Annotated in this window: 105 protein-coding genes and 1 tRNA gene (2 of these 106 cut by a window edge); 56 read left to right on the plus strand and 50 right to left on the minus strand. The window is 55.8% G+C overall.

All coding sequences use genetic code 11. The features are described from left to right. From lptG to mpl, 6 genes are all read right to left on the minus strand, one after another. A protein-coding gene (lptG, locus tag W822_RS40060) for an LPS export ABC transporter permease LptG (RefSeq protein ID WP_024006373.1) crosses the window boundary here: on the minus strand, positions 1-395 show its 5' end (the start). It extends 784 nt beyond the left edge of the window; only the first 395 of its 1,179 coding nucleotides appear in the window; the start codon lies at positions 393-395; the stop codon falls past the left edge of the window. 171 nt (positions 396-566) lie between these two features. Then, complete coding sequence (gene mtgA / locus W822_RS40065) at positions 567-1,340, minus strand: monofunctional biosynthetic peptidoglycan transglycosylase (protein WP_081724430.1); 774 nt, start codon at positions 1,338-1,340, stop codon at positions 567-569. Further along, complete coding sequence (aroE, locus tag W822_RS40070) at positions 1,340-2,188, minus strand: shikimate dehydrogenase (RefSeq protein ID WP_024006375.1); 849 nt, start codon at positions 2,186-2,188, stop codon at positions 1,340-1,342. The genes mtgA and aroE overlap by 1 nt, the downstream gene beginning before the upstream one ends. Then, complete coding sequence (locus W822_RS40075) at positions 2,185-4,086, minus strand: ribonuclease catalytic domain-containing protein (RefSeq protein ID WP_024006376.1); 1,902 nt, start codon at positions 4,084-4,086, stop codon at positions 2,185-2,187. Before W822_RS40075 ends, aroE begins: the two co-directional genes overlap by 4 nt. A gap of 16 nt (positions 4,087-4,102) precedes the next feature. Beyond that, entirely contained in the window at positions 4,103-4,681 is a 579-nt protein-coding gene (locus W822_RS0123900) for a YqiA/YcfP family alpha/beta fold hydrolase (protein ID WP_031243224.1), read from the minus strand. Continuing rightward, on the minus strand, positions 4,678-6,066 hold the full coding sequence (mpl, locus tag W822_RS40080; RefSeq protein WP_024006377.1) for a UDP-N-acetylmuramate:L-alanyl-gamma-D-glutamyl-meso-diaminopimelate ligase: 1,389 nt from the start codon (positions 6,064-6,066) through the stop codon (positions 4,678-4,680). The genes W822_RS0123900 and mpl overlap by 4 nt, the downstream gene beginning before the upstream one ends. A gap of 237 nt (positions 6,067-6,303) precedes the next feature. On the opposite strand from mpl, the gene W822_RS40085 reads away from it, so the two are divergent. The 7 genes from W822_RS40085 (at position 6,304) to W822_RS40115 (ending at position 12,179) form a co-directional block, all read left to right on the plus strand. Then, complete coding sequence (locus W822_RS40085) at positions 6,304-6,837, plus strand: TlpA family protein disulfide reductase (protein WP_024006378.1); 534 nt, start codon at positions 6,304-6,306, stop codon at positions 6,835-6,837. Between the two features lie 94 nt (positions 6,838-6,931). Continuing rightward, complete coding sequence (gene aroQ / locus W822_RS40090; protein ID WP_024006379.1) at positions 6,932-7,396, plus strand: type II 3-dehydroquinate dehydratase; 465 nt, start codon at positions 6,932-6,934, stop codon at positions 7,394-7,396. A 26-nt stretch (positions 7,397-7,422) separates the two neighbouring features. Further along, on the plus strand, positions 7,423-7,884 hold the full coding sequence (accB, locus tag W822_RS40095; protein WP_024006380.1) for an acetyl-CoA carboxylase biotin carboxyl carrier protein: 462 nt from the start codon (positions 7,423-7,425) through the stop codon (positions 7,882-7,884). A gap of 2 nt (positions 7,885-7,886) precedes the next feature. Then, on the plus strand, positions 7,887-9,236 hold the full coding sequence (accC, locus tag W822_RS40100) for an acetyl-CoA carboxylase biotin carboxylase subunit (protein WP_024006381.1): 1,350 nt from the start codon (positions 7,887-7,889) through the stop codon (positions 9,234-9,236). Positions 9,237-9,292: 56 nt separating this feature from the next. Then, entirely contained in the window at positions 9,293-10,210 is a 918-nt protein-coding gene (prmA, locus tag W822_RS40105) for a 50S ribosomal protein L11 methyltransferase (protein ID WP_024006382.1), read from the plus strand. A gap of 9 nt (positions 10,211-10,219) precedes the next feature. Continuing rightward, positions 10,220-11,218, plus strand: a complete 999-nt coding sequence (locus W822_RS40110; RefSeq protein WP_024006383.1) for a zinc-ribbon and DUF3426 domain-containing protein — start codon at positions 10,220-10,222, stop codon at positions 11,216-11,218. Between the two features lie 10 nt (positions 11,219-11,228). Continuing rightward, entirely contained in the window at positions 11,229-12,179 is a 951-nt protein-coding gene (locus tag W822_RS40115) for a carbohydrate kinase family protein (protein ID WP_024006384.1), read from the plus strand. Between the two features lie 65 nt (positions 12,180-12,244). On the opposite strand, the gene W822_RS40120 is transcribed toward W822_RS40115, so the two are convergent. The 3 genes from W822_RS40120 to gltX all read right to left on the minus strand — a co-directional run bounded on the left by W822_RS40120 (position 12,245) and on the right by gltX (position 16,117). Then, a complete protein-coding gene (locus W822_RS40120) occupies positions 12,245-12,793 on the minus strand; it encodes a YggT family protein (RefSeq protein ID WP_024006385.1) in 549 nt (182 codons plus the stop codon). A 203-nt stretch (positions 12,794-12,996) separates the two neighbouring features. Then, entirely contained in the window at positions 12,997-13,938 is a 942-nt protein-coding gene (locus tag W822_RS45955; protein ID WP_024006386.1) for a histone H1-like DNA-binding protein, read from the minus strand. 763 nt (positions 13,939-14,701) lie between these two features. Then, positions 14,702-16,117 carry a glutamate--tRNA ligase gene (gene gltX / locus W822_RS40130; RefSeq protein ID WP_031243227.1) on the minus strand — a complete coding sequence of 472 codons (1,416 nt, stop codon included), beginning with the start codon at positions 16,115-16,117 and terminating at the stop codon, positions 14,702-14,704. Between the two features lie 131 nt (positions 16,118-16,248). Here gltX and W822_RS40135 point away from each other — a divergent pair, with 131 nt between their 5' ends. Next, positions 16,249-18,720 (plus strand): bifunctional acetate--CoA ligase family protein/GNAT family N-acetyltransferase, encoded by a 2,472-nt coding sequence (locus tag W822_RS40135; protein ID WP_024006389.1) that lies wholly within the window; start codon positions 16,249-16,251, stop codon positions 18,718-18,720. Between the two features lie 92 nt (positions 18,721-18,812). After that, a complete protein-coding gene (locus W822_RS46805; RefSeq protein WP_253272323.1) occupies positions 18,813-19,019 on the plus strand; it encodes a pentapeptide repeat-containing protein in 207 nt (68 codons plus the stop codon). Here the strand turns inward: W822_RS46805 and W822_RS40140 are convergent. Beyond that, positions 18,938-19,630 carry an alpha/beta hydrolase gene (locus tag W822_RS40140; protein ID WP_031243229.1) on the minus strand — a complete coding sequence of 231 codons (693 nt, stop codon included), beginning with the start codon at positions 19,628-19,630 and terminating at the stop codon, positions 18,938-18,940. The genes W822_RS46805 and W822_RS40140 overlap by 82 nt on opposite strands. Before the next feature lie 5 nt (positions 19,631-19,635). Further along, positions 19,636-20,175, minus strand: coding sequence for a ribosome biogenesis factor YjgA (gene yjgA / locus W822_RS40145; protein ID WP_024006391.1), 540 nt, complete (start codon positions 20,173-20,175; stop codon positions 19,636-19,638). Positions 20,176-20,269: 94 nt separating this feature from the next. Here yjgA and pmbA point away from each other — a divergent pair, with 94 nt between their 5' ends. The 7 genes from pmbA to erpA all read left to right on the plus strand — a co-directional run bounded on the left by pmbA (position 20,270) and on the right by erpA (position 26,383). Continuing rightward, positions 20,270-21,607 carry a metalloprotease PmbA gene (gene pmbA, locus W822_RS40150; protein ID WP_031243231.1) on the plus strand — a complete coding sequence of 446 codons (1,338 nt, stop codon included), beginning with the start codon at positions 20,270-20,272 and terminating at the stop codon, positions 21,605-21,607. Between the two features lie 174 nt (positions 21,608-21,781). Next, positions 21,782-22,882, plus strand: a complete 1,101-nt coding sequence (locus W822_RS40155) for a TRAP transporter substrate-binding protein (protein ID WP_024006393.1) — start codon at positions 21,782-21,784, stop codon at positions 22,880-22,882. A gap of 357 nt (positions 22,883-23,239) precedes the next feature. Further along, entirely contained in the window at positions 23,240-23,668 is a 429-nt protein-coding gene (gene rplM / locus W822_RS40160; protein ID WP_024006394.1) for a 50S ribosomal protein L13, read from the plus strand. Positions 23,669-23,677: 9 nt separating this feature from the next. Beyond that, entirely contained in the window at positions 23,678-24,070 is a 393-nt protein-coding gene (rpsI, locus tag W822_RS40165) for a 30S ribosomal protein S9 (protein ID WP_024006395.1), read from the plus strand. A 99-nt stretch (positions 24,071-24,169) separates the two neighbouring features. Further along, a complete protein-coding gene (argC, locus tag W822_RS40170) occupies positions 24,170-25,225 on the plus strand; it encodes an N-acetyl-gamma-glutamyl-phosphate reductase (RefSeq protein WP_024006396.1) in 1,056 nt (351 codons plus the stop codon). 16 nt (positions 25,226-25,241) lie between these two features. Next, positions 25,242-25,952 carry a DUF6776 family protein gene (locus W822_RS40175; protein WP_024006397.1) on the plus strand — a complete coding sequence of 237 codons (711 nt, stop codon included), beginning with the start codon at positions 25,242-25,244 and terminating at the stop codon, positions 25,950-25,952. Positions 25,953-26,014: 62 nt separating this feature from the next. Beyond that, a complete protein-coding gene (erpA, locus tag W822_RS40180; protein ID WP_024006398.1) occupies positions 26,015-26,383 on the plus strand; it encodes an iron-sulfur cluster insertion protein ErpA in 369 nt (122 codons plus the stop codon). Between the two features lie 233 nt (positions 26,384-26,616). Here the strand turns inward: erpA and W822_RS40185 are convergent, their stop codons facing one another. After that, a complete protein-coding gene (locus W822_RS40185) occupies positions 26,617-27,732 on the minus strand; it encodes an anhydro-N-acetylmuramic acid kinase (RefSeq protein ID WP_155848189.1) in 1,116 nt (371 codons plus the stop codon). A 139-nt stretch (positions 27,733-27,871) separates the two neighbouring features. Here W822_RS40185 and tyrS point away from each other — a divergent pair, with 139 nt between their 5' ends. The 7 genes from tyrS to W822_RS40220 all read left to right on the plus strand — a co-directional run bounded on the left by tyrS (position 27,872) and on the right by W822_RS40220 (position 33,719). Continuing rightward, a complete protein-coding gene (gene tyrS, locus W822_RS40190; RefSeq protein ID WP_024006400.1) occupies positions 27,872-29,101 on the plus strand; it encodes a tyrosine--tRNA ligase in 1,230 nt (409 codons plus the stop codon). A 151-nt stretch (positions 29,102-29,252) separates the two neighbouring features. Next, entirely contained in the window at positions 29,253-29,882 is a 630-nt protein-coding gene (locus W822_RS40195; RefSeq protein ID WP_024006402.1) for a YbhB/YbcL family Raf kinase inhibitor-like protein, read from the plus strand. 37 nt (positions 29,883-29,919) lie between these two features. Then, positions 29,920-31,164: a serine hydroxymethyltransferase gene (gene glyA, locus W822_RS40200; protein ID WP_024006403.1), complete on the plus strand. Its 1,245-nt coding sequence runs from the start codon at positions 29,920-29,922 to the stop codon at positions 31,162-31,164. Positions 31,165-31,220: 56 nt separating this feature from the next. Next, a complete protein-coding gene (gene nrdR / locus W822_RS40205; RefSeq protein ID WP_024006404.1) occupies positions 31,221-31,718 on the plus strand; it encodes a transcriptional regulator NrdR in 498 nt (165 codons plus the stop codon). Positions 31,719-31,810: 92 nt separating this feature from the next. Beyond that, entirely contained in the window at positions 31,811-32,950 is a 1,140-nt protein-coding gene (ribD, locus tag W822_RS40210; protein WP_024006405.1) for a bifunctional diaminohydroxyphosphoribosylaminopyrimidine deaminase/5-amino-6-(5-phosphoribosylamino)uracil reductase RibD, read from the plus strand. Positions 32,951-32,952: 2 nt separating this feature from the next. Beyond that, positions 32,953-33,558, plus strand: coding sequence for a riboflavin synthase (locus W822_RS40215; protein WP_024006406.1), 606 nt, complete (start codon positions 32,953-32,955; stop codon positions 33,556-33,558). A 73-nt stretch (positions 33,559-33,631) separates the two neighbouring features. Further along, positions 33,632-33,719, plus strand: a tRNA-Ser gene (locus tag W822_RS40220). 375 nt (positions 33,720-34,094) lie between these two features. Here W822_RS40220 and W822_RS45960 read toward each other — a convergent pair. From W822_RS45960 to W822_RS0123905, 4 genes are all read right to left on the minus strand, one after another. Next, complete coding sequence (locus W822_RS45960) at positions 34,095-34,616, minus strand: hypothetical protein (RefSeq protein WP_024006408.1); 522 nt, start codon at positions 34,614-34,616, stop codon at positions 34,095-34,097. A gap of 133 nt (positions 34,617-34,749) precedes the next feature. Beyond that, the gene (locus W822_RS40235; RefSeq protein ID WP_024006409.1) at positions 34,750-35,262 is read right to left on the minus strand and encodes a hypothetical protein; all 513 of its coding nucleotides are present in this window, start codon (positions 35,260-35,262) and stop codon (positions 34,750-34,752) included. Between the two features lie 281 nt (positions 35,263-35,543). Continuing rightward, positions 35,544-36,509 carry a DUF2806 domain-containing protein gene (locus W822_RS40240; RefSeq protein ID WP_024006410.1) on the minus strand — a complete coding sequence of 322 codons (966 nt, stop codon included), beginning with the start codon at positions 36,507-36,509 and terminating at the stop codon, positions 35,544-35,546. Between the two features lie 61 nt (positions 36,510-36,570). Beyond that, positions 36,571-36,918 (minus strand): hypothetical protein, encoded by a 348-nt coding sequence (locus W822_RS0123905; RefSeq protein ID WP_155848190.1) that lies wholly within the window; start codon positions 36,916-36,918, stop codon positions 36,571-36,573. Between the two features lie 262 nt (positions 36,919-37,180). On the opposite strand from W822_RS0123905, the gene W822_RS40245 reads away from it, so the two are divergent. Then, positions 37,181-38,359, plus strand: coding sequence for an MFS transporter (locus W822_RS40245; protein ID WP_024006412.1), 1,179 nt, complete (start codon positions 37,181-37,183; stop codon positions 38,357-38,359). A 306-nt stretch (positions 38,360-38,665) separates the two neighbouring features. On the opposite strand, the gene W822_RS40250 is transcribed toward W822_RS40245, so the two are convergent. The 3 genes from W822_RS40250 to W822_RS40260 all read right to left on the minus strand — a co-directional run bounded on the left by W822_RS40250 (position 38,666) and on the right by W822_RS40260 (position 40,436). Continuing rightward, complete coding sequence (locus W822_RS40250; RefSeq protein ID WP_024006413.1) at positions 38,666-38,953, minus strand: BrnA antitoxin family protein; 288 nt, start codon at positions 38,951-38,953, stop codon at positions 38,666-38,668. Beyond that, on the minus strand, positions 38,925-39,206 hold the full coding sequence (locus tag W822_RS40255; RefSeq protein ID WP_024006414.1) for a BrnT family toxin: 282 nt from the start codon (positions 39,204-39,206) through the stop codon (positions 38,925-38,927). The genes W822_RS40250 and W822_RS40255 overlap by 29 nt, the downstream gene beginning before the upstream one ends. 330 nt (positions 39,207-39,536) lie before the next feature. Next, positions 39,537-40,436 (minus strand): LysR family transcriptional regulator, encoded by a 900-nt coding sequence (locus W822_RS40260; RefSeq protein WP_024006415.1) that lies wholly within the window; start codon positions 40,434-40,436, stop codon positions 39,537-39,539. A gap of 252 nt (positions 40,437-40,688) precedes the next feature. On the opposite strand from W822_RS40260, the gene W822_RS40265 reads away from it, so the two are divergent. The 4 genes from W822_RS40265 (at position 40,689) to W822_RS40280 (ending at position 44,770) form a co-directional block, all read left to right on the plus strand. Then, positions 40,689-41,042 carry a cyclophilin-like fold protein gene (locus W822_RS40265; RefSeq protein ID WP_024006416.1) on the plus strand — a complete coding sequence of 118 codons (354 nt, stop codon included), beginning with the start codon at positions 40,689-40,691 and terminating at the stop codon, positions 41,040-41,042. Between the two features lie 112 nt (positions 41,043-41,154). Continuing rightward, positions 41,155-42,369 (plus strand): MFS transporter, encoded by a 1,215-nt coding sequence (locus W822_RS40270; RefSeq protein ID WP_024006417.1) that lies wholly within the window; start codon positions 41,155-41,157, stop codon positions 42,367-42,369. Between the two features lie 193 nt (positions 42,370-42,562). Beyond that, the gene (locus W822_RS40275) at positions 42,563-43,162 is read left to right on the plus strand and encodes a TetR/AcrR family transcriptional regulator (RefSeq protein WP_031243242.1); all 600 of its coding nucleotides are present in this window, start codon (positions 42,563-42,565) and stop codon (positions 43,160-43,162) included. 93 nt (positions 43,163-43,255) lie between these two features. Then, complete coding sequence (locus tag W822_RS40280) at positions 43,256-44,770, plus strand: MFS transporter (protein WP_024006420.1); 1,515 nt, start codon at positions 43,256-43,258, stop codon at positions 44,768-44,770. Between the two features lie 62 nt (positions 44,771-44,832). Here W822_RS40280 and W822_RS0123910 read toward each other — a convergent pair whose 3' ends face one another. Continuing rightward, a complete protein-coding gene (locus W822_RS0123910; protein WP_031243248.1) occupies positions 44,833-46,212 on the minus strand; it encodes an MFS transporter in 1,380 nt (459 codons plus the stop codon). A 163-nt stretch (positions 46,213-46,375) separates the two neighbouring features. Continuing rightward, entirely contained in the window at positions 46,376-47,281 is a 906-nt protein-coding gene (locus tag W822_RS40285; RefSeq protein ID WP_024006421.1) for a LysR family transcriptional regulator, read from the minus strand. A 120-nt stretch (positions 47,282-47,401) separates the two neighbouring features. Between W822_RS40285 and W822_RS40290 the strand changes: the two genes are divergently transcribed. The 5 genes from W822_RS40290 (at position 47,402) to W822_RS40310 (ending at position 55,252) form a co-directional block, all read left to right on the plus strand. Continuing rightward, complete coding sequence (locus tag W822_RS40290) at positions 47,402-48,142, plus strand: SDR family oxidoreductase (protein WP_024006422.1); 741 nt, start codon at positions 47,402-47,404, stop codon at positions 48,140-48,142. A 185-nt stretch (positions 48,143-48,327) separates the two neighbouring features. After that, on the plus strand, positions 48,328-50,322 hold the full coding sequence (locus W822_RS40295) for a TonB-dependent receptor domain-containing protein (protein WP_031243252.1): 1,995 nt from the start codon (positions 48,328-48,330) through the stop codon (positions 50,320-50,322). A 74-nt stretch (positions 50,323-50,396) separates the two neighbouring features. Further along, positions 50,397-54,341, plus strand: a complete 3,945-nt coding sequence (cobN, locus tag W822_RS40300; protein WP_253272324.1) for a cobaltochelatase subunit CobN — start codon at positions 50,397-50,399, stop codon at positions 54,339-54,341. A 93-nt stretch (positions 54,342-54,434) separates the two neighbouring features. Continuing rightward, positions 54,435-54,944 (plus strand): MotA/TolQ/ExbB proton channel family protein, encoded by a 510-nt coding sequence (locus W822_RS40305; RefSeq protein WP_024006425.1) that lies wholly within the window; start codon positions 54,435-54,437, stop codon positions 54,942-54,944. Further along, positions 54,941-55,252 (plus strand): DUF2149 domain-containing protein, encoded by a 312-nt coding sequence (locus W822_RS40310; RefSeq protein ID WP_024006426.1) that lies wholly within the window; start codon positions 54,941-54,943, stop codon positions 55,250-55,252. The genes W822_RS40305 and W822_RS40310 overlap by 4 nt, the downstream gene beginning before the upstream one ends. A 1-nt stretch (position 55,253) precedes the next feature. Here W822_RS40310 and W822_RS40315 read toward each other — a convergent pair whose 3' ends face one another. The 10 genes from W822_RS40315 to W822_RS40360 form a co-directional block, all read right to left on the minus strand. Next, entirely contained in the window at positions 55,254-56,840 is a 1,587-nt protein-coding gene (locus W822_RS40315; protein ID WP_024006427.1) for an ABC transporter substrate-binding protein, read from the minus strand. A gap of 190 nt (positions 56,841-57,030) precedes the next feature. Then, positions 57,031-58,227 (minus strand): acyl-CoA dehydrogenase family protein, encoded by a 1,197-nt coding sequence (locus tag W822_RS40320; protein ID WP_024006428.1) that lies wholly within the window; start codon positions 58,225-58,227, stop codon positions 57,031-57,033. Between the two features lie 125 nt (positions 58,228-58,352). Beyond that, positions 58,353-59,975, minus strand: a complete 1,623-nt coding sequence (locus W822_RS40325; protein ID WP_024006430.1) for a rhodanese-like domain-containing protein — start codon at positions 59,973-59,975, stop codon at positions 58,353-58,355. A gap of 29 nt (positions 59,976-60,004) precedes the next feature. Further along, on the minus strand, positions 60,005-61,186 hold the full coding sequence (locus W822_RS40330) for an LLM class flavin-dependent oxidoreductase (protein WP_031243257.1): 1,182 nt from the start codon (positions 61,184-61,186) through the stop codon (positions 60,005-60,007). Between the two features lie 11 nt (positions 61,187-61,197). Next, a complete protein-coding gene (locus W822_RS40335; RefSeq protein WP_024006432.1) occupies positions 61,198-62,433 on the minus strand; it encodes an acyl-CoA dehydrogenase family protein in 1,236 nt (411 codons plus the stop codon). Further along, entirely contained in the window at positions 62,430-63,221 is a 792-nt protein-coding gene (locus tag W822_RS40340; RefSeq protein WP_024006433.1) for a class II aldolase/adducin family protein, read from the minus strand. Before W822_RS40340 ends, W822_RS40335 begins: the two co-directional genes overlap by 4 nt. 51 nt (positions 63,222-63,272) lie before the next feature. Further along, positions 63,273-64,112, minus strand: coding sequence for an ABC transporter permease (locus tag W822_RS40345; RefSeq protein WP_024006434.1), 840 nt, complete (start codon positions 64,110-64,112; stop codon positions 63,273-63,275). After that, positions 64,109-65,098: an ABC transporter permease gene (locus W822_RS40350; RefSeq protein ID WP_024006435.1), complete on the minus strand. Its 990-nt coding sequence runs from the start codon at positions 65,096-65,098 to the stop codon at positions 64,109-64,111. The genes W822_RS40345 and W822_RS40350 overlap by 4 nt, the downstream gene beginning before the upstream one ends. Positions 65,099-65,123: 25 nt before the next feature. Then, positions 65,124-65,936: an SDR family NAD(P)-dependent oxidoreductase gene (locus W822_RS40355; protein WP_024006436.1), complete on the minus strand. Its 813-nt coding sequence runs from the start codon at positions 65,934-65,936 to the stop codon at positions 65,124-65,126. A gap of 54 nt (positions 65,937-65,990) precedes the next feature. Continuing rightward, on the minus strand, positions 65,991-67,604 hold the full coding sequence (locus tag W822_RS40360) for an ABC transporter substrate-binding protein (RefSeq protein ID WP_031243259.1): 1,614 nt from the start codon (positions 67,602-67,604) through the stop codon (positions 65,991-65,993). Positions 67,605-67,884: 280 nt separating this feature from the next. Here W822_RS40360 and W822_RS40365 point away from each other — a divergent pair, with 280 nt between their 5' ends. Further along, positions 67,885-68,958: a LacI family DNA-binding transcriptional regulator gene (locus W822_RS40365; RefSeq protein ID WP_024006438.1), complete on the plus strand. Its 1,074-nt coding sequence runs from the start codon at positions 67,885-67,887 to the stop codon at positions 68,956-68,958. 21 nt (positions 68,959-68,979) lie between these two features. Further along, positions 68,980-70,674 carry an ABC transporter ATP-binding protein gene (locus W822_RS0123915; RefSeq protein WP_081724432.1) on the plus strand — a complete coding sequence of 565 codons (1,695 nt, stop codon included), beginning with the start codon at positions 68,980-68,982 and terminating at the stop codon, positions 70,672-70,674. A gap of 49 nt (positions 70,675-70,723) precedes the next feature. Here W822_RS0123915 and W822_RS40370 read toward each other — a convergent pair whose 3' ends face one another. Next, the gene (locus W822_RS40370; protein ID WP_024006440.1) at positions 70,724-71,683 is read right to left on the minus strand and encodes a LysR family transcriptional regulator; all 960 of its coding nucleotides are present in this window, start codon (positions 71,681-71,683) and stop codon (positions 70,724-70,726) included. Between the two features lie 358 nt (positions 71,684-72,041). Between W822_RS40370 and W822_RS40375 the strand changes: the two genes are divergently transcribed. The 9 genes from W822_RS40375 to W822_RS40410 all read left to right on the plus strand — a co-directional run bounded on the left by W822_RS40375 (position 72,042) and on the right by W822_RS40410 (position 82,092). Then, positions 72,042-73,085, plus strand: a complete 1,044-nt coding sequence (locus tag W822_RS40375; RefSeq protein ID WP_081724433.1) for a Bug family tripartite tricarboxylate transporter substrate binding protein — start codon at positions 72,042-72,044, stop codon at positions 73,083-73,085. A gap of 18 nt (positions 73,086-73,103) precedes the next feature. Beyond that, the gene (locus tag W822_RS40380; protein ID WP_024006443.1) at positions 73,104-73,892 is read left to right on the plus strand and encodes an enoyl-CoA hydratase/isomerase family protein; all 789 of its coding nucleotides are present in this window, start codon (positions 73,104-73,106) and stop codon (positions 73,890-73,892) included. A gap of 66 nt (positions 73,893-73,958) precedes the next feature. Further along, positions 73,959-75,785 (plus strand): CoA-binding protein, encoded by a 1,827-nt coding sequence (locus W822_RS40385; protein WP_024006444.1) that lies wholly within the window; start codon positions 73,959-73,961, stop codon positions 75,783-75,785. Beyond that, the gene (locus W822_RS40390) at positions 75,782-76,930 is read left to right on the plus strand and encodes a thiolase family protein (protein WP_024006445.1); all 1,149 of its coding nucleotides are present in this window, start codon (positions 75,782-75,784) and stop codon (positions 76,928-76,930) included. Before W822_RS40385 ends, W822_RS40390 begins: the two co-directional genes overlap by 4 nt. Then, the gene (locus tag W822_RS0123920; RefSeq protein ID WP_024006446.1) at positions 76,927-77,334 is read left to right on the plus strand and encodes a Zn-ribbon domain-containing OB-fold protein; all 408 of its coding nucleotides are present in this window, start codon (positions 76,927-76,929) and stop codon (positions 77,332-77,334) included. The genes W822_RS40390 and W822_RS0123920 overlap by 4 nt, the downstream gene beginning before the upstream one ends. A gap of 1 nt (position 77,335) precedes the next feature. Further along, on the plus strand, positions 77,336-78,490 hold the full coding sequence (locus W822_RS40395; RefSeq protein ID WP_024006447.1) for an acyl-CoA dehydrogenase family protein: 1,155 nt from the start codon (positions 77,336-77,338) through the stop codon (positions 78,488-78,490). Beyond that, entirely contained in the window at positions 78,481-80,169 is a 1,689-nt protein-coding gene (locus W822_RS40400; RefSeq protein WP_024006448.1) for a class I adenylate-forming enzyme family protein, read from the plus strand. The genes W822_RS40395 and W822_RS40400 overlap by 10 nt, the downstream gene beginning before the upstream one ends. A gap of 2 nt (positions 80,170-80,171) precedes the next feature. Then, on the plus strand, positions 80,172-81,002 hold the full coding sequence (locus W822_RS40405) for an aspartate/glutamate racemase family protein (protein WP_051401808.1): 831 nt from the start codon (positions 80,172-80,174) through the stop codon (positions 81,000-81,002). An 85-nt stretch (positions 81,003-81,087) separates the two neighbouring features. Next, positions 81,088-82,092, plus strand: coding sequence for a Bug family tripartite tricarboxylate transporter substrate binding protein (locus tag W822_RS40410; RefSeq protein ID WP_051401809.1), 1,005 nt, complete (start codon positions 81,088-81,090; stop codon positions 82,090-82,092). Here W822_RS40410 and W822_RS40415 read toward each other — a convergent pair. From W822_RS40415 to W822_RS40440, 6 genes are all read right to left on the minus strand, one after another. Further along, positions 82,086-82,871 (minus strand): HpcH/HpaI aldolase family protein, encoded by a 786-nt coding sequence (locus tag W822_RS40415; RefSeq protein ID WP_024006451.1) that lies wholly within the window; start codon positions 82,869-82,871, stop codon positions 82,086-82,088. The two genes, W822_RS40410 and W822_RS40415, sit on opposite strands and share 7 nt — an antisense overlap. 23 nt (positions 82,872-82,894) lie before the next feature. Beyond that, on the minus strand, positions 82,895-83,881 hold the full coding sequence (locus W822_RS40420) for a Bug family tripartite tricarboxylate transporter substrate binding protein (protein ID WP_024006452.1): 987 nt from the start codon (positions 83,879-83,881) through the stop codon (positions 82,895-82,897). 69 nt (positions 83,882-83,950) lie between these two features. Then, the gene (locus W822_RS40425) at positions 83,951-84,967 is read right to left on the minus strand and encodes a LacI family DNA-binding transcriptional regulator (protein WP_024006453.1); all 1,017 of its coding nucleotides are present in this window, start codon (positions 84,965-84,967) and stop codon (positions 83,951-83,953) included. After that, complete coding sequence (locus W822_RS40430) at positions 84,964-85,731, minus strand: SDR family NAD(P)-dependent oxidoreductase (protein WP_024006454.1); 768 nt, start codon at positions 85,729-85,731, stop codon at positions 84,964-84,966. Before W822_RS40430 ends, W822_RS40425 begins: the two co-directional genes overlap by 4 nt. Next, positions 85,728-87,047 (minus strand): histidinol dehydrogenase, encoded by a 1,320-nt coding sequence (hisD, locus tag W822_RS40435; RefSeq protein ID WP_024006455.1) that lies wholly within the window; start codon positions 87,045-87,047, stop codon positions 85,728-85,730. Before hisD ends, W822_RS40430 begins: the two co-directional genes overlap by 4 nt. 231 nt (positions 87,048-87,278) lie before the next feature. After that, the gene (locus W822_RS40440; RefSeq protein ID WP_051401810.1) at positions 87,279-87,998 is read right to left on the minus strand and encodes a GntR family transcriptional regulator; all 720 of its coding nucleotides are present in this window, start codon (positions 87,996-87,998) and stop codon (positions 87,279-87,281) included. A gap of 119 nt (positions 87,999-88,117) precedes the next feature. Between W822_RS40440 and W822_RS40445 the strand changes: the two genes are divergently transcribed. Genes W822_RS40445 through W822_RS40465 form a run of 5 tightly spaced genes read left to right on the plus strand, consistent with a single transcriptional unit; the run spans position 88,118 to position 93,260 of the window. Next, positions 88,118-89,098 (plus strand): Bug family tripartite tricarboxylate transporter substrate binding protein, encoded by a 981-nt coding sequence (locus W822_RS40445; protein WP_024006457.1) that lies wholly within the window; start codon positions 88,118-88,120, stop codon positions 89,096-89,098. Continuing rightward, entirely contained in the window at positions 89,095-90,234 is a 1,140-nt protein-coding gene (locus W822_RS40450) for a mandelate racemase/muconate lactonizing enzyme family protein (protein ID WP_024006458.1), read from the plus strand. Before W822_RS40445 ends, W822_RS40450 begins: the two co-directional genes overlap by 4 nt. A 7-nt stretch (positions 90,235-90,241) precedes the next feature. Further along, a complete protein-coding gene (locus W822_RS40455) occupies positions 90,242-91,147 on the plus strand; it encodes a fumarylacetoacetate hydrolase family protein (RefSeq protein ID WP_024006459.1) in 906 nt (301 codons plus the stop codon). Beyond that, entirely contained in the window at positions 91,137-92,096 is a 960-nt protein-coding gene (locus W822_RS40460) for an NAD(P)-dependent oxidoreductase (RefSeq protein ID WP_024006460.1), read from the plus strand. Before W822_RS40455 ends, W822_RS40460 begins: the two co-directional genes overlap by 11 nt. Positions 92,097-92,117: 21 nt before the next feature. After that, the gene (locus tag W822_RS40465) at positions 92,118-93,260 is read left to right on the plus strand and encodes a mandelate racemase/muconate lactonizing enzyme family protein (protein WP_024006461.1); all 1,143 of its coding nucleotides are present in this window, start codon (positions 92,118-92,120) and stop codon (positions 93,258-93,260) included. Between the two features lie 45 nt (positions 93,261-93,305). Here W822_RS40465 and W822_RS40470 read toward each other — a convergent pair whose 3' ends face one another. Beyond that, the gene (locus W822_RS40470; RefSeq protein ID WP_024006462.1) at positions 93,306-94,811 is read right to left on the minus strand and encodes a DASS family sodium-coupled anion symporter; all 1,506 of its coding nucleotides are present in this window, start codon (positions 94,809-94,811) and stop codon (positions 93,306-93,308) included. 383 nt (positions 94,812-95,194) lie between these two features. Here W822_RS40470 and W822_RS40475 point away from each other — a divergent pair, with 383 nt between their 5' ends. Then, on the plus strand, positions 95,195-97,030 hold the full coding sequence (locus tag W822_RS40475) for a monovalent cation:proton antiporter-2 (CPA2) family protein (RefSeq protein ID WP_024006463.1): 1,836 nt from the start codon (positions 95,195-95,197) through the stop codon (positions 97,028-97,030). 45 nt (positions 97,031-97,075) lie between these two features. Here the strand turns inward: W822_RS40475 and W822_RS40480 are convergent, their stop codons facing one another. Further along, positions 97,076-97,390: a DMT family transporter gene (locus W822_RS40480; RefSeq protein WP_024006464.1), complete on the minus strand. Its 315-nt coding sequence runs from the start codon at positions 97,388-97,390 to the stop codon at positions 97,076-97,078. 279 nt (positions 97,391-97,669) lie between these two features. Here W822_RS40480 and W822_RS40485 point away from each other — a divergent pair, with 279 nt between their 5' ends. Together W822_RS40485 and W822_RS0123930 are read left to right on the plus strand one after the other, a co-directional pair. Beyond that, positions 97,670-98,551 carry an alpha/beta fold hydrolase gene (locus W822_RS40485; RefSeq protein ID WP_051401811.1) on the plus strand — a complete coding sequence of 294 codons (882 nt, stop codon included), beginning with the start codon at positions 97,670-97,672 and terminating at the stop codon, positions 98,549-98,551. A 190-nt stretch (positions 98,552-98,741) separates the two neighbouring features. Beyond that, positions 98,742-99,035 carry a hypothetical protein gene (locus W822_RS0123930; RefSeq protein ID WP_024006466.1) on the plus strand — a complete coding sequence of 98 codons (294 nt, stop codon included), beginning with the start codon at positions 98,742-98,744 and terminating at the stop codon, positions 99,033-99,035. 54 nt (positions 99,036-99,089) lie between these two features. Here the strand turns inward: W822_RS0123930 and W822_RS46550 are convergent, their stop codons facing one another. From W822_RS46550 to W822_RS40505, 5 genes are all read right to left on the minus strand, one after another. After that, a complete protein-coding gene (locus tag W822_RS46550; RefSeq protein ID WP_024006467.1) occupies positions 99,090-99,257 on the minus strand; it encodes a hypothetical protein in 168 nt (55 codons plus the stop codon). Positions 99,258-99,422: 165 nt separating this feature from the next. Continuing rightward, a complete protein-coding gene (locus W822_RS40490; RefSeq protein WP_024006468.1) occupies positions 99,423-100,304 on the minus strand; it encodes a hypothetical protein in 882 nt (293 codons plus the stop codon). Positions 100,305-100,347: 43 nt separating this feature from the next. Then, a complete protein-coding gene (locus tag W822_RS40495) occupies positions 100,348-100,872 on the minus strand; it encodes a hypothetical protein (RefSeq protein WP_024006469.1) in 525 nt (174 codons plus the stop codon). A gap of 692 nt (positions 100,873-101,564) precedes the next feature. Then, positions 101,565-102,206 (minus strand): homoserine/threonine efflux transporter, encoded by a 642-nt coding sequence (locus W822_RS40500; RefSeq protein WP_024006470.1) that lies wholly within the window; start codon positions 102,204-102,206, stop codon positions 101,565-101,567. Between the two features lie 90 nt (positions 102,207-102,296). Further along, positions 102,297-103,130: an alpha/beta fold hydrolase gene (locus W822_RS40505; protein WP_031243275.1), complete on the minus strand. Its 834-nt coding sequence runs from the start codon at positions 103,128-103,130 to the stop codon at positions 102,297-102,299. A gap of 297 nt (positions 103,131-103,427) precedes the next feature. On the opposite strand from W822_RS40505, the gene W822_RS40510 reads away from it, so the two are divergent. Together W822_RS40510 and W822_RS40515 are read left to right on the plus strand one after the other, a co-directional pair. Then, complete coding sequence (locus W822_RS40510) at positions 103,428-104,432, plus strand: Bug family tripartite tricarboxylate transporter substrate binding protein (RefSeq protein WP_024006472.1); 1,005 nt, start codon at positions 103,428-103,430, stop codon at positions 104,430-104,432. A 21-nt stretch (positions 104,433-104,453) separates the two neighbouring features. After that, on the plus strand, positions 104,454-106,199 hold the full coding sequence (locus W822_RS40515) for an IlvD/Edd family dehydratase (protein WP_024006473.1): 1,746 nt from the start codon (positions 104,454-104,456) through the stop codon (positions 106,197-106,199). Between the two features lie 101 nt (positions 106,200-106,300). Here W822_RS40515 and W822_RS40520 read toward each other — a convergent pair whose 3' ends face one another. From W822_RS40520 to W822_RS40530, 3 genes are all read right to left on the minus strand, one after another. Further along, entirely contained in the window at positions 106,301-107,176 is an 876-nt protein-coding gene (locus tag W822_RS40520) for a LysR family transcriptional regulator (protein ID WP_024006474.1), read from the minus strand. Continuing rightward, positions 107,176-108,324, minus strand: coding sequence for a DJ-1/PfpI family protein (locus W822_RS40525; protein WP_024006475.1), 1,149 nt, complete (start codon positions 108,322-108,324; stop codon positions 107,176-107,178). Before W822_RS40525 ends, W822_RS40520 begins: the two co-directional genes overlap by 1 nt. Positions 108,325-108,576: 252 nt before the next feature. Continuing rightward, positions 108,577-109,050: a hypothetical protein gene (locus W822_RS40530; RefSeq protein WP_024006476.1), complete on the minus strand. Its 474-nt coding sequence runs from the start codon at positions 109,048-109,050 to the stop codon at positions 108,577-108,579. A 448-nt stretch (positions 109,051-109,498) separates the two neighbouring features. Here W822_RS40530 and W822_RS40535 point away from each other — a divergent pair, with 448 nt between their 5' ends. Both W822_RS40535 and W822_RS40540 read left to right on the plus strand, forming a co-directional pair. After that, a complete protein-coding gene (locus W822_RS40535; protein WP_024006477.1) occupies positions 109,499-111,919 on the plus strand; it encodes a type VI secretion system Vgr family protein in 2,421 nt (806 codons plus the stop codon). A 14-nt stretch (positions 111,920-111,933) separates the two neighbouring features. Continuing rightward, positions 111,934-112,308 (plus strand): hypothetical protein, encoded by a 375-nt coding sequence (locus tag W822_RS40540; RefSeq protein WP_024006478.1) that lies wholly within the window; start codon positions 111,934-111,936, stop codon positions 112,306-112,308. Between the two features lie 81 nt (positions 112,309-112,389). Here W822_RS40540 and W822_RS40545 read toward each other — a convergent pair whose 3' ends face one another. Both W822_RS40545 and W822_RS40550 read right to left on the minus strand, forming a co-directional pair. Further along, positions 112,390-113,460 (minus strand): pentapeptide repeat-containing protein, encoded by a 1,071-nt coding sequence (locus W822_RS40545; RefSeq protein WP_024006479.1) that lies wholly within the window; start codon positions 113,458-113,460, stop codon positions 112,390-112,392. After that, positions 113,457-115,343, minus strand: partial view of a DUF2169 family type VI secretion system accessory protein gene (locus tag W822_RS40550; RefSeq protein WP_024006480.1) — the 3' portion only. 873 nt of this gene lie beyond the right edge of the window; only the last 1,887 of its 2,760 coding nucleotides appear in the window; its start codon lies beyond the right edge, outside the window; the stop codon is at positions 113,457-113,459. Before W822_RS40550 ends, W822_RS40545 begins: the two co-directional genes overlap by 4 nt.

Raw genomic sequence — 115,343 nt, forward strand, 5'->3', positions numbered from 1 at the left:
CTGGCTTCGCTGGTCATGAGTTCGGCACGCGGAGTTACAAACTCTGACAGAACAAATGCGCCCAGCATGAGCGGAATGGTAATTGTCCAGAGAAGGATCAGCATGGAAATGCCGCTGACCCCGGACACCCGCAGGATGACCAGCTCGTTGCGCTGCGCCAGGCTGGCCAGTGCCAGCACCGAGCCGATCAGTAAACCCACCGGCAGCAGATCGTACAGGCGCGTTGGCAACTGTAATACTTGCAGATAAAGCAAAGACAAAAGCGGGAACTGGTCGCTGATGCTGTCGAGTTCATCGATGAGTGCAAAAAAAGTGAACAAACCCACGAGCGCAATCAGAACGCCTGCGGTCGCCCGATAGATTTCTGTCCCGAGATATTTTCTTGCTGTTTGCATAGGTTTTTTGGGGAAGTCGGTCACGCGCCATGTTTACGCGTATCAAGCCCGAACCGACGATTTTACTGTTGTTTGAGAGCTGATGCCAGAATAACAGGTAATGAATAGTAAATTGGCTTTGCTTTCCCGGGCGGGCGAATATCCGTCTTTATCCTCATGCGAGGGGTCGGCCTAGTCGGGCAACTGGGCGCTGCGCATGCGCGCGGCAATGGTGCGGCCGCGCGACTGCACGAAGCGCGATTGCATGTTTTTTCCATAGACACGGGGATTGGGCAAAATAGCGGCCAGACGCGCCGCCTGGGTGACCGATAGTTGTCCGGCCGGCACGCGATAATAATGTCGGGCCGCCGCCTGTGCGCCAAAGATGCCGGTGCCGTATTCAACGACATTCAGATAGAGTTCCAGGATTCGTCGCTTGGACATCACCGCTTCTATCATATATGTAATAACCAGTTCCTGGCCCTTGCGAATATAGTTTCGGTCGGCCGACAGAAACAGGTTTTTGGCCAGTTGCTGAGTCAGCGTAGAACCGCCCCGGCGCCGGTTTCGTCCGGCTTCTTCCTGTCGTTCGTTGTATCGCCAGGCGCGCCGGATAGCTTCCCACTCGACACCGTCATGTTCGGTGAACCGAGCATCTTCGGCAGCAATAACGGCTTTTTTCAGATTGGTACTGATGGCGTCGTATGGTACCCATTCATAACGGATACTCACGGGTGGATCCAGGGCGGAAAGACGACGGGCTTCGGCACGCATATAGGCGCTGCCGCCAGGGTTGAACGCACTGTACCAGAGCACCCAGGCAAACAGATAGGCCTGATACAGCGCAATAACGGCGATCAGCAGTACAAGCAGATCAACAACCGAGCGCAGCAGCGACTGGGATTTGACCCGGTCGGCGATACGGATGACGAACTCGCTGAAGACGCGTCCGACGGTTTCAAGCATTAGGCGGACTCCGCCAGTTCCGCCCGCAAGGCGGCCAGAACAGGAGCCGGCTCCGGTTGAATCTGATTCCAGATGCGGAAACTCTCGGCGCCCTGATAAACCAGCATTCCGAGGCCGTCTGATGTTTGCCCGACACCGGCACGGCGTGCCTGCTGCAGAAATGGGGTGTCTGCATCGCGGGTATATAGCATGTCATAGGCAATATTATCGGGATTGAACAGGGCATCAGGCAGGGGGAGTGCCTCGCCGGCCAGACTGCTGGCGCTGGCATTGACAATAATGTCCCAGGCGCCCTCAAGAGAGGCGAAACCTGAAGCCGAGACATGTATGCCGGGGTTGGCCAGGGGTCTTGTCAGTTCCGCGAGGGCGTGGGCTTTGGCTTCGGTGCGATTCACAATATGCAGATGCGCACAGCCGGCCTGCAACAGCGGCAGGATGACCCCTCGCGTTGCTCCGCCGGCGCCGATCAGTAAAATCCGGCTGCCGTGCAACGCGAGCTGTAGCCGCAGCAGATCATTGACCAGCCCGATCCCGTCGGTATTGCATGCATGTACCTGTCCGTCTTCGAACCACAGGGTATTGGCCGATCCGGCAGCTCGCGCACGTTCAGAGATACGAGGTCCGGCCAGGGCGAAAGCGTCGGCCTTGAAGGGCAGCGTGATATTGAGGCCCACTCCGCCATCTTCAAAAAATTGTGCGACAGTGCGACTGAACGCATCCGGTTCGACGCAGTGTTTTTCGTATTGAATGTTCAGGCCGGTTTGCTGCCCAAACAGGGCATGCAGGCGGGGCGACAGGCTGTGTTTGACCGGATTGCCCAGGACAGCGAATTTGCGAGGTGAACTCATGCCGTTGCCTCTGTTTCGCTCTGGGCCACGCCGGCATATTCGGCATCGATCTGCAGCGACAGTTCGTCGGTGCCGCGCACATTGACCACGATACGGGTATGGCGTTCGAGCTCCGGCACCCCATTCACTTCGATCACAAGTGGAATTTCTTCAAGGCGTACAAGGTTGTCGCGAATAAATGCGCCATGCAGGGTGGTGCGTGCCTGCTGGGTCAGCCAGCGCAGGCACCAGTAACGCTCCAGTCGGCTCTGGAATTCATGCCAGAGCGTGTACTGTGAGTCGAACGCGCCAATAATGGCGTACAGATCGGCGTCCTTGGGCTTGAAGGGCGCAACGAGGCGCGCCGAGACGCCGTGTTCTGCCGCAGCGAGAATCTGCCGCTGGTTGACCAGGTCGACATAACGGCGCAAGGGTGAAGTGGTCCAGGCATATTGCGGTACGCCAATGGCTTCATGCGGTAAGGGATGGGTGGACATACGTGCACGTCCCATTTGCTGCGAACGGTACACACCTGGCAGGCCATGTTCGTTCAGATAGCCCCCCCAGCGGCTGTTGGCAAGAATCATATATTCGGACACGATTAAATCCAGTGGCGCATTGCGCTGGCGCGGAATGAGCTGGATAATTGAATCGGGATCGTTGGCCGGCCCATGCAGGCGGAACGTATATTCGATGCGGTTATTGTTTTCCGGCTTGCCTCGCACCTGTTCACGCGCGGCTTTCAGGTGTCCGGCCAGTTTCCACAGCGGCCGGAAGAGGTCTGCATGTGGCAGCGGTGCCGTTTCATCATCCAGGGCTTGCACAGTCACCTGTTCGACCAGATCGTCAATGCGCAGATTTTCGCGGACCGTGATGGTTTCGGCCCGCGTCTCGGTGTTTTTTATTTCACCCGTGAAGATGTCGGCAGTGACATAGAGCGACAGGGCAGGCACCGGCTTGCCGGCATCCAGCGAAAACATATTGATCAGCGCGTCGCTTTGCATCGGAACTTTGTCGCCGGGCATATAAAGAGTGGACATGCGGCTGCGGGCCAGCGCGTCCAGTTCCGAATCGCGGGTCACAACCAGGCCCGGTGCGGCGATATGCACGCCGAACCGGTAAAGGTTGCCTTCGATCAGCGTGACGGATAGTGCATCGTCAATTTCGGTGGTGCTGATGTCATCAATCGAATAGGCTGCGACATCGCTGTGCGGCAGCTCGGGCAGGGGCGGCAGCGCAATCTCGGGAATGGCGGTGCCTTTGGGAAAATGCTGCTTGAAAAACCGCTCCAAATGCAGTGCCAGCGCATGTGGATATACGCCCAGCTCCAGCAGCAGGGCCTCGGCCGTTTTGCCGCTTTCAGCCAGCGCTTTCTCAAATGCTTTCCATTGCAGGGTATTTTTATCGGGGCGGACCAGGAATGTGCGTGCGGCTTCGCGCAGTTCATCTGGCAATACACCGGCCAGCATGGCATCGACCCAGGCCTGTTGTTGTTCAGCCTGCCGCTGTTTTTTCTCCAGTGCCGCCAGGGCGGCCTGCAAAATGTCGGCGGGCGCGGCCTTGTAATGACCCTTGCCCTTGCGATGAAAATAGGCAGGCGCACCGTGCAGTCGCAACAGAATGGCCATTTTTTCGCTGATGGACGGCTCGTGTCCGACGTATTCGCGGGCCAGGTCTTCGGCGGAAAATTCGTCCTGTGGCGCGCATTCCCACAGAAACTGCAGATCAAGCTCGTCGCTCAGGGTCCGTGCCTGCTCCAGCATGGCTTGGGGTTCGATACCGTCAAAAGTAAAGATGACCGCATTGCGCTTGATCTTGCTGCGTTTGCCGCTGGCCGATTCCACCTGGAGGGTCGAATCGGCGTCGGAATGAATTTTCTCAGCCTTGAAGCTGCCGTCGTCTTCAAAAACCACGTACATGAATATGAGTTCCTACTTAGAGGCGGGTGAAATCGAGAATGGAAGGCAGGTGGGTCTCGAACATCGAAAATGCATGATCCCCTCCCTGTACCAATGTGAGGTGGGCGCCGTCGTAGCGCTGCGTCATTTCCTGCCAGTCCAGCACTTCGTCTGCGGTGCACGCCAGCAGGTAATAACGCTGCATCCGTGTCAGAACGGGGCGGTACAATGTCGCGAGCGCGCGCACTGAGCGGGCAGTAAACGAAAAGGGGGCGTCGTTGTGAAACTTCTGCGTGTGCCCCAGCTGTGTTGACAGATCACGCACGGCATATACCGCCGGGTTGATCAGGATCGCCTTGCAGTCCAGTTCTTCTTTGAGCCAGGTTGCGTAGTAGCCGCCAAGCGATGAACCGATGACTGTCAGATCCTGCATATTTCCGGAAGGACAAAGCTGTCTGGCACAAGCCAGGGCCAGTTCGATCGCCGCGCGGGGATCATCGGGCAAATCCGGCGCTGCCAGTTCGCCGGCGCGCCCCGCCGCAGCCATGACTCGCTGCAGCTGCTGCGATTTGGCAGAGAGGGAAGACGAGCGAAATCCGTGCAGATAGAGAATCATGAGACCGCTTGCGCTGCGATCTGCTCCAGTGCCTGCAGCAGTTTTTCATGGATGCCGCCGAAACCGCCGTTGCTCATGACCAGAATGACATCATCGGGCTGCGCCTGTCTGCTGACATCCTGAACCAGGGTATCCAGATCGGCATAGCCCCGGGCCGGCACGGTACTGTCCCGGAACACCTGCTCCGGGTCCCAGCCCAGCGCATGTTTTCCGGTTTTTTCTCCGAAACAATAGATATAGTCAGCCTGGGCCAGTGCCTGGGGCAGCCTGGCGGCCATGGTGCCCAGCTTCATGGTATTGGAGCGCGGCTCGAGTACGGCCAGAATGCGGCGCGTGCCGATTTGCTTGCGCAGGCCGTCCAGCGTGGTCTGGATGGCGGTGGGGTGATGTGCGAAATCGTCGTACACCTGAATGCCATTGACCGTGCCGCGCAGTTCCATGCGGCGCCGGATACCTGAAAAACGCGACAGCGCGGCGATGGCGCGGGAGGCGGGCACATTGACGTGACCAGCTGCGGCAATTGCGGCCAGGGCGTTGCTGGCGTTGTGTGCGCCGGTGAGCGACCAGGCCACTTCGCCTTGGGCGATGCCGTCGCACATGATGGTAAAGCGGCTCATGTCGGCTTCGCCGGCTACAACGGTCCAGCGTCCGCCCGGGCCGAAGTGATCTTGCTGCGACCAGCAGCCTTTCTGGATAACCCGGTTCAGCGCTTCGTCCTGTTTAGGGTAGAGAATGCAGCCGCTTTGCGCCACCGTCCGGACCAGGTGATGAAATTGTGTCTCAATGGCTGCCAGATCGGGGAAGATGTCGGCATGATCGAATTCCAGGTTGTTCAGAATCGCCGTGCGGGCATGATAGTGGACAAATTTGGAGCGCTTGTCGAAGAACGCCGTGTCGTATTCATCGGCTTCAATGACAAAGTAACGCTGCGACGGATCATAGCGGGCAGAAATACCCAGATTCGTGGCAATGCCGCCGATCAGGAAATTGGGTGCCAGGCCGGCATCCTGCAGGATCCAGGCCAGCATGGAACTGGTTGTCGTTTTACCGTGCGTGCCGGCAACCGCCAGCACGTGCTGGTTTTGCAGTACATGGTCGCCCAGCCACTGCGGCCCGGAAACATAGGGCAGGCCCTGGTCAAGAATGGCTTCCATAAGCGGATTGCCGCGCGTGACCACATTGCCGATCACGAACAGATCGGGTGACAGGCTGGTCTGGGCAGCGTCGAACCCTTCGATCAGCTCGATGCCCTGTTCCTGCAGCTGTGTGCTCATGGGGGGGTAGACGCCGGTATCGCAGCCGGTGACCTTGTGTCCGGCCGACCGGGCAATCAGAGCCAGACCGCCCATGAACGTGCCGCAAATGCCCAAGATATGTAAATGCATAAATTTCTCCTGACCGGTATTTTAAGCGGAATCGGTCACATCGCGGCAAATGCATCGTGCAGTAGGTAGAATTAACAGGAGGTATGTCATGAGCGCCTGTCGCAAGGGGCGTTCACGCAGTCCTGACGTCAGCGCGGTCACCTGCGTAGCGATCCGCTACGAAAGAGGCATAGCGCCTGTCTGTCGGGGGGCCTGTTATTTTCATACCACGTTTAAAACAAACCGAGTAAACCTAGGATGAACCGTAGACAGTTTGTCGGCGCAGGAATGCTGTTGCCCTTTACCTTCCTGATGCCTGAAATCGCCCGCGCCGGGGCGAAGCTGAATGAAGACACCTCTGCTGTCCAGGCAGAAGCATTGAATACATTGCTGGATCTCTCACTGCCCGATCTGCATGGTCAGTCGGTCACGTTGCGGCAATTGGGCGCAGATCACCTGACCGTTGTCAACTTCTGGGCCTCCTGGTGTGCGCCCTGTGTCCGGGAAATGCCGGCACTGGACGCCCTGCACAAGGAAAACCAGAAGGTGAACGTGGTGGGCATCAGCCTGGATACGGTTGCCAATATTGAAGCCTTTGCGCGCAAAACCCCCGTGTCGTATCCCTTGCTGACTGCGGGAGCCGGGAAAATCAGCCTGATGCGCCAATTGGGCAATCCGAAGGGGGGGCTGCCCTATACGCTGGTGCTGGATAAGGACGCCCGACCCGTGGCAACGGTTCTGGGCGAAATCGACATGGATAGTCTGACGGCTTTTGTCAAAAGGGCGGCCTGATGCCGTCGCTCACTTGCGGAATGCGAGATTTTAATAGACAAAAGCGGGAAATTGCCGTTAAATACGAGTTTATTTGCTAATATACTGGCGCTCAATGACGCAAAAGGTACTGGTCCTCAATGGCCCCAATCTGAATCTGCTGGGTACGCGTGAACCGGAAGTGTACGGAAAACAAACGCTGCAGGACATTCATGATGCACTCGTGAAGACTGCCAATGAGGCTGGCGTCGCTTGCGAATGCTTCCAGAGCAATCACGAAGGCGAACTGGTTGAAAAAATCCAGGCAGCCCGCACCGACACCGCTTTCATTGTCATCAACGCCGCGGCGTATACCCACACCAGTGTGGCGTTGCGCGATGCACTTGGTGCTGTCGCCATACCGTTCATTGAGGTGCATATTTCCAATGTGCACCAGCGCGAACCATTCCGTCACCACTCCTATCTGGCCGACAAGGCGGTCGGTGTGATCTGCGGTCTGGGCATCGATGGCTACCTGGCGGCCCTGCAATACGCAATAAAACATCATTTGAAACAGAGCCCTCAGACGGTCTCTGTTTGACACTTAACTCCAAGCATGGAATCAATATGGATCTCAGAAAACTGAAAACGCTTATAGATCTGGTTGCCGAATCGGGCATTGCAGAACTGGAAATCACCGAAGGTGAAGGCAAGGTCCGCATCGTCAAGTTCTCCCAGACAGTGCAACCGGTCGCCGCAGTGCAGCCTGTCGCCGTTCAGACTGCCGCTGCCGCTGCCGCGCCGGCCGCCGCTGCTGCCGCGCCCGCTGCACCAGCTGAACCGGCAGCTCCTGCAGGTCACGTCGTCAAGTCTCCCATGGTCGGTACGTTCTACCGCGCGCCCAATCCAAGCTCTCCTCCTTTTGTTGAAGTGGGCGCCACGGTTGCCGAAGGCGATGCGCTTTGCATTATTGAAGCCATGAAACTGCTCAATGAAATCGAAGCCGATAAATCAGGCGTGATCCGGGAAATTCTGGTCGAGAATGGTGAGCCCGTGGAATTTGGTCAACCACTTTTCGTGATTGCGTAAGTATGTTTGAAAAAATCCTGATCGCAAACCGGGGCGAAATCGCCCTGCGCATCCAGCGCGCGTGTCGCGAACTGGGTATCAAAACCGTTGTCGTGCATTCCGAAGCCGACCGCGATGCCAAATATGTACGCCTGGCAGACGAATCAGTCTGCATCGGGCCTGCCCCGGCCCAGCAGAGTTATTTGCATATGCCGGCCATTATTTCTGCTGCAGAAGTCACCGACGCCGAGGCGATTCACCCGGGCTACGGTTTCCTGGCAGAAAACGCCGATTTCGCCGAACGTGTCGAGCGCTCCGGTTTCGTGTTCATCGGACCGCGTCCGGAATCGATCCGCATCATGGGCGACAAGGTTAGCGCCAAACAGGCCATGATTGCGGCCGGCGTGCCTGTCGTGCCCGGTTCGGAAGGCGCCTTGCCTGACGATCCCGCCTATTTGATCGAAACGGCGCGCAAGGTCGGTTATCCCGTGATTATCAAAGCCGCCGGTGGTGGCGGCGGACGCGGCATGCGTGTGGTTCACACCGAAGCGGCGCTGGTGAATGCGGTCAATCTGACCAAGGCGGAAGCGCAGGCGGCATTCAACAATCCCGAAGTGTACATGGAGAAGTTCCTGGAAAATCCGCGTCACATCGAGATTCAGGTACTGGCCGATGGAAAAAAGGACGCCATCTGGCTTGGCGAGCGCGATTGCTCCATGCAGCGCCGCCATCAGAAAGTCATTGAGGAGGCACCGGCTCCCGGGATCAATCGCAAGCTTATTGAGCGCATTGGTGAACGATGTGCCGACGCCTGCCGCAAAATGGGTTACCGTGGCGCGGGCACATTTGAGTTTCTGTACGAAAACGACGAATTCTATTTCATCGAAATGAACACCCGCATCCAGGTCGAACACACCGTGACCGAATGCATTACCGGTATTGATCTGGTACAGCAGCAGATTTTCATTGCGGCCGGCGAAGAGTTCAAACTGCGTCAGCGTGACGTCGTTATCAAGGGTCACGCCATCGAGTGCCGGATCAATGCGGAAGATCCGTACAGCTTCATGCCTTCACCTGGCCTGATCACTAACTGGCACGTACCCGGCGGTCCGGGTGTCCGGATCGATTCCCATGTGTTCAATGGCTACCGTGTGCCCCCCAACTACGATTCCATGATCGCCAAACTGATCACGTTCGGCGACACGCGTGCGCAAGCCATTGCCCGCATGAATCTGGCTTTGTCCGAAATGGTCGTGGAAGGCATCCAGACCAATATCGCGCTGCATCGTGAGCTCATGGCCGATGCCCGCTTTGTCGAGGGCGGCACCAGCATTCATTATCTCGAACACAAACTGGAACAACGGGCCAAATAATCGTCTTAGCAAAAAGGTCTTCGGACCTTTTTTGCAATGAGGCAAGAGGATACGTCATGCGGGAATTGGTTTTATCATGCTCGGAAGAGCGCGCGGAAGCGCTGTCCGACATCTTGCTTGAGCTCGGTGTGCTGTCCGTGTCCGTTGAAGACGCAGACTCAGGTACCGAGCGCGAGACCCCGCTCTTTGGAGAGCCGGGTGGCGAGCCTGATGTCCAGGCCTGGCATCGCAACCGTGTTGTCGCGTTGCTGCCTGACGATCTCGCGCTGGACGAATTGCTGGATGCGCTGCTGCAACAGACTGGCGAAGATTACTCAGACCTGGCTGCAGTGCGCGAAGTGGTCGACACCGATTGGGTCAGACTGACGCAGTCGCAATTTGATCCGATTTCCATTACCGACCGGATCTGGATTGTGCCCAGCTGGCACCGGGAAAATCCCGAGGTGCCCAGTGCAGAAACAGACCAGAACCTGATTCTGATCGAGTTGGATCCCGGTCTGGCCTTCGGTACGGGCAGCCATCCGACCACACACCTGTGCGCACAATGGCTGGCCGAACACCTTCAGCAGGGCCAAACCGTGCTCGATTATGGTTGCGGTTCGGGCATTCTGGCCATCATCGCCGCCAAGCTGGGTGCGCGTGGTGTAGTCGGGGTCGATATCGATGATCAGGCTGTTCAGTCTACCGACTATAACGCGCAGAATAACGGGGTCGAGCTCACCGCCAGCCTGCCTGATGGTTTGCAGCCGGGTACGTTTGATGTGGTGGTCGCCAATATTCTGTCCAATCCGTTGAAGGTGCTGGCGCCCATGTTGTGCGGCCGGGTTGCACCAGGCGGCCGGTTGATTCTGTCGGGTGTACTGGAGCGCCAGGCGCAGGAAGTAGCGGCCGCTTACGCCCCCTGGATCGATATGTCGGTATGGCGTAGTCACGAAGGCTGGGTTTGTCTGGCCGGTACCCGCAAGCAGGCCTGAGGGATCAATATGAAGACGTGTTGCCCCGGTTGCAGTACCCGTTTCGATGTGACGTCTGCACAGTTGAACGCGCGACAGGGCAAAGTGCGTTGCGGTGTCTGCGGTTCTGTGTTCAACGCATTTGATCATGCACAGGATGTTGAGGCGGATCTGCCGGTTTTGCAGAGTGCGCAGGCACAGCCCGATCACAGCCGGCATCGCCCTGAACCCGATGCTGTCTATTACGAACCCAGGGTGCGCGACGACGCCACCATACGAGATCGCAAGCGGCACGAATCTGAGAGCGGGGCGCTGCGTGAGCCGGCTTCGGGCCGGTATCGCGATCCGGCTGCCGACACACCGGCTTCAGGCAGTGAACGAGGGGCGAGCGAGCGTTTTATCGTGGATGCGCCCAGCCTGTCCGGCAGTGGCGCCTATTACCAGGATCATCGGCTCGACGGGACCCAGATGCACGTTGAAGGGCAGTACCGTCGTCGCGTGCAGCGTGACACTGAATATGATGATCCCGAGCACAGCAATGGCAGTGGCCTGATCTGGTTTCTGGCCGTATTGTTTGCGCTTATCGTTCTGTTCGCTCAGGGGGCCGTCGTATTTCGCAATCAGATCGCCAATGTGGCGCCGACCTTGCGCCCGCAATTGGTACAGCTGTGCAGTTTCGTCGGCTGCCAGGTGGGTTATACGCGCTCCGTGCGCAATCTGGCCATCGTCAAGCCTGCATTGCGTGAGGTTGCCAATCCGGCGGCCGCAGCCGAGACACGCGGATTCACGCTGCATGCCATCATTAAAAATAACGATACCATCGCCCAGCCCTGGCCATCGCTCGTGCTCAGTCTGAAAAATGCGTCGGAATCTGTCTCGGCGCGACGTATCATCAAACCCGAAGAGTACCTGCTGCCAGACGCGCTCAAGCGCACATTCGAGCCCAAAGACGAGATTGCCATTGATTTGCCGGTGACCGTAAGTCGTACCGACGTGGCTGGTTTTGAGTTGAGTTTGTTTTACCCATGAAGGTTTTTCAATGAATAATGCAGTTTTAATTTGCGGCTCGGTCGCTTTCGACACGATCACCACCTTTGAAGGCTATTTCAAAGATCATATTTTGCCGGACAATGTCAAATCCCTGAGCGTGTCCTTCTTTGTGCCGACCATGCGCAAAGAGTTCGGAGGGTGTGCGGGCAATATCGCCTACAACCTGCGATTGCTGGGAGGCCATCCTGTGCCCGTGGCAACCATCGGACCCGATGCCAGCGATTACCTGGCGCGCATGCAAAGCCTGGGCATCGAAACACGCCTGGTGCGCGTGCTTGATGATATGTTCACGCCGCAGTGCCATATCACAACTGATCTGGACGGAAACCAGATTGCTGCGTTTCACCCGGGCGCCATGACGCGTTCCACAGAGAATGACATCGCGGGTGAAGCGGCTGTATGGGGTATTGTCGCGCCGGACGCCAAGGCGGGGATGTTCAAGCACGCCCGGGCCATGCATGCGGACAAAATTCCATTTATTTTCGATTTGGGCCAGGCCATGCCGCTCTTTGAGCGCCAGGACCTGGAAGATATGCATGCGCTGGCGACAGTCTGGACATTTAACGACTACGAGGCCTCGGTGGTCGAGCAACGCATGGGCAAGTCTGTCCAGGAACTGGCAGCCGGCTTGCGGGCAATCGTCGTCACACGAGGTGCTGACGGGGCCACATTGTACGAAAACGGGAAGACGACCACGATCGCGCCGTGCAAGGCTGCCAGTGTCACCGATCCTACTGGTTGCGGAGATGCCCACCGGGGCGGATTGCTGTACGGTCTGACGCAGGGCTGGTCATTCGAGGATGCCTGCAAACTGGGCAGCATCATGGGCGCGATCAAAATCGCATCTCAGGGGCCACAGAACCACCAGCCTTCACGGGCGGACATTTCCGCACAATTGCAAATGGCATATGGCCTGCAATTGCCAGCGACGGCGGCATAACAATAAAAAAGCCAGTCCTGAACAAGCAGGACTGGCGATCAGCGCCGGCCGGGCCGCCCAATCTCCTAAAAGGGCATCACGCTGCTCACCGCAATCTGCAGGACCTGCAGAATCAGAATCAGCACCAAAGGCGAAAAATCGATCATACCGGTACGCGGCATATGGCGGCGGATGGGATCGAGCAGGGGAGCTAGCAGCGTATTGAGTACGGGCATAATGGGCTGCATGGGGTTGAGCCAGGACAGGATCGCCTGGAATATGCAGACCCAGGTTGCCAGGCTCAGGGCCCATTTGACGGCCATCAGCAAAGCGACAACCGGCAGGCGCAACAGAATACCCTCGGCAAAGCCATAGCCGCTGATGGACATCATCAACAGCAGTTCCACCACCGCACATAGAAAGGCCATCAGTAACGAGGCCGTATCGACTTTGTTGCCGGTCGGCAAGATTGCCCGCAGGGGTGTGACCGCCCAGTCGGTAATGTTATTGATCAGTCGCGCATAGGGTGTGAAGGGGTGGATACGCACCCAGTACATCCAGGCCCTGAGCAGGAATACGGAAATGAGCAGGGAAAAGACTGTCGAGATCAGAAAGGTGAGGATCGAAGGAATCATAATTCAGAAGCCCGGCAAAATAAAAAAACCGCCCAACCAAAGGTCGGACGGCTGGCTGTGGCGCAGTTCTGGTCTGGGCCGGTCTTGTGCAACTGAACCGGTCACACCAGAAAAACAGGGTGCGGCTGGCGCACCCTGTATCCCGGAAATCAACGCGCTGTCCGAAAGGGCAGCTTCATTATAACCGGACTTCTGCTGTGTCCTTATGGACGACCACCCGTTGGGAATGGCCATGCAGCAGATGTATTGCTCGTTGTTTTCGCATCATCGGTTGACACAGTTTCTGCTACGGGTGCAGCCGGTGCTTTTTTCACGACTGGTTTTTTAGCTGCAGGTGCCTTCCTAGCGACGGGCTTTTTTGCCGGTGCCTTTTTCGCTACCGTTGTAGCAGGTGCCTTGGGGGCAGCGGCTTTTTTAGCGACCGCTTTTTTGGCTACTGCTTTCTTGGCAACAGCTTTTTTAGCAACGGCTTTCTTGGCTGGTGCTTTTTTAGCGACCGCCTTTTTAGCGGGTGCTTTTTTAGCAACGGCCTTCTTGGCGGCTGCTTTTTTGGCAGCGGCTTTTTTAGCGACCGCTTTTTTGGCTACTGCTTTCTTGGCAACAGCTTTTTTAGCAACGGCTTTCTTGGCTGGTGCTTTTTTAGCGACCGCCTTTTTAGCGGGTGCTTTTTTAGCAACGGCCTTCTTGGCGGCTGCTTTTTTGGCAGGGGCTTTTTTAGCGACCGCTTTTTTGGCTACTGCTTTCTTGGCAACAGCTTTTTTAGCAACGGCTTTCTTGGCTGGTGCTTTTTTAGCGACTGCCTTTTTGGCGACAGCTTTCTTGGCTGGCGCTTTTTTGGCTACTGCTTTCTTGGCAACAACCTTTTTAGCTACCGCTTTTTTGGCAGGCGCTTTTTTAGCGACGGTCTTTTTGGCGGGTGCTTTTTTGGCTACGGTCTTTTTCGCGACGGCCTTTTTGGCTGGTGCTTTCTTAGCTACTGTTTTTTTAGCGACGGCTTTTTTGGCCGGTGCTTTTTTCGCTACAACTTTCTTAGCAGGTGTTTTCTTCACAACTGCTTTTTTGGCAGGGGCCTTTTTGGCAACTGCTTTCTTGGCTGCGGGTTTGCTCGCAGCTTTCTTTACAGCTTTCTTGGCGGTAGTAGCCATGATATTGCTCCTTAGAAAGGGTCCTAATCACAAATTTGAAAATACATCTACGTAGATATAATTCAAGACAAGCAACGAAAGAGCTTGGCTTCACTACCATTTGATATGTTCCCCACTCTTTGTGCGAAACATCTCAAATGGATCTGGTGAATTGAATTCAATTTTCACCATAAGCGTAAGGGTAACGCATAACGTCGTATAACGAAAGAATTTCTTATTGATATTATTGGCTTAACTCAATTTAACGCGTCCGTTAACGAGTCAATCAGCGTGTTTGTATTCACTTGAAATTCTTATCAGAGCACTTGGCGATCTGCTTTCAGGCTGCTGCGACCCATTTCAATCGCGTCATTCCCGAATCATTTCTACTGTGTCTTTTCATCGCGACTGGCGTACGGATCTTTGCGTTTTATCTGGCTTTCAAAGAGGGCGAGAATTGCGCAAAGCTCGTGTTTATAAGGCTTTCAGAGCAACGGCGCATAAAGGCGCAAGGACTGTTTTGTCAGCAGCCACGAGATCATGCTGCGTTTTTCAAGAGCAGATCCGGTTCAGCAATCAACGGCATTGAATGAAGATTGTGTGTTGTGCACGCAAGCGCATCGGTTGCTGCCAGATATGTTGGCGCATGCGTCGTTGAACGTTTTGTTAAAAACCAACATTTTCACGACAGATGTGGGCGTATAAAGAAAAAAAAGCTGCATCAGCAATGATGCAGCGTTGTGATTCAAGCGATGTTCAACAACATCCGAAGGTCTGTTTCAGCTTAGATGGCAGCCAAGCGTTGCAGCACAAGATCGCGACCAAGGATGGCCAGAACGGCATCGATGGCGGGTGTCTGTTTTTGACCGGTGACCGCGACGCGTAGCGGGATGCCAAGTTGCGGCATCTTCAGGCCGTTGTCGGCCAGAAATTGTTTGACCAGCGCAGCCAGTTCAGGCACATCCCAGGTTTGAACACCGGCAACAGCCGTCGCAAATTTTTTCAATGTCGCACGTGCTTCGTCAGTCAGCACCGTGGCCGCAAGTTGTTCATCGGCGGGCTGGAAGGGGGCGCAAAATAGCATTGCACTATCGGCCAGCTGTTCCAATGTTTCTGCTCGATCACGGAACAGATTCAAAATCGCGGCAAGATCCAGGTTCTCGGTGTTGCCACCGCGTGCAGCGATGCGTGGCGCCACGTGCGCGATCAGTGCTTCGTTATCCAGTTCACGGATGTAATGCGCGTTGACCCAGTTGAGCTTCTTCGGGTCCCATTGTGCTGCCGATTTGGACAGATTGCGGGTATCGAACCAGTCAACGAACTCGTCGCGCGTAAACAATTCCTGGTCGCCGTGACTCCAGCCCAGTCGGGCCAGGTAATTGACCATGGCTTCGGGCAGATAACCCTGCGTGTCGTATTCCATGACGCTGACGGCGCCATGGCGCTTGGATAGCTTCTGGCCGTCGGGACCCAGGATCATGGGCAGGTGACCATACTCGGGTACAGGCGCACCCAGCGCCTTGAGAATATTGATCTGGCGTGGCGTATTGTTGACGTGATCATCGCCGCGAATGACATGAGTGATCTGCATGTCGTGATCGTCCACAACGACGCAAAAATTATAAGTCGGCGTGCCATCGGGGCGGGCGATAATCAGATCGTCAAGCTCGGCGTTATCAATCGAAATGGGGCCCTTGAGCATATCATTCCAGGTGACGGCGCCATCCTGGGGATTGCGGAATCGGATCACCGGCTTGCGTCCTTCGGGCACGGGCGGTAAAGTCTTGCCCGGTTCGGGCCGCCAGGTGCCATCATATTTTGGCTTGCGCCCCTGTGCCTTGGCCGTCTCGCGCATTTGATCGACTTCTTCCGGACTGCTATAGCAGTAATAGGCCGTGCCGTTGTCCAGCATCGAAGCCAGCACTTCCTTGTAGCGATCTATCCGCTGCATCTGGTAAAACGGTCCTTCGTCGGCGTCCAGCGAGAGCCATTTCATTCCATCCAGAATGGCCTGAACCGCAGCGGGGGTAGAGCGCTGCACATCGGTATCCTCGACACGCAGCACGAAAGTACCCTTGTGATGACGGGCAAAGGCCCAGGAAAACAGGGCGGTGCGTGCGCCACCCAAATGAAGATAACCGGTAGGAGACGGCGCGAAACGGGTGCGCACCGCGGTCTGGGCAGAAGGGGACGTATTCATTGTGAATGCTCGGCAATTGGATAAATCAGAAGAGAGTCAGTTTAAAATGTTATGAATGACCAGAGCAAATGAATCTGCTGTTTATATAAAAAGATCTGGCCCGTTCAAATTACCCAACTCCGAGAGGATATATGTTGCGTCACCGTCTCGCGGCATTTTTTGAACCACGTTCGTTATGCGTGATCGCCGACACAGAGCTTCCCGTCTTCACCCATCTGCCTTCCTATTTGAAGTCAAGCTCCGACCAGTTGCGCCTGGCGGACGATGCGACCCAGGCGCGCCAGCAGTTGCGGCACTTTGCGCCGACTCCAGGTCGCGATCTGGCCATGCTGTGCATCCGATCCAGTCTGTTGTCTGCCGCGTTGCAGCAACTTGATGCGGCACCACCCCGCGCCATTTTGCTGTTGCCTGGCGAACATGTGGATGAGGCGCCTTCGGCTACGCGCGAGCTCATCGAGCGCTGGTGCCGAAAGCACAATGTCATGTTGCTGGGGCCGCGCGCTTTCGGTATCTATCGTCCTCATCTCGGCTTGAATCTGAGCCTGGCTTCAATGCAGCCGCGAGCCGGTCGCATTGCGGTGGTGTCGCAATCGCGCATGTTGTTGCGCTCGATCATCGACTGGGCCGAAGACGTCAACCTGGGATTATCGGCGGCGGTTTCTCTGGGTGAGGTGACCGATGTCGACCTGCCCGAGCTGATTGAGTATCTGGCAACTGATGCACGCACCGATAGCATTGCCTTGTATCTGGATAAACTGACTTCCGGCCGGGAGCTGATCAGCGCCTTGCGTGCGGCATCCAGTGTGAAGCCCGTCATCGTCCTGCGTGCGGGCCGCGCAGACCCGATACTGGCCGGCAGCGATGCTGTGCTGGACGCTGCGTTACGGCGGGCAGGCGCGATTCGTGTGAATTATTTTGTCGAGCTTTTCGCGGCGATCAAGGCCATGTCCTATGCCCGTCGGCCGCGCGGTGGAAAAATTGCCATGCTCGCCAATGGCCGCGCGTCGGCCCAACTGGTCCAGGATGCGATTCCTGCCGACAGTTCGATGTCGATGGCATCCCTGACCCAGGCGACTGCCAAAGGCCTGAGCGAGATTTTCGGTGTCGGCACCCTGACCGAAAATCCCGTCATTCCTTACGTGCCACTGACACCCGATGCGTTGATCAACGGCTTGCGCTGTCTGGTGGCCGACTCGCAGGTCGATGCCGTCATGGTGATCCTGGCACCCGACGAATTCTGCGATATGCCGCAAGTTGTCACGGCACTGGCGGCCTTTGCGCCCGGCGCTCAAAAGCCGATCGTCACCTGCCTGCTGGGCGAAGCCAAAATGCGACCCTTGCGACGTCTGCTTGACGAGGCGGGCATGCCGGCTTTTCGCACACCTGAAACGGCGTTGAGCGCGGTCCTGTCGCTGACCTCCTATCACTATAACCAGCAACTGCTGCAACAGACGCGCTACGTGCATTCGGGCCAGCGCCCGGCCGAACTTGAAACTGCGCGAGCCATTCTCGAGACAGCTTGTCGGGACCATGCCGGCGTGTTGACGCGCGAGCAGTGCATTGCGCTGGTCGAATGCTTTCATCCCGACGTGCGCTGGGAGCCGGACGAGGATGATGAGCGTTTCAGCGCACTGGATGATGTCCCTTCGGTCATGATTCGCGTCAGTCGCGACCCCGTATTCGGCCCCTGGATCTGGTTTGGAGAAGGCGGGCATATGGTGCATTTTTCTCCATCGGACCGGGGCGTGGATCTGCCGCCGCTGAATCTGAACCTGGCTGGTAAGCTGATCGAGCGCAGCCGGGTCTGGCGCCAGGAATTGCAATCCTATGTCGAGCCCCAGATTCTGCGCAAGCTGCAGGGTCTGCTGGAAACCATGAGCGAACTGGTCAGCGAACTGCCGGCAATTGAATCGCTGGAGGTCGATCCCATTATATTGGGCTATCGGGATCTGCATATTCGCGAGATCCGAATTTCGCTTATGCAGCCACTGCCCGCTGTCATTCCGCAGGATAATGGCTTCAATCACATGGCGATTTATCCTTATCCGACCCATCTGGTGCAAAGTCGTGTCTTTGCCGACGGAACACCCTGGATATTGCGACCCATCCGTCCGGAAGATGCCGACGCGCTGCAGGAGTTTATTCGTGCCCTGTCCGAGAAGTCACGCTACATGCGTTTTGTTTCGATGATGCGTGAGCTGACGCCGAAGATGCTGACGCGCTACACCTATGTTGATTATCACCGTGAGCTGGCACTGGTGGCCACCACCCAGGTGCCCAACCCCGCCAATCGCGGCCTGCCGCAGGAAATCATTATCGGCCTGGCCCACTATCTGCGCAACGCAGATGGCGTGGGCGCTGAATATGCCCTGGTGATCAGTGACGAGTGGCAAAAACGCGGCCTGGGAACCAGTCTGATGCAGGCGCTTATCGCGGCCGCGCGTCAGCAGCAACTGGCTTATATCGAAGGGGTGGTGCTATCGGGGAATCGTCCGATGCTGCATTTAATGACCTCTCTTGGTTTTATCAATGAAGAAGATCATGAGGATCCGTCTATGCGCCGGGTCTGGTTGCCGCTGGATGCGGGCGATCAGGGGGTGTGATCAGGAATCGGGTCGGCAGGTCAATACGCCGGATGCGGTCGGTACACAACCATGTCGATGCGCGGGATGCTATTTCAATTGAAATAGTGCGGATGTCGTGGGCAAATGTATTAGGCGCAGATGTATTAGGTGTAGATCTGTCGGGAGCGGACCTGTCGGGAGCGGATCTGTCGGGGGCTGTCTGCGACGGCCAGGGAGTGGTCTCCCTGGCGCTCTTTCAGGCCGCGCCTGTGATTGACTGCAGGAATGCCGAAATGTCGTTGATTTCGTCCAGATTGACTGAATGCGCCATCGGATAGGTATGCCACTGGGTGCGGGTATAGCCTTGAGCCGCCAGCCAGTCGCGTGTCTGTTCGCCAAAAGCGATATTGACCACTGGATCATACGTACCATGCCCGATAAAGATCGGCATATCCAGATGCGACTTGTTATGTTCGTTCGCCGTTTTGTCGGCCATGGGCAGATAACCAGACAGACAGATCAGCCCGGCCAGTCTTGCTGGCGAACGCAGCCCTGTCTGGTAGGCCATGGCGCAGCCCTGCGAAAAGCCGGCCAGTATAATGCGTTCAGTGGGCACCCCACGCTCGTTTTCCCGCCGGATCAGCGCTTCGATGGCTGTCTGCGATGCGCGCAGGCCGGTTTCATCGACATCGCGGCTGACGCTGCTGAGTGCGATAATGTCATACCAGGCGCGCATGGGCATCTGATTGTTAATCGTGACGGGGCGAACCGGGGCATTCGGAAACACGAAACGGATGCGTCGGTCTTCAGGCAGTCGCAGTTCGGGAATGACCGGAACAAAATCATTGGCGTCGGCGCCCAGACCATGCATCCAGATCACCGAATATGATGGCGCAGCCGTCTTGTCGCTGCCGTGTTCGATTTCCACGCAGTCCAGTAAATTCTCCATGTGATTTATTCCTTGTTCAGCAAAGTCTTGATGGCCTGGAAGAGGGCCCGGTATTGTTTGCGCTGGTGATCCTGGCCGGCCGGCAGTGCGGCGTTCTGCTCGCGTTCACGGCGTGCTCCGCGAATCAGCGTGCGCAGCACCTGTATGTCGGCGTCGGGATAGTCATTCAGCAGGCGCGTGAGCGCATCGTCGTCGTCCATCAGGCGATCGCGCAACGTTTCCATGTGATGCATATGGGCAGTTTGTTCCCGCGAGCCGTTTTCCCATTCGTCCATCTTCTTTATAATGGCCTCGGTATCGGCGGTGCGCAGCAGCTTGCCGACATAATGAATCTGTCGGCGACGTCCCTCGCGTCCGGTGATTTTCTGGGCCGTGCGAATGGCTTCGAGCGTTTTTTCATCCAGATCCAGCTGTCTGACTTTGTCCAGCGGCAGCTCCACCACCTGCTTGCCCAGCTCGGTGATGGCCAGCAGTTCGCGCTTTATCTGGGATTTGCTCGGACGATCATAAAGCGGTTCGTCATCGTTCTGATCTGCATTCTGCATACATCGATATCAATAAAATGGTTAATATGTCAGTATGATAACCGCCTAATGTGAAGCCGTCATAATGAATTCCCGATTGAATCCGAAAACCTCCATGCCCCAAACCCAACCCGATTTTGAAGAACTCGTCCAGCTGGCGCTGTCCCATGCCAAAAAACAGGGCGCGAGCGACGCCGCCGCCGAAATCTCCGAGTCGGGCGGTTTGTCCGTTTCAGTACGCAAGGGCAATATCGAAACCGTTGAAAAAACCCAGGATCGCTCGCTGGGCGTGACGGTCTACGCCGGCAAGGCGCGCGGGTCGGCGTCAACGTCCGATTTGTCGGCCGCGGCCATCAGAGAAACAGTTGATGCTGCCTGGAATATCGCCAAATATACGGCAAACGATGAAGCGGCCGGGCTGCCCGACGAAGGCGATCTTGCGGTCGAGCAGCCTGATCTGGAACTCTACCGTCCGTGGGATATTTCGTCCGAGCAAGCGGCAGAACTGGCCATCGAGGCTGAGGCGGCTGCCCTGGGCTACAGCAAACAGATTACCAACTCGGAAGGCGCAGGCGTAGATACCTATCAGGGGCGTTTTGTACTGGCCAACTCCCGTGGGTTCATGGGTGGATATCCGTACTCCCGCCATGGTATGTCTGTTGCTGCCATTGCCGGTAAGGGCAATAATATGCACCGCGACTATTGGTATACCGCTGATCGTTATCCGGAGCGGCTCGCCAAAGGCACGGACGTAGGCGTGTATGCCGCACAGCGAGCCCTTTCCCGGTTGTCCGCCAGACGCATCGCTACCGGCAAGTATCCTGTTTTGTTCGAAGCGCCGCTGGCGCTGGGTCTGCTCGGCGCGCTCACCCAGGCGATCAGTGGCGGGGCGTTATACCGCAAGTCCACCTTTTTGCTCGATTCGCTGGGTAAACAGGTCATGGCAGGCCATTTACAGATCAGCGAGAATCCGTTTATCAAAGGAGCGCTGGGCAGTTCGGCATTCGATGATGAAGGCGTACAGACTCGTGCCCGCCAGTTGCTGACCGATGGCGTGCTCAATGGCTATTTATTGTCAACTTACACCGCCCGCAAGCTGGGCATGCAAACCACCGGTAATGCCGGCGGCTCGCATAACCTGCTGCTGAGCTCGTCGCAGACCGACGCGGCTGACGATCTGCCCGCTATGTTGAAAAAGATGGGCACCGGCGTACTGGTGACCGAACTGATCGGGCAGGGCGTCAACTACGTGACGGGTGACTATTCGCGCGGAGCCTTTGGCTACTGGGTCGAAAACGGTGAAATCCAGCACGCGGTCACCGAGTTTACGATCGCCGGCAATCTGAAAGACATGTTCCTGAATATCGCCGGCCTGGGTAGTGATGTCATTACCCGAGGTTCCAAAACCACGGGCTCCATTCTTATCGAATCCATGGCTGTTGCCGGACAGTAAGTCAGACCCGCCCGAAAGTGCCCCCCCATCTCGCCAGATCAGGCTTGGGGCGGCGGCGGATGCCTTCAGGGAAAATACTAATTCTGCTTCAGCGCACTAGGTAAACCGGCGTGCGGCGTGTATATTTAGCAAGTCAAATTTTCAAGAACAACTAAATATACCGGAGTAAATTCTATGCAACGTCGTTCCTTCCTTAAAAAAGCAGGCCTGGGCGCAGTGGCGGGTACAGGCGTTATTGCCGCACCGGCCATTGCCCAGGAAAGCCCTTCAGTCAAATGGCGTATGGCGTCCAGCTTCCCGCGCAGCCTGGTGGCGCTTTTTGGTTCGGGTGAGAATTTTGCCAAATACGTTAAGGAAGCCACAGATGGCAAGATGCAAATTGACGTGTTTCCGGCGGGTGAAATCGTCCCGGCCCTGCAGGTACTGGACGCCGTCTCTAACGGCACCGTGCAGGGTGGTCACACCTGCGGCTATTACTATTTAGGCAAGAATCCGTCATTTTGTTTCGATACGGCGGTGCCTTTCGGCCTGAATGCCCGTCAGTTGAACGCCTGGATGCTCGAAGGCAACGGCAAGAAGCTGATGCGCGATTTGTTCGGTACGGTCAATATTGTCAACTTTCCCCTGGGCAATACCGGTACCCAAATGGGCGGCTGGTTTCGCAAGGAAATCAAATCGCTTGATGATCTGAAAGGCCTTAAAATGCGTACCGCCGGCCTGGCAGGCGAAGTCCTGGCCAAGCTGGGCGTCGTCCCCCAGCAAATTGCCGGTGGCGACATCTACCCATCGCTCGAAAAAGGCACGCTTGATGCGGTTGAGTTTGTCGGCCCGCTAGACGACGAAAAGCTTGGCTTTAACAAAGTGGCCAAGTACTACTACTATCCCGGATTCTGGGAGGGCGGTGCTCAGGTGTCTGCCTACTTCAATAAAGACGCTTTCGAGAAGCTGCCCAAACACTACCAGGCTATTGTGGAATCCGCGTCACTTCGTGCCCATACTGAAATGATGGCCATGTACGATTCCATGAACCCAGGGGCGCTGCGTCGCTTGATCGCCGGTGGCGCTGTGCTCAAGGAGTTCCCAAAAGAAATGCTGGATGCCTCCTTCAAGGCCACGGCTGAAATCTACAAAAAATACTCAGACAAGGACGAAACGTTCAAGGCGATTCTGACCGACTATATGTCTTATCGCGACGATCTGATCCCCTGGTTCAATGTGGTGGAAGGTTCCTATACCCGTTACGTCGCGCACGCCGTTTCACAGGCGCGCAAGTAAACCATAGCGCCGGGCGGTCAATGTCGGCCGCCCAATGTCGACCCGCCCGATTGCGAGTTCTGCGATGCCTGTTGTCGCAGGCACGAGACATATTTTTCTCCCTTTCCCCCTGGTTATCATCAAAATCAGCGCTATTTCATTGTTTTGTTTGAAAAAAATGATTCTGCGTGTTAATATCACGGGCTTATCTGTATCTTTGCACTGTCGCGGAGCGTCGTCTCTTTTTTATAACGTTCAGGCAAATCAGGTAAACCGTCGGATAACAAGGCTGGGCGCCTGCACTTTTGTTGTACAGGGTGCGGGGCTGTATCCCGTCTCTTGCGGTCCGCTTCAAACTCAAAATTTAGGAAATACATCATGAAGACCTTTGTGGCCAAGCCCCATGAAGTCAAACGTGACTGGTATGTTATTGATGCAAAAGGCAAAGTCCTTGGTCGTGTAGCCAGCGAAGTTGCACGCCGTTTGCGCGGTAAACATAAGCCGGAATTTACCCCTCACGTTGACACAGGCGATTACATCGTCATTATTAACGCAGCTGATATCGTTGTAACAGGCGCCAAAACGGAAGACAAAAAATACTTCCGTCATACCGGCTATCCTGGCGGCATCTACGAAACCAACTTCCGGAAAATGCAAGAGCGTTTCCCTGGTCGTGCGATCGAAAAAGCCGTTAAGGGCATGCTGCCAAAAGGTCCCCTGGGTTACGCCATGATCAAGAAGCTCAAGGTGTACGCGGGTGCCGAGCATCCTCATACTGCCCAGCAGCCTAAAACGCTGGAATTTTAAGGATAAATCATGATCGGTAATTGGAATTATGGAACGGGCCGTCGTAAAACGTCAGTTGCCCGTGTGTTTCTGAAAAAAGGTTCAGGCAATATTGTTGTCAACGGCAAGCCGGTTGACCAGTATTTCGCTCGTGAAACAGGTCGCATGGTTGTACGCCAGCCCCTGGTGCTCACCGAGTTGAATGAATCATTCGATTTCCACATCAACGTACACGGCGGCGGCGAAAGCGGTCAGGCCGGTGCAGTGCGCCACGGTATCACCCGTGCACTGATCGACTACGATGCGACGCTCAAACCTGCGCTGTCAAAAGCCGGCTTTGTGACACGTGATGCTCGTGAAGTTGAGCGTAAGAAAGTGGGTTTCCACAAGGCACGTCGTCGCAAGCAGTTCAGCAAACGCTAATTGTTTCGGGATATGTCGAAAAGGCCGCTTTTGCGGCCTTTTTCTTTTGGATTCTTTATAATAGTTTTCTGCACGAAAAATTAAACGAGATACGACAAAATGGCTTCTTCCTCTTCAACCGTAAAAGTAGGTATTGTGGGTGGCACGGGTTACACGGGAGTGGAGCTGTTGCGACTGCTGGCTGCGCATCCCGGCGTCAAGCTGCATGCCATTACATCGCGCAAGGAAGAGGGCATGCCGGTATCCGATATGTTCCCCAATCTGCGTGGGCATGTTGATCTGGCGTTTTCGACGCCGGAAAACGCCGCGCTTACCGAATGCGATGTCGTCTTTTTTGCCACCCCGCATGGCGTGGCCATGGCTCAGGCACGTGAACTTATCGACGCAGGTGTCAAGGTCATTGATCTGGCTGCCGATTTTCGCCTGCAGGATACCGCCGTTTTCGAAAAATGGTACAAAATGCCGCATAGCTGTCCCGATATTCTGGCCGACAGCGCCTATGGCCTGGTTGAGCTGAACCGCAAGCGGATCGCCGACGCGCGGGTCATCGGTAATCCGGGCTGCTATCCCACCACAGTCATTCTGGGGCTGGCGCCGCTGCTGGAGAAAAAACTGGTCAAGCTCGACAACATTATTGCCGACTGCAAGTCCGGTGTGTCGGGCGCGGGCCGCAAGGCCGAGGTCAGCACCCTGTATTCCGAAGCCGGCGACAATTTCAAGGCGTATGGCGTGGCTGGCCATCGGCATCACCCGGAAATCACAGAGCAATTGACAACACTGGCCGGCGAACCTGTCAAGCTGACGTTCGTGCCCCATCTGGTGCCCATGATTCGCGGCATGCTGTCTACAATCTACGTGACCATCAACGACGAAGCCCTGCAGACTGATTTCCAGGCGCTGTACGAAAACCGCTATGCCAACGAACCATTCGTTGATGTCATGCCGGCCGGCAGCCAGCCCGAAACGCGTTCCGTTCGCGCGTCAAACACGCTGCGGATTGCCGTGCACCGGCCCGGCAACGGCAATCAGCTTATTATCATCGTGATCCAGGATAATCTGGTCAAGGGTGCCGCAGGCCAGGCTGTGCAAAACATGAATCTGCTTTTTGGTCTTCCCGAACAGACCGGACTCGGCGGCGTGGCCATTCTGCCTTGATTTCGCGGATATGAGCATGATCGCGCGCGGATTTCTGTTTCTGGTGGGTGTCACGCTGGGTGCCAGTGGCGGGTATTACTATACCCATAACATGATGCAGCGTGAAATGCTCAGCCAGAAGTCCGAGCTGTCAGACGAGCTGTCGCATGCGCTGATGCAGGAAAAAATCAAACTGACCGCGCTGCAGAGTCGGCTGGATACCTCAGAAGCACAGCTCACGATAGACAAGGCGACCATTGCCGAATATGGCAGCCAGGTCAAGAAGCTGCAGGACGATTTGTCGCGGACCTCCGAGCAATTGTCGTTTTACGATCAGCTGGTGCCTGCCGGGCCGCAAGGGGCAATCAGTGTGCGTGGTTTTGATGCGGTCGTTGAAGGGCGGCGGGTGCGTTTCAAAGTGCTGGTGTCGCGCCAGGCGCAGGCGGGAACGGTCTTCAAGGGCGAGCTCAAGTTCACGGCAACCGGTATGCTGAAAGGCAAAGAGGCCACGGTAGACCTGATCCCGGACACCGTGGAGCATGCCAGCACCGGCTTAGACAGCATTCCGCCGGTTACCGACTTGAAAAAAATTCCTCCTGCTCCCATATTGGAATTGAATTTTGAAACTATTCAGCGAATTCAGGGCTTGTTGATGTTCCCCGAAGGATTCGTTCCCCATAAGATCACCATGCGCGTGCTCGAGGGCAAGACGGTACGCGTCTCGCGTACCTCCGAATTGTCGCCCTGATTGCGCCCTATGGTAAAATGAAGTTCTGCTAACGGTGGCTGTATCCCACCAGGAGTCTAAAAATGAGTACTGTTCTCGAATCTGTCGATCTGCAAGCCCCTCCCGTGCCATTGCTTTTTACCGAAGCGGCAGCCACAAAGGTCAAAGACCTGCTGATCGATGAAGGTAATCCCGAGCTGAAACTGCGCGTCTTTGTGCAGGGTGGCGGTTGTTCCGGCTTCCAGTATGGGTTCACGTTCGATGAGGTCGTCAACGAAGACGACACCACCATTGATAAAAACGGGGTGCAACTGCTGGTTGATCCCATGAGCTTCCAGTATCTGGTGGGTGCCGAGATCGACTACAAGGAAGATATTGAAGGCTCGCAGTTCGTGATTCGCAATCCGAACGCAACCACAACTTGCGGTTGCGGCTCTTCATTCTCGGTTTAAGTCAGTCAGAAACGTGTGCGTCGGCAGATTCACCCGCCGACGCTGGCTTGATCGTGCGGGACAAAAGCCCGCGCTATCTGCATGCGCAACAGCCACAACAGCCAGTCAGCGGATGTCACTGACATGCGCTTAAGCGATGTGTGGTGGCTTTGCTGTTCAAATGGGCCTTCCCAAAAAAACCGGTGCACTGAGTGGCCGGTTTTTTTGCGTCTTTTTCCTGTCTTGGTAACCGCTCAGGCGGGATACAGACATCCCAGTATGGTTTTTTTGCGAGCACCGGTCACTGATGGCGTCCCCGCGGCGTGTCCGGACATAAATGCATGGGCGAGCCAGGCAAAGGCCAGCGCTTCCATGGCTTGCGAGGGAATCCCGTGCTCGTCGCTGGTACTCAGCGGGATGTCGGGCAGGTGCGCCTGCAGGTCGTCGAGCAACGCCCGGTTGCCGGTGCCGCCACCGCAGACGATCAGGGCGCGCGTATCGGCGGCATGGGTGCGAATGGCCTGAGCGACGGTTTCCGCAGTAAAAGCGCGCAGCGTCGCCTGTACATCCTGCGCTGAAAGACTGGAAAATCCGCCCAGTCGCGCCTGCAGCCACTCAAGGTTGAACAGATCACGTCCCGTGGATTTAGGTGGCGGGAGCGCCAGCCAGGGCTCATTGTTTATCAGTGTTTGCAACAATGGAGTGTCCACCTGACCGCCGGCAGACCAAGCGCCTGCATCATCATATGGCTGGCCGGTATGCGCCTGGCACCACATATCCAGTAGCACATTGGCCGGCCCCGTATCGAATCCGATCACTTCGTGCCCGGGACGAATCACGCTGATATTGGCAATGCCACCCAGATTGAGTACCGTAACCGTCTGGTCGGACGCAAAAATGGCTTCGTGAAAAGCGGGCACCAGTGGCGCGCCCTGACCACCGGCTGCCACGTCGCGGCTGCGAAAATCCGCGATCACAGCAATGGCCGTCGCCTCGGCAAGGCGGGCTGGCGCATTCAATTGAATCGTGAATCCCAATTCGGGGCGATGCCTGACCGTTTGTCCGTGCGCGCCGATGGCAGTGACCGCCGAGGCGGGCAGTTGCGCCTGCGCCAGCAGGTCGTGTACGACCTGTGCATACAGATCGGCCAGCGCGCAGGCGGCCAGTCCGGCCCGCTCCAGCTCGTTGGAGCCGGCGCGGTTTAAATCCAGCAATTCTTTTTTCAGATGATCAGGCAAAGCGCGGGATGCCTGCGCGATGATTTGCGGCGGCTTGGCATCGGAAAACGCTGCCAGCACGCCGTCAGCGCCATCGGTGCTGGTGCCCGACATCAGGCCAATAAAATAGCGGGGTTCGTGCGCTTGCGTCATAAGCATCTGCCTGGCCGAAAAGGGTATAATTTAACATTGAAATATGCGCAAATGGGTTGAAATAGGCTGTTGTATGCCTTGGTTTGTCGCCAACCCCGCTCATTCGCCCATCTGTCCGCGCCCCAGGAACCCGAAATTTATGTCATCACCAGAATTACCAATCAGTCCGGAAGTTGAAAACGACCTGCAAACAGTCCTGCGCGGCTGCGATGAATTGCTGGTCCAGTCAGAATTTGCCGTCAAGCTGCAAAACAGTCGCAACACCGGTACGCCGCTGCGCATCAAGCTGGGTCTGGATCCCACTGCACCCGACATCCACCTGGGGCACACGGTAGTGCTCAATAAAATGCGCCAGCTGCAGGACATGGGCCATAACGTCATTTTCCTGATTGGCGATTTCACATCCATGATCGGCGATCCCAGTGGCCGCAATGCGACCCGTCCGCCACTCACGCGCGAGCAGATCGAAGTCAACGCCAAAACCTATTACGAACAGGCCAGCAAAGTCCTGGACCCTGCACGCACCGAGGTGCGCTACAACTCCGAATGGTGCGACCCCCTGGGCGCCCGCGGCATGATCCAGTTGGCGTCCCGCTATACGGTCGCCCGCATGATGGAGCGCGACGACTTCACCAAGCGTTTCAAGGGGGGTATTCCCATTTCGGTTCATGAATTCCTTTACCCGCTCATGCAGGGCTACGACTCGGTCGCGCTCAAGGCTGATCTCGAGTTGGGCGGAACCGACCAGAAATTCAACCTGCTGGTCGGGCGCGAACTGCAAAAAGAATATGGCCAGCCGGCCCAGTGCATTCTGACTATGCCGCTGCTGGAGGGCCTGGACGGGGTCGACAAAATGTCCAAGTCCAAGAACAACTATATCGGCATTACAGAAACCCCGGACTCCATGTTCGGCAAGCTCATGTCCATTTCCGATACATTAATGTGGCGTTATTATGAATTACTTTCATTCAAGTCGCTGCAGGACATTGCTACACTTGCGCAGCAGGTCAAAGAGGGTAAAAACCCGCGCGATGTGAAGGTAGAGCTGGCCCAGGAAATCATCGGGCGTTTTCATTCCAAGGCCGATGCCCAAAGTGCATTGGCCAACTTCGAGGCGCGTTTCCGCGATGGCGCCATTCCGGACGACATGCCCGAAATCAATCTCGGACCCGCGCCGCTTGGCATTCTGCGCATTCTGAAAGAAGCCGGCCTGGCCAGTTCGGGCACCGAAGCCGGCCGCAATGTGCAACAGGGCGGTGTGCGGGTCGATTCCCAGCGTGTGGAAGACAAGAATCTGCAGTTGGGCGCAGGAACATATGTGGTGCAGGTCGGTAAACGTAAATTTGCAAGGGTAACGGTAAATGCCTGATGGATATTTTTCCATCATGAGCGGTCAGCGCGGCAGATTGATGTCGCAGCTGGCAAAGAAAACGACAGGCAACACAAGCCACGTTGCCTGACGTGCCTTGCCGCGCCAACAGCGCGGTTTTGATCTGTTTTATTGAATGTGAGGGGATGTCATGAAACTCAACAGCCAGTCATTTGAGAACGAAAAAGCAATCAGTCCGGTCAATGCTTTTGCCAAACCAGACGCTCAGACGCACATGATTCTGTCGGATAACAAGAATCCGCATCTGGCCTGGTCCGATATTCCAGAGGGCACCCGCTCTTTCGTGGTTTTGTGTGTGGACAAAGACGTACCCAGCAAACCCGATGACGTCAACCAGGCCGATCGCGAAGTGCCTGCCGATCTGCCTCGGGTAGATTTCTATCACTGGGGCCTGATCGATATTCCCGCCTCTGTCACCGAGATCGCCGAAGGCGAGTTTTCCAGCGGCGTGACACCAAAAGGGAAAAGCGGCCCGCTGGCAGCCAAAGACATGCGCCAGGGTGTGAATGACTTCACCAACTGGTTTGCAGGTGATCACGATATGGAAGGCGACTACTTCGGTTATGACGGTCCGTGCCCACCCTTTAACGATGCGCTGGTACACCGCTATTACTTTACGGTCTATGCGCTGGACATCGAATCGCTGCCGCTGACCGGTCGTTTCACCTGCGCCGATGTCGCCCAGGCCATTGAGCCGCACGTGCTGGGCCAGGCGACGGTCATGGGTCTGTACTCGCTGAATCCCAAGGTTTCATTTTAAATTTTATTCATCTAAGCGATTTATTATAGGATACGTTATGTTTGACCGCTCTCTAACTCTTGACAAGGTAGATCCTGAACTCTGGAGTGCCATTCAAAAGGAAAACACACGTCAGGAGCAGCACATTGAGCTGATTGCTTCTGAAAACTACACCAGCCCGGCAGTCATGCAGGCGCAGGGTACTCAACTGACCAACAAATACGCAGAAGGCTATCCTGGCAAGCGCTATTATGGTGGTTGCGAGTTTGTGGATATTGCAGAAGAACTGGCCATCAGCCGCCTGAAAGAGCTGTTCGGTGCAGAAGCGGTCAACGTACAGCCTAATTCCGGTTCGCAAGCCAACCAGGGCGTTTACATGGCCGTGCTCAAACCCGGCGATACCGTGCTGGGCATGAGCCTGGCCGAGGGTGGGCACCTGACACACGGCGCCTCTGTCAACGCGTCGGGCAAACTGTACAACTTCATCCCCTATGGACTGGACGAGAACGAAGTACTCAACTACGCCCAGGTAGAACAACTGGCCAAAGAACACAAACCCAAGATGATTGTGGCCGGCGCTTCTGCCTATTCACTGCAAATCGATTTCGAACGCCTGGCGAAGATCGCCCGCGACAATGGCGCATACCTGATGGTCGATATCGCTCACTATGCAGGTCTGGTCGCAGGTGGGCAATACCCGAACCCGGTTCCTCATGCTGACTTTGTGACGTCCACAACGCACAAATCATTGCGTGGCCCTCGCGGCGGCGTCATCATGATGAAGGCCGAGTACGAAAAGATCATCAATTCCGCCATCTTCCCCGGCATTCAGGGTGGTCCGCTCATGCACGTGATCGCCGGCAAGGCCGTCGCATTCAAAGAAGCACTCAGCCCCGAGTTTTCGACCTACGCGGCACAGGTCGTGGCCAACGCCAAGGTGCTGGCCGACACACTGGTCAAGCGCGGCTTGCGTATTGTGTCCGGCAAAACCGAGAGCCACGTCATGCTGGTGGACCTGCGCGCCAAAGGCATTACCGGTAAAGTTGCAGAAGCCCGCCTGGGTGATGCGCATATCACGGTCAATAAAAATGCCATTCCGAATGATCCGGAAAAACCATTTGTGACCAGCGGTATCCGCCTGGGAACACCGGCCATGACAACACGCGGATTCTCTGAAGCCGAAGCAGAGTTGACCGCCAACCTGATTGCCGATGTCCTGGATAATCCCGATGATGAAGCCAATATCGCGGCGGTTCGTGCTAAAGTGAACGAACTTACTGCGCGCTTCCCTGTTTACAAATAAATCGCGCGTCAACCTCTACGCGATAACGCCATTGCCCGGCACAGGACTTCTGCAATATGAAATGCCCGTTTTGTTCACACCACGATACACAGGTTATGGACTCGCGGGTATCCGAAGAGGGCGACACGATTCGTCGGCGTCGCCGTTGCCTGTCCTGCGACCGGCGTTTCACGACTTACGAACGGATCGAATTGGCCATGCCGGCTGTGGTCAAGCGCAACGGCACCCGTGTTGAATTCGATCCTGCCAAGCTGCAGGCCAGTCTGCGGCTGGCGCTGCGCAAGCGTCCGGTCAGCACGGAATTGCTGGAGCGTGCCGTTGCACGTATCCAGGAAACCCTGCTCAACATCCCGGAAAAGGAAGTGTCCACCGACCATATCGGTGAACTGGTCATGAATGAGCTCAAGCAGTTGGATCAGGTTGCCTATGTGCGATTTGCTTCGGTCTACAAGAGCTTTCAGGATATTGAAGAGTTCGTCAATGCCATCAAGGAAATGCAAAAGCCGGTCAAGCCACACAACGGTGGTCGCGCCGATTCTTCCGGCGCAGCCTGAGGGCGCGTATGGGTATGGCGACAACAGGCGGCTCTGTGCTATGCGTCTGCGCCAGAACGCGAATCGTTCTCTGACTATCGGAAACCTCATCAATGACTGACCAGGATTATATGAATCGGGCGCTGGAACTTGCCCGAAGCGTGATGGTGAGCACCAGTCCCAATCCGCGCGTTGGCTGCGTGATCGTCAGTAACGGGCAGATTCTTGGCGAGGGCGCTACCCAGCCGCCAGGCGGGCCGCACGCCGAAGTCTGCGCCATTCGTGACGCCCAACAAAAGGGCCACGAGCTGCGTGGTACCACCTTTTATGTCACCCTTGAACCCTGCAGCCACTATGGCCGCACACCACCTTGCGTCGATGCTCTGCTGGCCGTCGAACCGGCGCGGGTCGTGATTGCTGCCCGCGACCCCAACCCGTTGGTAAGTGGCGCGGGAATCCGCAAGTTACAGGAAGCTGGCATTATCGTTGATCTTGGGCTGGGTCTGGAACAGGCACTGGAAATCAACCCGGGATTCGTCTCGCGCATGAGCATACAGCGCCCCTGGGTGCGCATGAAAATCGCCAGCACTCTGGATGGCAAGGTCGCGTTGAATAACGGTCGCTCCCAGTGGATTACCGGCAGCGCCGCCCGACTCGACGGTCACCACTGGCGCGCCCGTGCGTGCGTCATTCTGACGGGCTCAGGGACGGTTCGCGACGATGACCCTTTGCTCACAGTGCGCGGCGTCGACACCCCCCGACAGCCGGTCCGCGCGGTCATCGACAGCCAGTTTGCTATCGACGAAGACGCTCGGCTGTTTGACGGTGGCCCTGTCTGGATTTTTGTGACCGAGTACAACGCTGACAAGGCAGCACGTCTGGCAGCCCGCAATGTGCGCGTCATTACAGTGGCAGAGAAAAACAATCATGTTGATCTGAAGGCCGTCATGGCCTGGCTGGGTCAGCAGGATATCAACGAGGTGCATGTGGAAGCCGGGCCGGGTCTTAACGGCGCATTGTTGCAGGCAGGCTGTGTTGACGAATTGCTGGTCTACATGGCGCCGAAGATCCTGGGCGAGGCCCGTTCGGCTGTCGCACACCGACCGTTTACAGTCCTGGCCGATGCCTATCAATTTGCCTTTTTCGATACCACAGCGTGTGGCGATGACCTGCGCCTGCGCGCCAGACTGCCCATGCGCTGGAATCAATTACAATTGCAATCTGGCGCAACACCGACGTCAGACACGGAGTAAGCATGTTTACAGGAATCATCAGCGGCGTGGGCCGCATCAGCGAAGTCAAGCCGGCCGGGGCGAGCGCCGACGATGGCGTGCATCTGACCATCGAAGCCAATAATTTTGATATGTCCGGCATCGGGCTGGGCGATTCAATCGCTGTGCAGGGCGCCTGCATGACAGTCGTATCACAGGAGCAGGGCACCTTCCAGGTTGACGTCTCACGTGAAAGTCTCGACAAAACCACGGGGCTGGATGCCGTGGGCAGTGTAAACCTGGAGCGTTCGCTCAAGCTGGGCGATTCCCTGGACGGGCATCTGGTCTCGGGCCATGTGGACGGCATGGGTGAAGTCACTCGGTTTGACGAGGTCGGGGAATCGCACGAGTTGCGGATTCAGGTACCGACTGAATTGTCGAAATACCTGGCTTACAAGGGTTCCGTGACGGTCAATGGGGTGAGTTTGACCGTCAATTCAGTTGAAGATAATGCGAATGGCTGTGAAATCAGCATCAACATCATTCCGCATACGTTGCAGGTCACTACACTCGGGCAACTGAAAGCGGGGTCTAAAGTGAATCTTGAGATTGATATGATTGCGCGTTATGTCGAAAGGATGCTAAAATAGCAGGCTATGTCGAGAACGGGGTCGTGGCTGAGTGGTTAATAAGGCAAGGCTCGCAGTAGCGTTCTGAATATCAGGGTCGGTGGCCGAGTGGCTGAAGGCGCACGCTTGGAAAGCGTGTATACGGTAACGTATCGGGGGTTCGAATCCCCCCCAACCCGCCAGTGTTACACAGCAAATCCAATAAAATCAATAAGTTATAAAATTTGGATTTTGCCTGATTGTGCTGGATTATGGCTGTTTGTGGTGGGTTTTGCCACTATTACGCCACTCATGAAAATGTGTCCACAGCCTTTTCACCCGCGGCAATATTGGCATCTGGCATCCACTTGCCGTACACTTTCGCAATCATTGTCCAGTCTGCATGTCCCATTTGATCAGCAACCCACATCGGATGCTCTCCAGCCGAGAGCATCATACTGGCGTAGGCGAAGAAGCCACATCAGTTTGTGGCTGTGGTGTGGGGTTTGCGAAACGGGACGGGAAACGTAGCTATTTTGATCGAACTCTAGCTAGATCGGCTTAAAAATTATTGAAATCTACTTCAATGCAAGCTGCTCTGAGAACAACTCCCAGTTGTTTTCGTGGGGCTCCAAATCACTTGCATAGTATCTATTGTCCAGGGATCTAAAGTTCCGCGGGCGGCGCCAGGAATGTTTAGATATAAATTCTCGGTAATTGTTTGCGCAAATATTTTGCAAATCACTTTTCTTCAAGATGAAGAACCTATCTTTTTGATCCGTATCGGGCATTGCAAGCAATACGCAAACGTATATTAAATCTGGATTTGGTATTGAGTGGTTTCCACCATCGATTTGACGCCTGTTCTCTTCATCAATTTCTATATTAATCCATAGGTTCGCGGATGTTGGCCAACTGATGCCTCGAGATGTTTTTACTTGGACGGGAAGGGTTTTGAGTGAATTGTCAGCCACGATAAGGTCAAACTCTGGTACGTTACCTGTAAATGATGTGGCTATGTATCCTCGCCGCCCTAATTCGGCACAAACCAGAAATTCACCGACTTGCCCTGCAAGTTTATTGTTGAGTCCTTTGCTCATATTTTTATCCTAATTTATTCAGCCTCGATTAACGTCCAGGAGACTCGTTACGCATTTATTGCTCAACAAGAAGGACAGTTAAATAAAACCCGCCGGAGCGGGCAGGGCACAGTCTATATTGTTCAATGTGCGATTAATTTCTACCTATTACTACTTTATATACGGTACTAATCACTGTGCCACAATGTTGTACGAATGCGTCGTCCACTTGAATAAGAGTGTCTGGCTCGGAAATATCTCCTTCAAAGTAAAATGCTTCATTCGGCTGTTTCACGCGAAAGGGTAATTTTTTTGCTTTCGCAACGAGCTTCTTATAGCTGCGACCTTCTCCGTGTTTGAGCGCATTGATAGCATCTATCAAGTCTTCAAAGCCCTCTTTCAAGTCATTTTCGCCTTGTCGTTCTAATTCACTTTTGGCCTCGCGGAAGCCGTCTCTGCAGTCCAAACGACTCTGTAAGCTTGCCTCGAAAATTGAGAACATCCCAACCGCCAAAATTACTTTCTGCAGCTGTATCATCTTGAGTGTTTGAACGAGCCGTGTGGCCCCGCTCGTATGTAGAGCTTCTACTGTGGCCTCATTTGCAATTCGTAAGGCATCGAGAGTGAAAATTGCGCAATGTTCAGCAAGTTCGTCAAATTCATGCATATCGTTTCCAAGCTTGTATCAATTTAGGCTTCGAATTGTTGACTAGATAGTTAGGCCGAGATCTCACGGAAAACCTTCGACTTTAGTCCTTGATATTGCCGCCCAGTTGATCAAGACATTTTTTGGCTTAGTGATTGGTTCTTCCTTATCTTTGTCCCATTCAAAGTTACTCTCTAACAATGGACCTGGGATGTGTTGTTCAACGTCAACTGTCTTGGCCGTTGCGCGTCAATTAACTTGGCCGGTTGACGCGGAGTAGATACCACATCGTAACGCGCCCATTACTGAGGGGCAATCCTTATCTCTGTGTCACGGCTCCACCTTAGCCGCGTGCCCTCGATTTGAATATGTTTAGCAATAATAAATTCACACTTAAGTTTGTTAGCAACGCAGGCGCCAATCTTCTGGAAATAATCTAAATTCGCGTCAGCTTGAACCAAATTCAACAACTCACGACCAGCCTGTGTGAATAACTTGGTGTGTACTTCGGGCGTTTTGTCTCCTTTATTTTTGATTACAATTGCCTGACCTCCACCAATATGAAACCAATACCCATCTTTAAATCTTCGAACGCTTCCCGCTGATAAAAGCAAGCCTAAATCTTCCAATTCGAGCTGCGTCAAATATGGAACACCGTATTCATAAAATATATTATCTTCTGTAATGAGAAAAGCCCGCTCGGTTTCCCAAGTAGCCAAGGAAGCGAGATTTAAGAATATTTCCGCATCATTCTTGCCTAGCCGACTCATCACATGGAGAGTATTAAAAGAAAATCTTCCTGGCCTCTCTAATTCACCAGCTAAAATTTTTCCCCAAAGCATCCTCATTTCGTCGGAAGACACATGGCTGGCATAATCTTTCCATTTAAAAGACCAATCTGGATCGATTTGCTCTTCAGTCGGCTCAGATTTCGATTGTTGAAGCACCTCAAGCGCATGTTGCACGCTTTTCGACACGTTCATTTCTTTCTGCAACGCATCTGCCTTCTGATTCAAATCTACCAATTCCAAACCGTAAATGTACGGCTCTTTTCTTCCATCTGGCTTCAGTTGTTCTTCAATTAGTCCTTGTCTTAACCTCTCAACATGGTCCTTTGCAGCTTCCATTGCAATATAGTTTGCGACGTTGTGTTTAATCAGTTCCGGCGAATCTCGTCTAATTTTTGCTGCGCTTCCGAAGTAATCGAGTCCCTTTGCTGCAGTTCCGAAAATTGTAGCGATTATCCCGCCTGTTGGATCTGATGCCATATCCTCTCCTTAGGAAAAGGATATTGTATCTATAAGTTACTTCAACTTCGGTTCGTACTTATCAAGCATGTCCAAAAAAATAGCGACATATTGCCATCATGTCTGAACCCTTCTCCTCATCGATTATCGCCTTTAATACATTCAGTTTTTGCTCACTTTTGATTTTTGCTACATCGGAAAGAGTGGAATAGGCGTAATCAGCCATTGCACGTAATGCTAGTTGCATATTTAAAATCTTCTCTTTGCGTGAGTGTTTTCGCCAATCGCCTTGCTTATCTTGGAATTGGGGTTCGCTACCTGTGGGATCAAATATCACCCAGCAAAAATTTTCGAGGCATTTGCGCAAAAAACGTCCCGTGGAAGATACCGTATAGTATGTATTGAAAGAGGTTGAGCCTGAATTAGACAATTGAAACTATCTATACCTGAATCAGATATTTGAGTATTCGATATGTAGGAGGTTTTCGAAATGTCGCAGGAAAAATTAAAAATAGTGGCTAGTATATCCGGGATGAACTGCATTCGAACCGAGTGCCGGGTATTATCAAATAAGGTAATGACAGACCATCCAATGAACCACCATATTCTCAACCTTTTCTCACAATGGTGAATAATTATTGTTATTTGCACTCTCATGAAGAGTCGGTATAGTTTTAGTAAGTGAGACATTGATGATGAACGTATATAAGGAGATTTATAAAACCCCGGGTAGCTTTGCTTTCTCATCTGCGGCCTTCATTGGACGGATGCCGAGGGCAATGACAGGGCTGGGAATCATCATCATGCTTTCACAGTTTCGTGGCGAGTATGCACTTTCGGGAACGGTTGCTGCGATATTTTCGTTATCTGGGGCCGTACTGGCCCCTCAGGTATCCCGATTGGTAGATCGTCACGGTCAAAGAAAAATTTTGCCGATCGCAGCGATTGTCAGCGCGTCTTTCATGTTGGCTCTTTTATTTTTCGCGCGACAGAATGTGCCGGCATGGGCGCTTTTGGCATGCGCTGCTTTTGCCGGATGCATGCCAAGCATGTCGGCCATGGTAAAAGCGCGATGGACACCTTTGCTTCGAGGCCGACCGCAATTGAAAGCTGCATATGCCTTGGAGGCTGTCCTTGATGAAGTTAGTTTCATTATTGGACCGCCCTTAGCTATTGGCTTGAGCGTGACGTGGTTCCCGGAGGCCGGATTGCTTTGTGCAGTACTGCTCCAACTGCTTGGAGTGGGACTGTTTGTCATGCAAACGCGCACGGAGCCGCAGATTGATCAGCGAGTATCGCACTACGATAAATCCCCACTCGGAATAGCGGGCGTTCGGACATTGTTAATCTTGTTGTTGTCGATGGGCATCATTGTTGGAACCATTGATGTAGTGAGTATTGCATTTGCGAGTCAACACGGCCAGGCGGCGTCAGCGAGCGTTGTCTTGTCTGCGTACGCACTCGGCTCATTTATTGGCGGATTGCTGTTTGGCGCAATCAAGATAGACATCCCACTAGGACGGCAGTTGCTGTATTCCGGTATTGCAACTTTGCTCACAACCTTGCCTTTGTTTTTTGTCGGAAATATCACAAGCCTGGCCATCACCATGCTTCTCAGCGGGGTGTTTTTCGCGCCAACCCTGATCGTAGCCATGTCATTGGTAGAGCGCATAGTGCCAGGAAACCAACTGACAGAAAGCTTTGCCTGGTTGGGCAGTGGCTTGAATGTTGGGATCGCTATGGGTGCGGCCGTCTCGGGGTGGCTTGTGGATGGTTTGGGTGCGCACAGCGGTTTTGCAGTTGCCCTTTGCGCGGGGGGCGCTGTCCTTGTCACAGTCTTGGTTGGGCAGCGGTATTTCAGCAACTGTTGAAAACGCGATATATGATGAAAATACTTTTGCTAGTATCCACATGTCCAATAATATCGCAGTCCATTCCATCGACGTGAAACCGTAGGATTTTTTAATGGATCTTTCTTAAATGTGCGTTGCACCCATCCATCCAACGTATTTTTGTGGGGCTTGAGCTGCTTCATGATTGCTTCGATCTGCGTCCTGGTCCAAAAATCTGTCTTCGGGAGTGGATTCAAAACCCTAAAATTTCTTATAAAAAATGGACCGGTTTCGTTGACTACGATGCTTTTCAGGTTCTGAATAACCCATCGGTGCTACGTTGGTTTAACACTGCTCCGTTACTTTATGCGTCCGAAGCCAATCCTTAAGAGCATCGTTCACACGGGTTTGCCAGCCTGGGCCAGACTTGCGGAATACTTCCAGTACTTCATCGTCCAGTCGAATGGAAATTTGGGTTTTATGCCCACTTCCGACCGGGCGACCTAGTTTGCGCGGATCGACTCGGACCAAGTGATCAAAACCGTCTTTCGGATCGAAAGTATCAGGGTCAGAGGCAATCGCTTTGTTGATTGCATCGTTCTCTTCAATGGACGGTTTTAACAGTTTTTTCATAACGCTCAAGCTCCCGATCGTTGGCCTTCCGCAAGCTGATGATTCGATATGCATCATGGCGGACGGTGAAAATAACGTAATACAAGCGGATGTTCAGCGGCGCATATCCGATATAACGGGCTTCGCTGTAATCTATGCGCCTGTCCTCATAAATGACAATCGCATCCCAATCCAGTTTAGAAGCTTTCGTAAAATACACGCCATGTTTAGCGAAATTAATTGCGTTCTTTAGTGGATCAAATTCGATTTTCAATTTATTTGATTACCTTGTTGTAGATATAATTATATATACGTTAAATTAAAAATTCAAGAAATTAATGTATATATATTAATTGGCTGATTCCGATATCAGGGTGGCATTTTTTAGCGGCTGTCCTGGTAGAGCGTACTCACAAGCCGAGATAAATTCTGACTTACCTGACAAGCAGATGAGTCAGATACAGGTACGGGCTTGGGAGGCAACGTCTAACGCTAAACGATTCTAGTCGAATGTGAATAGATATCGAAAGCAGGAGGCGGGGCATTTCCGCCACGCTTGACGTCTCATTTTTTGCAAGACAAGCTGGAAGAGGCTGCGTAAACTCTATCGATGTTTGGTCAAACGCAAGGCATCAACAACCAGTGAAAACGCGGGCGACGACTGGCGGCGGCTCGGATAATACAAATGATAACCTCCAAATGGAGCGCACCAGTCTTCCAATACCCGGATGAGCTCCCCACTATCCATATAAGGCATCAATTCATCTTCGGGTAATAAGACAAGTCCAAGGCCGGCCAATGCTGCTTCAATCTGCGGCTGGGTGGTGTTGAAAATCAATTGGCCATCAACCCGTACATTTACTTGTCGGCCATTGTGTTCAAAATCCCACACATAGAGGCCCCCGGAACTTTGCATCCGCTGGTTGATGCATCGGTGCTTCATGAGGTCCTGAGGTTTCCTTGGTACTGAATTGGCGGCAAAGTACTCCGGTGAGCCGACCACCGCCAGGCGCATGACGGGACCGATGGGGATGGCGATCATGTCTTTGTTAATGGTGTTGCCCAGGCGCACGCCCGCATCAAATCGGTCGGCCACAATATCGCGCAGTCCGAAATTCACGTCAAATTCCAGATTGATATCCGGATAGTCGCGTACCAGCGGCATGAGTTTGGGCAGCAGGATGCTATGCAGGGCAAAGTCACCACAAGTAATGCGGACGGTGCCAGCCGGTTTATTGCGCAGCTCTGTCAACTCTTCCAGTTCGGACTCGATTTCATCGAATCTGTGGCCAATGGCATTCAGCAGGCGTTCTCCTGCCGCTGTTGGCGAGACACTGCGGGTGGTACGTGTCAGCAGGCGGATATCCAGCCTGGTTTCAAGGCCCCGAATGGCTTGGCTCAGCGCAGACTGCGTGACCCCAAGCAGGGATGCCGCGCGCGTGAAACTGCCTTCCCGTGCAACGGTGACAAAGTATAGGAGATCGTTGAGGTTGCGCTTTACCATTTTTCCAGTGTCTCACAGATTATTAATTAGTATAGCTTATAAGGCTATTAAGAATTAATTAGCTAGTAATGAGGCTCGATCTGCCTCACAATTCCCCTAATGAAAACACTCAATTTCAATTGCAACCCATACCTGAGATGGGCAGGTAGAACCTTGCTTGTCTGCGTAAATGCGTGGTTGCTTAGCGGTGCAGGCGCGGCATTAGCCCAGCGTGCACCGAACACTGTCCAGCCATTCTCAAAGGAATTTCCCATGAAAATTCGTCTTGTCGCCGGTGCGCAAACCGCCACCGCCACACTGTATGACAATGCCACTGCAAGGGATTTTGCAGCGTTGTTGCCTCTTACCCTGACATTGACTGATTATGACCGTATCGAGCGGGTTGCCGATCTGCCTCGCAAGCTGTCTACGCAAGGGGCTCCGGAAGGGATGGCGCCTGTCGCTGGCGAGCTGACTCATTACGCGCCCTGGGGCAATTTGGCGATCTTCATCGAACCGCGTTCGTATTCGCGTAGTCTGTTACCACTGGGTAAGGTCGATGAGGGCCTCTCTGTCCTTTCGCAGCCAGGGCCATACCAAGTGCGGATCGAGCGCGCTGAGCCCTGAGTCAACTATTTGTATGCAAAGAAATCTGAATCCTGCACAGTTCACAAAATTTGAAATCACACGATCCTCTACGCAACATTTTCTGTTGGTACTAGATGGAAAAAAATAGTCTATGACAACTACCATTATCGACGAGTCCATGAACACGAATAAAAATGAAACGTCAGCTTCCTGGAGTGGTGTATTCGCCATGTCGGTTTGCGCGTTCGCGCTGATCGCATCAGAGTTTCTGCCTGTCAGCCTGCTGACGCCTATTGCGAATGAATTGAATATCTCCGAAGGCATGGCCGGCCAAGGCATTGCCATTTCGGGTGCCTTTGCCGTACTGACGAGCCTCTTTATCTCTGCGATGGCGGGTGGTTTGAACCGCAAGATACTTCTTCTAGGGTTGACTGCCGCCATGGGCGTGTCTGGCGCAATTGTGGCGTTGGCGCCTAACTATCTGACCTATATGCTGGGTCGTGCACTGATCGGCGTCGTCGTGGGCGGGTTCTGGTCTATGTCGGCGGCCACTGCCATCAGGCTCGTTCCTGCGCGTGACGTGCCGCGCGCGCTGGCCATCGTCAACGGCGGCAACGCGCTGGCCACTGTGGTGGCTGCACCACTGGGCGCTTACCTTGGCACTGTTGTCGGGTGGCGGGGCGCGTTTTTGTGCCTTGTGCCGATCTCGTTGATCGCATTGCTCTGGCAATGGAAAACACTTCCCTCTATGCAGGCAGCATCTCGTGTGACGGGCATTGGGAGTGCCTTCAAGGTATTCACATTGTTTAAGCATCCTGGTGTTGTTGTCGGTATGCTGGCAAGCAGTCTGTTGTTTATGGGGCAGTTTTCGCTGTTCACGTACGTGCGGCCGTTCCTGGAAACAGTAACGGCCGTGCACGGTTCCACCATCTCCGTCGTTTTGCTCATAATCGGTGCTGCAGGTTTTATTGGTACTGTGTTGATTGGTAAAGTCCTGCAACGCGGTTTCTATCAGACATTGGTGATCATCCCGATATTAATGGCGATGACGGCTTTGGCCTTGACCGCATTTGGTGGATTGTTTGCTGCCGTAGTCGTATTGCTCGGTTTGTGGGGTTTGACGGGGACGTCGGCTCCTGTGGGGTGGTGGGCCTGGATCGCCAGGGTTTTCCCACAGGATGCTGAAGCGGGCGGTGGTTTGTTTGTTGCTGTAGTCCAGATGTCCATTGCACTGGGTTCGACTTTGGGCGGGCTGCTTTTCGACCATAGTGGGTATCAAAGCACGTTTATCGTAAGCGCCGTGCTATTGGCGATGTGTGCTGTGCTCACAATGTTGACGGCACGAAAAACAAGGCATGCCGCATGAACTGTATGGTCCACGCGCGGCTGTGAAGGAGCAGCGGGCTGAACTCAAGGCCGTGGATACCAGTGTCGTATGGGATTGTGATTCTAAATATATTTAAATGAATCATTTTTGATTCAAATTGTCTTAATTTTATTAAAATAAGTTAAAATTATGTCATTGATAACTGAAGAAATTTCCGGATTCAATGACATCTATGGAACCTGTAAAGACTAGAGCAAATACGCTCGAAGGCAAGGCACTCAATGCACAAGGTGCGACAAGAAACGATGAGAAGTTTCTTGCCTCGTTGGCGCTGGCGCTGCTTGAGAACCCAGCGGCCACCTTGCAGGAACTGGCTCGTGCTTTAGGGGTCAGCAAGGCAACACTTTATCGTTTCTGTCCGACGCGCGATCAGCTTGTCGAGCGCCTGATGGAACACGCGACGCGCTCTCTTAGCCAGGCCATCCGCAGCGCCGAACTGGGGCGTGATCCTCCGCTGGAGGCACTCAGGCGACTGACCGTCAAGAGCCTGGAGAATCAGGAGCTGACACTTTTCCTGACGTTTTTCTGGAGACCCGGCGCGTCGATTGAGGAACAGGCGTACACAGACTGGATGACTGCGCTGGACGCCTTTTTCTTGCGGGGGCAACAGGCCGGCGTGTTTCGCATCGACATCTCTGCCGCGGCCATGACGGAACTATGGATTTCTATATTGATTGGGCTGCAGGATGCCGAGCGGCGCGGTCGAGTCGCGAGGGTGGGTCTGCCTGCCCTGTTTGAGTTGTCGTTCCTGCACGGAACCACTCAGGTTTGAATGCGGTTGGAAGTACAGGCAGTCATGTTTGGTTCCGAATGACCAGGGTAATGCTCTGTGCTTCTTTGTCAATTGTTGGAAGAAGGACATTAGATGGTTCAAGGAAACCGTTGGCTGATTCTGGCCATCGTCTCGAGCGCGCTGCTGCTCATTGTCATCGATATGACGGTACTCTACACGGCGCTGCCGACACTCGCTCACGACCTGAACGTGAGCGCCAGTGAAAAGCTCTGGATCGTCAATATTTATCCGTTGATCGTTGCGGGGCTGCTGCCCGGTCTGGGTACGCTTGGTGACCGCATCGGACACAAGCAGACTTTCCTGGCTGGCCTGCTGGTGTTCGGGTTGGCTTCATTGTGGGCCGCCTATTCGCCCACAGCAGCATCGCTGATCGGTGCGCGCGTCATGTTGGCGGCCGGTGCCGCCCTGATGATGCCGGCGACCCTCTCGCTCATCCGTCTGACGTTCACAGATGCCCGGGAGCGGTCCTTCGCGATCGGCGTCTGGGCGGCTGTTGCATCAGGCGGCGCGGCGCTTGGTCCAGTGGTCGGCGGTTTTCTGCTGGAGCATTTCTGGTGGGGATCCGTCTTTCTCATTAACATACCGGTCGTGCTCGTCGCGCTGCTGGCAGGGGGGCTTCTTCTGGAGAAGCGGCCTGGCAATCCCGAGTTGCAGTGGGATCTGGTTGGCTCGATACTGATCATGGTTGGTCTTATCGGCATGACTTTCGCGATAAAGGAAATCGCAAAGATCGATCCGTCGTCCATCATTGCGGCTGCCGCGCTGGCTATCGGTGCCATTGCGCTGTTCGCGTTCGTGCGCCGTCAGAGCCGTCGCGCCAGCGTACCGTTGATCGATTTTTCCCTGTTTTCCAACCCCATCTTTGCGGGCGGAGTGTTGGCCGCAATGGTGGCCTCGGGTTCGCTGATCGGCGTTGAACTTGTCTATAGCCAAAGACTGCAGCTGGTGCAAGGATTCTCGCCGCTCGAAGCCGGGCTGCGCATTCTTCCCATCCCGCTTGCGGCCTTCGTTGCAGGCCCGCTTATCGGTCTGCTTCTCCCGCGCCTCGGAACGAAGCTGCTGCTATGGTTGCCGTTAGGCGTGATCGCGCTCGCGCTGCTTGTCTTTCTGTTGACCCGCGACATGGCGCCCGTCTACTGGATGACTTCGCTTGTTGTCATGGGCTTCGCGGTTGGAGCTGCGGTGACTACGGCTTCGAGTGCGATCATGCTATCGGCGCCAGAAAAAAGCGCAGGAATGGCTGCCTCCATCGAGGAGGTGTCGTACGAGCTGGGAGGTTCGCTCGGCATTGCCGTGCTCGGTAGCGTGATGTCGGCTTTTTACACGCGAAGTCTGGTCATTCCGGAAGGAGTCGCCGTGCCCGATCAAGTGCGTCAGGGGCTCGATCAGGCCCTGCTCTATGCAGAGCGACTGGAGGAAGGGCAACGAGAGGCCGTCGTTAATCTTGCGCGCGCCGCCTTTGACCATTCCTTCTCGGCTGTTATCGTCACGACCGCCATCCTGCTGGCTGTCGCCTCGCTGGTGCAATGGCTGATTGTTCTGCGACGAGCTTGCGATCCGCCACTAACGGGCGCGGGACATCATTAGGCAGCATAACGACAGGCCGCCGGGCGGCTGTAGCGTTCAACAATTAAGTTGAATGAAAAAGCTCAAGAATAGGGTAGTCTCATAAAGCTGGCGACGGAAGCGATTGCAGCAAAGAGCGCGCCGAGCCAGATTGCGTTTATTGCACCGTAGGTCGACGACATGGTAAAGCAGGCTGCCACGAGTGCCGCGCCGGTCGACTGGCCCAGCAGTCTGACGGTGCCTATCATGCCGCTGGCACCACCGCTGCGCTCTGGCGGCGCCGAGGACATGATGGTACGCACGTTCGGGGACTGGAAGAATCCGAATCCGGCGCCACACAGCGCCATGCGCCAGCCTATATCAAGCGGGGTCGGATCGGCCGGCATGAGCGCCAGAAAAGCCATTCCGGCGCTTAGCATGATCAGTCCGACGCCGGCCAACAGGCCGGCCGGATAGCGGTCGGATAACCGTCCCGCGACAGGGGCCATCGCTGCAACCAGAATGGGCCACGGCGTAATCAGAAAACCTGTTTCGATCTGGGTATATCCCAGCACCTGCTGGAGCATGAAAGGCAGAGAGACAAAAGCCAGGGCTTGCGTGGCAAATGTACAAACGGCGGTCGCCGCCGATAATGCAAAAATCGGTTTGCGAAGCAGGTCCAGCGCCAGCAGCGGTGCCGGAACGCCGGCCTGACGGCGAAGCAGAGCGAGCAGGCACAGTAGGGTCAGCGCACTGGTCAGCACCAGTGTCCAGCCCGTATTGCCTTGTGCGCCTGCATTCAGTGAATAAACGAGTAATCCAAAAAAACCGGCGCACAAAAGAGCGGCGTGTGGATCATAGGATCGGCTGCTCTGCGGCGTCGCGGGCAGTGCCCGCAGGCCCAGCGCCATGGCAACAAGGCCTATCGGTATATTGATCAGAAAGAGCCAGTGCCAGCTGCCTACCGATAAGATCAGGGACGCCAGGGTAGGCCCCGCTGCGAATGAAATCCCGACCACAAGCGAATTCAAGCCGACTCCGCGTCCCAATGAGCCGGATGGATAGATAAAACGCACCATGGCGCCATTGACCGCCATCAGTCCTGCGGCACCCAATCCCTGTACGACGCGGGCAAACACCAGCCACTCCAGCGAAGGGGCCATGCCGCAAGCCAGAGAGGCCAGCGTAAACAGAACAAGTCCTGCCATTAAAATGCGGCGGTGCCCGATGATTTCGCCCAGTGAGGCGGCAGGCAATAATGCGGCGACGACGGCAAGCTGATAGGCGCTGACGATCCAGACAGATAACGCTTGCGTCGTACCCAGATCTGATGCCATGGTGGGCAAAGCCGTATTGGCGATCGCCGTGTCCAGACTGGCCATTGACACGCCCAGCATGACGGCCAATACTGATTTCCAGCGCTCGTTCTGGGGAACACCCTGGCTGATGGGATAAATTTCTGTAGAAGCGAAGCGAAACAGCATGCGGTCACGGCCTGGTCGGTGATTTGAAACGTCTCAAGGAGCGTTTGAAAAGAGAAGCTAACCTTCTTATTCTAACCCTCTAACGCTGACGAATAACTGAGGAGGACCGTCACGGGCAATTTGCCAGGGGTGCTATAAATTTTTCGTTTTTCTTCACAACCGGTCACGCAGGGTCGAATTTACGTTTGTATAACTTGCGAAGCCAGTCGATAAAAACGCGCAGTCTCTGGGGCATATGCTCGCGATACGGATACAGCACCGACAGCGGTAAATCCGGGCTCGACCATTCAGGCAGGACTTCAATAAGCGCTCCCTGCCGCAACGCTTCTTCGACATGAAAGCGCGGCACCTGAATCAGTCCGTAGCCATGCAGCGCGCTGGTGACATAGTTTTCTGCGTCATTAACGGATATCCAGCTCTCCAGAAAAAAGTTTTCCGTTTTGCCCTTGATGGTGAACTGCAGCGGATAACGAACCATACCGCTACGGGAAAAGAACCGGACTTCTTTGTGCTTTGAGAGTTCTTGCGGATGACTGGGTGTTCCAAACGTATCAATATAGCCCGGACTGGCGCAGACAACTTGCGGCAACACGGCCAGTTTTCTGGCGATCAATGTAGAGTCCCTGGGCGTTCCTGCGCGTATGACGCAGTCAATCCCCTCACGAACCAGGTCGACCAGCCTGTCGCCACTGCTGATCACTAATTCAATATGGGGATATTTCGCATGAAATTCATGGATATTGGGCAATACGATAGTGGTGGCGTGCGTACCATGCATATCGACGCGCAATACGCCCTGCGGGTCCCGAGTGCTCTGGCTAACCGACGTGAAAGCGTTGTCCAGCTCGCCGAGCAAACGTACGCATCGTTCATAAAACGCCTGTCCGTCGTGGGTTATGCGCACATGCCTCGTAGTCCGGTCCAGCAGGCGTGTGCCCAGACTGGTCTCCAGTTCCTTGATGGCATAGGTCGCCGTCGCGCGCGGTATGTTCAGGGCGCTTGCTGCCTGGCTGAAGCTGCCCATTTGCACAATGCGGATGAATAGTTGGAGGGAATTTAGGCGGTCCACGGTTCGATTGTTGAGATTTGTTGAATTCAGATGCCAGGCTTGCGGTATTTACTTGGCCAGTATATACAAGAATAATGTTTCATCAGAATGGTTTTTTCAATCAATCAGTTGGAGCATGTAATGAATTCAGAAAATATGAAAGCGGCGATTGTGACCGGCGGTTCCAGAGGGATCGGTCGGGCCATCGCCAAACGCCTGGCCAAAGACGGCTTCGCGGTCGTTGTCAATTATGCCGGGAACGTTGGCAAGGCGCAGGAAACTGTCAGCGAAATAGAGCAGGCTGCGGGCAAAGCCGTCGCCGTTCAGGGCGATATCTCGAATCCCCAGGATGTACTGGCGCTTTTCGAGTTCGCACAAAAGACATTCGGACGGGTTGATGTTGTTGTCAATAGTGCGGGTGTGATGCCCATGGCATCGATCGATGCGAAGAATCTGGCTGACTTTGATAAAACGATTGCGACCAATTTGCGCGGCGCTTTTCTGGTGCTGGCACAGGCCGCGACCGCTGTTCGGGAAGGTGGCCGGATCATTGCATTATCCAGCAGCGTCATCGCCAAATCATTTCCGGGCTATGGCCCTTATATTGCGTCCAAGGCCGGCGTAGAAGGACTGGTGCGCGTGTTGGCCAATGAAATGCGAGGTCGTCATATTACAGTGAACGCCGTGGCGCCCGGACCGGTCGATACCGAGCTTTTCCGCCAGGGTAAAACGGCGGCACAGATTGAGCAGATCGCCAAACTCGCGCCCTTGGAGCGATTGGGGACGCCGGAAGATATTGCCGCCGTGATTTCATTTTTGGCGGGAGAGGGCGGGGGATGGGTGAACGGGCAGATACTGCGGGCCAACGGCGGGTTTGCCTGACGTTCTGTTTTCTTCGTCCGAAGAACAGCCAACACCGGCGCTGTCCCTTTACGCCGTTTGGCTTCTTCATAAAGATTGACGGATTCACTTTTTAAATGTTATGTTATAACATAACTTTTTAAAACCAGCCCAATGCTGTCGCGCCTTGTTGAGCCGAGCCCGGGAATTGCAAGTGAATTCGTAATATGAATGAGAGATTTACAGCCATCGTCAGCTTATTGGCGCTGATGGCATGGAGCAGTTCGGCCGCGCCCGGCCCATTGGAGGAAGAATCGGAGAGGCGTGCACGTCCGCTTGTTTCGGCACCTCCCGGCGACTATGTCATGACCTTGCCGACTGTGGTGGTTACGGCGACTGATAATGAGCGGCAACTGAGTCATGCGCCCGCCAGTATCACCATTGTCGACGGAGAGCAGTTACGCCGGCGACCCGTCAATGATCTGGCAGATGCCCTCAAAGACACGGTCGGAGTCAGTCTGGAAAATGTCGGACAGGGACGCAGGGGAATATCTATTCGCGGCATGAGTGGGGAGCATACGCTGATGCTCGTTGACGGACAGCGGATCAGTTCTTCTGCTTCGGCAATTGCTCATTCCGATCTCGAGTTAGGCTGGGTGCCTGCAGAGGCAATCGAGCGCGTGGAGGTGGTGCGTGGGCCGATGTCGTCGTTGTATGGGTCAGAAGCCCTGGGCGGGGTTGTCAACGTGATCACGCGCGATGCGACTGATCATTGGGCGGGGTCGCTCAGCAGCTATGCGCTTGCCAATGATCATGGTCTGGGCGGTAACCAGTACAAAAACGGCTTTTATATTGGTGGACCGATTGTGCCCGGTCAACTGGGGCTGACCGCCTGGGGGGAGTTCAGGCAGCGCAGTATGTTGCACGATGCCACCGATACCGCATTAAGCGCGCTTGACCGGCAACGCGCCCTGACCGGGCATCTCGGACTGAGCTGGACGCCGGATTCCCGGCAGCGTATCGACCTGACCGCAGATGCCGTCAACGAAAAACAGGCCGGCGTGCATGGCGGATCTCGCGGGGTCCCATACCGCAGCGAAAACGAAATCCAGCGCCGTCGTTATGCTTTCTCTCACACAGGGGACTGGAATTGGGGGACCAGCCGGGTCCGTTTGTATCGCAGTACCCTGGACCGGCAGATCTGGCGTAGTGATGGCGATGATGCCAGTGGTCCCAATCGTTTCGTCGATACGGTGTTGGATACGCAGGCCAGTTTCCGCGTGGGCCCGATCCATAGGCTGACCGTCGGGGGCCAAGTCAGGCGCGAAACCCTGGAAGATCCGAATGTAAATCGCAAAGGCAAGCAGTCCCAAAATCATTACGCATTATTTGTGCAGGATGAGATGGCGCTGGGTAAACACTGGGAATTGGTACTGGGCAGCCGCGTCGACCGGCATGAGGATTTCGGCTGGGAGATCAGTCCTCGCGCGTATCTGCTTTTCCATCCCACGGAACGCCTGACATTGAAGGCCGGGGTAGGGCGCGGCTTCAAGGCGCCGACGCTCAAGCAACTGTCTCCGGAATTCGAGTCCTGGGCTGCAATGGGTGGACGAGGCGTCATCAGGGGAAATCCGGAGCTGCAGCCCGAGACCAATCGTTCCTTTGAGTTGGGGGCGGCTTATGAGACGCAATCGTGGTCGGCCAGTGCGACCTTTTTTCACAATGATGTACGCAACCTGATCGATACAGTCAGGCAGCCTGCCTGCTTTGTTCCTGGCCGCGTCTGCCTGGCGTACGAGAATGTCGCCAGGGTCCGCCTGCAAGGCGTGGAGTTGACTGGCGGCGTGGATTTGTCGCCCCGGTGGCGGCTGGATGCCAATTACACTTATCTGGATGCCCGCGACCGCGTTAGCGGCGGGCCGATGCCTGATCGCTCCCGGCATCGCGCGAATGCGACGCTGGCCTGGAAACCGCTGGCGTCCCTGTCTACGCGGGTGCAGCTTGAATACATCGGCGCTCAGCAGCGGGCGGACGAAGCGGGCAAACGCCCGGGGTATACGCTGTTGCACTGGTATCTGGACTACGCCCTGAATCGCAATCTCAGTGTGCAGGTCGGTGTGGAAAACCTCAGTGACAAGCGTCTGGCCAATGACGACCTCGCTCTTTACAGTCGAGCCGATGAAGGGCGGCGCTATTTTGTCGGATTAAAGGCACAATTCTGATGCGGCTGCAATGTATAAACAGGAGGGTTTGTCAGCAACAGTCGCAGCAATGGGTCCGCCTGATATGCAGTGGCTTGCTGGCGCTTTATTTCAGCCTGATCGCTGCTAATGTGTATGCGGGACCGGTGGTGCAGGTGCTGCACAATCATTTCGTTTCGGCAGACAAATTTGCGCATTTGCAGCGTATTGCTGCTCAGGAAGACGTGACGCTGCAGGCGCTGGATGTAGAGACGGCATCGTCGCAGGAACTCAAAGTAGCGCTTGCCAACGCGGCGTTGATTGTGCTTGATGCGCCCAGGCCGGGTGATCGTGCAATGGTCGAGGAACGGCTGGCACAGGCGCGGCAATCGCCGGCTCGCAATAATGACACGCCGCAACTGACGGTGGGCGGTGGCCGACCACAATGGCAGAATCTGGAAGCGCGCGCGGGAGCCGTCCTCGCCGGGCTATACAGTGTGGGTGGAGAAGACAATTTCCGACGCTTCTTTGCACTGGCCCGTTCTGCATCTGAAGGTGAAGAGCCCTCCATTGAACAGTTGAAGGCGCCCGAGCGTGCTGCGGATATCGGTTTCTATCACCCGCAAGCCAGTCGGATTTTCGACAATGTAGAAGCCTATCTGGACTGGCATGCCACGACCTATTCGCTGGTGGCCACAGGGCAGGGATATTCAGGTCGTGTCGCTTTCCTGATCAGCCGGCAAGTGGTGACGGATTTCGTCACCCGCGAGGTGGATGAGCTGGTTCGCCGCAGCGAAACCGCTGGCCTGGTACCGATTGTTTTCTGGGTGGATGCGGACAAACCGGCAGGACTGGCCGGCGCCCTGCAAAACGCCAGGGTAGACGTGCTCGTCAACCTGACGCATATGCGCGACGGCGCCGCGCGGGCACGCGATTTCAGGACGCTGAACGTGCCTGTGATCCAGACCCTGAGTTTTCGGGAAGGTGAAGCGAGCGCATGGCCCGCTGCTGCCAGCGGCGTGAATGCCCGCACCGCTGCCATCTTCCTGGCTGGCCCGGAAGGCTGGGGGATCAGCGACCCGCTGGTTTTATCGGCCGCCACTGCAGGTGTGGATAATTTGCTGCCGCTGCAGGCAGACGCCCTGATTGCCAAATTGCAGAGCCTGGTGGCCTTGCGACATACGCCTGCTGCCGACAAGCGCCTTGCATTGATGTTCTGGAATTATCCCGCCGGTGAAAAGAACCTGGGCGCATCCAATCTGAACCTGCCGCGCAGCGTTGTGTCGATCCAGGTAGCGCTGGCGGCGCAGGGTTACGCGGTCGGTGAGCCGTTAAGCGAAAAGCGCGTCATTGAGACCGGACAGCGTATGCTGGGTGCATTATACGGTCGTGTATCCCTGGACGATCTGCTGGCAGACGACCTGGCTGGCCTCTATCCGCTGGCCGATTACGAGCGCTGGCTGGCGACGCTGCCTGGCGAACGGCAGGCACAATTGCGTCATCAGGGCCCGCCGGCGCGTCATCATTCGGTGCGCGAGATCGACGGGCAGCGTTATTTCGTGATTCCCCGGTGGCAGATCGGGCACCTGCTGGTCATGCCGCAAATGCCGCGCCACGCCGATACGGCTGCGCACTATCATGACACCGCCAGCGCGCCCGACCATCTGTACATGGCCGCGTATTTGTATTTGCAAAAGCAGTACCGTGCCCATGCGCTCATTCACCTGGGCACGCACGGAACACAGGAATGGTTGCCGGGCAAGGATCGTGGCCTGGCTGCGACAGACTATCCCTGGCTCGCTGCGGGAGGTCTGCCCATATTCTATCCGTACATCCAGGACAATATCGGCGAAGCCATTCAGGCCAAGCGGCGCGGCCGGGCGGTCACCATCAGTCACCAGACGCCGCCCTTCGCACCAGCCGGACTCTATGACCAGTTGCGTGACCTGCATCTCATGATCCATGAGTACCAGCAACTGGATGAGGGCATGGTACGGGATCAGGTAGCGACGCGTATTCGGCAAGCCGCTTTCGCGGCCAACCTGCACCAGGACCTGGGATGGAGCAGGGATCAGGCCGAAAGCGATTTTGCGGGCTTTCTGCAGGCGGTCCACGATCAATTGCATGAGTTGGCGCGCACGGCCATGCCGCTGGGGCTGCACACCTTTGGCCAGCCCGCCAGCGCCGCGCATCGTGCAAGCACCATCATGCAGCAACTCGGCGAGCCTTTCTATGCCGCACTTGGTGTGGACCAAAACGAGCTTTTCACCGCAGACCACGACGCACTGTTGACGAACCCGGCATATCGCGCTGTGCAGCAAATGCTGGACCCAGTCGAAGCGAAGATGCCGCGCGGCCCCGTCGCCGATTTTGCCCAGCGCGTCAGGGAGCAGGATCGGCGTCTGCGCGACACGCAGGAGAATGAGGCATTGCTTGCCGGGTTGGCCGGTGGGTTTGTTTTGCCAGGTGCGGGGGGCGATCCGGTTCGCGATCCGAGCGTGGAGAGCGGGCGCAATTTATACGCCTTCGAGGCAGATAAAATTCCTTCCCGTGCTGCCTACGATGCGGCAGCGACGGCGTACGACCAGTTGGTAGAGACGTTTCGTGCCCAGCACAATGGTGAATGGCCGCAAAAGCTGGCGTACAGCTTGTGGTCATCCGAAGCAATCCGTCATCTGGGGGTGACAGAAGCGCAGGTTCTGCATGCCTTGGGACTGCGTCCTGTCTGGGACAGCGGGGGTCGGGTCACCACTCTGGAGATTATTCCCGTCAAAACGCTGGGCAGACCGCGCTCTGATGTGGTGATTCACGTGACCGGTGTGTACCGGGACCAGTTCGACAGTTTCATGCGACTGCTTGACGATGCATTGCTGCGGCTGGCAGCGTTGGACGAACCGGGCAATCCCATTGCCGCGAATAACCGGCGTGTCGCAGCGGTGCTGCGGCAACAGGGTATGACGGCGGATCAGGCCGATGTCGCAGCCCGGTATCGTATTTTTGGCAATGAGCCTGGCGCGTACGGCACCGGTGTACCCGATCTGGCGTTGCGCTCAACCGAGTGGGACGATGATGCCGGACTGGCCCAGCGCTTTCTGGATAGTAGCGGCTATGCCTACGGCACCAGGCAATTGACACAGACATCGACCGGAACCAATTTGCTGGCCGAGCAACTACGGGGAACGCAAGCCGCGATCATGTCGCGGTCGTCAAACTTGCACGGTGTGCTTTCTACGGACCATCCGTTCGAGTTCATGGGCGGTCTCTCGGCGGCCATTCGCCACCTGGACGGCCAGGCGCCGCAATTGCTGATTTCCGATCTGCGTGACAGCCGGATCAGAACTACCGGCCTGGCCCGCTTTCTTTCCGACGAAATGCGTGGTCGCTATCTCAACCCGCAATGGATCAGCGCCATGCAGCAGGAAGGATATGCCGGCACGCTGCAAGTGCTCAATGTGACCAATAACCTGTTTGGATGGCAGGTCATGGATCCCTCGACTGTGCGCGACGATCAATGGCAGGCCATGTTCGATACCTATGTCAATGACACGCGCGAGCTGGGCACGCACCAATGGTTCGAACAGCACAATCCCACGGCCCAGGCGCAGATCATGGAACGAATGGCTGAAGCCATTCGCAAAGGATACTGGGACGCACCCGAACAGACCCGGCGTGACCTGGCTGCGCGCTGGCAGCAACTTGACGAGCAATTGGACGTGAGTACCGGCGCACAGGTGACGCGTCAGTACCTCGCCGATTTGGCCCAGGGGTTTGGCCTGACCTCCGGCCAAGCGCCGCAACGTGATTCCGCGCCAGCCCATCCAGCCCCGCCTGAAAGCTCGACATCAGCGAAACAAACGACGCAATCTGTGCAGGGACCTGTTCTGACCCGAGTGGAGACGTCTGCCGAATCGGCGCAGGACACGGTGCTGGATACGGTGCTGGCATTGCTGGTGCTGCTGGCGGCAGGCGTAGCCGGCGGTGTGAGGCAGTGGCGGACGGGTCGCCTCTCGGGCCACGGTAGCAGCATGGGTCCGTCAGGATCCAGCCCGGACGCCGTTTGACGTACGTCGCTTAAAGTACCTCGCTTAAGGTACGCCGCTTAAATTAGTTCATTCAGTTTTTTCATTAACTCCTTCTTTATCGACATGACCCTTATGGACTATTTTGCCAATATCGAACATTTGCTGTATGCAGTCTCGCGTGTTTTTCTCATGCCGGTCCTGCTTCTGATCGCTTTTTCTCTTTTGTATGCCATTGCCATGCTGGGTGCTTTTTTTGTCGAAGGCTGGCAGCGTCGGCGGCAGCCTGGCACGGAGCGATTGCTCAGGGCGACCCGGCAAAAGCTACAGCGCATGGACATATCCTCTGGCGATATGGAACTGTATATCCTGAAGCGCCTGGAGTGGTTGCGGGTGGTATCACGCACGGCGCCGATGCTCGGATTGATTGCGACCATGATCCCGATGGGACCGGCACTGCTGGCACTGGGCAATGGCGATGCCACGGAAGTAGGTAAAAATATGGTGGCCGCGTTCTCGGCGGTCATCCTCGCATTGCTGGCGGCCAGTGTGAGTTTCTTTATTCTCACCGTCCGCCGCCGCTGGCTTTTGCAGGACTTGCAAGAGGCCGAACGGGCCCTGTTATTGCAGACGGAGTCGGTATGACGCGTTTTCTGGAAGATGATGATACCGATCCCATGTTGTCAGTGGTGAACCTGATCGATTTGTTTTTAGTTATTATCGGGTTGCTGATGATCGTCATTGCGCAGAATCCGCTGGGTCCCCTGTCACGGGATAACGTGACTGTTGTGGAAAATCCCGGTAAAGAGGACATGCGCATTACGGTCAAGGAAGGCAAGGAGCTGACACGATACGAATCCAGCGGCGAAGTCGGAGAGGGAATGGGGGCACGTGCGGGGGTAACGTATCGCCTGGATGATGGTCGCATGATTTATGTACCTGAGAAAAATTAATCTATTCGTGCTCAATCCAGATGTTTTTCAGCGATGAAATGGCGGCGTCAGGTTCAGCCCCCACGCCATGCAATTTGCTGCTGTATAGCGTGAAGTGCTGAATTTCAAACAAGGGCAGTACCGGAAGATCGTTCATGCCAATCCGCTGCAAGTCGTGAAACAGCCGGAATCGTTCTTCCGGGTCATTCGAAACCTGGATTCTTTCAATAATCTTGTCTGCTCCGGGATTCGAGTAGTTGGATGCGTTGGTCCAGGGCACTCCTTTCGCAATACTTTTCGACCAATAGTGGCGTATACCACCAATTTGCGGATCCAGGTAAGGGGAAATCTGGCCGGTATTGATATCAAAATCGTAATCGGTATAGACACGCTTGATAAAACCGGGCAGATCCTGATTGCGGACAGTCACGGCGATACCGATTGCCTTCAGGTTCTGGCGCAGGTACTCCGAGTGAAATTTGTATGCTTCATTAAATGGCTGATAATCCAGCTTCAGGGAAAAGCGGACGCCGTTTTCCTTGCGAGGATAGCCTGCTTCGTCCAGCAGGGCTTCTGCGCGTGCAGGATCAAAGGGGTATTGAGGCACGCCGTCAGTGGTATAAAAATCGGTCAGGCTGGAGGGGATCATGCCCGTTGCCGGTTTGCCGAAGTCGTACCACACTGTCTTGATCAGGCTTTTGACGTCGATTGCATGTGCAATAGCCTGGCGAACTTTGAGTTTTTCCAGAATCGGGTTGCGCAGATTGAATTCGAGAAATACATTCTGCGCCTGCCAGCTATATCCGTTGGTTGTGACCCGTAAATTGCCGGTTTGTTCAAGACGCTTCACGTCGGCATGCGCGACGGCATCGTAAGGGGCATATTGTACTTCTCCGGTTTCCAGCGCAACGGCGCGCGATCCTGCGTCGGGGACGATGCGAAATATCAATTTGTCCAGATAGGGTTTGCCGCTATCCCAGTAGTCAGGGTTGCGCTCCAGTTCGATATATTGCCCCTTGTTCCATTGCCTGAATTTGAACGCACCGGTACCGATAGGGCGAACGTTGGCCGGATTCTTGTTGAAATCTGTTCCTTCATAGATATGCTTTGGGATAACCTGGGATTCGACTGCATTCAATGCACTTAATATGACGATTGAAGGATGGGCCAGGTGCAGCACCACGGTATGTTCATCCGGTGTGTCCACCGAAGTCACGGGGGCAAACGTGACCCGGCCCCGGGTATGCAGTTTTTTCCATACTTCGAGCAGACTGAATTTGACATCCGCCGATGTGAACGGTTGTCCGTCGTGCCATTTCACGCCGTGCCGCAGATGAAAAGTGATGGTCAGCCCGTCCGGGGCGACTTCCCATCGTTCCGCCAGGCCTGGCTGGGGTTTGCTGTTCTCGTCATAGGTAAGCAAACCATCGAAAATATTTGCAGAGACGATCAGGTTCGGGAATGTATTCTGAAAGGAGGAGGTCAGCGCCGTAGGCTCCGGCTGTACGATTGCCTGCAAAGTGCCGCCTCGCACTGGCGTGACGGTCGCGGCCTGCGCGGGGAAGTAAAAGGCAAACACGAAGAGTGCCGCGCTTAAATACTTTTTCATGAACTATATTCCATTTGTAATTTGAGGTTTTAGTTGACTCTGTATATCGGATAAGGGTCTGAGGACTGCGTGGCTAAGCTGATCGAGCCGGGTCGCGACAAAGGATAAAGAAGGGGGCGGCAAATCGGTGTTTTGGTTCATGGCGTGCAACAGATCAGCGGTCAGCGCCGGATAAATGTGATTGGTGGCGTCAAAAGAATCCCTGGGCCGGTAGCGAAACACCATTGACGCGCAGGTTTCCCAACGCATAGGCTTTATGGCTGGCCGGATTATGACTCGACAGCGTGCGTATGTTGCGCCAATGCCGGTCGAGATTGTGATGTGCCAGGGTGGCAGAGGCGCCGGCAATATCGAACAATGATGACGCCGTGTGCTGCGCAATGCGATCGACCGTAATTTTTGCCTTGGCGGCGGCCGCAGCTGCTGCTTGCAATAATTGGCCGGCTTGCGCATCTTCCGCGATCAAAGCAGCGTGAGCATGATCGGCGACGCTCGCGGCCGCAAGGACGATGGCCCGGACCGCAAAGGCATCTGCCTGCTGTTCGCCCAGGGCCGCAAGCAATAGCGGATCCTGTGCGCCCGCAGGGTGCGGGGCATAGTAAAAATTACGTTTGCGTTTGCCTAGCAGCTCAGCGGCATCCCTGGCCAAAGCAGACACAATGCCGGCAACGATGCTGGTCAGGTAAAGCTGGGCAATCGTCGAGCCAAACGGACCGTATTGCTCAGGAATATCTGTTGCAAAAAGAATGTCGTCCGGTTCGACATTCACGTTATCAAATATTGTGGTACCGCTTCCTGTCAGGCGCTGTCCCATCCCCATCCAGTCGTCAATGGTGTGCAGACCCTTCCGGTCTTTAGGCAGAATGACCACAACGCGACTGTCATCTTCCAGGGAGACCGGCGCGTAGATCCAATCGGAATAAAGTGCCCCGGTCGAATAGAATTTCTTGCCGTTCAGTACGTATTCTGTGCCTTTTCTGACCAGTTTGCTGAAGAACGGCGTGTTGCCTCCGATCTGGGAATGGTTCAGTTCGGTATTCGCCTGGCCGATCAGGTCGCCGGCAAGAACCCGGGCACGCAGCTTCTTCACCAGGGGGTGTTGTGATGGCGTATTGAGCAGCCGTTCCAGCACTACATGGTGGTTTCTCCAGATATGGGCCAGATTGGGGTCGGCTTCTGCAACGACAAGTGCGGCAGAAAATGTGTCGGCCAACGTTATTCCTTCGCCGCCGAAAGCACGGGTCAAACGCTGGCGGCCGAAGCCGCTGGTTTTCATTTCTTGGATCAGCCCAAAAGGCTGATCGCGTTTGGCATCGCGCTGCGCTGCTCCTTGCGTTATGCGTTGCAATAGTTCATCCGGAATAAAGGGGGGGATCGTGTTGCTCATTTATTTTTCGGGCTGTGCAAAAGGGTAGGACAGGGATGGCGCATTGGCGACACATTGGCTTTTCATTGGAAGATACCGATAGAATTGCTGCGCGACTGCGCCGGCGCCATAGATGTAAATACGGATCATGGCAGTCTGAACCCGGCTTCGGAGGCCGCACCGATCTGCCGCGGCAGGTCCGCCTCCCATTGGAGGTAGGCCGCGCTGGCTTCCAGGTTGCCGGCATGTCTGTCATGGAGCCAGAACAGATAGTCAATACGTTCGTGATTGGCCAGTGCCTGGCGCTCAATCACAACTTCAAGGCCCGCGCGCTCCCAGGCATTGAAGCCGCCGTCGACGATCGCCAGGTTCGTCTGTGCACCGGATTTGCTGGTGAGCTCCTGCAGGGTTTGGCCCAGCAGACGCGCGACCGTATTGTCATCGGCCAGAATAACGGCTCGGCCCGCCAGCGCGATTTTTTCAACGAGCGCGGGAGATACAGCAGCCCGGTTGGCCCAAACGGCGCCCCGGGCATGTGATTGCAGATAGCGTTCGCTGCTGCGTGCATCGACAAGGATGGCGCCTTTCGATGTCCATTCCGACGCCGCCCTTGTATTGATGGCGGGAATGCGCTCCCAGTCTGGAGTGCCGGGCTGTGTATCGGAAACAGAAACGGTTGTGGGCAGTATCCCGTCGGCTGGATTAAATAGCGCAACCTCTGCGCCCAGCCGATGCAACCAGTTCGCGACAACGACAGCGCGACTGCCATCGTCATCGACGAGCACGACCCGCGCGTGACGCACGACTGCGTGTTCGTCGAAACACTGAATCAATTGCACGCCCTCGGCCCAGACGGCATCGGCCAGCGGGGCGTTTTCGAATTCTTCGCGACTGCGAATGTCAAACAGGTAAGTGGTTCGGGCCGGATCCGCCTGCCACGCCTGCAATGTTCCCGCATCGATTCGTACAAGACCGGCGCGCTTTTCCAGTTCGCGGGCGCGGGTCCTGGCAGTTTTCTGTGCCGCAGGGCTTGCGGAGTTTGTCTCTTCGCCCGAGCCGTAGTGCAGGTCAAATCCTGCAAGACGCCAGCCCTGCGTTCCGCCCGCCAGGGCAACGACACGATTGGGCACGCCCGCATCGATCAGGCTTTGAGCGCCGATAATACCCCGGGTGCGCCCGGCGCAAGTCACAACCACAAGCGTATCGGGCGAGGACACAACATCCGCGAAGCGCGTGACAATTTCGCCACCGGGGCAACTGATGGCGCCCGGTACGTGGAATTTGCGATGTTCTTCCAGAGTCCGGGAATCCAGCAGGACCACATCCTGCCCTGACTGCTGTAGGTCTGCCAGCGTTTCAGCGGTCACTGACCGGGTTTCAAACGCGTGCTCCACATATTCAGAAAACGCTTTGCTCGGAACGTTCACGCCCTGGAAGGTTTTGTAGCCTTCCTGCTGCCAGCGGTGCGTACCGCCCTCCAGCCAGTGTACATATTGGTATCCCAGTTCGACAGCCCGTGCGGCGGCAAGCGGTGCAAGTTGACCGTCGAATGAAGTCAACACCAGACGGGTGCCGCTGCGAGGCACTTTATCCAGCAGTGCAGGCTCAAACCGGCTGTAAGGAAAATTGGAAGCCAGCAATAAATGTTGCTCGCCGAACTGGCCTGCCTCGCTGACATCGATCAGGGCGATTTCCTGACCGTCCGCGAGCCATGTGCGTAGCGTTGTCGGCGTGATCGCCCGGGCAGCTTTGGGGAATGCAAGTGTCATGTCGTGTATACCTATATAAATCTGAAAAATTAGGGTGTCGGTGCGTGCGGCTGGGCTATCGGTTTGCGTAAGCCGGCCTGTTCCAGCAGCGGAATGACGCGTTCGCCGAAATAGGCCAGTTCAGGTTCGTAGTCGAAGAAACAGATTTGGATGCCATCGCAGCCGGCGGATTTGAGTTGCTGCAATTGGTCGACAATCTGCTCGGGCGTGCCGATCAACTGGATGTTGCCGCCGACCGTGCGTTCATCCCGTTCGTGTCCCCGCCATGACTTGCTGTCGCCGGTTGCATGGGAGTGGAAGAAGCCGTCTATTGCGCCCTGATCCGCCTTTGCCAGAATGGAGCGGTATACTTCCTGTGCTTCCCGTTCCGTCTCGCGGCAAATGATCATCGGGTTAATCAGCGTGCGCACATCGCGCCCCACGATTGCAGCCTGCTCCTTGACGCTGGCGTTCAACTGGGGCAGGGCACCAATGGCTTTCTCGAACCGGGCGCCTGTCGGGCTGGTAATGAAAATCAGGTCGGAATGCCTGACCGCGCTGGCGATACCCGCAGGCGAGCTTGTGGCGCTGACCAGTATCGGACGGCCATATTGCGGTTTTGGGGTAACAAAAGCCTGCTGGAGTTGCCATCTCGCACTGTGATAATCCAGATTTTGCTCATGAGTCCAAAGTTTGCTCAAGATATCAACGTATTCATCTGCAATCTGGTAGCGGGTATCGTGCTCGATCTGCTGCTGGCCGAACATGGCCCACTCATCCTTGCGAAAACCGGTGACGATATTCAGGCCCCAGCGTCCCTTGGCAATGTGATCAAGGGTTGCGCCGAACTTTGCCAGGTGCAACGGATGCCAGGGTCCATAAAGAATATGGATGGTCGACACCAATAGAATCCGGTTTGTGATGGCAGCAAGGGCGCACGTCGCGATAAAGGCGTCAAGAGATTGCTCGCGATATTTTGTTTCTCCGCCGAAGCCGCCTTTGGATAACCAGTGTGCCGGTCCGAAGGCCAGGTCAAAGCCTAATTGCTCCGCCTGTTTCGTCAACGCGGCGTTATAGTCGAAGGTCCAGTCCGTATCCCGTGGCAATGTCGACATGGTCCATCCGCCATTATGAATGGGAAGGAACAAGCCCAATAGCAGAGGTTGTGCAAGCGCGTGTCCCAAAGGGCTGTGGCTGGGCAGGGAAGCCAGAGGCAGGATGTGATCGGTCATAATTTGAAGCGTCAGATTTTGGTGTTGATGGGGGGAAGTACGCCGTTCAGATAGTAATTTCCGACGGCTTTGGCTTTGTAGGCGACCGGATCGTGTGTCGTATGCGTACGCGCATTCCGCCAATGACGATCGAAATTCCAGTTGCGTGTCGTGGCACTCGCGCCGCCCACCTGAAAAAGCATCTCGCTCACGCGCAGGCAGGCGGATGTTGCCGCGATCTTGGCCTCGGCGACGATGATGGAGGCGTGACCCAATTCGGTATCAGTTGCCGGTTCGCCGATTGCGTCGGGTACGACCGATTGCAATACGACGGCTGCGCGTTCCACCATTGCCTGTGCGCCATGGGCCAGCGCCGCCATTTCGCCGACTGCCTGTTGCAGGTAGGGATCGTCACTGCCCCGGGAAACCCCGGCCTCCGGTACCGGACGGGCACGGCTGCGTCCATACTCGCACGCGTCCGCGAAGGCGGCCAGAGCGATGCCGCTATCAATGGCAGCATGCAATAATTGTGCGTAAGCGCCCTCATAGGTCCTGACAGTACCCGGCGCAGGAAGCAGCATCTGCTCGTCATCGGCCACTGCGACGCTGCGCAAGCGCACAGTGCCGGATGCAGTCGTGCGCTGCCCCATTCCATCCCAGTCGTCCATGACCTCCACCCCTTGCCGGTTGCGCGGCACCAGGGCGATGCTGCGCATGCCGTCGTCACGCTGCGCCAGAATATAGAAGTGGCTTGCGTACAGGCTGCCGGTGCAGTAGTGTTTGTCGCCGCTCAGTTCCCATCTGTCTGCATTGCGGGAAAGCTGCACTTTGATCTCTCCCACAACGGCACCGCCTCGTTCGGCCGATGCGTTTGTGATAATTGCACCCTGCCGGACGAGTGAAAAATACTTTGCACGCTGGTCCGGTTTACCATAAATCCGGATTTTTTCCAGGCCGCAAGCATGCGGCTGCAATGCCTGCGCGATATTGGGGTCCGCTTGCGCCAATCGGGAAAATAGCCTGACTTGCTCGGTGATGCCGATACTTGCGCCGCCATATTCGCGGGGAACGCGGGCCGCCGCAAATCCGAGATCGATGAGCTTGCGAATCTCCTGATAGGGCAACTCCCGCTCCCGGTCGCGTTGGGCGGCGCCGCTCGCCAGTTCAGCGAAACACGCTGACAGTGAGTCTTTCATCGTGCACCAGTCGGAGCGTTGTTCGTGCGCTGGCGCAAGCGGTTTAGGTAATAGCGAGTCCACGGTGCTCATGATGCATAATCCGGTTCGCGTTTGTCCAGCAGGCGGCGCAATGCTTCGAAGTGCAACTGGCTGGCCGGTTTGTGGCCTGCAGTGTCCTTGCTGTGCAGTGCCGTGTTGCGAATTTGATGCTGGACCTTGGCCACTTGTTCCGGTGTCAGCGTTTTGGTGGGCAGGCCGGTCCATAATGCGTGCAAATGCACGCGCGCGTAGCGTTCCAGGCAATAGAGTCGATCATAAGCTTCAGCCACGGTACTGCCTGTGACAAGGACACCGTGATTTGCCATGAATAAAATGGTTTTTTCTCCCAGCGCTGCTGCAACCCGCTCTCCCTCGGACCAGTCGCGCGCCAGCCCTTCATATTGATCGTCGTAGGCAATTTGATCGATGAGCAGCGCTTCGGTTTGCCCAAGAGCCTGCAATCTTTGATCTTGCAGGCGCACCAATGCACTGGTGTATGCCATATGAGTATGCAGAACAACCGCGTGTTTGGGGTGGGCGGCATGCACGGGTGCATGAATACAGTAAGCGGATCGCTGTAGAATGCCTTCGCCTTCCAGTATGCGGCCGGCGAAATCGATGGTGAGCAATTGGCTGGCCCGTACCTCGCTCCAATGAAGCCCGAAGGGCGGAACATAGAAGCGGTCGGTGAAACCCGGGACACGTGCGGTGAGATGATTGTAGATACCTTCAGTCAGATCGTGCCAGACAGCCAGGCGGTGCGCGGCTGCAAGATCCTCTCGTTGCTGTTGCGCCTGCTGCTGAACGGCTGAAAAATCGGGATGGATAAGTGATGGCATGATGTATGTTTGCTATGTGAATTTAATATGTTGCGTGGGTGACCTGCGTGATTACTTGCCGTTTTGCTGCACACGTGGATTGAACAGGTCATTGAGGCCGTTACCCAGTAACATCAGGCTAATGACCGTAACAAATATCGCAGCGCCGGGCAGCGCTGTCATATACCATGCGGTCCGCAGCGTGGAGCGACCCATGCCGATCATGCTGCCCCAGGAAATGACGCCAGGATCGCCCAGGCCCAGAAACGACAATGATGCCTCGGTCAAAATGGCATGAGCCATCAGCACCGATGTTGTGACCACAACGGGCGCCAGACTGTTGGGTAAAACGTGCGAGAGCAGAATCCGATAGCCGGGGAGGCCTATGGTGTGAGCCGCCGTGACGAATTCTGCGTTGCGCACACGCAGGGCTTCGGCGCGCACCAGGCGGGCAATCTGCGGCCATGCCGTGATGCCAATGGCAAAGATAATGCTGTAGATTGACGGTTCGAGTATCACGACCAGCACAACGGCAAACAGAAAACTGGGAAACGTCTGGAACATCTCTGTCAGACGCATCAAAACATCATCGATCCAGCCGCCTGCGTACCCGGCCACTACGCCCAGAGCGATACCGATGGTCACCGATAGCAGCGCGGCGAAAAAACCGACAGCCAGCGACACGCTTGCTGCGTGCATCAAGCCTGCGCCCATGTCGCGGCCCATCATGTCCGTGCCAAGATAGTGGTCGGGTGCGCCCGGCCACAGATTCGCGGGCGCGACGATATCCAGCGGGTCCTGCGGGTACACGACATTGGCCAGCAGTGCACACAGGATGATCAGTAACAGCAGTCCCGATCCCAGCATTAACGCCCGGGATTGCCGGAATTTTTGAACAAGACGCAGGTTCATGAGCGTTTTCCTGCAATTCTGGGATCAAGCAGGGCGTACAGAATATCCACAAGAAGATTCATAAAGACCACGAGTAAAGAGCTGAACAGAAAGACGCCCATCAGCAGATTGATGTCACGGTTGAAGACGGCGTCATAGGCCAGCCGGCCCAGTCCGGGCCAGGCAAAAATGGTTTCGATTACGATCGACCCGCCCAGCAGGGATGCCAGTTGCAGGCCCGTTAATGTGACCACGGGCAGCAGCGCATTGCGCAGAACATGTTTGACGGCTATGCGCGATTCGCTCAAGCCTTTGGCGCGCGCGGTGCGCACGAAGTCCAGTCCATAGACTTCAAGCATGGCCGAGCGTGTCACCCGAACGTAAATAGACAGATAGAAAAACGCCAGTGTTGAAGCGGGCAGGACCAGATGACGAACAAGCTCGGCCATCCCGGCCCAACTGGCCAGGGGCGGGCCGCCGATGCTGGTCATGCCGGCGGACGGAAGCCATCGCAGGTTGACCGAGAAGATGACGATCAATACAAGTCCGACCCAGAAAACAGGCGTGGCAAATCCTAGTGTCGAGACCAGGGAAATGGCTTCGTCCAATAGGCTGCCCCGGTACCTTGCCGACAGCACACCTAACGTCACGCCGATGACGGTGGCCAGCATAATACTGGTCAGCATCAGCACCAGAGTCGGTCCCACGCGGTCAACAATCAGATCGGCCACCGGCATGCCATGGCGGAAAGAGAAGCCGAGATCGAAATGGAGCAAGTTCTTGAGGTAATTAAAAAATACCGTGCTCGCTGGCAGATCAAGGTTGAATTGACGACGCAACTGTTCCATATACTCAGGCGTGGCCGACCCTGACTCGCCCGCAATGACATCGGCCAGATCACCCGGTGCAAGGCGTAGCAGCACATAGGTAACCAGAATAATCAGAAGCACGATGGGGACTAATTGAAGCAATCGGCGCGCGATATAGGTAAATAAGGAGTTGTTCATGTTTGACAATATCCGCTGCGTATGATCAGATGACCGGCGCGGCGCCGCCGTGGACGGGAATAATCGCGCCGACGACATAACTGGATCGCTGGCTTGCCAGGAACAACGCGACCTGTGCAATCTCCTCCGGTCTGCCGTAACGGCCCAGCGGAATCTGGGACGCGCCTTCCGCGAATGCCTGCTCGCGCGTGATACCCCGACGCTGGCTCTCAAGTGCCAAGGCCTGTTCGATACGGCCGGTCAGGGTGAATCCCGGGTTGATTCCGTTGATGCGAATGCCATAGGGTGCATAATGTGCCGCGAGTCCGACAGTGGCCAACATCAGGGCGGCATTGGCCGAGCCGCCTGCAAGGTGGCTTGATGTCGGCTGTTTACCACCCGTGCCGATAATGTTGACCACGACGCCGATTGACTCTTCGTTTCGAGCCCGCTCCGGCGCTTGGGAGGTCCAGCGTTGCAGCACGGCATGCAGTGTGTGCAGATTAGGATAGAATTTGGCATCAAAAGTCTCGCGCCACAGTTCGGGTGTCAACGTTTCAGGCGTATGGCGCTTGGCCGCGCCTGCGCTATTGATCAATATGTCTATGGGGCCGAGCTGGCTTTCGATGCTTTCCAGGGCGCGTTGCGATTCGACGACGTCCAGTAAATCTGCTGCTGCAGTCGCGACAGGTAATCCGTCGTCCGCCAGGCTACGTACCGCCTTGTCCAGATTTTCGCGCGACCGCGAAATAATGCCGACCCTGGCTCCTTCCTGGGCGAACAGGCGCGCCGTTGCCAGACCGATTCCCTGGCTGCCGCCGGTCACCAGAACGACTTTATTTTCAAATTCCTGTGACATCGTCACTCCGTTTCAAGGGTTACTGTTGCTTGTTGCGACAATTGCACAATGCTTTTATGGTTCGAGCCAAAGCGTTTTCAGTGAAGACAGTGCGCCGTCAGGCGCTTTGTTCAGGCCATGCAGCCTTTTGCTGTACACAGTGAAATTGGCTTGTTCAAACAAGGGAATCACTGGTAGATCCTGTTGGGCCAGGCGCTGGAATTGATGAAAGCCTTCCATTCTTTTGTCGCTGCCGGCTTCTACCTGTATCGCCTCGATGATTTTGTCCATTTGCGGATTGGCATATCCCGAGGCGTTGGTCCAGGCGATTCCCGGCGCAATTGACTTTGACCAATAATGACGGAATCCGCCCACCTGAGGATCCATGGTTGGCACCCAGCGCCCCGTATTGATATCGAAATTGTGATCGGTGTATACGGCTTTAAGATGTCCTGGAATATCGCGATTGCGGATGTTGACGTCGATACCGACACGCTTAAGCGATTGGCGGATAAATTCCGCATTGTTTTTGAACGCTTCGTGAAAATTCTGATATTCCTGATTCAGCGTAAACCTTACGCCGTTCTCTTTGCGAGGATAGCCCGCAGCATCGAGCAATTGCTCCGCCCGCTTGGGGTCGAACGCATACTGGGGCACATCTTTTGTCGTATAAAATGTTTTCAGGCTGGATGGCACCGGTCCGGTGGCCGGCTTGCCCAGTCCATACCAAACGACGTCCACGAGCGCCTTGCGGTCAATTGCATGGGCGATCGCGCGACGCACGTCGGGATTCTGCAAGATCGGGGTGCGCAAATTGAATTCCAGGAAGACGTAAGCCGATTGCCATGCGTAGCCATCCAGGCTGACGGCAAGGTTGGGATTAGATCGGATGCGTTGGATATCCGACAAAGGAACCGGATCGAACGGGGCGTAATCCGCCTCACCTGTTTCCAGCGCCGCTGCACGAGAGCCTGCATCCGGAATGAATCGAAAAACGAGTTTATCCAGATAGGGCTTGCCGGTATCCCAATAGTTGGGGTTACGATCCAGCACGATATATTGACCTTTCTTCCACTCCTTGAAAACAAAGGGGCCGGTTCCGACGGGTTTCAGATTATAGGGATTGGTGAGAATATCGGTTCCTGCATATAGATGCTTTGGAAGCACTTGTCCTTCGATGGCATTAAGAGAGCTGAATACAACCAGAGAGGGGTGACTCAAATGAAATACGACGGTGTGCTCATCAGGTGTATCGACCGATTCAATCGCTGCAAAGGTATTGCGGCTGCGGGGATGGGTTTTTTTCCAGACCTCCATGGCGCTAAATTGCACATCAGCCGATGTGAACGGCTTGCCGTCGTGCCACTTGACGCCCTTGCGAAGTTTGAAGGTAATGGTTTTGCCATCTTCGGCGACTTTCCAGGAGGTAGCCAACGAAGGCTGCAACTGCTGTTTTTCATCAAAGCTGAGCAAGCCTTCCAGAACATTGCTGGCGACCACACCGATCGAAAAACTTGTATTGAATGCATTGGTCAACACATTGGGCTCAGGCTGTGCGATAGCGGTCAATGTTCCGCCTCGTACAGGTGTTTCCTGTGCGTTGAGGGCAGGGGATCCGAGCAGGCCGAACGCTAGCGCGATGCCAGTCACCAAACGCAAAGTTAAATGTTTATTCTCAATTTGCTTCATTCCGGTTTATCCAAAAAAAATCACTAATGTGATATTCGAGTGAACTCATGATAACGATTCATTTGTTATGCAAAAAATACAAATTAAGAATTTATTTATGTGATTCGGTGAGGGTAGCGGCCTGGGACGCCCGTCGTGTCTGTGTTTCCGTACTGCGCCAACCCATGCGGCGCACACTTAGTTTTCTTTTGATATTTGATAATAAGAAAGCTGTCTTTTGATCGGTTGACGACCTGTGCCAATATGTGAACCGATTCATTCTCGGTAGAAATTTTTTCGTATGTCTGTGACGAGTTCCGCAAAAAACAAGGTCAGTCGTACGACTGTGCGAGATGTGGCCAGGTTGGCAGGCGTGTCGGTCGGAACCGTGTCGCGTGTCGTCAATCGCGTAGACAACGTGACGCCTTTGATTCGTTCACGAGTCGAAGCAGCGATGATTTCTCTGAACTGGAAACCAAGCATGCTAGCCCAAAACATGCGAGACCAGTCCTCCCGCATGGTCGGATTTATCTTTTCCGATCTGGATAATCCGCTGTTTGCTTCCATGGTCAAGGGAGCAGAGAGCGTGCTGACCAAAGCCGGTTACCAGTTGATTGTTGGCAGCAGCAATGATTCAGCCGAACACGAGCGCAGTCTGATTGAGCTTTTCGGACAAAGACAGGCAGATGGGTTGATCTTCACCATGACGGACGAAGGGAATCCCGATGTGCTGGCAAGCCTCTCGCGTGCGAGTTTTCCTGTTGTCATGATAGAACGCGAAGTGACGATTCCTAGCTCAGGAAAAGTCGTGGCGGATCACTATGAAGGCACCTTGCAGGCGACGCGTTATCTGATCGGCCTTGGGCACAGGCGGATCGCGCTGATCACCGGCGGACAAAACAATTTTGTCGGACGTGCGCGAATGCGGGGCTTTATGCAGGCCCATCGAGAACACGGGTTGGAGCCTGTGCTGCGATTGATCCGCTCCGATGATCGCATTGCCGATGCAGCCTTTGGCTACCGTGAAACCCAGTTGCTGCTTTCGATGAACGGCAGGCCAACTGCCATCCTTGCATTGGGACGGAAATTGCTGCGGGGCGTATTGGCGGCCTGCCGCGCTACCTGCACCCGGATTCCCGAGGATATATCGCTGATCGCCACGAACGACAGTGAACTGGCAGAACTGGTGCAGCCCGCCGTCACTGTCGTACGCTACTCTGCATTTGATCTGGGCAGTGAGGCAGCCCACTTGCTGCTGCATCGTCTTGGCGCCGGGAACGACTGGAGTCCGAGCACCATCGTGGTGCCTACCGAGATCGTGATCCGGGGATCCTGCGCCGGTCCCGGACAAGGGTCAAAAGGGAGCGCCCTATGAAGTATACCTGTCAGGAATATTATGAGTGAACCATTGTTAAAGATAGAACGATTGGATATACGCTTTGGCGATAAGCAGGTTGTGCACGGGGCGACGTTCGACATATCGGCGGGAGAAAAGGTCGCGCTGGTCGGCGAATCGGGATCCGGCAAAAGCGTCATTGCACTGAGCATACTGAAATTGATCGCAGGTGCTACGATCACAGGCAAAGTCGAATTGGACGGGGAAGACCTTGTTCTTTTGCCTGAACGCGACCTGACGGCGGTGCGAGGCCGGGATTTTGCTGTCATATTCCAGGAACCGATGACTGCCCTCAACCCGCTGTATAGCGTAGGGGAGCAGATCGCCGAAATATATCGTGTGAAGCATGGCCTGGACGCCAGGCAGGCCTGGAACAAGGCGGTAGATCGACTGGTCGAAACCGAGATTTCTGACGCCGCGCGGCGGGCACGGGCATATCCGCATCAGCTGTCAGGCGGACAGCGGCAGCGCGCCATGATTGCGATGGCACTGGCATGTGAACCCAGGGTATTGCTTGCTGATGAGCCGACCACGGCGCTGGATGTGACCTTGCGCGTGCAAATTCTGACGCTGCTGGAACGGCTTCAGCGAAAGCGCAATATGGCTGTATTGCTGATCACGCACGATCTGAATCTGGTGCGCCGGTTCGCAGATCGTATCATCGTCCTGCAAGCGGGGAACATTGTTGAAGCGGGAACGGTAAACGAGGTATTTGCGGCACCGCGCCACGCCTACACCCGCAAATTGCTGGATAGTACGCCGGTCAGGAATGTCATCGAGGTCGACGCTGACGGAGCGTTGTCTGACACAATTCTGCGCACGCGCGACGCGGGCGTGGATTACCGCATTGCGGCGCGTTCATTGAGCGAAATGTTCCATCGTAATCTTTTCCATGCCGTGCAGGATATTTCTTTCGACCTGGGTCGTGGTCGAACATTGGGCATCATCGGCGAATCGGGCTCGGGCAAATCGACACTGGCGCAGGCTGTGTTGGGACTTTTGCCTTTCCGGGGAAATATCGAGATAGGCGACGTCTCGTGGCGAGATGCGACAAATCAGGGGTTTGACGCCCGGAAACGATGGCGGCGCCGGATCCAAATGGTTTTCCAGGATCCTTACTCCTCGCTGAGTCCGAGAATGACGGTGCTGCAGATCGTCGGAGAGGCGTTATCATTTCACGAACCTGCCCTGTCAACCAAGGTTATCCGGTCGCGAGTGCAGGTGATGCTCGAAAGCGTCGGGCTCGCCGAGTCCCGGTTTCCGAACCTGTTGGCGCGGTATCCGCATGAGTTTTCGGGGGGACAGCGCCAACGCATTGCCATTGCCCGGGCCCTGATTACCCATCCCGATATTCTGGTGCTGGATGAGCCGACCAGCGCGCTGGATGTCACCATTCAGAGACAAGTGCTCAGTTTGTTGCAGTCGCTTCAGAAACGGCTCGGACTCAGCTATTTGCTGATTACCCACGATATGGACGTGATCCACGCCATGGCGCACGACGTCATCGTAATGAAGGACGGCAGGGCAGTGGAGTATGGCGGTGTGCACGATATCTTGCGATCTCCGCAGCATGACTATACACGCAAGCTGATCCAGTCGAGCAATACCATTTCCAGAGACGACGAGAAGAAGCCGTTGACAAGAAGCGTCAGCACGGTGCCGCATTCCATAGAAATGGCGTTCACGCATGCTTGACTGCGATGTGACTTGATTTGACGTTGACTGTCTTGATGGCACTTGACATTTAAGTACGGGCGTGCTGCTCGGCCAGCGAGTTGGTCCTTGCCGCCTTTTCAAGGCACGAAACAAACAGGGCCAGCGCCGGAGGCTGTGTCCGGCTTTTGTTCCAGATGATGCCTAGCGGTCTCATCATCCTCGGGAAATTGAAATGAAGCAGCGCCAGTTGGTTTCGTTGACGATAATAGTCGGCAATGTCCCGTGTCGTGGTAGCGATCGAATCGGTCAGTTGCAGGTAAGCAATCACAAACTGTATTGACAGCGCCTCGACAAAGTCAGAAGGCATCGGCAGTCCTTGCTGTTCGAAGGTTCGCTCCAGCGGCTCGTGCAACAAGCCTTCGGAGGATGGCAGGACCCAAGGGTATTGCATGATGTCCGCCCAATCCAGTCTTTCGTGTTGCAATAGCGGATGGCCGGGACGGGTGACCAGCACGATCGGTTCCTGCGCAAGCACTTTGGATTCCAGATCGGGCAGGGAGTGCTTTTCCGCCAGGCGGCCGACGATAATATCGATGTCTCCTTGCAGCATCTGCGGAAGCAACCGTTCCATTGTGCCTTCACGCAATAGCACATTTGTTTCGGGAGACTGGCGTTTTAACAGGGCTACGCTAAGCGGCAGCAATGCAGATACGACATTCGACAACACCCCAACTTTCAGCCGGCTTTTTCCTCCCGCCATCAAGTCCTTCAGGTCGTCACGGGCGTCGTTGTATCCCTTTAGAAGATGCCGCGCATGCTTGATCAGGCTTTCGCCGTAAACCGTCGGCGTGACTCCTTTTGGCGTGCGATCGAACAGTTTCAGTCCCAATTCCTTTTCCATTTCCGACAGCATTTTTGACACGGCCGGCTGGGTCACATTGACATGTGACGCGACCTTGCCCACATGGCGCAGATCATCAAGCGCGACCAGTAAACGCAAATGGCGCGTCTTGAGTTCATTACGGATAAACCAGTCTAGCGAAGTCATAAATGCCAATCAATTGCGCGTTTTTTTGACGCTCTCGCTACGGCAGAAATACCGATAGGCGTCTTTTAACGCAGCAGAAAATTGCGAACAAAGCAATCATAACGCATGGCGGGTTCGTGCTGAACGGCATAGGAGAAGGGGCCGCAATTTAAACGGGCAGAGCGTGTGCGAGGCATGAGAAGCCTCTCCTATGCCAGCCATGCTTATTGCGATGCATCATGAGTGTCCGGTAATGATAGTGCCCCTAAACTTCATTGGACGCGTCCAACAGACAAACGCATAATACGTTCGCCGGTGGACATGCCGGCGGCGGCAAACCTGCAGCAAGCGCCGATCAAAATTTGCCAGGGAGACAACAATGACTCGTACAAAAAAATCAATCGCCCCCAATACTGTTTTAGTCCGAAGACGATATCGCCCCGAATCCAGGAGTGTCATTCACTTGCTGGCCTGTGCAATGCTGGTATTCGGCACTTTACTGAATTCGGTGGCCGCTAGTGCCGACAGCTCATATCCTCATCAAGCTATCCGCATGGTTGTACCATTCGCAGCAGGTGGGGCTGCGGACGCAATAGGTCGCTCTGTAGCCGATGAGTTGCAAAAGGAACTTGGGCAACCGCTAGTCGTTGTTAATCGTGGCGGTGCAGGAACTGTCATCGGTGTGAATTATGTTGCAAAGGCGCCAGCGGATGGGTACACCCTGCTCTTGAGTGGCGATGCCGCCACTATCAACACTGCGAGTGGCCGCGCCCTGCCATACGATCTCATGAAAGAGTTGGTACCCATTTCCACACTGTTTTCCGGCGCACAGTTTGTGCTTGTGAACAAGAACAGTCAGTTCAGGACGCTGGACGATCTCGTCAAGCGCGCGAAAGCCCATCCGGGTGAACTGAAATACGGCAGTTCAGGCATCGGGACCTCCATTCATCTTGCTGAAGAATCGTTTAATAAAGCCGCCGGCATCAAGGCAACGCATGTGCCTTATCGCGGTGTTGCGCCGGCGATCAATGATCTGATGGCGGGTCTGGTCGATTATGTCATTGCAGGATCGTCCGTAGCAACACCCGCTGTCCAGGGTGGCAGCCTGCGTGCGCTGGCGATTAATGACGCAAAAAGATCGGCGCAGTTGCCCGAGGTTCCTACTGCCATGGAACAGGGCGTTAATGTGCAGACCAAAGGCTGGTATGGACTGTGGGCGCCGTCGGGCACGCCCCCTGACGTGATTGACAAGTTGAATAGTGCGACGCAGGCGGTCCTTAAGTCCGAGGCGCTGTCGTCAAAATTTGAAGCACTGGGAGGAGAGGCCAAGGGCGCCTCTCTGGCCGATACCAGAAAATTTGTTGCGAATGAATTGGAAAGCTTTCGCAAGCTTATTCGTGACGCGCATTTGAAACTCGATTAAAAACGACCAGGAATGACTATGCCTAATCATCAATTGAACGATTCCAGACCTGTACTCGTGAACTGTGCCGACGGCGTTGCCCATCTATCGTTGAACAGACCGGATTCGCGTAATGCCTTGAATCAGGAGATGCGCGATGCGTTGAAAGACGCGTTGCTGACGGCTGAGGCAGACGATCGGATACGAGCGATTCTTGTGACGGGAGAGGGTGCGAATTTCTGTGCCGGCGCGGATATACGCCAGCTTGAGGCACGCTCGACGTTAAGTTCAAGCTGGGCGCCGGAGCGGCTTGACACCGTTGTCGAGTCACTGAGCAAACCCGTCGTCGGGGCATTGCACGGGTATGTCCTGGGCGGCGGCATGGAGCTGTCGCTCACGTTTACGATACGGCTGATCGCGGACAATTTTCAGGGCGGATTTCCTGAGGTCAAACTGGGTGTGTTTCCTGCATTGGGCGGAACGCAACGTCTTCCGCGTCTGATCGGCGAGGCGCGCACGCTGGACCTGATGCTAACCGGAAGAGTGTTCGACGCAAACGAAGCGCTTGCACTTGGTATCGCTGCCGAGGTGGTCGCCGCGGATCAGTTGCTTGAGCGCGGGCTGGCGCTGACCAGGAAACTCGCGCTTGGTCCTCCCGTTGCCATGCGCGCGATCGTCGAGTGCGTGCGTCGGGCAAGCGACCTGAGCCTGAGGGACGGGCTGGACTATGAGCGCAGGCTGTTCGGCATTGTTTGCGGCACGGACGATAAAAACGAGGGCATCCGTGCGTGGCTGGAAAAACGCAAGCCGACATTTACAGGGAAGTGACCGACACGTGATTTCCTCAAGCGAAAAATATCATACGCCAAGCTGGCCTGGCAGGAGCGGTACATTATGAATTTGAAAGGTCTGTTGTGCCCGGAGTCTGTCGCCATTGTCGGCGCATCCGGCGATACGAAAAAACTGTCAGGGATGATTCTGGATTTCCTGGCCAAAAGCGGCTACGAAGGTGCCGTATATCCGGTCAACCCGAAATATGACCATATCGGAGACCTGGAGTGCTATGCGTCGGTCCAGGCGCTGCCGTGTACTGTCGATCTCCTGGTGTGCGTGATCCCCGTGTCTTTTGCTATGGAGGCGATTGAAGCTGCGGCGCTGCGTGGCGTGCGGTATTGCCTGCTCATGACCGGTGGATTCGGGGAAGGGCGCAGCGGCGACGAGGGGCTGGCCAGGCTGGCCAGGTTACAGCAGTTGTGCGAAGAGACGGGTATGCTTGTTGTCGGTCCGAATACGGTCGGCATGGTCAATTTCCGGAAACATTTGCCCCTGACGTTTGCGGATTGGTACAGCCGGGATACCGGGCAGAGAGGCGGGGTCGCGATTGTGACACACAGCGGCAGCGTGGGCGGACTGATTTTTTCGGCTCTTCAGTTGAACCGCATAGGCGTGGACTATTGGTTCGGCCTGGGTAACGAAGCGACACTGGATACTGCAGACTTTATCGATCACTTCGCTGATGATGCCGACGTCCATACTGTGGTCTGTTATATGGAAGGGGTACGCGACGGGCGCAAATTCATTGCGGCATGCGAAAAAGCGCGCGCCCTCAACACACGTGTTGTCGTCCTGAAGTCGGGCCAGTACCCTGAAACAGTAAGATCCACTGCGGCGCATACCGGCAAGCGGCCGTCTTCGAGCGACGTCTACGCTGGCGTGTTCAAGCAATTTGGCGTGATCCAGGTCGTGTCGCTGTCGGAACTTACCTATGTCATGATGCTCCTGAGCAGTCTGGGAGACCGGCTTGGCAGCCGTGTCGGCATTCTTTCGGCGTCGGGTGGAGCCTGTTCGGTGATTGCCGATCATGTTATTCAGGCCGGACTGATGCTGCCGGAGCTGCCCGAGTCGTTGCAAACGATGCTCAATAGTGGTATTCCCGTTTATGGTTCTTCGTCAAATCCAGTGGACCTCTCCGCCGACGTGGTGGCGCGCGGCGACATTCTGGATGCCACGTTGGAAACGCTTAAAGAAGACGACTGTGTCAATGTCTGGATGGTGTTCGGAAGACCGGTTATCGATCGCTATCACCAGAAATTGGCTGATTTCGTACACACCACCGGCAAGGCCTTGATCGCATGTTCCGGCGTCCCGTTAACGGCGGAAGTATCCGGCGCGCTGCGTGAAGGCGGTATTGCTGCGCTTGCCGACCCAGAACTGTGCATGCGGGCCATTGCACGGATCGCCGCGGTCAGGGAAGAGGACAGTCAGGAATCGGCGCTGACGATGGTCAGCGGTACGGGAGTGCCCGATCTCGGCACGATCGACCCGAAGCCGACGCCGGCGTTGTGGCAGCGACTGGCCATGCAGACCTCGTCGACGGCTCGTCCGCTGCTGCGTGTCGAGGTCAAGTTCGATTGCGATTTCGGGATGGTATTGGCCACTAGTTGGCTGCCTCTTCTGGCGGCCGGGCGATCCAGGGTCGTCAGGGCCTTGCCGATACAGGGGCAGGATCTGTCTTCTATGGTCGCCGACCTGGCTGCCCAGGGTTCTCATTGTCCATTGAATCCGGTTCAGTCGTACGACGCGATGCAAATGATGCTCAGACTGCACGGCGACAGCCGCAATGAGAACGAGAGCGAAGGATCGGGTTCTTCCGTTGAATTCGGGAGTGAAAACGGTGAACTGGTGGTTTGCCTGGCCGAACCGCGAGTGGAGGCAATATGAGCGCAGGTATCTACATCAGCGGAGTGGGTGAACTCGCGCAGGGCCGTTCGGATTTGCCCAACACCATGAGCCTGCATGCGGCGTTGTGCCGGCTGGCGCTGGCTGACGCCGGACTCGATTGGAGCGATATCGATGCTGTGCTCACCGTGTCGCCGCGTTCGGATCCGTATCTGATCCACGCTACGGCATTGAGCGAGTATCTGGATATTCATCCGGACATTACGTGGACGGTCGAGGCGGGCGGCGCGGCGCCCGCTGCCATGCTGGAGATGTCCCGTGGCTTGATCGGCACAGGGACGTGTTCCAACGTGCTTATCGTGGCCGCCGATATGCCCCTGGGAGGCGTGTCCCGGCAGGCTTACGTGAAGAACTTGTCTGAGATCGGACCGGTCCACCCCGAATACGAAGTCCCCTATGGTCCGAGCGTGCCGTCCCTGTTCGGTCTGGTTGCGCGAAGCTATGGAAACCGCTGGGGGAATCTGGAGCAGGGGCTGGCGGCGGTGGCATTGCAGAATCGCGCGGCAGCGTGTCGCCACGAGAATGCGCATTTTCGGGAAATGTTCGATGAGACGGACTACAGCAACAGCCGTTATATTTCCGCACCTCTCAAGCTGCTCGACTGCGCGCCCGTTTCAGATGGCGGTGGCGCCCTGGTCGTTACCGGAATACCGGGAACCCGTAGCATACCGGTAACTGGTCTGGGATTCAGCTACAACCATATGCATTTGTCGGCGGCCAGCGATGTCAGTTCCTTTAACGCGGGCAAGGCGCTCGATAGCGCGTTGAGGCAGGCCGGCGCAAACCGGAACGACCTGGACCTTGCCCTGATCTACGATTGCTTTACCATCGCCATGCTGGTCAATCTTGAAGACATGGGATTGGCAAGCCGCGGCCGGGCAGGAACCGATTTTGCCGAAGGCCGTTTTTCTTCTGAGGGCGAGCTGCCCGTCAATACGCATGGGGGGCTGTTGTCGCATGGTCATCCTGCGCGCGCCGGTGGTATCGGCAATATTGTCGAAGGTGTAACCCAGTTGCGGGGCGAAGCCGGCGCACGCCAGATAGCAGGGGCAAAACTGGCGCTCGCCCATGGCATGGGCGGCGTCTTTGCCACGCACGGCGTGGCGCTTTTGGGAGTTTCGTCATGAGTCGCACCGATTTTGCGCATCCGTTGACGGCCGGTTTCTGGGAAGGCGCCGGCGCCGGGCGTCTGATGATTCCCCATTGCAATGGCTGCCGGCAGTGGCAATGGCCCGTGAAGTATCGATGTACCCGATGCGGCGGCGAACTGGCCTGGAAGCAGGCGACCGGACGCGGCGTGTTGCTGTCCTGGAGCACTGTCTTGCGGGCGCCCCGGCCAGAATTGCAACCCCTGGTGCCTTATATCATTGCCTTCGTGCGACTGGATGAAGGCGTGGTTCTTATGACACATATCAAGGACGCTTCAGGCCAGGGACTGGCAGCGGACAAGCCCGTCGTGTGTTCGTTCGAGTTGATGCCGGGCGAGAGCGGCGCAGCCCGGCTACCGGTATTTTCTATAGTTGAAGGTTGATATGAATTATGCGATTCCTGAAGAGTTTGTTCAACTTGCAGAGTTGACCAGACAGTTTGTCCAGAAAGAGTTGTGGCCGCAAGAGGCGGTCGTCGAACGGCTTGATGAAATTCCAGCGGATATCCGCCAGGCGCTGCGCGCGAAAGCGCGTGAGCTGGGCCTGTTTGCATTCAATATGCCCGAGTCGGCAGGCGGACCTGGTCTGCCTTACTTTGCACAGGTGCTGATACGCGAGCAACTGGGCCAGGCAGGGGTAGCGCTGGCCAACCTGGTCGGCAGGCCTCCAAAGGCACTCATGGCTTGTTCGGCGCAACAGCGCAAGCAGTTTCTGGAGCCCGCCGTTCAGGGAGAAAAGATCTGGGCGTTTGCGTTGAGCGAGCCCGGCGCGGGGTCAGACGCGATGGCCCTGAGCAGCAGGGCCATTCGTGACGGAAATGGATGGCGGCTGAACGGGACCAAGCATTTTATCTCGCACGGCAATGAAGCCGATTTCGTTCTTGTTATCGCCAATGTGCAGACGCCGGAGGGGCAGGAGCCTACCGCGTTCATCGTTGGCCAGGGCCAGCCGGGGTTTATAGTCGGGCGGGTTCAGCAGAAGATGGGATGGCGCGGTTATCCGATCTGCGAATTGTTCTTTGACGATGTTTTCGTACCTGATGAGAACAGGCTTGGAGACGTGGGGCAGGGTATCAAGTTGGGCTTATCCAATATCCAGGATTCCCGTATCGGCGTTGCCGCGCATTGTCTGGGCATCGCCCAGCGGGCCTATGATTATGCGGTAAACCATCTGCGCATCCGGAAACAGTTCGGCAGGCCGCTGGGCAGTTTCCAGGGATTGCAATGGAAAGTCGCCGACATGGCGCTGGATCTGGAACAGGCGCGCGCGCTTGTCTATGCCGCCGCAAGAGAAATGGATCTGAACGCCGATGCCAGACAGTCCGTTTCCATGGCCAAGCTGTCGGCCACGGAGATGGCGGGTCGGGTAGTCGATCAGGCATTGCAATTATTGGGAGGCATGGGCTATACCACCGACGTTCCGCTGGAAATGCTATACCGTGATGTCCGCGCGTTCCGGATCGGGGAAGGGACAAGCGAAATTCAGAAAAATCAGATCGCCCGCGCCTGCCTGGGCAAGGAGGTATATTCATGCCAGTAAGCGCATTGAGCGGTCATGAACTGGCAGCGGAAGGGTGGAGCCTCGGCCGATTTATCGATGAAATAGGCGATCGCTACGCAGCATACGAGGCGATTGTCGCCAGCGACCAGATGGCGGGTGACACGCCGCGACGGTGGCGCTATCGGGAACTGGCCGCTGATGTCAGGGCATTGCAGTGGGCGTTGATGCGCGAAGGCATCCGGGCGGGCGACCGGGTTGGCGTCATGATTTCAAGTTTCCCCGAGTGGATCCTGTTTCTGTTTGCAATCACCCGGCTCGGTGCAACGTTCATCCCCATCAATCCCCGATTCAAAAGCCGGGAATTGCGATATGTCATGCAGCACTCGGGCGCGGTCGCCATGGTCGGGATGGGACAATACCTGGGGACCGATTATCCGGCATTGATTGCCGACGCCGTTGGCGAACCGTTGGCACATGGGTATAGTCAATTGACGTCGTTGAGAAAAATAATCGGCGTGCATGACATGGCGATGCCAGGTGCTGTGGATGTGCGGGAAATGCTGGCGTGGGGGACGCAGCACGCGGCCAGCCATGGGAAACCGCCGCGCGAGGACGATGATCATCAGGTCGCCATATTGTTCTATACCTCCGGCACCACTTCTTTTCCCAAGGGCGTGCCGTTGACATCGGCCAATATCCTGCCTCATTCCGTCCAGGCAGGATCACTTATCGAACTGGGTCCTGGCGAACGGGTATTGACGCTTTATCCTTTTTTCGGCATCTCCGGCGGCGCCAATAAAGTGTTATCCACATTCGGCGCTGGAGCCTGCCTGGTCTTTCTGGATACCTTCCGTCCCGCCCAGGCGTGCGAACTTATGCATGCAGAAAATTGCAGTGTCATTCATGGGGTGGATGTACATATCCGTGAGCTGATACAGGCGAATGCCTCCCACGGAAATCATGAAAAGCAGGTGAGACGGGGAACCGTGGCCTTCACGGCCGGCGTCGACGAAAAACTGGCCCGCGACATGGGACCGGCGCTCGGCCTGTATCGGTTTATCCATCCGTATGGCATGACCGAAACCAATCCCATGATTCTGCGAAACCATCTGGACGACCCTTTTGATATTGCGGTCAAGGCGGGAGGCCGACCGGCGCCCGGCGTCGAGATCCGCATCGCGGACCCGGAAAATGGAGAAGACATGGCGCCTGATCAGGAGGGCGAAATTCTGGTCCGGGGCCCGACCGTCGCGGGCGGTTATCTGAACGATCCCGAAGTCTCGGCAGTCGCATTTGCTGATGGCTGGTTTCATACCGGGGACCGTGGCATCCGCACCGGGGAAGGTTTTGTCTTTTATACGGGACGCTTAAAGGACATGCTGAAAGTGGGTGGGTTCAACGTTGCTCCGCAAGAGATCGAGAGCGCGCTCAAGTCGCATGACATGATAGAGGACGCTGCGGTGACGTCGCGTCCGGATGAGCGGCTGGGGGAAGTGCCGGTTGCCTTCGTCAAACTGCGAGCAGGGGCGCTGGCAAGTTCTGCTTCGCTGGGCGACTGGTGCCGGTCGAGTATGGCCAATTTCAAGACTCCGCGTGAAATATATATCGTGGAGGATTTGCCGTATCAAACGGCGGCCCACGGCGCAAAACTGCAACGCCATATATTGCGCGAATGGGTTCGTCGATTTGACAAAGAACATCAACCCGATAGGAAATGATTATGCGTATCTGGCATCAAAGCTTCACAGTCCTGCAGGATTTGCCTGCGTACGAACTGGGACTTAAAAAACGAATCGACGAAGTCATCCGTCCGGACACCGACGTTGTTCTGCATGGCCAAATACCGGGCACCTATACCAACGATTACCCGGGATCTGATCTGGCTTACGGGGTCCTTTACTGGATGCACGGACTACAGTGGATCGCAGCTGCCCGCGAAGCAGAAAAACAGGGGTTCGATGCCATGGTGCTGGCAAGTATCGCGGGTCCAATGGCCAGGGAGATACGCACCATTGTCGATATTCCTGTCGTCGGCTATGGCGAAGCGGCGTTCAACCTGGCGGGTCTCTATGGCCGTCGTGCAGGCATGCTTTTTTTTATCAAGGAGCGCCTGGATTTCTGGCCTGAACAGCTTCGGCACTGGGGCCTGACGGAACGCTTTGCCGGCATCGAGCATGCCGGTGTCCGGTTCAATGATGTGCTGGCGGCGCATATGGATGACGCGCGCATGGGCGAGGTGGTGGACAAAATCGTCGAGCAGGGCGAAAAGCTTGTCAGGGAGACGGGTGCAGATGTGATCGTGCCCGGCGAAATGCCGATGAATCTGCTGCTTTCAAAAGCCGGGGTGACAGAAATCGCAGGGGCAACGGTCATTGACGGCATCGCTGCTTCATTCAAAATGGCCGAGTTGCTGGTGGACCTGAAGCGCGTCAGCGGCATGCGACCATCCAATCATGGGTATTTCCATCAGGCGCCGGACCGCGGTCGCTTCGAACAGGTGCTGGCATTTTATGGATTGGACGATCTGGGTAGCCGCATTCCATCTTCATGACCGACTGTCGTAAGGCGAAAGAAATAAATGGGCCTGTATTCAGCGCCCGGTGATAACAAGAGTGAATTTAGGGTAAGTGGTGACAATGATGAATTTTTTTTCGAATTTTTCCAGCAAATGTTTTCTAACGTGCGCCAAGGTCCTGACGCTGGCGTATTCCTGCGGCTTGCTTGTCAATCCGGCGGCGGCTGCCAGTTATCCGGAACGGCCCATTACCGTCATCAATCCGTGGACTGCCGGGGGGCCGGCCGATACCGTGGCCCGGCCGGTTCTGGAGCAACTGTCGGCCCGGCTGGGTCAGCCGGTTGTTCTCGAGAACCGGGCCGGAGCAAACGGGACCATCGGCAGCGCCTATGTCGCGCGGGCCAAACCCGATGGATATACTTTGTTGTTCTCGCATGTCGGTCCTATCACGATCAGCCCGGCCGTGCAAAAAAACATGCCTTATGACTCGACCAAAGACCTGGCGCCCATTACCCAGATTGTATCGGCGCCCAATGTGCTGGTGGTGCGGCCGGACCTGCCTATCCATAGTCTGGGGGAGTTTGTCGCGTATGCGCGGTCCCACCCTGGCGAACTTTCCTACGGCTCGGTCGGTCCGGGAAGCACAACGCATCTGGCAGGCGAGATCCTGTCTCACCAGGCGGGTATCGAACTGCTGCATGTCCCCTATAAAGGTGCCGCGCCGGTGATCACCGGACTGATGGGCAAAGAGATCGATGTAGCCTTTTTGAATGCCGCAGGCGTTAAAACGTATATTGAATCCGGCAAGCTGCGGGGCTTGGCAGTGACGACGCTGAAGCGCTCCACGATGCTGCCCGAGCTGCCTGCGATTGCAGAGGTCTATCCGGGGTTCGAAGTAAATTCCTGGTATGGCCTGATGGCCCCGGCGGGAACGCCTGCGCCTGTCATCGATCTGCTGCAGAAAAATGTGGCGCAGATCCTGAAAACGCCGGAGATGGTGACGTTCTTCGAACAGCGCGGGCTGGCGCCTGAAGGCACAACGCCGCAAGAATACGCTGCCCAAATCCGGAAAGACCTGCAGCGCTGGCAGGAGGGAGTGCAGCAGGCGGGGCTGGAGCCTCAATAACGCAAGGCGGCTTCTTGTCCCGGATTGGCCGCAATCTTGAGCGCACGGGTGATGATCGCCGTGCTCACATTGGCAAAATAGCGGGCACCCAATGCGGCGTATTTCTCTTCATCTTCTGGCGTGAGCGCAATGATGCCTGGACACTTGCCGGCGCGCGCAATGGCAGCGAGTCCATCACGGATGGCTTGCTGTACCGGCGCCGCGTTCCAGTCGCTGCCATGACCCATGGCATGGGCCAGGTCATTCGGACCGATGAAAACCGCATCGACTCCGTCCACATTTGCAATATCGTAGGCGCGGCTGATGGCCAGTGGCGTTTCAATCATGACAATCAGGCTGACGCCGTCGTTGCTGCGCTGGGTGTGGCCTGCGCCACCGAAAGCACCGTAGCCGGCTGCGCGTGTACTGAACGCGCTGCCGCGCAGGCCCCTGGGCGGATAGAACACCCGCGCTGCCAGTTCCTGCGCTTGCTCGGCAGATTCGACCATCGGAATCTGCACTGCGCTGGCGCCCATGTCCAGTATGCGGGGCAGGTCATGCGCGAGGCAACGCACGACAGGAATAATGCCGCTGGCGCGCGCCGCGCGCAGCATGTTTTCCGTCACGCCCAGATCTGCACTACCGTGTTCGTTGTCGATAATAATGAAGTCGAAACCGGCGTAGCCGCACATCTCGACAATGGCCGGGCTGGGCAACCCGTTAAATACGCCGCGTACGCGGCCGGCTCCGCGTAGCAGGTCCGGCAGCCGATTGTCCAGTGGATGATGAAGTTCTGTCATGGCAATGTCCTTTGAATGTATTGTTAGTTGGCCTTTATCCCGGCTTCTTGAACGACTTTGCGCCATTTTTCGACTTCGGCTTTCTGAAAAGCGGCAAATTCCTTGCTGCCGCGGCCGTCGGGTTCGACACCCAGCTGGCGCAGCTTGGCGGCAAACTCCGGCATTTTGACGGCAACGGCTACTTCATGCGCCAGTTTGTCCACAACAGGTTGTGGTGTGCCTGCGGGAGCAAACACACCTTGCCATGACTGCATTTCAAAATTCGGTACGCCAAGCTCGGCCAGCGGTTTTACACCCGGCAAATCAGCCAGTTCAGTCGAGGACGTGACACCGAGCACTTTGACGCGTTTTGAATCGATCATGGGGCGCGCGGCAGCCACGGTTTCGAATATCAGATCGATCTGGCCGCCGATCAGATCGACCATTGCCTGCGATCCGCCTTTATATGAAATCTGCTGCAGGGTCGTTTTGGTGATGGACTGGAATAGCTGGCCCGACAGGTGCTGCGATGTACCTGGTCCCGCTGTGCCGTAATTCAGTGCACCGGGCTTGGCTCGGGCTGCGTCGATCACATCCTGTACCGTATTGAAGGGGCTATCCGCGCGCACAACAAGGGCGTTGCTCACCATGCCGACCAGTGCGACGGGTGTAAAGTCCTTGACTGGATCGTAGCTGAGCGACTTCACAAAAAAGGGATTGACTGCATGCGTGGTGATGGTGCCGCCCATGATTGTGTAGCCATCGGCCGGGGATCTTGCCACGGTCTGGGTGCCCAGGATGCCGGATACTCCCGGCTTGTTTTCAATAATCATGCTTTGCCCGAGCTGTTTGGATAACTGCTCGGCGAGCAATCGCGCGACGCCGTCCGATACGCCGCCGGGCGAGAACGGCACAATGTACCTTACGGGTTTTTCTGGCCACTTCGTTGCATCCTGTGCGTGAGTGACCGGGCTGAGCGCCAGCAGCGCTGCGGCGCAGAATGCGCCCGTAAACAGATTAAGTTTCTTCATTTTGGAGACTCCATTTCTACTGCTAGCGGAACGCTCGCGTCCGCAGTTTCAAATTTCAATAAAATGTGGTTATGTCGCGGCTCGGACTGTCTTTCGCTCTATCAGCGTGCAGGGCACAACGATTTCCCGTGCATGCACTTCTCCACACATTTGCTCTAGCAGGAGTGCGACCGTTGCATCCACCATGGGTTGCACGCGTTGCGAAACCGTGGTTAGCTGATAAGCGCCCCAGGCCGCTTGCGGGACATCGTCAAAGCCGATGATGCCTACCTCGTCCGGTACCTGCAGCCCCAGTTCCAGGCGCAAGACATCCATGGCGGCAATCGCCATATGATCATTTGCGACAAACAGGGCATCGGGTCGATCGGCACGATCAAACAGCCGCCTTACGGCGTCTTGCGCACACTGGAAACTGTAATGGCCGGTGTCACGGTACGCCAGGTCACTGCCGAGATCGGCCAGTGCTTCAGTGAAGCCGCGTTCCCGTTCCAGGCTGGTGGACGAGTCCTCCAGCCCGGCCAGAAAAGCAATGCGTTCATAGCCGCGGGCCACGAATAACTCGGCCGCCAGCCGGCCGCCGACTGCATTATCGGAGGTCACCGAACTGGTTGCGTAGCGCGTCAACCCGGCCAGGTCCGAAATGCGGTTGAACTGGACCACCGGCACGCCCAGATCCGAGCAGCTTTTTGCCAGCGTGGGTGACAGCATGGTCGATGCTAGGACAATCCCATCCACCTGATATTGCAGAATGTCGGCCAGCACGCCGTCTGCACCTTCGTCGATATCGGCGATAAACATCAGCACGTGATAGCCTTCTTTTTGCAGCTTTTGCGACAGCTTCTCAATCACCAGCGGATAAAACTGGTTTTCCAGATAGCTCATGACCAGGGCCACGATGCGACTCTGACGCGTGATCAGGCTGCGTGCCAGCGCATTGGGCCGGTAGCCCAGGCGCTGAGCGGCTGCCAGCACTTTGCTGCGCATCTCCTCGGATACGCTGGCGCCGGGCGTGAAGGTGCGGCTGACGGCCGATTGCGATACTTGCGCAAGATCGGCCACGTCCTGCGCGCGAGGGGCGGATTTCATGCTGCGGTCCAGCCTCCATCGAGCATCAGGGCGCTGCCTGTCATCAGGCTGGAGGCATCGCTGGCCAGAAAGACCACCGCGCCCATCACTTCGTCGATACGACCGACCCGGCCCAGGGCGATCCGTTCGCATACCCATTGACGGAAACCCGGTTTGTCGAACATCGGCCGTGTCAGCGGCGTATCAATAAAGGTGGGGCAGATTGAATTGACGCGGATGCCATTGGCGCCCAGTTCCCAGGCCAGGGCCTTTGTCATGCCTTCCATGGCATGCTTGCTGGCGCAATATAGTGCTCTGCGCGGGCTGCCGACGTGTCCCATTTGCGAGGACATATTGATGATAGAGCCGGGCAGCTCCTCGCTCAGCAAGCGGCGCGCTACCGCGCGGCTGGTGTAAAACGCGGCCTTGACGTTCAGATCGAATACCGCATCGATATCCTCGTCGGTCTGTTCGATCATTGGGACCGGCCGGTTCATGCCCGCGTTGTTCACCAGAATGCGATAGGGCGGCGCATCCGCCACGACAGCATCCACATCAGCCGATTGTGTCACGTCCAGCACGACAAAATCACACGATAGCTGTTCGGCGCGCAGGGCCGAACAGGCTGCTTCCAGCTCGGTGCGCCGGCGTGCCGCGAGCGTGACATGGGCGCCGGCGCGGCCAAGAGCGACCGCGGCGGCCAGTCCGATGCCGCTGCTGCCGCCGGTGACCAGGGCGCGTTGTCCATCCAGCCGGAAGTTTGGGCTTTGCGGTAATTCGATCATGCTTGTTCCGCGACGGGTTCGTACCAGGGCAGATCGGGACGGTTGCCATAACGGCGCACGCGGATATTGGCCTGCTCGCCATGGCCCGCGAAGTTCTCCATATGGCACAGGCGTGAACAGTATTCGCCCATGGTTGCGCTGGCTTCGTCTGTCAGCACGCGCTGGTAGGTGCAGGTTTTCAGGAATTTGCCGACCCACAGCCCGCCGGTATAGCGTGCGTTACGGTTGGTAGGCAGCGTGTGATTGGTGCCGATGACCTTGTCGCCGAAACTGACGTTGGTGCGCGGTCCCAGAAACAGCGCGCCATAATTCGTCATGTTGTTCAAGAAGTAGTCGACGTCCTCTGTCATAACCTGGACATGTTCAAAGGCCAGGTCATCGGCCACTTGCAGCATTTCCTCTTTGGTATCGCACACAATGATTTCGCCGCAGTCTGCCCAGCTTTGCCGGGCGATGGCCGCCGTCGGCAGGATTGTCAGCTGGCGTTCGACTTCGGCAAGCGTATCGCGTGCGAGTTTTTCGCTATTGGTCAGCAATACTGCAGGGGAGGTCGGACCATGTTCGGCCTGGCCCAGCAGATCAACGGCGCATAATTGGCCGTCAACGCTATCGTCCGCAATCACCAGCGTTTCTGTCGGGCCCGCAAACAGGTCGATGCCTACGCGTCCGTATAATTGGCGCTTGGCTTCGGCAACAAACATATTGCCGGGACCGACCAGCATATCTACCGGGGCGACACTGGGCGTTCCAACGGCCATGGCAACCACCGCCTGTACGCCGCCCAGCACCAGGATCTCATCGGCGCCGGCCATATCCATCGCAGTCACAATGGCTGGATGCGGCTTGCCCTGATAGGGCGGGGCAGTGGACACGACACGCTTGACGCCGGCAACCTTTGCGGTCAGTACACTCATATGGGCTGATGCCAGAAGGGGGTATTTGCCGCCCGGAATATAGCAACCCACCGCATTCATGGGAATGTGTTTATGTCCCAACACCACACCAGGATAGGTCTCGACTTCGACATCTTTCATGGAATCGCGCTGGATCTGCGCAAAATTGCGGACTTGTTTCTGGGCAAACGCGATGTCTTCGATTTCGCGCGCGGACAGTTGCTTGTGCGCCGCCGCAATGTCGTCGCGCGACAGGCGAAAATCGGTCGGGTCCCAGTTGTCGAATTTCCTGCTGTATTCACGGACGGCATCGTCGCCATCCTTTTCGATATGGCGAATAATGTCTTCGACAGTGGCCCGCACTTTGGCATCATCGTCGGATTTGACTTCGGCCGTCCGGCCGCGTTTCAGGTATTGGATCATGGTAAAGGGCTCAAGCGTCAACGGTTAAAAAAACAGAAAGTACGGGTATGGTCAAGTCCTTGCATAGGTATGCAAATAGGGGTATACCCGTAATTACGCGGTCCTGACACCGCTGTCATCTTGCTGATTCTTTCTGGCCCGGCACCATAAACCATGGTTGGATCGGTTAGCTCCGGGCACCGGGCGATGGCTTATCAGGCCGCGCGATGCGACGCTGTATGCCCCCGGTTGTTATTGATTTGCTTCCGAGCGGGCGTACTGCAGATCGATATACTTTCCTGCTTCCGTGATATCCAGCCTGATGCTGTCAGAGACACGCGCTGCCTCTCGCGATTTAAGAAAATTGAGCGCCGCCTGATGATAATCCTGCTGCTTCAGATTCGGGACATAGTCGGGCAGCACCGCGTTGAGCGCCGGGCCGCAACGCAGCCAGAGTATTTCCGTTATATCCAGCACAACGTCCATCCGAGCGTGCTCGTACAGCGAAAAATGGAAACTCCGGTGCAGGTCAAGATATTTGCTTTTGCTGTCGCTATCAATGCAGCGGCTCATTTGCCGGACAATATGTTCGAGCTTGTCGATGTCCTTGTCATTGATATGGGCGACGGCTGCGTAGGCCAGTTTCGATTCGAGCTCCGCTCGCAAAAACATTAACTGCCTGATCTGGTCGCGACTGAGCACGGGGACCGATGCCCCCCCTTTTTGTCCACCCGGGCCACGGTCCAGAACCCGTTCGGCGATCAGATGATTGATTGCGTCCCTGACTGGCGTGAGACTGATCCCGAGCTTGCCTGCCACGTCCCTCAGGATGAGCCGCTCGCCTGGTTTGAAATCGCCCGAGAGCAGGGCATTTTTCATGGCGAGATAGGCAAGATCGGACAGGTTGTTTTTTTCAAGCGGGGACAGCGGAGCGAACATAGCGGCGGAAAATGATTGAAATGTTGCCGCCATAGTAACCGATTTGCGGGCGGCATCAAATTAATTTATTTGTTGTTTGTTATAACAAACTTCGTTAGAATGCGGAAATGTGGAAACGGTACGACAACAAACCACCTTTCTGGAGACATGCTATGAAACGAATGCACTTTGCGGCCTGGGCAATGACGGCCATGCTCGCCGGCCACCTTCCTTCTGCCGTCGCACAATTCCCTGAAAAAGACATTCAGTTCGTCATTCCTTGGAATGCGGGCGGGTCCAATGATATTGCCGCCAGGCAATTGCAAAAAATCGTTGCGGATCAATCCGGCGTCACGTTGATTGTGGAGAATGTACCCGGCGCGACGGGTTCCATCGGCATGACCAAAGTTGCCAGAGCCAAACCCGACGGCTATATGGTCGGTATGGGAACCAGTTCGACATTGGCGCAGATTTCCCAAAAACTCACGCCGCTGACCAACGATCAGTTTGTGCCCATCGCCAGAGTATCTGTGGACCCGTTGATGCTGCTCGTACCGGCTGACAGCGGACCGCAGGACTTGAAAAGCTTCCTGCAACACATAAAAGATAATCCAGGCAAAGTGTCAATCGGCACGCCGGGTTCTCAAAATCTGAATCATATATTTGCCACGATGACGGCGCGCGCAGCGCAAGCCTCTTATATCAATGTTCCTTATACGGGCGGCGCCAAGGTGATTGCCGACCTTGCCGGTAAACAGATTGCGGCGGCCGTGCTCAAGCCGTCGGAAAGCAAGTCGCAAATTGACGCGGGAAAAGTCAAGCCTATCGGTTTGTTTGCCACGGAAAGACTGGCCATCATGCCCGACGTGCCGACTTTCAAAGAGCTGGGCTATGACGTATTTCCATATGGACCGCTGGTGCAGATGGCCTATATCGTTGCGCCCGCAAAAACGCCGGAATCCGTCCGTGAAAAGCTGATCGAACTGTTTTCCAGTGCGATCGAAAGCGCGCAGTTCAAATCGTTTGCCGATAGCAATGGCGTGATTGTCAGTCCGCTTAAAGGAGACGACCTCACACGTGAAATCAATGCAGTCCAGAAAACCCTGGACAGCGCCAGTGCCAAAGTATTCAACAAAGCGGAAGAAAAGAAATGAGTGTCATCAAGAAAGTTACCTGCCATGTCGTGAGCACCCCCATAGAACGTCCCTTTACATCATCGCGGGGCTGGCTGTATAAGACGCGAGGCTCATGCATTGTGGAAATAGAAACGCAAGACGGTACGGTGGGATGGGGCGAATGTTACGGTCCCTCTCACGTTGCCCGCAGTTTTATCGATACGCAATTTGCCCAACGCATTATTGGCCGCGACCCGTTTGATGTCGAGGTCATATGGGAGGATCTCTATAACCGGATCAAGGACTATGGCGCCAAAGGCATGGCCATTGCTGCAATGAGCGGAATTGATATTGCGCTCTGGGACATTATTGGCAAAAGCACCGGCAAGCCGGTGCACAAGCTGATCGGCGGCGCGTTCAGGGATACGGTGACAGCCTACGCGACCGGCTTGTATTTTATTGATATGGACCGGTTGATCGAAGAAGCAGTCGAAGAAGCCCAGGCGTATGCGCAAGACGGTTTCTCCGCCATCAAAATGAAGATCGGCCTGGGTTCGCCGAAACTGGACCTGGCGCGGGTGGAGGCCGTGCGCAAGGCGATCGGCGACGATATTCGCCTCATGGTGGATGCTAATCATTGCTTCACCGTGCCTGCCGCAATCCGCCTGGGACGCGAGCTGGAAAAGCTGGATGTCGAATGGTTCGAAGAACCCATCTCTCCCGAGGATATCGATGGCTACGTGCAGGTGACGCAGGCCCTGGATATGGCGGTGGCCGGAGGAGAAAACGAGTATACCCGGTGGGGATTCAGGGATATTGTCAGCCGTAAGGCCATGGATATTATCCAGCCCGATCTGTGCGCGGCCGGTGGGTTCAGCGAGTGCAAAAAAATCGCCGCGATGGCCACCGCACATGGCGTGGAGTGTGTTCCCCACGCCTGGGGTTCTGTGATCGGCGTTGCCGCGACCCTGCATTTTATTGCGGCCTTGCCCGACCAGCCGCCAAGTTTCAGGCCCATGCCTGCGCTGTTTGAATTCGAGCAATGCGAGAACCCGTTCAGGGATCATCTGGCGACCGAACCCATACTGCTGGTGAACGGCGCGGTACGGATTCCGACCAAGCCCGGACTGGGCATCGATATCGATCGAAGCGTCCTGAAAAAGTACGCTGTGTGAACCCGCCATGCGTTTTGTCACATTTGAACATGATGGAGTCGCACGGGCAGGCGTGATTGCAAAGGCAGGACGCAGGAGGCCCGGCGACTATGTTATCGATGGCGCGCATCCGCTCAGGCCTGCGCCTCTGCGGGATCTGAAACCGACCATGCAAGACTGGATCGGATATGGACTGCAGGCGCTGTCCGTGGCGCTGCGTGCGGAGCCGCCAGCTGATTCGTGTCTGTTGCCGCTTGCGGATGTGAAGCTGTTGGCGCCCTTGCCCGATCCAGGAAAAATTGTCGGCGCCGCTTTCAATTACCGGGACGGGCTGGCACAAATCAACCGCGCTCCTTCGCCGCAGCCGGTTATTTTTATTAAATCGGCCAGCACGATTATCGGTCCGGCAGACGTCATCAAAATCGACCCGGACAACCGGATAACCTACGAGGCCGAGCTCGCCGTGATCATCGGTAAACAGGCTTTAAAAATCAGCAGGCAGGACGTCGCGGATTATGTTTGCGGCTATGCGATTTTCAACGATGTCAGCGTCACCAATTATGTGAAGCAGGATGGCGGATTCGTACGCGGCAAGAATCAAAGGACCTCGGGACCGCTTGGTCCCTGGATCGTGTCGGTCGATGACATATCCGATCCCCATGATCTGGCCGTCACGCTGGATGCCGACGGAATCCGCCTGCAAGACTCGAACACAAGCCAGATGCTGTTTCGTATTGACGAACTGATCGAATATATATCTGCGCAAATGCCGCTGGAACCGGGAGATATCATTGCCACAGGCACGCCGGCAGGTGTGGCCGCCACGCACGAGCCGCCGGCCTGGCTTGCGCCGGGAATGTCGCTTTCGATCTGTATCGACCATTTGGGCGAACTGCGCAACCAAGTAGAAAAGGAGTGCCCGCATGACCGATAGCAAACCGACCGTGCTGTTGACAAACGATATCCTGGCCGATGAAGCCGCCCGTCTTCAATTGCATGCGAACGTGATTGTCGCACCTGCGACGGATCCGGACACCTTGCGTCGTTTGATTGTCGATGCCGATGCGCTGATCGTCCGGGCCCGGCTTCCCGATGATATTTTCAATGACGCGCGCAGGCTGAAGGGCGTGGTCAGGCACGGCGTGGGACTGGATATGATACCCATGGCAAGCGCGACGTCCAGAAAAATACCGGTGGCGAATATTCCCGGGTGCAACACCGCTTCGGTAGTGGAATATTGCGTGGCGGCGATGTTGCTGGTCCGGCGCCAGCTCGACCGGCAATGCATTGATCACGGTGGATCGGACTGGCCGGAAAAGCGGCAGCTGGCTGATCAGATGAGCGAGCTTGGCGGCCAGACGCTGGGCATTGTCGGGGTCGGGGCCATCGGCAGTGCGCTCGCCCGTGTCGCCACCGCCCTGGGCATGAGGGTGATCGGTCTGTCCAGGCGTCGGGAAGGACTGCCTGTCGAAGTCACGTACGCAGATAAAAAGACGCTTTTTTCAGAGGCCGATGTGATTGTGTTGTCATGTCCCTTGAATGCGGATACGACCGGTTTGGTGGGGCAGCCTGAATTCGACAGCATGAAAGCATCCAGCATACTCATCAATGTCTCGCGCGGGCCGGTGATTCAAACGGCCGCCATGCTGGATGCGCTGCGCCATGAAAAAATCGCAGCTGCCATACTGGATGTCCATGATATCCAGCCGGTCCCGGCCGGCATGTATCCGCCAAGTTTGCGAAACCTGTATCTGACGCCGCATATCGCCGGTATCACCACGGACAGCATGAGGCGCATGAGCCGGGGGGCTGTCGATGAAGTCCTGCGGCTCTTGCAGGGAAAACGGTTCGCCAATGTCGTCAATCCTGAAATCTACAACTAATCCATTCGCTAAAGGTTCAATATGAAAATTTCCAGTATTCAGGCCCACCCCATTTCCTTTCCTGTTCCTGAAAACAAATCCGTACGTCTGGGTATCGGCAGAAGCGTCAAACGGGACGCGGTACTGGTGCGGGTGCAAACAGACGACGGGGCAGTCGGTTGGGGTGAGGCGCATCATGGTCGTTGTCCCGGGGCCATTGCCAGGTTGATCGATACCACGATGGCGGAGCTGGTGGTCGGCATGGATCCCATGGATGTGTCGGGCGTCTGGTCAAAAGTATATAAGATGCAAATATCGAGCCATGGAATGGGTGCAGCAGCGGCACTTGCGCTCAGCGGTCTTGATCTGGCCCTCTGGGACATTCGTTGCCAGATCGCCGGCTTGCCTTTGCATACGCTGATCGGCGGCAGGAAAAAGCCAGTCAGGGCATATGCCGGCGGCATATCGCTGGGCTGGCAGGCGCCCCAGGCGCTCGCCGAAGAGGCCGCAGGCTATGTTGCCCAGGGCTACCGCGCACTGAAACTTCGCGTGGGGGATAATATAGAACGGGATGTCGCGCGAGTGACCGCTGTCCGCAAAGCAGTGGGCGAGCATATTGATATCCTGGTGGATGCGAATACCAATTACACGCTGGAAGATGTGCGTCGGGTGCTACCTCATTATGACGACCTGAATGTGGGTTGGCTGGAAGAACCGTTTCCTGCACACGATCTCGGTCTGTACAAAAGGGCGGCGCAATCCGGGCGGACACCCCTGGCCGCCGGCGAAAACCACTATACCCGCTACGAGTTCGAACCGTTGCTTGAAGCCCAGGTGCTGGGCTTTGTACAACCCGATCTGTCCAAGGCCGGCGGGGTCACGGAATCATTGAAAATTGCGGCCATGGCCAGTTGTCACGGTCTTGGCGTCAATCCGCATACCTCTGCCACGGCGATTAATATGGCCACGTCCATTAGTTTCATGTGCGCCATCGATAACCCCGGCTATTTTGAAGCGGATCTGACGGCATATAATCCTTTTCGCGACCAGTTGACGAACACCTTGCCCTATGTGCTTGATGCCGACGGCTGCGTTACTGCCCTCGATGGCATTGGCATCGGGCTGGTCATTGACGAAAAATTTGTCGCGGCCCATCCATTGATAGACGGTCCGTGCTATGTGTAGATTGCGAAGCGGGAGCGTCAGACTTGCCCTGTGTTGCAGTGCTGGTCACCACAATCCCAGCACCTTCCACCACGCAACCCCCAGCGTTGCGTAGATTGCCAGCTCGATAACGCACATGACGAATCCTACCCGCCACCACAGGCCCAGCGTAACGTAGCCGCTGCCGAAAATAATGGGCGAGGTGCCCGTGGCGTAGTGGGTCAATGTCATCATGATACTGGATCCGGCGACCATCATGAGTATGAACGGAACGACATACTCCGGTGGTACCAATGTTACGCCGACACTCAGGAACGCCAGCATCATGGCGCTGATGTGGGCGGTCGTGCTGGCGAAAAAGTAATGTGAAAATACAAACAGCAGCACCAGCAGGGCGGCGGCCCATTCCCAGCCGAGACCCGCGGAGACGATGCCGTTTTGCAGCATGTCCGAGAACCACTTGATGACGCCTGTTTTGTTCAGCTGTTCGGCCATCATGACCAGTGCGCCGAACCAGACCAGCGTATCCCAGGCGCTTTTTTCCGAGAGAACATCGTCCCAGTCTATCGTGCCGGTGATAATCAGGATGAACAGGCCTACAAAAGCGACAACGGTCGGGTCAAGTGTATAGGCGGGCCCCAGTATCATGGCCGGGACATTGGCCCAGAGCAGAAGCAAAATGCCGAATGTGCCGATCATGACCTTTTCGCCACCGGAAATCGCGCCCATGTTGTTAAGTTCGGTGCGGGCGAAGTCAATCGCGTGCGGGGTTGCCTTTATTTCGGGCGGCGCCAGCAGTGCGACCAGCAGCGGCATGAGTGCAAGGCAAATAAGGCCAGGCACCAGCATATACAACGTCCACGCAGTCCAGGATAAATGAAAGGTCTGGTTGGTCGCCCGCGCGACCAGGTCAACCACCAGCGGGTTGGGGGCAGTTGCCGTAATGAACATGCCAGAGGTGATTGGATTGGCATGCATGTTCACCAGGGATAGATAGGTGCCGATCTTGCGTTCGGTGTTCGTGGCTGGATCGGAATCAAACGCGGCCGCGATGGATTTCATGATCGGGTGGACAATGCCTCCGCCGCGGGCCGTGTTGCTGGGGGTAAAAGGCGCCAGCACCAGTTCGCACACGGCCAGCCCGTAGCCGATGCCAACGGTGCGACGTCCCAGCAGGGAAATGAAAAGAAGGCCGATCCGCTTGCCAAGCCCGGTCTTTTTCAGGCCGCGCGAGACCAGAATTGCCACGACGATCAGCCAGATAAGCGGGTTGGCAAAGCTTGCAAGTGCATCGGCGATCGCGCCTTTGGACGATGTGGAGGTGACTTCGGTCAGGGCGACGATGGTAATGGCCATCATCGCCATGACGCCGATCGGCATCACTTTGAGAATAATCGCCAGGATAGTCGTCAGAAAAATCGCAACCAACGCCCAGGCTTTGGCTGTGAGGCCGTCCGGCGTGGGCAACAGCAGCATGACGGCAAGAAAGAGCGTGGTGACCAGTGCGGGGAAAAACCGGAAGGGCACATGTTTCTGGAAGTAGATCAATGCGGCTTTGAGTGAATTTATCACGTTTCATTCCTTGCTACTTGAACAACGCTCCTGGCGATCGGGTCCGGCACGAGAGCGGTGCACTGCCTGTACCCTGAATATGCGTCGCGGGTCCGATTTGCGACGCTGTTCCCGTGTCTGACTGCAGTTTATCGCATTTGTGTGTGACAAATCCGTGACCAATTCTTGCTTCCACAAAGCATTGTCGAGTGCAAGGTCAAGTTATCGGCACGATGACATTTGCTATTTTTTCAATCTCGCTGCTTTGACGGGCATGGTGTGATCCGGCAAGAGAGTGCTACACTTCATTCGGTGCTCGCGTATCGGCGATTGACCGCCCTAACGCACAGGCCGGAAATAGGGCAGTTACCGACGATCAAGTCTAACCACAACAAGAGATAACTATGAGTTCCGAAGCGCATTCGATCAGCCTGTTGTCCCCAGTCGTTTTGCTGGCTGCCGCAGTGATTGCCGTTCCGCTTTTCAAGCGCATCGGCCTGGGATCTGTACTGGGCTATCTGGTCGCAGGTCTGGCCATCGGGCCCTTCGGTCTGGCCTTTTTCTCAGATCCGGCTGCTATTTTGCAGATCGCCGAATTGGGTATTGTCATGTACCTGTTCGTCATCGGTCTGGAGATGCAACCGTCCCATTTATGGGGACTGCGTCGCGAAATATTCGGTCTGGGCACGCTGCAGATTGTCGCATGCGCCCTGGGGTTGATGGCGGTCGGGCTGCTTTTCGGCTTCACATGGCAGGTGGCCTTCGTTGCCGCAGCAGGGTTTGTGCTGACATCCACCGCCATTGTTATGCAACTACTGGGTGACCGCGGCGATATCTCCCAGCCCCGGGGGCAGAAAATCGTTGCGATACTGCTTTTTGAAGATTTGCTGATTGTGCCGTTGCTGGCGATCGTGGCGTTCATGGCGCCCAATCAGGTTATCGAAACGACGTCGGCGCGTCTGGCGCATATCGGTACAGGATTATTCGCGATTGCGGCGCTGATCGCGGCGGGGCACTGGCTGCTCAATCCGCTGTTCCGGGTATTGGCAGCGGCAAAAGCCAGGGAAGTCATGACAGCGGCGGCACTGCTGGTCGTGCTGGGCGCAGCACTGCTGATGCAGGTCAGCGGCCTGTCTATGGCAATGGGCGCGTTCCTGGCGGGCGTGCTGTTGTCCGAATCAACGTTTCGCCATCAGATCGAGGCCGACATCGAACCGTTCCGGGGCGTTTTGCTGGGGTTGTTTTTCCTGGGCGTCGGCATGTCCCTTGACCTGGCGGTCGTCGCGCAACACTGGCCACTGATTGTCGGCGGCGTGCTGGCCCTCATGCTCGTCAAGGCGGTGATGGTCTATATTGTGGCGCGAATCACGAAAAGTTCCCACGGCGAGGCGCTGGACCGTGCCCTGCTGATGGCTCAGGGGGGTGAATTTGCCTTTGTGCTGTTTTCGGCTGCGGCCGGCGCGCAAGTGATCGACGACGCCATCAAATCAAACCTGACGGCCATCGTAGTGTTATCAATGGTGCTGACGCCGGTGGCCGGTATTCTGTTCAAGCGGTTTACCCAGTCCGGTCAGCAGGTGTCAATGGATGGCGTGGATGTGGCCGAGGGCCTGACCGGCAGCGTGCTGATGATCGGTTTCGGCCGGTTTGGCCAGGTGACCAGTCAATTGCTGCTGGCCCGCGGCGTGGATGTCACGATTATCGATACGGACACCGACATGATCCGTAATGCCCAAACCTTCGGCTTCAAGATCTATTATGGAGACGGCACACGCCTGGATATCCTCCATGCGTCCGGCGCCGATACCGCACAGGCCATCATTGTTTGCGTGGACGATAAGGAAACGACTAATCGCATTGTCGATCTGGTCTCCAATGAATTCCCCCTGGCCAAGCTGTTGGTCAGGACTTATGATCGCGAGCACGCGCTGCATCTTGTTAAAAAGAATGTCGACTATATGATCCGCGAAACCTTTGAGTCCGCGATGACGTTTGGCGGCGCGATTTTGCGAGAGCTGGGCGTTGATCCCGATGAAGTCGAGCAAATCAGCCGGGAAATCCGGGACCGCGATAACGAGCGTTTCGAGACGGAAGTCGCCGCCGACGATGTGTATGCCGGCGTGGATATGCAATATTCTCATGCCCGTCCGCGTCCAACCTCGCCGCTGGTCCCGCCGCGGCAGACGGGACAGCTCATGAACGAATGCGACGGACTGGAGCCGGCGGCGAAGTCAGAATAGTGCAGTATGGCGCCGCCTTTTGGCGGAGCGTCTCCAATGCACCCCTTATGACGAGAGTTTCATCAGGACCAGTCCGCCTATGATGAGGGCAGCGGCCAGAATGCGCATCGCGCTCATGGGTTCATGCAGGAAGACAATACCCACCACGAAAGCGCCCACTGCGCCGATGCCGGTCCAGACCGTGTACGCAGTACCCAGCGGTAGTGTTCGCATGGACCAGGACAACAGGCCGAAGCTCAAAATCATGGCCACCAGTGTGATAGAGGTCGCGCCAAGTTTCGTAAAACCTTCCGACTGCTTCATGGAGAACGCCCATACGATCTCCAGCAGACCCGCGATAAATAATAGAATCCAGGCCATTTGGGCCTCCTTTCATAAACGGGTCGTCCCGAACAAGGTTCCCAAATGGGCGGGGTCGTCCCCGGCGAAATTATAGCACTTGTATTAGTGCGATGCGGCATGGATTCGGCTGCTTTTGCAGGTGTCAGAGCCAGCCGATATATGAGGAGTAGTTATGAGGCAGTCGAGACGCCGGACAGGAAGGTAAAGGTCATTGTGTTGTTCTATAGTCCTATGTCATATATGATGTGGACGGTAAGAATAATACGCCTCTAATAACAGCCTATATCAGGAGATTACATGAATTTTTTCACCCGGACCTGCCTGCGGGTCCTCACATTATCCTTAACCGGTCTCACACCATTAGCTGGCCAGGCGGCGGCCCCCCAGGGCAGACATATTGCTTTGCCAGGCGTCAATCTGTGGTATACGGACACAGGGGGCGATGGCGAACCGCTGGTGTTGCTGCATGCCAATACTGGCACCAGCGCAAGCTGGGAATACCAACAGGACGATTTTTCAAGGGCCGGATACCGGGTGATAGCCTTCGATCGCAGGGGGTCGGGCCAGAGCACCCCGGATTCCTCCAGCGGTGCCCAGCCGGGCACCGTGGCGGATGACCTGGACGCGCTGGTCAAACAACTGGGAATCGACCGGTTTCATTTGCTTGGCATAGCGGGCGGAGGCTTTATCGCCCTGGATTATGCCGCGTGGCATGGCGACAAGCTGCAAAGCCTGACAGTCGCCGCCAGTACCGGGTCGATTCAGGAAGACGAGATCCAGCAATTCATCAAGCGCATTGAAATTCCGGGCATACGCGAGCAATCGGCAACTTATCGCGAAGTAGGGGCATCTTACCGCGGCGCCAATCCCGAGGGCCTGAAAAAATGGCACGATATTGAAGAAGGTGCCCGGCAGGCGGGTGTCCCTTCGCAACCATTGCGGTCACCCAATACCTACCAAAAAATTTCACAATTGAATATGCCCGTATCCGTGATCAGCGCTGGCGCTGATCTGCTGGCACCGCCCGCGTTAATGATGTTATGGGTTAAGCACCTTGCCCAACACGAATGGACGCTGATTCCGGATGCCGGCCATGCCGTCGCGTGGGAGCGTCCTGAGCAATTCAATAAAACGGTGCTTGCGTTTCTTGCGAAGCATAGGGTGAAGCGCAGCGGGTGAAAAGCCAGTGCTACCCACCGTCCGTCGTTACTGTTTGCCTTTGCAGCGACGGATGACGGAAACCGTTTGAAAGTGCTTATTTTCGTTTCTGCGTTTCTCTGCAAGCAATTGAAAAACTTAGCTGCCTGCGCCGCTATCTGAATATCAACCGGGATATTACACTTGGGGTAATTCAATTGTGGAGCAAGTGATGAAAAGCATATTGACGTTGCTGCTTGCCAGCTTAATGGCACTTCCGGCCAGTGTGTTTGCGCATGACGATGATGATGACGACGATTATCGTGATTATTATCATCACCGGGAGTATAAGGAAAAATTCCGCGACGGCCCATGTAAAGTAGAACGCAAGTACAAGCGCAACGGTGACTACGAAGAGAAAAGAAAATGCCGGGGCGATGACTATCGCGATGATTATTATTCCGGTCCGCCCCAGCAGCCGCTTGGAGACCTGGGCGGGATCGTCAGGCTGCTGGATAATCTGTAAATACAGAAAACCCGCCGTAGCGGGTTTTCCTTTGTTATGTTGACAGGCGGGCGATCAGCAGTTGCCTTTTTTGGCCTGTCCGGGAGGACAGAAGCGACCGTGCCCGTGTCCATTGGATTTTTTACCGTGATAGCCATCGCGGTAGCCGTGATGCCTGTCGTGTACAACACAGCCAGACATGAACAGTGTCAGTAAGCTTGCGACAATAATCATTTTTTTCATACATTTCCCCATCTGGTTCCAGTCATTCACGAATCTTAATCACAAACGTGATCAAAGTCCATTGCCTCATGTAAATCGGATTTCAATAGACTACACCGGCTTCAGATGGGTAGCCCGGTTGCGAGACTGGGCATCCTGTGGGATATGGGCATAACCACAGCCTGCTCAGGCCGCCTGTGTGTACAGATTTTCGATCCAATGACCGCTTTGCAGTTCATTCGGTCGTTGTGCGGCACACACAATTGCGTTGTCGGGCCAGAACTCTCGCATCACACGCGTGCCTGCAAATATCCCATAGCCGGCACCACAACGAATTTCATCCGCGGCAATAATACTTTCGCCGGCCATGATCGATCCGGTCGCCACGATCGTGCTGTCTGCCTGAATACCCCAGTCGGCTTTGATATGCATGCCGCTTTTGATTTCACCTCTGGCAATAATGCCTTCCCCTACAGTCAAATTGCCATCGACGGAAATATTGCCGCCCGCGCGCACGCTTTTACCGCAACGCAGCGTTTCGGCGCAGACAATTTCTTCGCCTGCGACAATGGCGCCGCCAACGTCCATGCCCGTGGCGCAGGTCAGTGACCAGCCGGCGCGAACATCGCCCTCGCACTGGAAGCAGCCTTGCACGTCGATGCCCCAGCCTGCTTTGATCGACCCTTCGACAACGACCTTGCCGCTGCAGCTCAGGTTTCCGTCCACAAACAGATCGCCTTCGATATGAATATCGCCACCGACCCGCACGCTTCCCTGAACATGCAGATCGCCCGCTACGCGCAGTACGGAGTCACTATGCAGGTTCCCGCCGATGGTCAGGCTGGCTGCGGCTACGACCGCTTCGCTGTCCAGGCTGTCAATGGATTGTCCGTCCTTGACCGGACCAAACTGATCAACGAGCCAGCAGGCATCGGTGACCCGGCCCTCGGCAAGCAGGGTGTCGATGAGGTACTGATAATCGGCCCCGTCCGGGGTGTTTTTCAAAAACCAGCGGAAACCGCTGGAGCAGGGCTGTTTTGAGCGTATTGTTTTTTTACTGAGGTCCATTTTTTACTCTCGTCAATATAAGGGGCGGCATTGGCATTGCGGCTCACGAAGCACACAATTGCAGGCGGACATCCAGATCATGAAACCGTTTGTCCCGTTCTGAAATCGGTAGCGGCTCGATGGCTTCCGGGCTGATTCTGACAATGTTGAATCTCATGCGTCGCCCAAGCGATTTCCAAAGAGCATAGGCCGCAAGTGACTGGCGGGCGCCACTGACCAGAACAAAGCCGTCGGACAGCACTTTGGTGTACAAGGCGGTGGCAATGCCGCGTCCCTGATAGTTTGTTGCGTAGCGCGAGTGGACACTGCGTACCGTTCCATGCAGCTTGCGTGATCCTTCGGGAAGAATATCGAAAACGGAATACCCAACCAGACGCTGGCAGCGCGTGTCGATGGCGTAAACACGCTGCTCGCGTGCGATCTTGCGGACGCGAAACTCGATATCCGGAAACCGCATATCCAGAACGGGCAGCTTCATCAGCGCATGGCGGCCATGGGCCATTCTCGCCTGCAGGGTGGCCAGTTCCTGGTCGATTTGTTCATTCGCGATGCGAACGTCGAATCTCATTGTGAACCTCCCGACGCTCGGTGCTGCTGCATAGAAGCGTGGTTCATTTCGCGGGGCAAGGTGGATGCATCCGGCAGCACAATGGCGCAGCAAGGCCTGCGACGCAACAAAAGCGCGTCTGTTGTACGTGGCGTTTGTGGTATCAAGCGCAAGAGGTAATTATTCAGTTCCATTTTCACTTCCATGGCGAGGCATCCGCATGCGATTGCGGTGCGTTTGCCGGACAGTTGTGTACCAGGGAACCCGGACCAGAGAAATGTGCTTAAGGGCGCATGCAACGGGCAGGCGCTATAGAATGATCTGGTGGGGGACGTTCTGGGCAGTTAGGCCGTTACGCCGTGCGAAAGGAAGTCGGACTGAGGATCAGTTGCCGTGTCGTTCCTGACGCACGGCCAAGAAAAGTACGGCGAACCACCTCAGGAACTGGGGAGCCAGGCGGGCAGTGGGACGAACGGCTGCGAGTACGCGAGACAGCACAACCCCTCGGGCAGAATCCCGATAGCGATCGTGTCGTGCGAATGCAGAAGCGTTCATGAAAAAGAATGATATTGAAGATGCCGCCCATTGTATCACAAATGTGCTATTTTTCCAGCGTATTCAATGAGATACGGAAAATGGCAGCATGCAAATGAGCTGCGGTGCCCGTCAACGGTGCCTGCGGGTTCGCCTGCTCGTCCACTTGGGCCCGCGCTTTAGTTTGGCCGCAGGCCGTTAAAGATCAGTTTAAGACCAAAGCATGTCAGTACAACACCCACCAGTTGCTCCAGGCTGGACTGCACGCGCATGAAACCACGCCGCACCAACGGACGGGAGAACGCAAGCGCAACGATGGATCGCCACAAGAGCGACGTTAGGAAAATGCCAAGCCAGATGGCCAGTTTTGTAGAAGAGGGCGTATCGGGTGTAATGGTGACAGAGAAAATGCTCACGAAAAACAACACGGTCTGGGCATTGGCCAGGTCGGTGATCATGCCCCGACGAAAATGTGCTTTGGTATAAGGCGCAGCAGAAGGGGGCGACGCTGTACCCAGGACGGCTTTGGTCCGGCCCCTGGCCTGGCGAAATAGTGTCAGACCATACCAGATCAGATAGGCGCCCCCCAGTATCTGAATGGCAGAGAACACCGTGTGGCTGGTGGAAATTACGGTGGCCATGCCCAACAGGCCGAGGGCGGCGTAAATGGCGTCACCGGTCGCAACACCGGCACCCGCAGCCAGCCCCGCCGCCTTGCCCTGCGACAGGCTGGTCTGGACAATCAGAAACAGATTGGGGCCCGGGCTCAGAAAAGTCAGCGCAAAAAGGCCGATGGCGGCAGCAACAGCATGGTATGACATTTGAATAATCCGGAAAAAGAGTTTGCAACGCTTGTGCTGTTTACTATAACGCGGGATTGGCTGCCGACGCCGGTGTCAGCGCCGATCTGCTCACGATTGTTCCTGCGTCACGGCCTCGGTCAGCCCGCAGCGGATCAGAAACGTCTGGATGCTGTTCAGGGTGCGCTGTTCGTCTTCCCGGTAGGGGACATGACCAATCCCACTCAGAATATCGGCGGTACCGGTGTTGCCGGCAATCACCCGGGCGTGTTCCGTTGAACCGTAGGGGTCGCTATCGCCATGAATGGCCAGTATCGGACACTGCACGCCTGGCAACTGGTCGCGGGCATGCCAGGTGGAGAAGGCCTGGGAAAGCCAGGTGTCGGTCCAGGCGTCGACTACCCAGCGGCTTTTCTGACCGTGGTATTTATCGAGTCGGGACAGGTTTTCCGGGTCGGCGAAGTCTATTTTCGCCTGTCGGATGCCATTGAGCGTGTGCTCTTCGACGAATACCTGTGCGCCCATGGTGATCAGCGCCTTGCAGCGGTCCGCATAGCGGGCTGCGGCCTCGACTGCCATCGCGCCGCCCACGCTGTGCCCGCAAGCGATGAAATCACCGATTTGCAATGCGTCGAGTACCTGCGGAAATATCTGTTCAATTTCCTGGGCAATAAAATCGGCCGACAATACGCCGGGATGTGGGTCCGAGCGGCCGAAGCCCAGACGGTCATAGGCAATCACGGGCTGCCCGGTGAGGCGCAGCAGGTTCTCTGGAAACTGGCGCCACAGCGGCACGCAGCCAAGCGAGTCATGTATCAGGATGATGGGAACGCGAGCAGGACCGACTGATGGTTCCCAGTCCCAGGATTGCGCAAACAGGCGTCCCTGTTCGGTGGATATTTCATGCGTGGTTATTGTTGTTTGTGTCGCTTGTGTCTCGTTCATGGCCTGCGTCATTGCTATCAGTTAAGAGGGGGCTCATACGGATTCCGGCACCCCGTTTGTCTCTGATTATTATAGGGGGTTCACGTCATTTTGCCCCTGAATTCACTCTGGGTGCTTAATTATGCCGGCCGGGGCAGTGTGGCGTCGTGTGAAACCGGGAATCCATTTGCCGCTAATTTTTATAGATAAAACAAAAAATAATTTTGCTTTCATTCGTCCTTTTCTCTGCATACTGGTCGCTTCGCAAGCCGGCAGGGCAGGGGCTTGCGAGCTCATATAATAACGGGAGACACGATTATGTTTCAGAAGCAATTTTCTTCTCGCACGACTGCCGCACTTTGCTGCTTGCTCTTAGGCAGTGTCCTGACTATTTCCCCCTTTGCAGACGCGCGCGCCGATCCCTATCCAGACAAGCCGATCCGCCTGATCATACCCTATCCTCCGGGCGGTGCCACAGATGTGATTGGCCGTATTGTCGGGAAAAACCTGAGTGAGCAGATAGGCGGCCAGGTTGTCATTGAAAACCGAGGCGGGGCGGGTGGCAATATCGGTGCCGCCGAGGTCGCCAAAGCCCGCCCCGATGGTTACACCCTGCTGATGGGCGCATTGACATCACACTCGGTCATGTCCATTCTGGAAAAAGGCAGTCTGACCTACGATTTGCAGAAAGACCTGACACCGGCAGGCATTGTCGGTTCCGTCCCGTTGGTCGCTGTGGTCAACCCATCGCTGAAAGTTTCTACCCTGAAAGAGCTCGCCGACAATGCGAGCAAGAACCCCGGCAAACTCAATTTTGCCTCTTCGGGGGCAGGTGCGCCGCAACGCATGGCGATGGAACTGTTCAAGCAAATTGCAGATGTGAATATTGTTCATGTCGCGTATCGCGGCAGCGGCCCGGCCATGACCGACCTGGTCGGCGGGCAGGTTCAGGTCATGACCGAAACCGTGCCGGCCGCGATCAGTTTTATCAAGTCAGGTCAGTTGCGACCGCTGGCCGTACTGACACCGGAGCGTATTTCCATGTTGCCTGATATTCCGACAGCCAAAGAGCAGGGTTATGACAATTACAATGTCAGTTCGCTGTTCGGTGTGATGGCGCCAACGGGAACGCCGCAAGAGGTGCTGAACAAACTGAATGCTGCATTGACCGAGGGGCTGAACAAGGATGACGTGAAAAAACAATTGCTGGAGCAGGGGGTCTATGCCGCTCCGCTGACCATTGATGCGTCCCGGGACCGCCTGGCTGCCGAGATCGAGCTGTGGGAAAAGGTCATCAAGGCAGGCAACATTACCACCCGTTAATCACAAATGAGGTAGAGCAATATGTCAAAACCCAATCGGCCGGATGACAAGGCAGAAGCGACAGGATTGAAAAAAGGCCTGACCAGCTATGGAGATAATGAGTTTTCACTGTTTTTGAGAAAGGCGTTCATCAAGGGAGCAGGCTATTCCGATGCGGCGCTGACCCGTCCCGTGATCGGCATTGCCAATACCGGCAGCGCCTACAACCCTTGTCACGGCAATATGCCGCAACTGCTGGAAGCGGTCAAGCGCGGCATTATGCTGGCCGGCGGGTTGCCGCTGGACTTTCCCACTATTTCCATTCACGAAAGTTTCGCTTATCCGACGAGCATGTATTTGCGCAATCTGATGTCAATGGATACCGAGGAAATGATCCGAGCCCAGCCCATGGATGCCATTGTCCTGATTGGTGGTTGCGACAAAACGGTGCCTGCCCAGCTGATGGGCGCCGCTTCTGCCAATATCCCGACGATCCAGTTGGTGACCGGCTCCATGTTGACGGGTTCCCACCGCTCCGAACGCGTGGGCGCCTGTACGGATTGTCGTCGGTACTGGGGAAAATTTCGCGCCGAAGAAATCGACAGCAAGGAAGTGGCCGATGTGAATAATCAGCTGGTGGCCAGTGTCGGTACCTGCTCGGTAATGGGAACGGCCAGCACCATGGCATGTCTGACCGAAGCCCTGGGTATGAGCCTGCCAGGTGCGGCCACGCCGCCTGCAGTGACATCGGATCGCATGCGCATCGCGGAGCTGACCGGTGCCCAGGCGGTACAAATGGCGCATGACCGGCTCACCATTGACCGGATTCTGACTCCTGATGCCTTCGAAAATGCCATGCGGGTGTTGCTGGCGATCGGCGGCTCAACCAATGGCATCGTGCATTTGGCCGCGATTGCAGGGCGTGTCGGATTGAATATCGACTTGCAGTCACTCGATCGTATGGGTCGCGACACCCCCGTACTACTGGATCTGAAACCCTCGGGCCAACACTATATGGAGGACTTTCACAAGGCAGGGGGCATGGCTACGCTGCTGCGCGAATTAAAGCCATTACTCAGGCTGGATGCGATGACGGTCACCGGTCGCACGCTGGGCGAAGAGATCGAGCTTGCGGGACCGGGATTTGCCCAGAGCGTGGTCAGAAGCGCAGACGATCCGATTTATCCGCAAGGCGGGATCGCGGTCTTGCAAGGCAATCTGGCGCCCGGCGGTGCCATTATCAAACAGTCCTCGGCGGATGCCTCGCTCATGGAGCACGAAGGGCGGGCCGTGGTGTTTGAAAACGCAGCCGATCTGGCGCAGCGCATTGATGCGGATGACTTGGATGTCAAGGCCGATGATATTCTGGTTTTGAAAAATATCGGACCCAAAGGCGCGCCGGGCATGCCCGAGGCGGGATATATTCCCATCCCCAGAAAGCTCGCCGTGCAGGGCGTCAAAGATATTGTGCGCATTTCTGATGGCCGCATGAGCGGAACTGCCTTCGGCACGATTGTGTTGCACGTCACGCCCGAATCGGCTATTGGCGGGCCGCTGGCGTATGTGGAGAATGGCGATCGAATCCGGCTCAGTGTGAGCAAGCGCGAGATTGCCCTGCTTGTATCCGAAGCGGAACTGGCACAACGACGAGCGGCCGCACCCATGGTGGCGCCGACCGCCGAACGCGGTTACCAGAAACTGTTTCTGGATACGGTCACACAGGCCGATCAGGGCGTGGACTTTGACTTTTTGCGGGCAACGCAGACCCGTGGGACCATACCGCGCTAGCGCCGTCCGCTGGTCACTGACAGCATGACCGGATGCTGGTGTGGCTCAGCCATCGCAGCAGACGCCGCAGGTCACGGCAGGCATCGGCTCGGGTCTGCGCCTTATGGCGGCGTTTCGAATACCGCGCGGGCCTGCTCGTAGATACAGGCAGCCAGGGTTGCATGGTGGCCGTGTTGATTCCAGATCAAGCCGTTGCGGCGCACCGGCGCTCTTTCGGGCAGGGGTATTTGGACGATATTGAGCGACTGCCACATGGCGGACCAGTCCGGCAGCAGCGACACGCCCAGTCCTTCATGCACCAGGACTGCAATCGAGGCCAGGCTGTTGATTTCCAGGCGCTGTCTGGGGTGCAGTCCCTGGTCGCGCAGATAGCGGTCGGCCAGCTGCCCACCATAAACGCTGCGGTCATAACGGATAAAGGGTTCGCTGAGCAGGATCTCGTGTGCTTCTCGGCCCTTTAAATGCGCCGGCGCGATCACCAGCAGGGGTTCCTCCATGAATTTTTGCCAGATGCAGTGCTTGGCCACGGCAAATTGCGGTTCGACCACGATGGCCGCATCCAGGTCACCCGTCGCTACCTTTCGGCACAGTTCGATGGAGGCATCGGGCGTGACAAACAACGACGCGTCCGGGTGCAGACGATAGACGCGTTTGAGAATAGGCGGCAGGACATTGGTCAGGGCCGAGGCAAAACAGCCCAGGCGAAACTCGCCCTGACTATTGCTGTCAATCGCCGTGGCGCGCATGTCCCGAACCTGCCTGACGACCGAGCGTGTACTGTCCAGTATTCGCATGCCGCTTTCAGTCGGTTTGACTGATCGGCCCGAACGTTTGACCAGTGCCACACCCATATCGTCTTCCAGCGCCTTGATGCGCGCCGCGACGGCAGCGGAAGTCAGATCCAGCCGCCTGGCGGCCTCGGCGAAAGAGCCGGCCTCTACAACCGTAATGAAACTGTGCAGATAGTTGATGTCCATCAGCGTGCTTTCCTCCAGGGGTATTCCAGTTGCATGGCCACGACTTGTGCTGTCGGCGCGCCGTAACGGGCAGCGATCGCCTCAAGTGTCTGCTTCAATGTGTCTGCCGGATGCGTCATATCCACGGACGGCAGGGCGCCATTGTTATCCTGCTGGTCACCGGTCTGATCGGCAAGCAACGGCATGCCGTTGCCGGACACGACCGGGTTGCCGTTGATGCTGCGGGTGGTCACGCGGGAGAGGTACGTGCGTGACCAGGCGTCGGCGACCAGGGCCAGTGCCGCTTCGTTCACGCCGGGTTGCAGTTGCAGGGTAAATTGTTCCTTGCGCCAGAAGGACATCGTATTTTTCATGACGGTCAGCGCAAAGGGGCGGGTCAGTTGAAATGCCTGGCTGTCGTGTCCGGCATGCCACTGCGCGACCCCCAGGCTTTCACCCGCTTGTTGCGCTTTATCGCGGCCAGCAATGGCTTCGATCAGCGTGAGCATCATGGGAATAGATGCGGTAATGCCCGTTGTGGTGGCAACGCCGTCATCGACGACCCACCGCCTGTCGGGCACATAGCGGATGTTTTTGTAATCGCGCAACAAGGTTTTCAGATAGTACCAGTGGGTAGTGGCGCGTCTGTTCTCCAGCAGGCCGGCGCCGGCCAGTACTTTTGCGCCCGCGCAGATCCCGATGATGATGGCTCCTTTTTCTCTCTGGCTTCGCAGCCAGGCAAGGACAGTGGGATCATCATCCCGGCTCATGGCGGGTACGATGACGTAGTCCGCTCCTTGTGGGTTGCGCTGGTCAAACTGCGCCACCGTTGCCTGCGCCCGTACCGTGAGCGCCGGATACAGCCGAACCGGTCCGTCTCCGGTGGACAGTGTGACGACATCGGCGACATCGGCGTTTCTGAGTACACCGTAAGGCACGAGGTAGTCTGTGGTCTCGGTGGCATCGTTAATACCGACAATCGCAATCAGCGGACGTTTTCGCTTCGGTGGTTTCAGCGCGTGGAGCACGGATGTATACTCGCCGTCCGCGACGGGCACCGGACCGGTGCGATGGGTGGGCGAGGGCAGGGACAGGAACCAGATCACGCCTGCGAGCAGTGCCAGGGCACCAATACCCGTAAGGGCGAGCAAAAGAATACGGCATGTCATGAAAATCACCTCTCTTCGGAAGCGTGCTGCCTGAGTCAAAACACGGATAAATGTAGTTAATATCGCCAGCCAGGAGGGCGACTTCATTTTTTTTGCATTAATTGGGTTTTTATTGCAAAAAATTAATATACATCAATGCAATCGTGTTGGCTCTGGTCTACTATTTGTCTCGGCCTTTAATCTCCGGTCAGACGCAGATCCCATACGCAGCAAGCACGTCTGGCCACACGGGGGTTAAAGGCTCTTTTTTATTTAGTCAAACTCTATCACGGCTTCGCGTGTCTCCTGCAGATAGCGCACGCTTACGGTATTGCCCTTTTGTATCTGTACCATATGATAAATCGGTACAATCTGACTGGCGATTGTTTCGAATGCCGGGCCGAAGGTCGGGGTGATGCGCAGCCCGACATTCAATACGAAATGATCGTTGATCCGCGTTCCGGAATCTGCCACGGATAGGACTACCGCATTGCCCTGCTCGCCGGTTTGTCGAACAGTGTCATTTCTCCGGGTTCTGGCCGACAGTGAAAACAAAATCAACACAATGCCGCCAATCATCATGCTCAGCGACAAAACCAGACAGACCACGGAGACGGGCGGCAGCCATTCCTCTACGGGATAAAGCACATAAGAAAAAATGCCGATAAACGGAATCCAGGATAAAGCGAAAAGTCGCCAGCCCAGGTCAGCTGCTTTGTCCCGGGTCAGCGTGAGAGGGCTTTGCATGGCGATGTCGTTATGCGACCAGTACGATTTTCGTTGAACATGGTTTTCATATTACGTTGATCATATGACAGAAATAATATATGAAACGTGTCGTGCCTGACTCCCGCAGCAACGGTGCAGTATCGTATGGCGGAGCGATCTCTGATATTAGAGTCGGTTGTTGAGCTGTATTCATGGTGGCACACCGGTAACCAGACATTCAATGACTGAGGCTTTCACGCATCACTCTGATGTAAATATATATTTCATATGTAAAAAAACAATTGACATCGGTCTGGCTGATCGCCCCAGAACACCTTATACCGTCATTTGCCGCCACTGTCTCAGTGTGAGTGTTGTTGCGAATTTATTCAGGTCATTAACCTGACATATAGCATGACTATGATTTTTTCAACTGTGATAGATCAGACAAAGCTCGATGACAACGCGCCTGCCGCGAGAGATGACCATGGATATCCCCCAGCTACAGAACCGTCCCGTTATTGCCCATACACCCATGCCCGAGGTCTTGCTCTTCAAAAGCATGACCGGCCATGCCGGGTTGTCCGAACTGTTTGAGTTCAGTGTGGAACTGGTTGCCAATACCTACATGCTGGATGTTCGTGATTTGTTGGGCAAACCGCTTACCCTGCAGGTGGAAACAGCCGGTGGCGCACCTCATTTTATCAATGGTCAAATTATTAAATTTGAACTGGCGGGGCGGGAACTCAACAATTCGCAGTATTACACCTATCGCGCGACGGTAAGGCCCTGGCTCTGGTATCTGACCCAATCGCGGGACAACCGGATTTTCCAGAACAAAACCGTGGTGGATATATTGAAGGAAGTGCTGGGCAACTATAGTTTTCCGGTGGAATATAAACTCATCGAATCCTACCGGAATTGGGAATATTGTGTCCAGTATCAGGAGTCTGATTTCGATTTCGTCAGCCGATTGATGGAGCATGAAGGCATTTACTACTGGTTCCGTCACGAGAACGGGCAGCATACCCTGGTGCTGACAGACGACGTGTCGACCCATGAGCCTGCCCCGGGCTACGATACCTATACGTATTACGATGAGCAGCGTCACATGCTTGCGCACGAGGAATTCGTGTCGGACTGGCATGTGCAGGCGCAGATTACCTCCGGGGGATACGCGACAGTAGATTACGATTTTCGCAAACCCGGTGCGCGTTTGAATTCCATGAGTAAAAACGCCCAGGCTGCCAACACGGACAAACTGGAAGTCTACGAGTGGCAGGGTGGTTATCAGGAAGTGGACCATGGCGAAAAATATGCCCGTATCCGGTTGCAGGAGATTCAGGGCGCGCGCGAGCAGGTGCGGGGCATTTGCAACATCCGGGCGGTCGAGCCTGGGCGCACGTTCACGTTGCGCAATCATCCGCGACGGGTCGAAAATCGCGAGTACCTGTGCGTGTCCGCCACCTACAGCATGAGCGTGGCGGGTTATTCAACCGGCACCGATCAGAAAGATCGCTTTGAAGTGATTTTCAATGCGTTGCCTGCCGACATTCAATTTCGCGCGCCAAGAGTAACACCGCAACCCAAGACCAGCGGGCCGCAAACGGCCCGCGTCGTGGGACCGGCGGGTGAAGAACTCTGGACGGACCAGTACGGTCGCATCAAGGTGATGTTTCACTGGGACCGTCAGGCCAAGGGGGACGAAAACAGTTCCTGCTGGATTCGCGTGTCCAGTCCCTGGGCGGGCGGCGGCTTCGGTGGCCTGCAATTGCCGCGTATTAATGACGAAGTCGTGGTCGATTTCATCGGCGGTAATCCGGATCGGCCGGTGATTCTGGGGCGCGTCTATAACGCCCAGAATATGCCGCCCGTGTCGCTTCCGGCCAATGCGACGCAAAGCGGCTTCCGCAGCCAGTCGGTCTTTGGCGATCCGAGCATGCGCAACCAGATGATCTTCGAAGACAAGCTGGGACAGGAACTCGTGGACATGCGGGCGCAACTGGATATGCTGCTGACTGTCGTGCAGAATATGACAGTGAACATAGGTTCAAACCTGAAGACGACAGTGGGCGAAACGGAAACGCGTGATGTGACCGGAACCCGTACCACGCACATTATCGGGCATGAAAAAGAAACGTTCGATGCGGGTGTTCATCGCGAAATCACCAGTGGCGGCCTGGTCGATAATATAAAAGGTGGTGCAACCACAAAGATACTGACGGGAAACAATGTTTTCCGGGTTGAAGCAGGCACCAACACCGTTTATGTCAAGTCGAATGAGACGCATACCATCGACGGCACCTTGCACCAGGATGTGAAGGAAGCAGCAACGCTGCACTATAAAAACAAGCTCACGCGCACGGTCGCGCAGACCGAGGATGTTACGGTAACGGGCGCAGCCACGCATAATTATGAAAGTACATTTACTTCCAATCATGGGGGAAAGGTGCTTTTTGATGCAACGGGCCAGGACTTTGAGATCCTGTGTAAAAAGTATTCGATTACCGCGTCCAGCGGCGAGATAAAGAACGTGACCTCGCACGCGATCAATAACTACAAGGCCGGCAGGGACACCACCGTGACCGGCGTCGATACCAAAGTGGTTTCGGTGCTTGGGATAGACGTGATGCCGCTCAAAATGTCGATAACCGGGGCGGTGAATTTTTCGTATTCGACCATTGCGTATCAAATACAGCCGCTACGGCTCGCGCTCCGGGGGATCGCCATGCAGGTGGATGGTTTGAATCTGGCCGCAACGGGGCTCAAGTTCAGCAATCAGGCGGTTAAGGTCGATATCAGCGGGGCGAGTTGGAAAGCGGACGGAATCGATCTGCAGACCCGCGGCGCGCAGACCAAATTACAGGCCCTGGGCGTGACCCTTGCCGGTTTGAAACTATTTGCTTGACGGAGAAGAATCAAATGCCAATTTTGCAAGGCCGAATCGGATCAAGTGTGACGCTGGTCGATGTGATGATACTGGGGCCTCGCCCCAATTTTGGTCCTAAAATCACCATGATCCCCAATCCGCTTTCCCGGGTGTTTACGCCCGGCCTGGATCTGGAGTGCTGCCCCATGCCTACGATGATAACCTGGGCCAATGAAACCGGGATATTGGGTGTGCTGGTGCCCGTGGTCAAATGCTTTGCGACCAAATTCATCAATGTCAGCTTCCGGGTTTTTTCCGGTGCCTTGCCGGTTTGTCGCTGGATATCCATGGGATTAAGCAATATTATCAATGGTCTTTTATCCACCAATCTGATCCCATCGCCTAACCGGATTTTTGTTTTTGCCTGAGTAAAGTCCGTGCCGGCCCCTGTTGTGCGAGCCCTGCCGTGAGGCGTTGCGTTATGGTGCTCTGACGATCACCGGGTGATTTCACCGGGACCTTGCCTGCTGCGTCCAGAGTTCGGCCTCATGCAGGTAGTCGCGCTGCGGTAGAGCGCCAGGTTTGCGCAGCAATGCGCCGTCGGAAACCAGAGCTCGATGAAACAGCGTGTCATGCAGTGTGACTGATTCAAACTGAGTATGGCGTAGATTGGCTCGGGAAAAATCGGCCCGGGTCAGATCCGAGCGATTCCACCGGGCATGTTCACAATCGGCCTCATGCAAGATGCTTTCTGTCATATCACAGTCTGTGAAGCGTGCGTCGGTGGCCACGGCCTGTATCCACATGCTTTGCGACAACTGGGTGTCCGAAAACCGGACGGACAGCGCGTCGGACTCGATGAATATGGCATTGGTGCAATCGCATGCGCTGAATATGGCGTTGTTCAGCCGGCTTTCCTGGAAATTGCATCCGGCAAGGTAACAGTCCTGGAACATGGCCTGCTTCAAATCGCTCTTGACGAAAGGGCATTGCTGAAACGTCAGTCCGGTGAAACGCTGCCCGCAGAGCTGAGTTTCGTTCATCACGGTTTTTTCGAAATAGCAATCGTCGAACCGCGTCTGTCTCAGGTCGTTGCGGAAAAAAACGCTGATTTCAAACGTACTGCCGACAAAATCGGTCTGCGCCAGATCGGTTTCGAAAAATGACGTTTTTGTGCATTGCGTTTGCGACAGAATGGCGCCGCTCAGGTTCGTCTGGCCGAAGGTGCAGCTATCCAGCGTTGCCTGTGAAAAAATCGCCTTTGCCAGGTGGCTTTCGATAATGGAGCATTCCCTTAGCGAGGCATCGGAGAAGCGGCTTGCGGTTAACTCACATCCGGAAAACAGGCAACGCTGCAAGTCTGCGCGTTCAAAAACGCTGCTGTCAAAGCGGCAGTTGGTGAAAACGATGTTATCCAGGCGCGATCCGCTAAAGTCGGTTCCGGTGAAATCGACCTTTTCGAAAACGCGACCCGACAGCGCTGTATTTCCAAGGGATAGACCGGCAAAGTTTTTTTCTTGTATCGGCTCGTAACTATCGAGGCAGTCAAAGAACTGTTGGCGGGTTGAGGGCGACATCATGGGCGTACGGCATCCTGTTGCGGGAATGATTCCCGGTATAGCGGATAGCGCTTGGTATGCTCGGTGTAGATATTTTGGATCAAGGTTGTGTTATCCATGCGTACTTCGGAAATGTCGGCTGTACAAAAGTTCGCATAACGCAGATCCGCGCCGCGCAAATCCGCCTTGGTCAAAATAGCGGAGGTGAAGTCGGCCTGATTAAAAAGACTATCGCGAAGATCGGCCGATTTGAGCACGCAATGATGCATATCTGCGCCGGTAAAGTCGGCGTTGCGCAGATCGGCCAGTGTCAGGTCGCAGTACTGGAGACGGGCCTTCTGAGCCTGGATGCCGTGCAGGACGGTCCCCTTGAAGCTGCATCCTTTTAGTCTGGTTTCCCGAAATGCACAGTGGCGAATGTTCAGCTTGTATATGAACGACACGCCATCAAGCCGCGCCTGCGAAAAGTTAATGGTGTCCATATCGCAGGCAACAAAACCGGCGCTTTTTTGTTGCGATTGTTCAAAATTCACATTGACCAGTGTCGTTTGCTGGAAGATGGTCTGCGAGAATTTGGCCTGGTAAAAGCTGCTATTTTCAAAGTGGCACTGCACGAAAACGGTTTTGTCGGCGCTGGATGCATCAAAGCGACATGCCGAGAATCGTGCATGCGTATTGTTCAAGACATCCTGCCACTGGGTTTGCCGGAAATCGCAACGGGAAAATTCGGTTTTGTGCAGAATGACTTTTTTCAGTCTGGAGCCCGAGAAATTGCTTCTTTCAACTTGGGTCTCCCCCAGGTTGGTGCCATTCAATTCGCAATCTGTAAAGCTTGCGTCCTGGATAGAGGCTCTGCTGAGGATGACATCTGTCAGATTGCAACGCCGAAAGACAGCACCGTTCAGATTGGCGCCGGATAAGTCCGAACCCGAAATGTCCGCATCGACAAATGCCAGGCTTGACAGATCTGCGCCGGCAAGATCCATGTCCTGAATGGACTGTCCGTCAGCATAACGTCGTTGCGCTTCGAACCTTTTTTTGTCGGCAACATGGCTGTCGACAATGATTTTTCCGCCGATCAGATGCGCCGAATACAGATTGATTTTCCCCAGTTGCTTGCGTGCCTGCTCACGCTGCTGCGTCATATTTTCCAGTTTTGCCGTCGTATTATCCGGGTCACCGTGTTGCTGTGACCATTTTTCCCATTCGGCTTCGAGCTTTTCCTGCTGTTTCGCCAATTCACCGAAGGCATCGCGCAATTTTTGACGATCTGCCGGGGCGGGTGAATCAATGTGCCTGCCTATTTCTTCAATCTGCGCGGCGTCCAGTGCAGGCGCTGCACCTTCGGTGTCCGTCGATCCGGCGTGTTGCGGGTCGACGGCATTCAGTTCCGACAATTGTTGGCGCGTGCTTTGTTTTTGAGCTTCCAATTGCTCCATCGCATCGGCCTTGAGTTTTTGCATCCGTTCGTGCAATTCGGGCATATGCTCCGGATCCGCGGGAAAGGGCGGACCTACAAATTCGGGGACCAGGGCATTGAGCTCATTGCGTTCGCTGTCCGGAAGGTTCGTGCCATGTTTATCCAGAAACGCACGGATCTGCGCTCTTTTGCGCTGCTCGAATTTATGCGCGTTGTCCAGGAAAGGGCTTTGCAACTGGGGCTTTGTATCCAGCCAGTCTCCCATGATGGACTTGGGAACCAGGTCGCGATCACGCAAGGTATAAAGGGCGCCTGTTTCCATGTCATTGCGCTGGTCAAAAACCTTGCGGTAATAGGACTGGTTTTTTGGCTGGTCCGGCAGCTCCATGGCTGGCAAGATGGCAAGCGCGTCTTCCGCGTAGGACTGTGCAACGGGCAACGCGCCATGATACATCAGAATGGCGTGCCGGATATTCGGCAAGAA

Origin of the sequence: Advenella kashmirensis W13003 (assembly GCF_000506985.1) — a bacterium.
Taxonomy (GTDB): domain Bacteria; phylum Pseudomonadota; class Gammaproteobacteria; order Burkholderiales; family Burkholderiaceae_B; genus Advenella; species Advenella kashmirensis_A.

Excerpts from the sequence above, each read along its gene's own strand:
- mtgA (WP_081724430.1), bottom strand. The coding sequence starts at position 1,340 with ATGCTTGAAACCGTCGGACGCGTCTTCAGCGAGTTCGTCATCCGTATC.
- aroE (WP_024006375.1), bottom strand. The coding sequence starts at position 2,188 with ATGAGTTCACCTCGCAAATTCGCTGTCCTGGGCAATCCGGTCAAACAC.
- W822_RS40075 (WP_024006376.1), bottom strand. The coding sequence starts at position 4,086 with ATGTACGTGGTTTTTGAAGACGACGGCAGCTTCAAGGCTGAGAAAATT.
- W822_RS0123900 (WP_031243224.1), bottom strand. The coding sequence starts at position 4,681 with ATGATTCTCTATCTGCACGGATTTCGCTCGTCTTCCCTCTCTGCCAAA.
- mpl (WP_024006377.1), bottom strand. The coding sequence starts at position 6,066 with ATGCATTTACATATCTTGGGCATTTGCGGCACGTTCATGGGCGGTCTG.
- W822_RS40085 (WP_024006378.1), top strand. The coding sequence starts at position 6,304 with ATGAACCGTAGACAGTTTGTCGGCGCAGGAATGCTGTTGCCCTTTACC.
- aroQ (WP_024006379.1), top strand. The coding sequence starts at position 6,932 with ATGACGCAAAAGGTACTGGTCCTCAATGGCCCCAATCTGAATCTGCTG.
- accB (WP_024006380.1), top strand. The coding sequence starts at position 7,423 with ATGGATCTCAGAAAACTGAAAACGCTTATAGATCTGGTTGCCGAATCG.
- accC (WP_024006381.1), top strand. The coding sequence starts at position 7,887 with ATGTTTGAAAAAATCCTGATCGCAAACCGGGGCGAAATCGCCCTGCGC.
- prmA (WP_024006382.1), top strand. The coding sequence starts at position 9,293 with ATGCGGGAATTGGTTTTATCATGCTCGGAAGAGCGCGCGGAAGCGCTG.
- W822_RS40110 (WP_024006383.1), top strand. The coding sequence starts at position 10,220 with ATGAAGACGTGTTGCCCCGGTTGCAGTACCCGTTTCGATGTGACGTCT.
- W822_RS40115 (WP_024006384.1), top strand. The coding sequence starts at position 11,229 with ATGAATAATGCAGTTTTAATTTGCGGCTCGGTCGCTTTCGACACGATC.
- W822_RS40120 (WP_024006385.1), bottom strand. The coding sequence starts at position 12,793 with ATGATTCCTTCGATCCTCACCTTTCTGATCTCGACAGTCTTTTCCCTG.
- W822_RS45955 (WP_024006386.1), bottom strand. The coding sequence starts at position 13,938 with ATGGCTACTACCGCCAAGAAAGCTGTAAAGAAAGCTGCGAGCAAACCC.
- gltX (WP_031243227.1), bottom strand. The coding sequence starts at position 16,117 with ATGAATACGTCCCCTTCTGCCCAGACCGCGGTGCGCACCCGTTTCGCG.
- W822_RS40135 (WP_024006389.1), top strand. The coding sequence starts at position 16,249 with ATGTTGCGTCACCGTCTCGCGGCATTTTTTGAACCACGTTCGTTATGC.
- W822_RS46805 (WP_253272323.1), top strand. The coding sequence starts at position 18,813 with ATGTCGTGGGCAAATGTATTAGGCGCAGATGTATTAGGTGTAGATCTG.
- W822_RS40140 (WP_031243229.1), bottom strand. The coding sequence starts at position 19,630 with ATGGAGAATTTACTGGACTGCGTGGAAATCGAACACGGCAGCGACAAG.
- yjgA (WP_024006391.1), bottom strand. The coding sequence starts at position 20,175 with ATGCAGAATGCAGATCAGAACGATGACGAACCGCTTTATGATCGTCCG.
- pmbA (WP_031243231.1), top strand. The coding sequence starts at position 20,270 with ATGCCCCAAACCCAACCCGATTTTGAAGAACTCGTCCAGCTGGCGCTG.
- W822_RS40155 (WP_024006393.1), top strand. The coding sequence starts at position 21,782 with ATGCAACGTCGTTCCTTCCTTAAAAAAGCAGGCCTGGGCGCAGTGGCG.
- rplM (WP_024006394.1), top strand. The coding sequence starts at position 23,240 with ATGAAGACCTTTGTGGCCAAGCCCCATGAAGTCAAACGTGACTGGTAT.
- rpsI (WP_024006395.1), top strand. The coding sequence starts at position 23,678 with ATGATCGGTAATTGGAATTATGGAACGGGCCGTCGTAAAACGTCAGTT.
- argC (WP_024006396.1), top strand. The coding sequence starts at position 24,170 with ATGGCTTCTTCCTCTTCAACCGTAAAAGTAGGTATTGTGGGTGGCACG.
- W822_RS40175 (WP_024006397.1), top strand. The coding sequence starts at position 25,242 with ATGATCGCGCGCGGATTTCTGTTTCTGGTGGGTGTCACGCTGGGTGCC.
- erpA (WP_024006398.1), top strand. The coding sequence starts at position 26,015 with ATGAGTACTGTTCTCGAATCTGTCGATCTGCAAGCCCCTCCCGTGCCA.
- W822_RS40185 (WP_155848189.1), bottom strand. The coding sequence starts at position 27,732 with ATGACGCAAGCGCACGAACCCCGCTATTTTATTGGCCTGATGTCGGGC.
- tyrS (WP_024006400.1), top strand. The coding sequence starts at position 27,872 with ATGTCATCACCAGAATTACCAATCAGTCCGGAAGTTGAAAACGACCTG.
- W822_RS40195 (WP_024006402.1), top strand. The coding sequence starts at position 29,253 with ATGAAACTCAACAGCCAGTCATTTGAGAACGAAAAAGCAATCAGTCCG.
- glyA (WP_024006403.1), top strand. The coding sequence starts at position 29,920 with ATGTTTGACCGCTCTCTAACTCTTGACAAGGTAGATCCTGAACTCTGG.
- nrdR (WP_024006404.1), top strand. The coding sequence starts at position 31,221 with ATGAAATGCCCGTTTTGTTCACACCACGATACACAGGTTATGGACTCG.
- ribD (WP_024006405.1), top strand. The coding sequence starts at position 31,811 with ATGACTGACCAGGATTATATGAATCGGGCGCTGGAACTTGCCCGAAGC.
- W822_RS40215 (WP_024006406.1), top strand. The coding sequence starts at position 32,953 with ATGTTTACAGGAATCATCAGCGGCGTGGGCCGCATCAGCGAAGTCAAG.
- W822_RS45960 (WP_024006408.1), bottom strand. The coding sequence starts at position 34,616 with ATGAGCAAAGGACTCAACAATAAACTTGCAGGGCAAGTCGGTGAATTT.
- W822_RS40235 (WP_024006409.1), bottom strand. The coding sequence starts at position 35,262 with ATGCATGAATTTGACGAACTTGCTGAACATTGCGCAATTTTCACTCTC.
- W822_RS40240 (WP_024006410.1), bottom strand. The coding sequence starts at position 36,509 with ATGGCATCAGATCCAACAGGCGGGATAATCGCTACAATTTTCGGAACT.
- W822_RS40245 (WP_024006412.1), top strand. The coding sequence starts at position 37,181 with ATGATGAACGTATATAAGGAGATTTATAAAACCCCGGGTAGCTTTGCT.
- W822_RS40250 (WP_024006413.1), bottom strand. The coding sequence starts at position 38,953 with ATGAAAAAACTGTTAAAACCGTCCATTGAAGAGAACGATGCAATCAAC.
- W822_RS40260 (WP_024006415.1), bottom strand. The coding sequence starts at position 40,436 with ATGGTAAAGCGCAACCTCAACGATCTCCTATACTTTGTCACCGTTGCA.
- W822_RS40265 (WP_024006416.1), top strand. The coding sequence starts at position 40,689 with ATGAAAATTCGTCTTGTCGCCGGTGCGCAAACCGCCACCGCCACACTG.
- W822_RS40270 (WP_024006417.1), top strand. The coding sequence starts at position 41,155 with ATGACAACTACCATTATCGACGAGTCCATGAACACGAATAAAAATGAA.
- W822_RS40275 (WP_031243242.1), top strand. The coding sequence starts at position 42,563 with ATGGAACCTGTAAAGACTAGAGCAAATACGCTCGAAGGCAAGGCACTC.
- W822_RS40280 (WP_024006420.1), top strand. The coding sequence starts at position 43,256 with ATGGTTCAAGGAAACCGTTGGCTGATTCTGGCCATCGTCTCGAGCGCG.
- W822_RS0123910 (WP_031243248.1), bottom strand. The coding sequence starts at position 46,212 with ATGCTGTTTCGCTTCGCTTCTACAGAAATTTATCCCATCAGCCAGGGT.
- W822_RS40290 (WP_024006422.1), top strand. The coding sequence starts at position 47,402 with ATGAATTCAGAAAATATGAAAGCGGCGATTGTGACCGGCGGTTCCAGA.
- W822_RS40295 (WP_031243252.1), top strand. The coding sequence starts at position 48,328 with ATGAATGAGAGATTTACAGCCATCGTCAGCTTATTGGCGCTGATGGCA.
- W822_RS40305 (WP_024006425.1), top strand. The coding sequence starts at position 54,435 with ATGGACTATTTTGCCAATATCGAACATTTGCTGTATGCAGTCTCGCGT.
- W822_RS40310 (WP_024006426.1), top strand. The coding sequence starts at position 54,941 with ATGACGCGTTTTCTGGAAGATGATGATACCGATCCCATGTTGTCAGTG.
- W822_RS40315 (WP_024006427.1), bottom strand. The coding sequence starts at position 56,840 with ATGAAAAAGTATTTAAGCGCGGCACTCTTCGTGTTTGCCTTTTACTTC.
- W822_RS40320 (WP_024006428.1), bottom strand. The coding sequence starts at position 58,227 with ATGAGCAACACGATCCCCCCCTTTATTCCGGATGAACTATTGCAACGC.
- W822_RS40325 (WP_024006430.1), bottom strand. The coding sequence starts at position 59,975 with ATGACACTTGCATTCCCCAAAGCTGCCCGGGCGATCACGCCGACAACG.
- W822_RS40330 (WP_031243257.1), bottom strand. The coding sequence starts at position 61,186 with ATGACCGATCACATCCTGCCTCTGGCTTCCCTGCCCAGCCACAGCCCT.
- W822_RS40335 (WP_024006432.1), bottom strand. The coding sequence starts at position 62,433 with ATGAGCACCGTGGACTCGCTATTACCTAAACCGCTTGCGCCAGCGCAC.
- W822_RS40340 (WP_024006433.1), bottom strand. The coding sequence starts at position 63,221 with ATGCCATCACTTATCCATCCCGATTTTTCAGCCGTTCAGCAGCAGGCG.
- W822_RS40345 (WP_024006434.1), bottom strand. The coding sequence starts at position 64,112 with ATGAACCTGCGTCTTGTTCAAAAATTCCGGCAATCCCGGGCGTTAATG.
- W822_RS40350 (WP_024006435.1), bottom strand. The coding sequence starts at position 65,098 with ATGAACAACTCCTTATTTACCTATATCGCGCGCCGATTGCTTCAATTA.
- W822_RS40355 (WP_024006436.1), bottom strand. The coding sequence starts at position 65,936 with ATGTCACAGGAATTTGAAAATAAAGTCGTTCTGGTGACCGGCGGCAGC.
- W822_RS40360 (WP_031243259.1), bottom strand. The coding sequence starts at position 67,604 with ATGAAGCAAATTGAGAATAAACATTTAACTTTGCGTTTGGTGACTGGC.
- W822_RS40365 (WP_024006438.1), top strand. The coding sequence starts at position 67,885 with ATGTCTGTGACGAGTTCCGCAAAAAACAAGGTCAGTCGTACGACTGTG.
- W822_RS0123915 (WP_081724432.1), top strand. The coding sequence starts at position 68,980 with ATGAGTGAACCATTGTTAAAGATAGAACGATTGGATATACGCTTTGGC.
- W822_RS40370 (WP_024006440.1), bottom strand. The coding sequence starts at position 71,683 with ATGACTTCGCTAGACTGGTTTATCCGTAATGAACTCAAGACGCGCCAT.
- W822_RS40375 (WP_081724433.1), top strand. The coding sequence starts at position 72,042 with ATGACTCGTACAAAAAAATCAATCGCCCCCAATACTGTTTTAGTCCGA.
- W822_RS40380 (WP_024006443.1), top strand. The coding sequence starts at position 73,104 with ATGCCTAATCATCAATTGAACGATTCCAGACCTGTACTCGTGAACTGT.
- W822_RS40385 (WP_024006444.1), top strand. The coding sequence starts at position 73,959 with ATGAATTTGAAAGGTCTGTTGTGCCCGGAGTCTGTCGCCATTGTCGGC.
- W822_RS40390 (WP_024006445.1), top strand. The coding sequence starts at position 75,782 with ATGAGCGCAGGTATCTACATCAGCGGAGTGGGTGAACTCGCGCAGGGC.
- W822_RS0123920 (WP_024006446.1), top strand. The coding sequence starts at position 76,927 with ATGAGTCGCACCGATTTTGCGCATCCGTTGACGGCCGGTTTCTGGGAA.
- W822_RS40395 (WP_024006447.1), top strand. The coding sequence starts at position 77,336 with ATGAATTATGCGATTCCTGAAGAGTTTGTTCAACTTGCAGAGTTGACC.
- W822_RS40400 (WP_024006448.1), top strand. The coding sequence starts at position 78,481 with ATGCCAGTAAGCGCATTGAGCGGTCATGAACTGGCAGCGGAAGGGTGG.
- W822_RS40405 (WP_051401808.1), top strand. The coding sequence starts at position 80,172 with ATGCGTATCTGGCATCAAAGCTTCACAGTCCTGCAGGATTTGCCTGCG.
- W822_RS40410 (WP_051401809.1), top strand. The coding sequence starts at position 81,088 with ATGATGAATTTTTTTTCGAATTTTTCCAGCAAATGTTTTCTAACGTGC.
- W822_RS40415 (WP_024006451.1), bottom strand. The coding sequence starts at position 82,871 with ATGACAGAACTTCATCATCCACTGGACAATCGGCTGCCGGACCTGCTA.
- W822_RS40420 (WP_024006452.1), bottom strand. The coding sequence starts at position 83,881 with ATGAAGAAACTTAATCTGTTTACGGGCGCATTCTGCGCCGCAGCGCTG.
- W822_RS40425 (WP_024006453.1), bottom strand. The coding sequence starts at position 84,967 with ATGAAATCCGCCCCTCGCGCGCAGGACGTGGCCGATCTTGCGCAAGTA.
- W822_RS40430 (WP_024006454.1), bottom strand. The coding sequence starts at position 85,731 with ATGATCGAATTACCGCAAAGCCCAAACTTCCGGCTGGATGGACAACGC.
- hisD (WP_024006455.1), bottom strand. The coding sequence starts at position 87,047 with ATGATCCAATACCTGAAACGCGGCCGGACGGCCGAAGTCAAATCCGAC.
- W822_RS40440 (WP_051401810.1), bottom strand. The coding sequence starts at position 87,998 with ATGGCGGCAACATTTCAATCATTTTCCGCCGCTATGTTCGCTCCGCTG.
- W822_RS40445 (WP_024006457.1), top strand. The coding sequence starts at position 88,118 with ATGAAACGAATGCACTTTGCGGCCTGGGCAATGACGGCCATGCTCGCC.
- W822_RS40450 (WP_024006458.1), top strand. The coding sequence starts at position 89,095 with ATGAGTGTCATCAAGAAAGTTACCTGCCATGTCGTGAGCACCCCCATA.
- W822_RS40455 (WP_024006459.1), top strand. The coding sequence starts at position 90,242 with ATGCGTTTTGTCACATTTGAACATGATGGAGTCGCACGGGCAGGCGTG.
- W822_RS40460 (WP_024006460.1), top strand. The coding sequence starts at position 91,137 with ATGACCGATAGCAAACCGACCGTGCTGTTGACAAACGATATCCTGGCC.
- W822_RS40465 (WP_024006461.1), top strand. The coding sequence starts at position 92,118 with ATGAAAATTTCCAGTATTCAGGCCCACCCCATTTCCTTTCCTGTTCCT.
- W822_RS40475 (WP_024006463.1), top strand. The coding sequence starts at position 95,195 with ATGAGTTCCGAAGCGCATTCGATCAGCCTGTTGTCCCCAGTCGTTTTG.
- W822_RS40480 (WP_024006464.1), bottom strand. The coding sequence starts at position 97,390 with ATGGCCTGGATTCTATTATTTATCGCGGGTCTGCTGGAGATCGTATGG.
- W822_RS40485 (WP_051401811.1), top strand. The coding sequence starts at position 97,670 with ATGAATTTTTTCACCCGGACCTGCCTGCGGGTCCTCACATTATCCTTA.
- W822_RS0123930 (WP_024006466.1), top strand. The coding sequence starts at position 98,742 with ATGAAAAGCATATTGACGTTGCTGCTTGCCAGCTTAATGGCACTTCCG.
- W822_RS46550 (WP_024006467.1), bottom strand. The coding sequence starts at position 99,257 with ATGAAAAAAATGATTATTGTCGCAAGCTTACTGACACTGTTCATGTCT.
- W822_RS40490 (WP_024006468.1), bottom strand. The coding sequence starts at position 100,304 with ATGGACCTCAGTAAAAAAACAATACGCTCAAAACAGCCCTGCTCCAGC.
- W822_RS40495 (WP_024006469.1), bottom strand. The coding sequence starts at position 100,872 with ATGAGATTCGACGTTCGCATCGCGAATGAACAAATCGACCAGGAACTG.
- W822_RS40500 (WP_024006470.1), bottom strand. The coding sequence starts at position 102,206 with ATGTCATACCATGCTGTTGCTGCCGCCATCGGCCTTTTTGCGCTGACT.
- W822_RS40505 (WP_031243275.1), bottom strand. The coding sequence starts at position 103,130 with ATGAACGAGACACAAGCGACACAAACAACAATAACCACGCATGAAATA.
- W822_RS40510 (WP_024006472.1), top strand. The coding sequence starts at position 103,428 with ATGTTTCAGAAGCAATTTTCTTCTCGCACGACTGCCGCACTTTGCTGC.
- W822_RS40515 (WP_024006473.1), top strand. The coding sequence starts at position 104,454 with ATGTCAAAACCCAATCGGCCGGATGACAAGGCAGAAGCGACAGGATTG.
- W822_RS40520 (WP_024006474.1), bottom strand. The coding sequence starts at position 107,176 with ATGGACATCAACTATCTGCACAGTTTCATTACGGTTGTAGAGGCCGGC.
- W822_RS40525 (WP_024006475.1), bottom strand. The coding sequence starts at position 108,324 with ATGACATGCCGTATTCTTTTGCTCGCCCTTACGGGTATTGGTGCCCTG.
- W822_RS40530 (WP_024006476.1), bottom strand. The coding sequence starts at position 109,050 with ATGCAAAGCCCTCTCACGCTGACCCGGGACAAAGCAGCTGACCTGGGC.
- W822_RS40535 (WP_024006477.1), top strand. The coding sequence starts at position 109,499 with ATGGATATCCCCCAGCTACAGAACCGTCCCGTTATTGCCCATACACCC.
- W822_RS40540 (WP_024006478.1), top strand. The coding sequence starts at position 111,934 with ATGCCAATTTTGCAAGGCCGAATCGGATCAAGTGTGACGCTGGTCGAT.
- W822_RS40545 (WP_024006479.1), bottom strand. The coding sequence starts at position 113,460 with ATGATGTCGCCCTCAACCCGCCAACAGTTCTTTGACTGCCTCGATAGT.